Below are 115,343 nucleotides of genomic sequence, written 5' to 3' on the forward strand. Positions count from 1 at the left end.
AAAAGGCAGCTATCGCAGCAGCTCTTGCTCGGGCCAAAGCCAAGAAGGCCGCGCAAGCTGCGGATGAAAACGTCGCCGAGCCTGAGGCTATGGCTAACGAGGCCGAGCCGCTCAGTGAACCCGCACCGGCAGCTGCAGAAGTCGACCCCAAGAAAGCAGCCATTGCCGCCGCCATTGCACGCGCCAAGGCCAAGAAGGCAGCGCAAGCTGCGGATGAAAACGTCGCCGAGCCTGAGGCTATCGCTAGCGAGGCCGAGCCGGTAAGCGAACCCGCACCGGCACCTGCCGAGGTCGACCCCAAGAAAGCAGCCATTGCCGCCGCCATCGCCCGTGCCAAGGCCAAGAAGGCCGCGCAAGCTGCGGATGAAGACGTCGCCAAACCCGAGGCTATGGCTAACGAGGCCCAGCCGCTCAGCGAACCCGCACCGGCGACTGCCGAGGTTGACCCCAAGAAAGCAGCCATTGCTGCTGCCATCGCACGGGCCAAAGCCAAGAAGGCAGCGCAAGCTTCGGATGAAAACGTCGCCGAGCCTGAGGCTATGGCTACCGATGCCCAGCAGGCCAGTGAACCCGCACCGGCGACTGCCGAGGTTGACCCCAAGAAAGCAGCCATTGCCGCCGCCATCGCACGCGCCAAAGCAAAAAAAGCAGCGCAAGCGGCGGATGAAAAGGTCGCCGAGCCTGAGGCTACGGCTAGCGAGGCCCAGCCGGTAAGCGAACCCGCACCGGCGACTGCCGAGGTCGACCCCAAGAAAGCAGCCATTGCCGCCGCCATCGCCCGTGCCAAGGCCAAGAAGCTGGCAGCAGAGGCTGCCGCACAAGGCCTGACCACCCAAGCACAGTCACCTTCTCCATCGCCAGACAAGAGCCACTGATCCATGTTCAATATCGCGAGTGCGCCGTTTGCCCATAACCGCAAACAGACCCAAACCCTGATGTTGCTGGTGATCCTGGCTTGCCTGCCCGGCCTGCTGGCCCAGACCTGGTTCTTTGGCTGGGGTTCCTTCATCCAGATCCTGCTGGCGCTGGTGACGGCGCTGGGGGCCGAGGCGCTGGTGCTTCGCTTGCGCCGCCGCCCCATCAAGCCCGCCCTGATGGATGGCAGTGCCGCCCTGACCGCCGTGCTGATTGGCATCTCTTTGCCCCCCCTGCTGCCCTGGTGGATGCTGGTACTGGGTACCGCCTTTGCCATCATCATCGCCAAGCACCTTTATGGCGGCCTGGGCCAGAACCTGTTCAACCCGGCCATGGTGGCTTATGTGTTGCTGTTGGTCTCCTTCCCCGTGCAAATGACCAGCTGGTTGCCGCCAGACACCATTCGCGCCTATGACATCGGCTTTGGCGATGCCGCGTCCGTCATCTTTACCGGCTTCAGCCTGGATGGCTACAGCATGGCGCAGCTCAAGCAGGGAGTGGATGGCCTCACCATGGCTACGCCACTCGATACCCTGAAGACAGGGCTGAATCAGGGGCTCACCACGGGTGAAGTGATGAGCCACGCCATATTCGAGGGCTGGGGCGGCATCGGCTGGAGCTGGGTCAACCTGGGTTACCTGCTGGGCGGCCTGTTCCTGCTGCAGCAAAGAGTGATCAACTGGCGTATTCCGGGTGCCATCCTGGGTTCCTTGTTGCTGGCCGCAACCCTGGGTTATCTGATGACGCCGGATGCCACCGCCACCCCCATGTTCCATCTGTTCAGCGGTGCCACCATGCTGGGGGCCTTCTTCATCGCTACCGATCCGGTCAGTGCCAGCACCACGCCCCGTGGCCGGCTGGTATATGGCGTACTGATCGGCGTGCTGGTCTACCTTATCCGTCGCTTTGGCGGTTACCCTGATGCCTTCGCCTTCGCCGTGCTGCTGGCCAACTTGTGTGTTCCGCTGATCGACAGCCTGACTCGCCCTAAGGTCTATGGAGCACGTCGCAAATGATCCCGGCGCAAACCTCACTCTCAGGAAGTATCCAATGTTAAAGAGCATGCGCAAAAACGGCGTCACGCTAGCCCTGTTTGCCCTGGCCTGCACCGCCGTTGTGGTGCTGACCAACGAGCTGACCCGCGACAGGATCGCCCATCAGCAGCAGCTGGAAAAGCTGCGCACCCTCTCCGCCCTGTTGCCAGAGGGAAGCTATGACAACGACCTGGTGGCCAGTTGCAAGCTGGTACAGAGCAAAACCTATCTGGGCAGCGATCAGGCCATGCCGCTCTACACTGCAACCCTGAAAGGCGAGACCACGGGTTATGCGCTGGAAACCGTGGCACCCGACGGCTACAGTGGGGCCATTCGCCTCATCGTCGGTACCGATGCCAAGGGCAGCGTCAGTGCTGTGCGGGTGCTGGCCCACAACGAGACGCCGGGCCTGGGTGACAAGATAGAGCTGAAGAAATCGAGCTGGATAGAAAGTTTTGTCGGCAAGTTCCTCAGCCGCGACAACGAGGCAAGCTGGGCGGTGAAAAAAGATGGCGGCGAATTCGATGCTTTCACCGGCGCCACCATCACCCCCCGCGCCGTGGTCAAAGCAGTGAAAAACCTGCTGCTGCTGGAGCAAACGCACCCTGAATTGCTGCGTGATGCCCCTCCGTGCGACCCCACGCCATAAGCCTGGGCCCACACATATGAAACAGACTGATGTGCTATGCATATCCATGTGCCATCTCAGCCGGAGCCGATAAATGGAACACTCTCATACACTGGATGACCAGACCCCGATCAGTGAGGGCAAGGGCCGTCGTGAAGAGCTCAAGGAGCTGATACTGCAAGGGCTGTGGAAGAACAACCCTTCCCTGGTGCAGGTGCTGGGGCTCTGCCCTACCCTGGCAGTTTCCTCCACCTTTACCAATGCGCTCGGACTGGGATTGGCCACCATGGCGGTGCTGGTGAGCTCCAACCTTGCCATCTCCCTGGTGCGCAACCTGGTGCCCAAGGACATTCGCATTCCCATCTACGTGATGATCATCGCCGCCCTGGTCACCAGCGTGCAGCTGCTGATGAATGCCTATACCTATGGCCTCTATCAGGCGCTCGGTATCTTCATCGCCCTGATTGTCACCAACTGCGTCATCATAGGCCGGGCCGAAGCCTATGCCTCCAAGAATCCCCCCCTGTTGGCGGCACTGGACGGTTTCATGATGGGACTGGGCTTTACCTTGGTGCTGCTGGTGCTGGGTGGCCTGCGGGAGATCATCGGCATGGGGACCTTGTTTGACGGCGCCGAATTGCTGCTGGGTGACTGGGCCAAGTCCTTGCGCATCGAGCTGTTTCATGCCGATGCCAGCCTGCTGCTGGCGATCCTGCCGCCGGGGGGCTTTATCGGGCTAGGCCTGATGATCGCCGGCAAGAATGCCATCAATGACTGGCGTGATCGCAAGCAAGCCGCCCCCCTTGCCGATAGCAATGTGTCTGTGGCGGGTGTGCGTGCCACCCAGCTCTGATCTGAGACGTGAGAAACCATGAACAACCAGAAACGCAGACAGATCCTGGAGCGACTGCGGGACAACAATCCCCATCCCACCACAGAGCTCAAATTCACCTCGCCCTTCGAGCTCTTGATTGCCGTGTTGCTGTCAGCCCAGGCCACCGACGTAAGCGTCAACAAGGCCACCGACAAGCTCTATCCGGTGGCCAATACCCCGGCCGCCATGCTGGCGCTCGGGGTGGATGGGCTGAAACAGTACATCAAGACCATAGGCCTGTTTAACACCAAGGCCGAAAACGTCATCAAGACGTGCGCCATCTTGCTGGAACGCCATGGCGGCGAGGTGCCGGAGAACCGCGAGGCGCTGGAAGCACTGCCCGGTGTGGGTCGCAAGACCGCCAACGTGGTGCTCAATACCGCCTTTGGCTGGCCCACCATCGCCGTCGATACCCACATCTTTCGGGTGTCCAACCGGACCGGCTTCGCGGTGGGCAAAAACGTTGATCAGGTGGAAGAGAAACTGCTGAAAGTGGTGCCTGCCGAGTTCAAGCTGGATGTGCACCACTGGTTGATCCTGCACGGCCGTTACACCTGTCTGGCTCGCAAACCGCGCTGCGGCTCCTGTATCATCGAAGACTTGTGTGAATACAAAGAAAAAGTCTATCCACAGGAATAAGGCAGCATGCAGGCTGTACGCTATAGCCCGCAAACTTCTGCTGCGATTCCTGTATCATCCAAGACTTGTGTGAGTACAAAAATCTACCCGGAGAACTGAGCAATGAGAATTCTGCATACCATGCTGCGTGTTGGCGATCTGCAACGCTCCATCGACTTCTACACCCGAGTGCTGGGTATGAAACTCTTGCGCAAGAGCGAAAACAGCGAATACAAGTACACCCTGGCCTTCGTTGGCTACGGTGACGAAAAAGACGAAGCCGTCATCGAGCTCACCTACAACTGGGGTGTCAGCGAGTACGAACTGGGCTCGGCCTACGGCCACATTGCGCTTGAAGCGGACGACATCTATGCCACCTGCGATGCCCTGCGTGCCGCCGGTGCCAAGATCACCCGCGAGCCAGGTCCAGTGAAGGGCGGTACCACTGTCATCGCCTTCGTGGAAGATCCAGACGGTTACAAGATTGAACTTATCGCCAAGAAAGATGCCGGCAGCGGCCTGGGTGACAGTTTCTGAGGCAATGCCTCAGGCAACGCCCAATAAAAAAGAGCGCTGCGGCGCTCTTTTTTCATGTCAGTGTGCAGGTTATCAGATGGTGCCATTGCGGCCCATATTGATCACCACCCGCCGGTTCTTGGCGCGACCATCCTCGGTTTCGTTGGAGGTGGCATGGCGCTTCTCGCCGTGCCCTTCCACCGAGATCTTGCCCGGATCGATCCCCAGATCCACAAACACCTTCTTGATGGCATCGGCCCGCTTCTCGGAGAGTTTCTGGTTAGGCCAACGGCCGCCATAACTGTCGCTGTAGGCGTTGATCACCACCACATCTATGCTCTTGTCGACCTTCACATACTCGCCGATCATCGCCAGTCGCCGCCGGGAGGCCAGTGACAGCTGATCGCTGTTCTTGTCATAGGAGAGCACGCTGAAGGCGATGTCATTGAAGCTATAGGGCAACAATCCACTCAGGCAATCCACAAAGGCCTGGTACTTGACCCGAAAGTTGACAGATGAGAGGGAGACCCGCACCGGCCGGTTCTGACGGTACCAGTCACGATACTGGAAGGTTGGCATGCGGCCACCCTCCAGCTCATCGAGCATGGTCCAGGCAGTCTGTCCCTCCACCAGGCCATCAAACTGCTGGTAAAAGCGCAACTGGCTCACTTCCCGCCCGGCAACACCGGGACGCCAGAGTGGCGGCATGATCCCCAGACTGACCGTCTGGGTCTGGGCTTGCTGTCGCAGCCCCTTGAGTTCGAAATCCAGATTGATCTTGCGACCGGCACGGCTGACGAAAGCGCCCGTCCCCCAGTTGGGAATAGGGTGTTCTAGGCGGCACTCCACTTGCGTATCCGAGGTCAAACGCCAGACGGATTGATCCAGGCCGGCACCAAACTCGGTAACCCCCGCCTGTAATTGCATACTCACTGATATGCTGACCAATCCGACTATCCAAGCGTTCAAGTGCCTGCCCTCCACACGATCTCACGTTAGGTATCGGCAGGGGCAGGGCAAGCTTTAGGGCAAAGCACTCAGTGGGGGGCAGGACGATCCATCAGCTTGAAGCTGGCAATGCGACCCGCCAGCTCGCGAGCCAGCAGATCCAGCTCGGCGCTGTTTTGCTGCAAGGTTTCAGAGTGCAGGCGATGAGCTTCGTACACCTCGCGTATGGTCATCACATTGTGCTGGATATCGTCAGTGACGTAGCGCTGCTCCTCCGTCGCGGTGGCCACCTGGGCAGTCATGTCACTCACCTTGCGCACCTCGCTCACTATGTCGCTCAGCTCGCTCCCCGCCCGCTTGGCTTCGGTCACGCTCAAGCCCGCCTGTTCAGTGCCCAGATGCATGGCCGTGACCGCCTGATCCGCGCCCTGGCGCAATCGGGACAACATCCGCTCTATGTCCTCTGCCGCCTGCTGGGTGCGAGAGGCCAGTGCCCTCACCTCTTCCGCCACCACGGCAAAACCACGACCAGATTCACCGGCCCGGGCCGCCTCTATGGCTGCATTGAGGGCAAGCAGGTTGGTGCGATCCGAGATCTGCTTGATGAGATTTAGCGCCTCACCGACCGACTCTGTATCCTGATACAGGCTATCCACCAGTTGCTGGGTGTTGGCCAGAGTGCCCGCCACCAGCTGGATGGCGTCTATGGTCTGATCGACCTCCTTGTCGCCCTGACGGGCACGTCCGATAGCCTGCTGGGTCGCCAGCGACGTCTGGGTTGCATTGCGCGCAATCTCGGCCACCGTCGAAGCCATCTCGGTAGCTGCCGTCGCCACCAGGTCCACCTGACCGAAACCTTTGACGACGCCAGCATTCACCTCGGCGATCACGTCTGCCGAGGTGGCTGCGCTGCGGGCCAGCACCTCGCAGGAGCGACGTACCGCCAGCAACAGCCCCTCAAGGTGCGCGAGGAAATGGTTCAGATCCTGCGCCAGGGCGCCCAGTTCGTCACCGGACCGCCAGTTGACCCGCACCGTCAGATCATTCTCCTGTACCAGCCGTTTGAAGGTCTGGTGCAACGCCATAAAACCCAGGTGCAGATCTCGCACCACCCGCCAGCAGACGAAGGTGGTCAACGCAACGCACAACAGCACGCCGAGCGCCGCCCACCAGAAGTCGCTGGCACTCTTTGCTCGCATCTGCTCGACCCGCTCGAACAACTGCTGATAAAGGCGATCTTCACTCTCCTTGAGCAGACCTATCTTGTCGGTACTCAAGGCAAACCAGGCTTCGGCATCGACCCCGAAGCCGCCTGTGGTGGCTTTGTCCAAGGCCAGTTGCTCCATTGCGGCGACCTTGGCTACCACGGGAGAGGTCAGGCTGTCGGCCAGCAGTTGACGTTGTGACGGGCTCGCCACCGCCTGGAAACGCTCGAGATAGGTATTCTGGGCCGCCAGCAGGGAGATGAATTGCTGCAACAACGCGGGGGTAAAGTGGTCACGGCCGAACACATTGCTCAGGGTTGCCCGCTCCAGCCCCATTCGTTCCTTGCTCTGCAAGAAGGCGGCGTAGGCATTGGTCTGCAGCGCTATGGTGGCATCCTGACTGTTGAGGCTGACCTGGTCCACCACGGCCAGCAGCTGGCTGATAAGACGGCTGTAAAAGCCAACCTGCTCGGCCACTTCGACCCCCAGCGCGCCGACCCGCTCACGCATGGCGGTGAGCCCGGTCAGCGCCTGTTGTACCTCTCCCAACGCCAGCAAGGCGGGATCCTCGTGAAAACGGACCAGCAGGGTATCGACCAGCTTGCGCTGGGCAGGCAGGGCGTCGCGAAACTTGTTGCCACCAGAGCCCAGGAAACCTGCCGACATGCCGCGCTCCTTTTGCAGCTCGTGGGCCAGTTGCGCCGCCTCCCGCACGACATAGAGTGCCGCTTGTGCCTGGCTCATCTCCTGTTCGACCTGATAACGCTCATACACGTATCGGCCAGAAAAAAACAGCAAGGCCAGCAGTGGCAGGCAGACCACCAGCAACATCTTGTGTGCCAATCCCAGCTTGTTCATCCCCTCTCCCCATTCCATTGTTGAAGTGGTCAATTATAAGCACGAGTGCCGAGAATAGAATCAGACGTCCGTCTCATGGCTGCTGATGAGGGACAAAGGCTGGCTTTTTTGCCATAATGCCGCCTCATTTCACGCCGACCGAGATACCATGACCGACGCTGTACACACTCTCAAGGGCCGTTTTCGTGGCTTTTACCCCGTCGTCATCGATGTTGAAACCGCCGGGTTCAATGCCAGAACAGACGCCTTGCTGGAGATAGCCGCCTATACCCTCAAGATGGATGAGGATGGCTGGCTCGCTCCCGATCAGGTCTTTCATTTTCACGTCGAGCCGTTCGAAGGCGCCAACCTGGAAAAGGCGGCGCTGGAGTTCACCGGCATAGACCCCTTCAATCCGCTGCGCGGCGCCGTCAGCGAGAAAGAGGCGCTGACCGAAATTTTCAAGGGCATTCGCAAAGGGATGAAAGAGAGCGACTGCAACCGCGCCATCATAGTGGCCCACAACGCCACCTTCGATCATGGCTTTGTCATGGCTGCTGCCGAGCGGGCCGGCCTCAAGCGCAATCCGTTCCATCCGTTTGCCACCTTCGATACTGCCGCACTCTCCGGTTTGGCCCTGGGTCAGACAGTGCTGGCCAAGGCGTGCCAAAGCGCTCGCATCCCGTTTGACAATAAAGAGGCGCACTCGGCCCTCTATGACACAGAACGCACCACTGAGCTGTTCTGTCATATTGTCAACCGCTGGAAGAGCCTGGGTGGCTGGCCACCGGCCCACCCGGATGATGCCCCCGTCGATGACGCGAACGAAAAAGCGGGATAAGCAACGAGCAAGAAGGCTGCCATGGCAGCCTTCTTCTATTGGGATACGGCATCAAAGTGGTTTGACCAGAATGGCAGGCAGACCCGGACAGCACAGTTTTCAACCGCTCTGCCCCCCTCGCCCACCCCAACCCTTCAGGGAGGCGTCTCACAGGCCATTTGCCTGATTTTTTACTCGACATTTGTCGTGATTTTCGCAAACTAACTGCCTTTCAAAAGACAGACAACCAATAACCATTAAAAGGAAGTCACATGAACCCTGTTGTTGTCGCGGTCTCGCTGATGCTGGTGCTCAGCCTGCTGCGGATCAATGTGGTGGTCTCGCTCTCCATCAGCGCCATCGTAGGTGGCCTGCTGGGTGGTCTATCCCTGGCCGACACCCTCAGCACCTTCAGTGGTGGCCTGGGCGGTGGCGCAGAGATCGCTCTCTCCTATGCCATGCTGGGGGCCTTTGCGGTCGCCATCTCCCGCTCCGGGATCACCGACCTGCTGGCCCGCAAGGTGATCAACCAGCTGGGGCAAGATGCCAGCAGCTCTCGCATCCTCTGGGTCAAGACACTGCTGCTCGGCGCCGTCCTTTGCGTATCCGTCGCCTCCCAGAACCTGATCCCGGTCCACATCGCCTTTATTCCCATCCTGATCCCGCCGCTGCTGCACGTCATGGCCAAGATGAATATCGACCGCCGTCAGGTGGCCTGCGTCATCACCTTCGGCCTGACCGCGACCTATATGCTGCTGCCGGTGGGCTTTGGTGGCATCTTCCTCAACAACATACTGGCCAAGAACCTGATCGACAACGGGGTACCGGTCGAGCTTGGCCAGCTGCCGATGGCCATGGCAATCCCTGTGCTGGGGATGTTCGTTGGCCTGCTGATCGCCGTGTTCATCACCTACCGCAAACCGCGCCAGTATGACATGGACAAGATCCTGGCCGCCGAGCCCGAATCCGTCGAACTCAATCTCAACCACATCTGGGTTGCCCTGCTGGCCATCGCCGTCGCCCTCGGGCTGCAGCTGATGACCAACAGCATAGTGCTGGGAGCATTGGCGGGCTTTGTCATCTTCACCTGTGGCGGTGTCATCAAGTTTCGCGAGAGCCAGGACGCCTTCACCCAGGGCGTGCGCATGATGTCCCTCATCGGCTTCATCATGATCTCAGCCGCTGGCTTCGCCGCCGTGATGAAGGCGACCCACGGGGTGGAGAGCCTGGTGCAATCCGTCTCTGCGGTGATCGGGGATCAAAAAGGCCTCGCCGCCTTCCTGATGCTGCTGGTTGGTCTCTTGATCACCATGGGGATTGGCTCCTCCTTCTCCACTGTGCCCATCATAGCCACCATCTATGTGCCGCTCTGTATCCACCTCGGCTTCTCCCCCATGGCGACCATAGCCCTGGTTGGCGCCGCCGGTGCGCTGGGGGATGCAGGTTCACCCGCCTCGGATTCGACCCTGGGCCCCACGTCGGGTCTCAATGCCGATGGTCAGCACGACCATATCTGGGACAGCGTGGTGCCCACTTTTATTCACTACAATATCCCGCTCATCCTCTTTGGCTGGGTGGCGGCCATGGTGCTCTAGCGCTCGGACAAGCAGCAGACACGCAAAAGGCGACCTCGGGGTCGCCTTTTCATTGGATGCAAACCTTGGCCTATACCATCAGCCGACAGAGTGGCTCTCCCCCTTGGTGACCAGGCCATACCCCAAAGCCAGCAACGCCAATACCAGACCCAGGCTGCCGACCCCAATCCAGCCACTCATCTGCCAGGCCAGCATGGCACCACTGGAGCCCAGGGTTCCCCCCAGAAACATACCCACCATGAAGAGGGTGTTGATCCGGCCTCTTGCCTCTGCTTTCAAGCCATAGATCCGTTGCTGATGGGCAATCAGGGCACTTTGTACTCCCAGATCCAACAAGATGACCCCCACGGCCAGCCCGAACAAGGAGAGCCATGCCTCAAACAGGCACCAGGCCAGCACCACCAGCAGCGCACCAGCAAGTGCTACCGACCTGGAGCCAAGCGTGTCAGCCATTCGTCCCGCCAGGGGCGCCGCCAGCACGCCCACTATGCCGATCACCCCGAACAAGCCGGCAGCTTCCGCACCGAGGTGGTACTCGGAATGGGCGAGATAAAAAGCCAGCACTGTCCAGAAAGCGCTGAACGAGGCGAACAGCAGAGCCTGGGCCAGGGTTGCCCGGCGCAAAGCAGGCTCTTCTCGCCACAACACCAGTAGAGAACGCAGCAAGCTGGCATAGCTCATGGTGGAACGGGGCAGATGCAGCGGTATCATACGTGCCATCAGCACGGCCCCCAGCAAGGCCAGCGGCACACCGAGCCAGAACATGACTCGCCAGCTGGCATAGGCGGTGATGAAGCCCGCCAGGGTACGGCTGAGCAGGATCCCGCTCAGCAAACCGCTCATTATGCTACCGACGACGGCTCCCCGTCTGGCGGGATCGGCCAGGGTCGCCGCAACCGGTACTATCTGCTGGGCCGCGGTTGCACCGATACCCAACACAATGGAAGCCAGCATCAATGCTGCCGCTCCCGTCGCCATTGCCGCCATTGCGCAAGCCGCTGCAATTAGCACGAACTGCGCCACAATCAACCAGCGACGCTCCAGCACATCCCCCAATGGCACCAAAAACAACAAGCCGGCGGCATAGCCCAGTTGAGTCAGCATGGCAATCATGGCAACCGCTGGCTGGCCGGGGAAATCCCGCGCCATCACCTCCAGCATGGGCTGGTTGTAATAAATGTTGGCGACCGCCAAACCACAGGACATCGCCATGGCGAATACCAGTGATGAATTGATCCCAGCGCTCGGCAGGACCGCCGGGCGGCTTGATACCGATAAAGTCATGACACCATCCTCATACATGATTGAAATCCTGTGATGAACACAGGGTAACGAAGATGAGGAAGACTCAGTAGACAAGCGGCGGCAATAACACTTATTCCGCCGGGGAATGGATCAAGGATGGGTTGATGGCATCTGCAATACGGGGAGTGCTGTCACGAACGCCAAAAACACTTGAGACTTGGCGCTGATCTGCCGCCCCGAGGGAAACAGAGCCCACAGATCAAGCCGGGGAAGCTGCCAGTCAGCAAGAATTGCCATGACTTCGCCACTGGCAAGCTCGGGGGCAAACATCCACTCGGAGGTAATGCCCAGTCCCACTCCCGCCAGCACGGCGGCTCGCATCCCTTCGGCGGCGGAGACAGTCAGCCGCCCCTGCACTGTCAATGTGACCTGATTTTCACCCTGTATAAAGTGCCACTGTTGCCCCATACCGGGCTTGGGGCTGTAGACCACCAGCGGACATCCTTGCAACTCGCCGGGGGATGAGGGCGTACCATGGGTTGCAAACCAGGCCGGCGCCCCCACCACTCTCATGGCGCAGTGCCCGAGCTTGCGGGCAACCACACCAGAATCGACCTGCTCACCGAGACGCAAAGCCACATCGATGCCTGCGGCGATCAAGTCGACATTGCTGTCATCCAACAGTACGTCTATCTCCAGATTGGGGTGGGCAGCCAGCAGTTCATGAAGGTGGGGAATGATATGCAGACGGGCAAAGGTGACAGGGGCGCTTACCCGCAGGCGGCCGCTCAAGCTGCTGCGGCACTGCGCAACAGTAGCATCGGCCTCTCTGATATCGTCGAGGATCTGCCTCGCTCGCAGATAATACGCCTCACCTGCCTCTGTTGGCGTCAGGCCGCGGGTCGAACGCAGCAATAGACGACTGCCAAGCTGTGCTTCAAGCTGGGCAATCAGCTTGGATATCGCTGGCTGACCCAGCTTGAGCCGACGTGCCACCGCAGAGAAAGAACCGGTTTCCACCGCCAGCACAAACGCTTCCATTGCCCCGAGCCTGTCCATTATCCCCTCCCCCTTCTTTAATACCATCATGCGGCTTCATGCAGGCCACCGCTAACGTCACCCCAAAATGCGCTCTTTAAACGCCTGTCATGCCCATGGGTCAGCTATCGCTGATCTCTGGATAAATGCAGCCGGAACCAAGACAGGTCTACAGTAGCGCAACCTCATGTACAAAAACAAAAAAGGCCGCTCGATGAGCGGCCTTTTTATCAATGCAATCAGGACTTAGCTGTCGCGGCGCTTGTTGCCACCGAACTTGCGATCCTTGTTGAAGCCACCTTCACGGCGCTCCCCGCTCTTGTTGAACGGACGGTCACCGCTGGGGCGGCGATCCTTGTTGAAAGGACGATCGCTGCGGGGCGGACGGGGGGCGGTATTGCTGCCAGCCGGCACCTCTGTGTAGCGGGTGATCATCAGCGGACGCTGGCAAACACGGGCTTTCTTGATCACTTCCAGCACATCGGCGGTCATGCCCTTGGGCAGGTCGACGGTGGAGAAGTCATCAGCGATATCGATGTTGCCGATGAAACGGCTCTCGATGTTCGCTTCGTTGGCGATAGCGCCCACGATCTGGCCCGGCTTGACACCGTGATGGGCACCCACGTCTACGCGGTAGCGCTCCATCTCGACATCCGGGTTGTCTTTCAACGGACGCGGCTCGAGGGACGGCATGCGACGGGCAGGACGATCACCACGGTCAGCAAAATCACTGCCACCGTCACGGCGTTCGAAATCACGACCACCACGATCATTGCTGCTGAACTGCGGCTCAGGGATGGAGTCATCCAGCAGCAGCGGTTGATCACCCTGCACCAGCTTGGCCAGGGCGGCAGCCAATTCCAGCGGATCGGCAGAATCTTCTTCGATCAGCTCGTTCACCAGGTTCAGGTAGAGCTCAAGCTCTTCGCCCATCATGGTTTCCCGGATGCGCTCTTTGAACTTGGTCATACGGTGCTGGTTGATGTCCTCGGTGCTCGGCATCTTCATCGGCTCGATGGCCTGACGAGTGGCGTGCTCGATGGCGCGCAGCATACGACGCTCGCGGGGAGCAACAAACAGGATGGCTTCACCCTTGCGACCAGCACGACCGGTACGGCCGATACGGTGAACGTAGGATTCGGTATCGTAAGGAATGTCGTAGTTCACCACGTGGGTGATACGCTCGACGTCCAGACCACGGGCGACAACGTCGGTGGCGATCAGGATGTCCAGCTGGCCTTGACGCAGCTTGTCAACGGTACGCTCACGCAGCTTCTGCGGGATGTCACCGTGCAGCGCTTCACAAGCATGGCCACGAGCGGCCAGTTTGCCAGCCAGCTCTTCGGCAGCATTCTTGGTACGCACGAAGACCAGTACGGCTTCGTACGGCTCGACTTCCAGCAGACGGGTCATGGCGTCCAGCTTGTGCAGACCGGTTACCTGCCAGTAGCGCTGACGGATGGTCGGTGCAGTGGAGGTCTTGGAGACGATCTTGATCTCTTTGGGCTGCTTCAGGTGCTTCTGGGCAACACGGCGGATCTGGTCCGGCATGGTGGCAGAGAAGAGAGCAACCTGACGGGTGCTCGGGCACTGTTCCATGATCCAGTCCACGTCATCGATGAAGCCCATGCGCAGCATTTCATCAGCTTCGTCCAGCACCAGAGCTTTCAGACCGGAAAGATCCAGGTTCTTGCGACGGATCAGGTCCATCACACGGCCAGGAGTACCCACGACAACCTGGGCACCGCGACGCAGGGCGCGGGTCTGGGTTTCGTAAGAGGAGCCACCGTAGATGGGCAGGACGTGGAAGTCAGGCATGTGCTTGGCGTAACGTTGGCACGCCTCGGCAACTTGCAGGGCCAGTTCACGGGTCGGAGCCAGCACCAAAACCTGGGTGTTGCGGTTACCAGCTTCCAGACGAGACAACAGAGGCAAGGCAAAAGCAGCGGTCTTCCCTGTACCGGTTTGCGCCTGCCCCAGCAGATCGTGTCCCGCCATGAGGTGGGGAATTGCTGCGGCCTGGATCGGTGACGGGCGCTCATAGCCCACGTCTTGCAGCGCTTTCAATACAGGCGCGGCCAGTCCAAGCTCACTAAAAAGGGGCAGTTGTTCGGTATCAGACATAGATTCTTCCAGATTAAGGCAGGCGGCTAAGCACCGCGGAATAGCAAAAAGGCGGCGATTATAGCGCCACTTTGTTCTGCTGTCTTGAAAAATGTGATAAGCCTCTCAAGACGTTGGCAATTATAGAGGGATCTCGCGACTATGGCTTGCTTATTTTGCACTACTGGTGCGTTATTGCTGGTCACTCCCCGCTGGAGTCCTTGTCCCGCTTGTGTTTGAGCACCGCCATGGTCAACCGACTGGTGCACAATAAACGCCCACGTTCATCCCGAATTTCAATCTGCCACACCTGGGTCGTTGCCCCCAGATGCAGGGGCGAGCAACGCCCTGTGACCACCCCTTCCCGCTTGGCGCGCAAATGGTTGGCGTTCACCTCCAGCCCCACACAGTAGCTGTCCGGCCCGACCGCCATATTGGCAGCCAGCGACCCGAGTGTCTCCGCCAGCACCACTGAGGCGCCGCCGTGCAACATGCCTAGGGGCTGATGGGTTCTGTGGTCCACCGGCATGGTGGCTTCGAGCCAGTCGGGGCCAACATCCGTGTAGATGATATCGAGGTGGGCCATCAGGGTGTTGCGCGACGAGGCATTGAGCCCTTCCAGACTCATGGGCTTGCGCCAGATGGGGGCAGTATCGTGACTCATGGGGGTGATGACTCCTCTAATGTGAGAAACAGGTTGAAACAATCGGCAGGAAGCAAAACTGGGGCCCGGCAGCACAGCGGCAAGGCCCCATGGAAATAATCGCATTACCAGGGATAGGTGACGCCAGGCCACTCACTCCAGGGCGTATCACGCCCGGGCAGGCGCGGCGCAGACCAGCGCCATGCCTTGCCAAGCCAGGCGCGCAGCTCGGTTTCCAGCTCGGCATCGGTCAGCGGCGCGTCGGCCACCTTCCAGAAGAAGAGCTCCACTTCCACCTCCGGCAATACCGAGGGGTAGAGATAGACGCCTCCCCAGAACTGTAACTCCCGATCCGGGCTCCACAGGCCATAGGCAAAGGAGCGCTTAGCCAGAAACTCGGCCTGCTGCCACTCCAGATCCCCCTCATGCTGGCTCAGGCTGAATTGGTCAGAGGGCCAGACATCCTGGGGGCGAAACAGTTGATGAAGCTGCTCCCGTTCACGCTGCATGGCCACAAACTCCACCACGGCCTGGGCCGGGGTGGCTGGCAACAGCAGGAAGTGCGGGTGCCGGTAGGCTTGCGGCACCCGAAACCGCTTGGGAAAGGTCAGCATCAGAGCAGTTCCAGCAACGCCTGCAGCGGATGCTTGAGTTTCTCCCCCTCCATCCGCTTGACCTGACTGCGACACGAGTAACCGGTAGCCAGACAGCGATCTTTGGGTAACCTCGACAGGGGCTCTGCCCAGCTGAGACCATAAATCCCCTTGGAATTCTCCACCTGTTTTGCATCGTGGCCATAGGTACCGGCCATGCCGCAGCAGCCCACAGAGACAGGCTGCAGACGAGCACCGAAGCGGCTGAACAGGGTCCCCCAGTCACCGTGAGTCGAGGGCTTGGCCGTCTTCTCGGTGCAGTGGGCAAACAAATACCAGGGCTCAGCCTCTCCTTTTTCATCGACATCCGCGGTGGGCTTGGCAAGGGGCAGGGTGTCGGCCGGAAGAGAAAGCAGCCACTCCTGAGGCAACAACACCTGAAAATCGCCACGGGCCGCGCCGAGGGCCTTGGCATATTCGTCGCGATAGCAGAGCACCAGGGAAGGGTCCACTCCCACCATAGGAATACCCAGCGCCGCTATCTTGTTGAGGAACTGGGCGCTGTTGGCTGCAGTGCGGGCGAAGGCGCGCAGGAAGCCCTTCACGTGCTGGGGCTTGCCGTTGGGCTTGAATGGCAGCAGATAGGGTTGCAGCCCAAGCTTGCTGGCGAGCTTCACCAGATCGCGTACCACGGGGGCGTCGTAATAACTGGTGAACGGATCCTGCACGATCAGCACCACTCTGGCACGCTGCTCGGCATTCATGGCCTCAAGGCCCGGCAGGTCGAAATAGCGCGCCTTGTTGTCGTGCAGGGATTCGGCCAGGGTCGGTACCGAGAGCAAGGGCACATCCACCATGCCGATGCTCTTCTCGGTCGCCTTCTGGGCCCACTCTTTTTCCAGGAAAAAGTTGACCAGTTTCGGCGCCTTGGCCAGCAGCGGCGCATAGCTCTCCACTGTGCCAACGAAGTAATCCTTGGGGCCCCGCAGATAACGGCTATGGTAGAGCTGCATGAAACGGGCACGGAAGGTGGGCACATCCACCTTGATGGGGCACTGGCTGGTACAGGCTTTACACGCCAGACACCCCTCCATCGCCTCCATCACCTCGTGGGAGAAGTCATACTGGCCACGGGCGCGGGCCAGGGTGTTGCGAAACTTGTCGACGATCGCCTTGAAGCGCAGGCCACCCGATTGCAGCGCCACTTCTTCGGCCAGGGGATCGAAGCCCTGCTCCGCCAACTGGCGCAACCATTCGCGCATCAAGCCGGCACGCCCCTTGGGAGAGTGACGTCTGTCTTTGCTGATCTTGACCGAAGGACACATGGGGGAGTCGGTCTCGAAGGTGAAACAGAGGCCATTGCCGTTGCAATCCATGGCGCGGGTATAGCTTTCCCGCACGGCGATGGGGATCTGGCGGTCGAACTTGCCGCGCTTGGGCCCGTCTACCGACACAAGCGAAGCTCCACTGCCATAAGGCATGCAGATCTTGCCCGGATTGATGCGGTTGTCGGGGTCAAAGGCGCCTTTGACCCGCTGCAACTCCTCCCACAACTCGCCGAAGAAGGCGGGGCTGTATTCGGAGCGAAAACCCTTGCCGTGCTCCCCCCACATCAAGCCGCCATATTTGGCGGTGAGCGCCACCACCTGATCCGAGATGCGGCGCAGCAGCACCTCCTGCTCGGGGTCGCACAAGTCCAGCGCGGGACGCACGTGCAATACCCCCGCATCGACGTGGCCGAACATGCCGTAGTCGAGGCCGTGGCCGTCCAGCAGGGCACGAAACTCCATGATGAAATCGGCGAGCGACTCAGGGGGAACGGCCGTGTCTTCGGTGAAGGCCACCGGTTTTTTACGCCCCTCGGCGTTGCCAAGCAGCCCCACCGACTTCTTGCGCATGGCGTAGATGGTCTCGATGCTCGGCAGGTGACTGCACACCTGATAGCCGATGACACCCGCCTCCCCTTGCGCCAGCAGCCCATCGATGCGCCGGCACAATTCAGCCACTTTGGCCTGATGCTCTTGTTCGTCGGTGTCGGCAAACTCGACGATATTGAGCCCTTGCAGATCCTTGCCGGGCACGTCCTCAATGAACGCCTTGACCGAATGCCAGATGATGTCGGCCCGGGCCAGTCCCAGCACGCGGGAATCCACCGTCTCCACCGACAGGGCCTGCGCCTGCACCATAAAAGGGGCATTGCGCAGGGCCGAGGGGAAGCTGTCGTACTTGACGTTGACCAGGGTCCGGTAACGCGGGATCGGTGTGATATTGAGCCTGGCTTCGGTGATGAACCCCAGGGAGCCTTCCGAGCCGCACAGTACCCGGCTCACATCCAGGGTGTCGGTGTCGGGGGCATAGAGGTGCTTGAGATCGTAACCGGTCAGAAAACGGTTGAGCTTGGGGAAAGTGGCTTCGATGTCGGCGCGGCGCTCGCGGCCGATGCGATACAGGGTGCGGTAGATCTCCCCTTCCCGACTCTCGAGGGCCAGCTTGTCTTCAAGACGGGAGCCATTGACCGGCTCTGTGACCATGATGTCACCGTTTTCCAGCACGGCTTTCAAGCCCAGCACGTGATCCGAGGTTTTACCGTAGACGAGCGACCCCTGCCCGGAGGCATCGGTATTGACCATGCCGCCCAGAGTGGCGCGATTGGAAGTGGAGAGATCCGGCGAGAAGAAATAACCATGGGGTTTCAAGTAGGCGTTGAGCTGATCCTTGACCACCCCGGCCTGAGCGCGCACCCAGCCCTCCTCCAGATTAATTTCCATGACCTGGTTCATATGGCGGGAGAGATCGACGATAATGCCGCCGCCCAGGGATTGGCCATTGGTGCCGGTACCGCCGCCGCGAGGGAAGAAATTCAAGGCTGCGTACTCGGGCCCCCGTGCCAACTTGAGCATCACTGCAATGTCATCCGCACTGCGCGGATAGAGCACCGCCTGAGGTACGACCTGATAGACGCTGTTATCCGTCGCCATCGCCAACCGGCTTGCATAAGACTTTTCGATATCACCACGAAATGCTGATCGCGCCAGCAACTCAAGAAACTGCAGGGTTGTAGGTGACAAACTGTCCTGGTAATCGAGTCTCGGGATCATGAATCCTTGTTCCCATCCTTTGCTTGATGCCGGTACTCCGGCGACAAAGACTGCCCTGGCTGCCTCTTTGCGGGTATCAGGGCCAGTCTGCTCACATGTGAGCGGGCAGTATATCAGCTAGAAAACCGCTTGCGCTTGGCAATATTCACCATTTGAAAGGAGGATTGTTATGGCTCACCACAGCCATGTTATCAGTACGTTTATTACCACAGAGAAACAGGCCTTGACCCTGTCACTGTTCGGCAGTATCGCCTTTGCCATCTTCGGGATTGGCTATGGTCTGCTGGTTGGCTCCCACGCCATCATGCTCGATGGCATCTTCAGCCTGTTCAGCATGGGCATGACAGGCCTTGGTCTGGTCACCGCCTATCTGGTTACCCGCCCATCAGATGACCGCTTTCAGTATGGCTACGCTCACTTCGAGCCCATTGCCAACGTCATCAACGGGATCATCATTTTACTGCTCTGTCTCGGTGCCCTCTACAGCGGCATCACGTCACTGCTGGCCGGTGGTCGCGAGATAGATCTCGGTCATGCCCTCATCTGCGCCGCCATCTCCACCTTCTTGTGTGCACTTATCTATGTTGTCGAGGCGCGAATGGCCAAGCGGTTCAACTCGGAGCTGGTGCGCGTCGATTCCGAAGAGTGGCTGGTCGACACCATTTTAAGCGCCACCCTGCTGGTGGGCTTTCTGGTCGCCATGGGCCTCGATGCCATGGGCCATGGTCAATACAACCGCTACATAGACCCCATGCTGGTCTCTCTGCTGGCCCTGTGCGCCACCCTCATTCCCATCAAGGTGCTGAGCCGCAATCTGCGAGAAGTGTTGAAGATTGCCCCCAAGGGCGATGTGTCCCAGCGGGTTGCCAGCGAGATTGAAGCCCTGCGCCAGCGCCATGGCATCGAGTGCTACAGCCATCTGGCCAAGAGCGGTCGTCGCTTCGATCTGGAGTTGAACATACTGGTGGCACCGGGGCAGGAGTGGCCTGTCGAGCGCCAGGATGCCCTGCGCCAGGAGCTCTGGTCACGCCTCGGCGATACCCTGGGGGATGCCTGGCTCTCGGTCTGCTTCACCCGCGAAAAACGCTGGTTGTAACGATCCACAGGGGGAGTGCAGCCAGGCGGCCTCCCCTGCGTCATCACATCTTCATCGCCCTGCTCTTGCCAAAGCGCCGATTCTCGCTATCATCAGGGCTCATTTTTAACCCGAGGTTTTATTGCCCATCATGGACAACCCCCGAAGTTACCTTTCGTTTCTTCCTGTCAAACTCTGTCTTTACCTGCTTCATCAGCGCCTCTGAATAACGCCATTGCCTTGCACTGCCGCGGTCACTGTTGCCGTGACTGATACCCGCTCTGTCTGTATTTATTGAGGTCATTACATGGAATTGCTGCTGGATCCCCACATCTGGGTTGGTCTGTTTACCCTGATCATTCTGGAAATCGTGCTCGGGATAGACAACCTGGTCTTCATCGCCATCCTGGTGAAAAAACTGCCCCCCGCCCAGCGGGATCGTGCCCGTATCATAGGCCTGTCACTGGCGCTGCTGATGCGCCTGGGCCTGCTCAGCGTGATGTCATGGTTGGTCACCTTGACCACCCCCATCCTTCACCTCGGTGATTTTGCCTTCTCCGGTCGGGATCTCATCCTGATGGGCGGCGGCCTGTTCCTGCTGTTCAAGGCCACCACCGAGCTCCATGAGCGGCTGGAAGCCAAACAGCCAGAAGATGGCCCGGTCGGCGTCTATGCCAGCTTTGGCGTGGTGATCACCCAGATCCTGGTGCTGGATGCCATCTTCTCGCTGGACTCCATCATCACGGCAGTGGGCATGGTGGAACATCTCTGGGTCATGATGGCGGCCGTCACCATCGCCATGGCGGTGATGGTGCTCGCATCAAAGCCGCTGACCCGCTTCGTCAACGCCCACCCCACAGTGGTGGTGCTCTGCCTGAGCTTCCTGCTGATGATAGGCTTCAGCCTGGTGGCGGAAGGGTTCGGTTTCCATATTCCCAAGGGCTACCTCTACGCGGCCATCGGTTTCTCCGTGCTTATCGAGTTCTTCAACCAGTTGTCCCAGCGCAGCGCAGAGCGTCATGAGGCCAAGTTGCCCCTGCGCGAGCGCACCACGGCCGCCATCTTCAAACTGATGGGCAGCAAGGCGTATCAGGACAGGCCGGATGATGACCTGGATGCACCGACACCTCAGCCGCTGAGCTTCGGGGAGGAGGAGCGCTACATGGTGACCGGGGTACTGTCCCTTGCCGATCGATCCATCCGCACCATCATGACCCCTCGCTCCGACATGGCCTGGATCGACGTCAATGACTCGGTCGAAGAGATCCGTGCCGTGTTGCAACGGGAACCCCACAGCCTGTTCCCGGTTTGTGACGGCGATCTGGACGAAGTCATAGGTGTGCTCAAGGCGCGGGATCTGCTGTTTGCCCTCAACGAGGGGCAGTCCCTGACCGAGCTGGCCAAACAAAATGACCCCATTATCGTGCCCCAGACCATCAACGTGATCCGCTTGCTGGCAGAGCTGCGCAAGGCCAAAGGCAGCCTCATTCTGGTCGCCGACGAGTTTGGCGTCATCCAGGGTCTGGTGACCACCCACGATCTGCTGGAAGCCATCGTCGGCGAGCTGCCTGATGAAGACGAAACCCCGGACATGGTGCGTGATGGCGAGAGCTGGCTCATCAATGGCAGTACCAACATCCACCATGTGGAGCAGGTGCTGGAATACGAGGGGCTGGTGAGTGACAGCGATGAATACGTGACGCTCGCGGGCATGCTGCTCTCCCACTTCGGCACACTGCCGACTCCGGGCCAGCAGCTGCAATTGCAGCAGTTGCATTTCGAGGTGATCGAAGTCAGCGAGCGTCGCATCGAACGGGTGCGCGTCACACCGTTGAACCCCTGATCACACGACCGCTCGACCAACCAAAAAAGAGAGCCAATCGGCCCTTTTTTTTATGGCTATTTGCCGCTTGACGCTTGATTGCTGCATCAAGTGCAATTCTTTTCTGCAATTACCCCTCTTTTTCACAAATAAAAGCAGGACTAGAGTGACCTCAATCCCACCATGAGGAACACAAAATGAGCCACGACAACCTGTTCTGCCCGCTGCGTCTGGGCCAGTTGCACCTTAACAACCGCATCGTCATGCCCCCCATGACACGCTCCCGTGCCAGTCAACCCGGTGACGTGGCCAACGCCATCATGGCCACTTATTACGCCCAGCGCGCCGAGGCCGGCCTCATCATCAGCGAAGGCACCCAGATAGACCCGCTGGGCAAGGGCTACGCCTGGACCCCCGGGATCCACAGCGCCGAGCAGGTAGCGGGCTGGAAGGGAGTGACCGATGCTGTCCATGCCAAGGGGGGCACCATCTTTGCCCAGCTCTGGCACGTGGGGCGCATCACGCATACTGACAATATCGGCGGGGCCCAGCCCATCTCTTCGTCTGCCATCAGAGCAGAAGGGGTGCGGGTATTTGTCGATAACGGCAGCGATGCTCCCGGTTTTGTCGAGACCACAACCCCGCGCGCCATGACCCAGAGCGACATAGATGCGGTAGTGGGCCAGTTCCGCCAGGCGGCTCGCAATGCCCTGAACGCCGGCTTTGACGGCATAGAGCTGCACGCTGCCAACGGTTACCTCATCAACCAGTTCCTCGACTCCGAGTCCAATACCCGCACCGACAACTACGGTGGCTCACTGGAAAATCGCCTGCGTTTCCTCAAAGAGGTGACACAAGCGGTCAGTGCCGAAATCGGGGCGGACAGGGTCGGAGTGCGCCTTGCGCCGCTCACCACCCTCAACGGCACCGTTGATGCCAACCCGCAAGAGACCTATCTGGCCGCCGCTCGCTTGCTGGGTGAACTGGACGTCACCTATCTGCATATCGCCGAAGCGGACTGGGACGATGCGCCCCTGATGGCGGAAAACTTCAAGCAGGGGTTGCGAGATGCCTTCCCCAACACCCTCATCTATGCAGGCAAGTATGACGGTGAGCGAGCGCGTGCCGCCCTCAAGGCGGGCTGGGCCGACATGATTGGCTTTGGTCGTCCCTTCGTGGCCAACCCGGATCTGCCGAACCGGTTGCGCCACGGTTACCCCCTCGCCCCCCACGATCCGGCGACCCTGTTTGGCGGCGGTGAGAAGGGACTGACCGACTACCCGACCTATCAGGCGCTAGCCGAGACGCAGTCAGCCTGAGACGGGCAAGCCGCCCACCTCGGTCACAAAGCCGCACAGTAAAACGCGCCCGCTATTGATGCGGGCGCGTTTTTTGGGGTGTGGAGTCAGCGAGCCAGAGGTCAGTAGAGAGCAACACCGTAACAGGCGGCGTAGCTCCTTATTTCCCGGGTCAGCCGCGCCTTGTCCGCCAGGCTGAGCCAGCTCGCCTCGACGGCATTGAGCGACAAGCGGCAAAGCTGGTTCATGCTGGCGCCAAGATCATGGGCCAGGGCGTGGAAGTTGGCTGCCATGTAGCCGCCAAAATAGGCGGGATCGTCGGAGTTGATGGTGACGCACAGCCCCTGCTCCAGCAGGGTCAGCACATTGTGATGGGCCATTCGCTCAAACACTCTGAGACGGGTATTGGAAAGGGGGCAGACGGTGAGCGGCAACCGGGTATCGGCCAGATAACGCAGTAGGTCGGGATCATCGACGCAGCGCACCCCGTGATCGATGCGGCGTACCTGCAGCTCATGGATGGCCTGCCAGATATACTCGGCCGGCCCTTCTTCGCCTGCGTGGGCCACCACAGGCAGCCCCAGCTCGCGACAACGGGCAAAGACCCGGGCAAACTTGGCGGGGGGATTGCCCTTCTCTCCCGAATCGAGACCAATGCCGTGAATGCGGGCGAGAAAAGGCATGGCGTCATCCAGGATGGCGAACGCTGCCTCTTCACTCAGATGACGCAGAAAACTCATGATAAGCCGCCAGCTGATGCCCAGCTCCCGCTCCCCCGCCTGCAGCGCCCGTTCTATGCCCCCCAGCACGGTGGCAAAGGGGATGCCTCGGGCGGTGTGGGTTTGCGGATCGAAGAAGATCTCCACATGCACCACCTTGTCGGCGGCGCAGCGCTTGAGATAGGCCCAGGTGAGATCGAAAAAATCCTGTTCTGTGATGAGTACGCTGGCGCCAAGGTAGTAGAGATCAAGGAAGGATTGCAGACAGTCAAAGTCATAGGCGGCGCGCACGCTCCCCACGTCGGACCAGGGCAGCGCCACCCCGTTGCGGGCGGCCAGCATAAACATCAGCTCCGGCTCGAGTGACCCCTCTATATGCAGGTGCAACTCCAGCTTGGGCAAACCGGCAATAAAGTTATCCATGATGACGGCTCCATCAGCACACAGACAGCGAGACCTGCCACTTGCAGAGCGGATCCCTTCCCTCTCCCTTTTCATTGTGTACCTATCTCGCCTGGTAGGGGGAGACTTGTCATCAAACCGACTTATAATGGCGTCACAAAAACAACATAACTGATTGAAGATATTAAGAGTTGGCGTCCGCCCCGCGTTCACTCTTGTGCCCTATACAAAGGAGTTCCCATGAAAAAAAGCGTCATCTGTGACATCGACGGCGTCATTCTGCACAACAACGATCTCATCCCCGGTGCCGACCGCTTCGTTCATCGCCTGCTGGAACAGGACACCAAGCTCTTGTTCCTCACCAACTACCCGGCCCAGACCCAGAAAGATCTGCAAAACCGCTTCCGCTCCGCCGGGATCGAAGTGCCGGAGGAGTGCTTCTACACCTCCGCCATGGGTACAGCCGATTTTCTCAAACGCCAGGATGGCAAGAAGGCCTATGTGATTGGTGAGGGGGCCCTGACCCACGAGCTCTACAAGGCCGGTTTCACCATCACCGACATAGACCCCGACTTCGTGGTCGTGGGCGAGACCCGCAACTACAACTGGACCATGATGCAGCTGGGGGCCAAGTTTGTGGATCAGGGGGCCCGCTTCATCGCCACCAATCCGGATACCCATGGCCCCATGATGCATCCGGCCTGCGGCGCCCTCTGCGCCCCCATAGAGCGGATGACGGGCAAGAAGCCGTTTTATGTGGGCAAGCCGAGCGCCTGGATCATTCGCGCGGCATTGAACCGGATGGAGGCCCATTCCGACGACACCATCATCATCGGCGACAACCTGCGCACCGATATTCTGGCGGGCTTCCAGGCCGGTCTTGAAACCGTGCTGGTGCTGTCAGGGGTGAGCAAGGTCGCGGATATCGATCGCATGCCGTTTCGCCCGAACCACATCTTCGACTCAGTCGTGGATATCGATATCGTCTGATGTGATCACAGGAGTCATCCATGGAACCGCTCTTCATTGCCGTCGCCTTCGCCTGCGGCATGCTGGTCAACCTGGTGGGGCTGCCTCCCCTGATCGGTTTTCTCGCCGCCGGTTTTGTGCTTAATGCCCTCGGCTATCAAAGCTCCGAAGTGCTGACGACGGTGGCCGAGCTGGGGGTGACCCTGATGCTGTTCACCATAGGCCTCAAGCTCAACATCAAGACCTTGCTGCGCCGGGACGTATGGGGCACCGCCACCGTCCATATCCTGCTCTCCAGCGGCCTGTTCTGGGTGATCCTGCTCGTCTGCAAGGGGCTCGGCATGACCTTGATGCTGGATCTGGAGTGGCCCCACGCCATCATGCTCGGGTTTGCCCTCTCTTTTTCCAGTACCGTTTTTGCGGTCAAGGTGCTGGAGGATCGCAGCGACATGAATGCCCTCTATGCCAAGCTGGCCATCGGGGTGCTGATCATGCAGGACATCTTTGCTGTGGGCTTTCTGACCGCCTCCACCGGCAAATTGCCCAGCATCTGGGCGATCTGGATACTGGCGCTGCCCTTCCTGCGCCCCCTGCTGTTCAAGCTGCTGGAGCGGGCCGGTCACGGTGAATTGCAGATGCTGATGGGGATCACCCTGGCCCTGGTGCTGGGGGCCGCCGCCTTTGAGGCTGTCGGCTTGAAGCCGGACTTGGGGGCCCTGGTGATCGGCATGTTGCTGGCTTCCCACCCGGCGGCGGCGGGGATGGCAAAATCCCTGTTCAGCCTCAAGGATCTGTTCCTCATCTGCTTTTTCCTCTCCATCGGCCTCAACGGCATGCCGACCCAGGAAACCATGTGGATGGCACTGGTGCTGATGCTGGCACTGCCGCTCAAAAGCGCCCTCTACTATCTGGTCTACAGCGGTGCCCGGCTGCGGGTGCGAACCGCGTTGCTCTCGACGCTGGCTCTCACCAACTACTCGGAGTTCGGCCTGATTGTGGCCGCCATTGCCGCCAAGGCGGGCTGGCTCTCCCACGAATGGCTGGTCGCCCTCTCGCTGGCGCTGGCGGGCAGCTTCATGCTGTCGGCCCCGCTCAATAGCTACAGCGAGTGGATCTATCAGCATATAGGCCCCTGGTTGCGCCGCCTGCAATCGGACACCCTGCACCTGGATGACAGGCCCATCGAACTGGGGGATGCAGAGGTGATCATCCTCGGCATGGGGCGCATCGGACAGGGCGCCTATCATGAGCTGGAGCGCAAATATGGCAACGTCATACTGGGGGTCGAGAACAACGGGGACAAGGCCCCCCTGCTGCGCGAACAGGGAATGAACGTGCTGGAAGGGGATGCCACCGATACCGACTTCTGGGACAAGGTGATCCTCTCCCATCAGGTTCAGCTGGTGATCCTCGCCATGCCCCATCACTCGGGCAACCTCTACGCCATCGACAAGCTGCGCAGCCACGGTTTTCACGGCAAGATAGCGGCCATAGTCCGCTTTGAGGATGATATCGCCTCCCTGCGTGAACAGGGCGTCGATGCAGTGTTCAACGTCTACGACGAGGCAGGCAGCGGCTTCGCTCGCCACGTCATCAGGGAGTTGCAGCCACTCGGCACCGAGGCCCCCCTTGTCAAGGAGTGGCCACCTCGTTTAACTTAACGTCAACATTGTTAAACAAACTAAACGAGTGCGGGGCCAGGAAGGCCCCGCACTCTCAATCTCTCACTCACCATTGGCAAGGATGCACCATGAAAACCCTCAACGACTGGATTTTGCTCGACCGCCACGAGGCGGCCCCTACCCCGCTGATGCCCGCCCCCGAGCGAATTAAAGCGGGCAACCCGGCGCAAACGGTGTGGAACCACTACTCCGACCCCAGCCAGCAGTTTCACGTGGGCTTCTGGGCCTGCGAGCCGGGGCGCTGGGCCATCCACTACACGGAGCACGAATATTGCCAGCTTCTGGAAGGGGATGTGGTGATCCACGACAGCCTGGGGGGTCAACTTGCCCTCAAACCGGGGGATCAGTTCGTTATTCCGGCGGGCTTTGTCGGGGAGTGGGAGACACTCACTCCCTGTCGCAAGGTCTATGTGATCTTCGAGCCCGCCACCGCTTAACGTTGGCGTCAACTCGCCCTGTTTTTCCACTCATCCCATCTGCCCGTCTGCTTGACGTTTACGGCATGATTTTCTGCGGTTTTCCCGCTTGCAAAAGGTTTTTGCGCTAGGCATTGTGATTGACGAGGAATGTAAATGGAATTTCGAGCCCGTATGTGGGGGGCTCCTATAAAAATCAAGAGGATTACCGCCAATGTGTTCTATTTTCGGCATTCTGGACATCAAATCCGATGCAGCAGCCTTGCGCAAATCGGCGCTGGAGATGTCCAAGCGATTGCGTCACCGCGGTCCTGACTGGTCCGGCATCTACAGCTCAGACAAAGCCATACTGGTGCACGAGCGCCTGGCCATCGTCGATCCGGGCAATGGCGCCCAGCCGCTCTACAACCCGGAGCGCACTCACGTATTGGCCGTCAACGGCGAGATCTACAACCACAAGGAACTCGAGAAGAACCTCAAGGTCGACTTCCAGTTCCAGACCCACTCCGACTGCGAGGTGCTGCTGGCACTCTACAAGGAGAAGGGCCCCGCCTTTTTGGACAATCTCAACGGCATCTTCGCCTTCATCCTCTATGACGCCGAGCAGGATGCCTACCTGATTGGTCGTGACCATATGGGGATCATCCCCCTCTATACCGGTCGCGACGAGCACGGCAACTTCTATGTCGCCTCCGAGATGAAAGCCCTGGTGCCGGTTTGCAAGAGCGTCGAAACCTTCCCGCCCGGACATTACCTCTGGAGCAAGGATGGTGAACTCAAGCAGTGGTACAAGCGCGACTGGATGGAATACGGCGCTGTCGAGCACAAGGTCAGCGACAGAGCGGAACTGAAAGCTGCGCTGGAAGCGGCCGTCAAGCGTCAGCTGATGTGCGACGTGCCCTATGGTGTGCTGCTCTCCGGCGGACTGGATTCGTCCGTCATCTCCGCCATTGCCAAGATCTACGCCGCCCGCCGGGTGGAGGACGATGGCAACAGTGCTGCCTGGTGGCCGCAGCTGCACTCCTTTGCCGTGGGGCTGGAAGGCTCGCCGGATCTCGCCGCCGCCCGCAAGGTGGCCGACCATCTGGGCACGGTTCACCATCAGATCCACTTCTCGGTACAAGAGGGGTTGGATGCCCTGCGGGACGTCATCTATCACCTCGAGACCTATGACGTCACCACCATCCGCGCTTCTACCCCCATGTACCTGATGGCCCGTTATATCAAGGCGATGGGCATCAAGATGGTGCTCTCCGGTGAAGGTTCCGACGAGCTGTTCGGTGGCTACCTCTACTTCCACAAGGCGCCCAACGCCAAAGAGTTCCACGAAGAGAACGTGCGCAAGCTCGCCTCCCTGCATCTCTATGACTGCCTGCGGGCCAACAAGTCCATGGCCGCCTGGGGTGTGGAAGGCCGCGTGCCCTTCCTCGACAAGGAGTTCATGGACGTGGCGATGCGCCTCAACCCTGCCGACAAGATGTGTGGCAACGGCAAGATCGAGAAGCACATACTGCGGGAAGCGTTCGAGGAGCTGTTGCCCCACGAAGTGGCCTGGCGCCAGAAGGAGCAGTTCTCCGACGGCGTGGGTTACTCCTGGATTGACAGCCTCAAAGCCATGGTCGAGGTCGAAGTGACGGATCAGATGTTCGAGGCGGCGGCATTCCGCTTCCCCGTCAACACCCCGCTCACCAAGGAGGCCTATTTTTATCGCGCCATCTTCGACGAGCACTTCCCGCTGGAGTCCGCCGCCCGTACCGTGCCCTACGGAAAGTCGGTCGCCTGCTCCACCCCGACCGCCTTGGAGTGGGATGCCAAGTTCAAAGAGATGGCCGACCCGTCCGGTCGCGCCGTGATGGACGTCCACCAGCAGAGTTACTGACAGGCTGACGGGTATACGCAGATAAGCAAATACCCACGACCAAGCCAGTCCATCACTACCAAGCCCCTCACTCAGCTGAGGGGCTTTTGTTTTTCCGCGTCTATCCATTTCCATTTTTCGCATATTCCCTGCCACGCTTGCCACTTGGCGAAGGGGCTCGCTCGTGTCACATTGTTCCGGCTTGGAAGCAACGAATAACAACACAAGGAGAAAAAGATGAACCGACTGCTATTGCCGCTGGTGCTTGGCACGGCCCTGTTCCATGGCGAGGCGTACAGCGCCGGCCATCTCTGGGCCAAGGAGCTGCCCGATTACAGTCAGGGATATGACGAGCAGCGGGATCCGGCGCAGGATCTGGCCTCCGCCACCGCCAAGGCACAGAGGGAGGGCAAGAAGGTGTTGCTGCTGGTGGGCGGAGAATGGTGCAGCTGGTGCCAGGAGATGAACCACTTTCTGGACCGGGAGCCAACCCTTGCCAGTCAGTTCAACCAGACCTTCGTGGTGGTCAAAGTGAACGTCAGCAAGGCGAACAAGAACGAGCCCTTCCTGAAACGCTACCCCGAGTATATTGGGGTGCCCCACTTCTACGTGCTGGATGCCAAGGGCAAGCTGCTGGAATCGGTCAATACCGGGATGCTGGAAAAGGGAAAGAGCTACGACGAGGCGAAATTCGACAAGTTTATCGCCTTCTTCCAGCCACTATCTGAACGCAGCTGAGTTGCCTCGACTCATCCCATAACGCCATCGCCCCGCACTGTTGGAGACAAGGGGGCGGGGCGACGGGTTTCAAAAAACGCTTTCGAGTCAGTCAAATATCAAGGCTGCGCATCCGGCTGATTGGCGGGTGCGGCCTTGATAAAGGCCTGCAGCTGCTCGCAGTTGGCGACGATACGCGCGATGGTGGGGTACTCATCCAGCGTCATGTCGTAGCGGCGGGCGTTGTAGACCTGAGGCACCAGCATGCAATCGGCCAGGGTCACCTCGTTGCCGACGCAATAGACGCCGGCCGTGGTCATCAGCAAGGGTTCGAGTACCCTGAAGGTCTCGTCAATCCAGTGGCGATACCAGGCATCACGCTGCGCCTTGCCCAGCCCCAGCTCCTGATCCAGATAGGTGAGTACCCGCAGGTTGTCGAGCGGGTGCGTGTCGCAGGCGATCATGTTGACTATCTGGCGCACCCTGGCCCGCGCCTGGGCGGCCGAGGGCATCAGCGGATAGGCAGGATAGGTTTCGTCAAGGTATTCCATGATGGCAACCGACTGACCGAACTGCACATCCCCGTCGATAAGAAAGGGCACCAGCCCCTGGGGATTGACACGATGATAGGCCTTCTCGCGCTGCTCGCCCTGCCTCAAGTTGACCGGGTGATACTCATAATCGAGCCCCTTGAGCTGCATGACTATCCGTACCCGATAACTTGCCGATGAACGCCAATATCCAAACAACTGCAACATAATCTGTCCCTGTGTTGGCAGGTGCACGGGCACCTGCCGTTCACCAGTCGGCCCTGTGTCCGCGCTGGCTTATTCACTTCGTCTGGCTGGCATCCTGTTGCGTGACTTTTTGCAAAATGGTGCCGAACAGACTCATCCCGTTGCGATCCTGCATCGCGATGGACACTGTATCACCAAAGCACAGAAAGGGTGTAGTGGCTTGACCTGACTCGATAATTTCCAACATCCGCCGCTCGGCGAGGCAGGAGGAACCGGCGCTGCGGTCATAGTTGGAGACAGTACCCGAGCCGATAATGCAGCCCGCCCCGAGCGGCCGGGTTTTGGCGGCATGGGCGACCAGCTCGAAGAAGTTGAAGGTCATGTCCACCCCGGCGTTGGGCGCCCCGAAAATCGCGCCGTTGAGGTGCGTTTCCAGCGGCAGATGCACCTTGCCATCCTGCCAGTCACTGCCCAACTCGTCCGGCGTGATGGCCACCGGCGAGAAGGCGCTCGACGGTTTGGACTGGAAGAAGCCAAAGCCCTTGGCAAGCTCGCCCGGAATAAGGTTGCGCAGGCTCACGTCGTTCACCAGCATCAACAGTTTGACGTGGGCGGCCGCCGCCTGCGGGCTGGTTCCCATGGGCACGTCGTCGGTAATGATGGCCACTTCCGACTCAAAATCGATACCCCAGGCCTCCGAGCCCATGACGATGGGACCACGGGGGGCTAGGAAGCAGTCCGAGCCGCCCTGATAGATCAGGGGATCGTGCCAGAAGCTTTCCGGCATCTCGGCGCCGCGGGCCTTGCGCACCAGCTCCACATGGTTGACGTAGGCGCTGCCATCCGCCCACTGGTAGGCTCGGGGCAAGGGCGAGAGACACTCACTCTCATCAAATGGGAAGGCATCGGCACAGGTGCCATCGTTGAGGGTCTGATAGACGGCGGCAAGGCGCGGGGCCGTTTGTGCCCACTCATCCAGCGCCGACTGCAGGGTGAGGGCGATGGATGGCACCCGCACCGCGCGGCTCAAGTCACGGCTGACCACCACCAGAGCGCCATCGCGCTTGCCATTGTTCAAGGTTGCAAGTTTCATAAAAATCCTTATTTGCCAGTGGCAGTCGAAAGTTCGGGACGCTGCCAGCTGCTGACGTAGCGCGGGTTTTCTATCCCCTCGCACAGGCTGCCGACGTTCAGCGCATCGCGGGTATCCAGCATCACGGCCACCTCGTCGGTGAACTTCTTGGCATAGGCCTGCCCCGCCGCAAACGCCTTGGGATGGGGGCCGTGGGTAAAGCCGGCAGGGTGGAAGGTAACCATGCCCCGCTCGATATTGTCCCGACTGAAGAAGTCCCCTGCGTGATAGAAGAGCACCTCGTCGTAGTCGTCGTTGCTGTGATAGAAGGGCACCTTGAGGGCGCCGGGGTCACTCTCTATGGGGCGCGGCACGAAGGTACAGATGACGAACCGGCTCGCCACGAAGGTGGAATGGGCCGAGGGCGGCAAGTGGTAGCGGTGGCTCATCAGCGGGCGAATGTCGCGCCAGTTGAGGCGTACCACGCACAAGTCCCCGTGCCAGCCCTGGGCATCCAGCGGATTGAAGGGCCAGGTGATGACCGACACTTGGTTGTGGCGCTTGACCTGCAGCGACCAGGGATTTTCATCCTGCTGGGCCAGAAAGCGTTCATTGATGGCGGGCACATCCAGCGCCGCCGGGTCAAAGATGGCGTGATTGCCCACCAGTCCCTTGTCCGGCAGCTGATAGCTGTCATTAGTCGCCTCTATCATCAGGATGAACATGGGCGCCGTGGGCTCGATGCGCCACATGGTGCCACGGGGGATCACCACATAGTCGCCGTCCCGCAAGGTCAGGTGGCCGTAGTCGCAGTAGAAATCGCCACTGCCCTCATGGATAAACAGCAGCTCGTCACCGTCGGCGTTGCGCACCAGAAACGGCATAGGCTCGTGCAAACGCCACATCCGGTAGCGGCAGTGAGCATTGTGCAGAATATCCGGCATCACCCAGGGGGAGAGGGAACTCACCTCCTCCTGCAAGCCGTTCAAGTCAAACGCCCTCGGCCGCAGCGGCCCCTCCCAGTTGGTCCAGTCGGTAGGGGCATGCTTGTGGTGCATGTGGGTGGCGGGGCCGAAGAAACCGGCCCGCCCCAGTTCGCGCTCGTAGATGGCCTGCTCTGGCAGGTCGGCATGCGCCTGACGGGAGTGAGTTCCCTCCCGATGGGGAAAGCTTATCCAGTTACGCATCGCTGGGTTCTCCATGCAGTACACCACGGCGGATCTGGTCCAGTTCAATGGATTCGAACAGTGCCTGGAAATTGCCCTCGCCAAACCCTTCATTGCCCTTGCGCTGAATGATCTCGAAGAACACAGGGCCTATGACGGTGTCGGTGAAGATCTGCAGCAGAATGCCGTCCTTGGTGGGAGAACCATCGATGAGGATCTGCAGATCCTTGAGGGAGGCCAGATCTTCCTGATGGCCCTCGACCCGGCTGTTGACCTTCTCGTAGTAGGTGTCCGGGGTCGGCATAAAACCGGTGCCACGGCCACGCAGGGTGCGTATGGTCTGGTAGATGTCGCTGGAGGCCAAGGCTATGTGCTGGATCCCCTCCCCCTTGTACTGACGCAGGTACTCCTCGATCTGGGACTTGTCATCGGAGGATTCGTTGATGGGGATGCGGATTTTGCCGCAGGGGGCCGTCATGGCACGGGAATGCAGGCCGGTGAGCTTGCCTTCGATGTCGAAGTAGCGAATCTCCCGGAAGTTGCCGATCCGCTCATAGAAGTTCGACCAGACATCCATGTTGCCACGCTGGACGTTGTGGGTCAGGTGATCGATCTCGTAGAGCCCCGCATCCACCTCGGCCATGCGCGCCTGCCAGTCAGGGTACAACACAAAATCCACATCATAGATGGAGCCCCTGTCGCCGTAGCGGTCAACAAACGACAGTGTGCTCTCGCCTATGCCATAGATGGCGGGAATGTTGAGCTCCATGGGCCCTATCTTGCCGACGAAGGGCTTGGCCCCCTTGGTGATGGCATATTGCTGGGCCTTGCCCGCATCCGCCACCCGAAATGCCATGCCGCACACACTGGGCCCGTGCAGGCTGGCGAACTGCTCCGCCTGGGAGTGTGGCTCGGCGTTGACCACGAAGTTGATGTCACCCTGACGATAGAGCCAGCACTGCTTGTGCTTGTGCTTTGCCACTTCGGCAAAACCCAGTGAAACGAATAACGCCTTGAGGGCGGCAATGCCCTTGGCATCCGGCGCCGTGTACTCGACGAATTCGAAGCCATCCGAGCCGAGGGGATTGATGGTGTGGGAACGGGAAGAGGAGGAAGTGGTCGTCATGATGCGCTCCTTGCAATGTGCTGATGACAAAAAGTGGTTAAAGCGGTTTGACTTGGGGCGACGGCCTGACCGTCGATCCCGTCAAACAGGCCTTGTTAACAACTTGTTTCATTAGATGCAGGTGCGCGGCAGAAGAGAAGAGGCGGGTTTCAGATAGTTTCTCGGGGTTCTCCACCAAAAGATGTAAATAGATTGTGACATTCAAGCCGCAGCCTTGCGGATCGCCCCATGGCGACCCGCAGGGCTGTCAGCTTTGCCTTACAGTCGCCAGCATTTGGTCATGATGTGGGGCAAACAGGCCTGCGCCTTTTGCAGACGAAGGGGGGTGGGATTGATGAGCCAGGCCTCTGCACCCTGCGCCAGCAGCGGCAGATCGTGCAGGCTGTCACTCAGGGCCAGCGTCACAGTGAGGGCGCGGATCTCGGGCAGTATCTTGTGCTGGCCGTGGCAGTAAAAGCGCGGCATCAAGCCGCCCAAGCGGTAGTGCATCCGCGAGCCCAGGGTGCGATGGGGCAGCTTGCCAGGCAACTGTTGATAGAGCTGCCCGCGCACCAGGGCGCGAGGGCTGGCGGAGATCACCCAGCAGCGATCACCGTCTTTCATCAGCAAGGCGCGCGCCTCGCGAAACAGCCCAGGCCGGGTGCGGCAATAGGCCCGCACCAGTTTGCGCCAGCCCAGTGGCGAAAGCCCCAGTGTGATGGCCCACCAGATCAGCGAAATCCCCTGCCTGCGCCGGCTTGGCACTAGGTAAACCAAGCCACCCAGTGCGATCACCGGCAGCAGCAACAGCGGCCAGAGCCGGCGACGCAATATGTAACGCAGCAAGCCGGCGTGGCTGTCGCCCGGGGCCAGGGTGTCGTCAAAGTCAGCCAGGATCCAGTCTGTACGCATAGTGTCTTGTCCTCCCCTCACTCGCTCAATCCGGCGATGGCGACATGGAGCTCGGGGGCGAGAAACATGGCCCCCTCATCGGGAGGGCAGATAAAATCGAATGCTTCGTCTGCCAGGGTGAAACTCAGGCGCCAGGCATGCAGGTAGCCGCGGTCGGCCGCCGTGCCGCCGTAACGCTCATCCCCCAGAATGGGTGCCCCTATGCTTTTCAAGGCAACCCGGATCTGGTGGGTCTTGCCGGTCTGGGGCTTGATGCGATAGAGCCGCAGACCCTCGCGCACCGGCACAGAGTCAAACCAGCTGATGGCGGGGTTGTCCAGGCTGCGCGCCAGCATCCAGCTGCCACCCCGCCCTTTTTGCATGTCTCCTTTTACCCAGCCCTGCTTCTTTTTGGGCTTGCGATCGGAGAGGGCCAGATACTGCTTGCTCACCTGTCGATCCGCAAATGCCATGCTGAGTGCCCTGTTCGCCGCCGTGGTACGCGCCAGCAACACCAAACCTGAGGTCATTTTGTCGAGCCGATGAACGGGATAAAGCACCTGCCCTGTGTCGGCCTTGACGCGACTGACCAGTCCCGGATTGACCAGACCCGACTGACCGGCTTCGTCATGCATGCCAAGGCCCGGCCCTTTGTTGATCAACATAAAATCTTTGTGCTGCGCTAGTATCCGGTACATCTATAACCTTTTAGAATGTGTTTCATTACAAGAATATGACTCCATCAAGGGGTCGCCCCCCCATGAATACTCAGAACAAGAATCGCACGGATGAAGAGATACTTGCTTTGGTTGCTGCTGATTGGCGCCAGTTATATCGGGCCCCTCCTGGCCAATGAATCCTCCCTTGAAGCCCCGGAGCGGGTGGTGCTCCAGTTGCGCTGGCTGCACCAGCCCCAGTTTGTGGGCTATCACATGGCCAAGGCCAAGGGCTTCTATGCCAAAGCCGGACTGGACGTGGAGATAAGGCCCGGTGGCAAGGGAATAAGCCCGGTGGACGAGGTGCAAAGCGGTCGTGCCGACTTTGGCGTCGGCAACACAGAGGTGCTGACCGCCTATGCCAATGGCAAGCCACTGCTGGCACTCGCCTGCGTCTTTCAGCACTCGCCGTCCATCTTCCTGGCCCGTCGTGACAGCGGCATTCTCACTGTTGATGGCATGCGTGGCAAACGGATCATGATGTTTTCCGCCCATCAGGATGCCGAGTTGCTGGCGACACTTTTCTATCAAGGTCTCAATGAAAGCCAACTTACCCCGATCCAGACCTCGGTCAATATCGATGATCTCATCGAGGGCAAGGTCGATATCTTCAACGCCTATCTCAGCAACGAGCCTTTCTATCTGGAAGAGCGCGGCATTCCCGTCTCCGTCATCAACCCGCGCAATTACGGCATCGACTTTTACAGCGACATACTCTTCACCACTCAGGCGCAGGAGCAGGCCCATCCGGGCAGGGTAGAGCGGTTTCGGACCGCCAGCCTTGAAGGGTGGCGCTATGCCCTCGCCCATCCCCAGGAGGCCATCGCCCTGCTGCGCAGTGAATACGGCGTCAACCGCAGTCAGGCCCACATGGAGTACGAGCTGCAGGTCAGCAAGGAAATGATACAACCGCTCTATGTGGAGATCGGGTATATGAACCCGGATCGCGTCACCCACATCATGGAGCAGCTGGCCGAAATCGGGCTCATCAAGCGACCCGTGCCGCTGACTGACTTTCTCTATCAGGCCCCCTCCGAGCAGTGGGTATTCTGGCGTCCCTGGTTTTTGCTGAGTCTGGCCGCCTGCGTGCTCATATTGCTGCTGGCGGTCTACCTGCTGGTGTGCAACAAACGACTCAATCGCGAGATTGCCCTGCGCCAGCAGCGGGAAGAGGAGATATTGCAGCTGGCACGAAGAGATCCCCTCACCGGCCTGCCCAACCGCCTGAGCCTGATGGAACGGCTGGAGGCACAGATAAGCAGCCCCAACCCAGGCTGCCTGCTATTTTGCGATCTCAACAACTTCAAACAGGTCAACGACGGCTTTGGCCACAGCCATGGCGATGCCATCCTCTGCCAGCTGGCGGAGCGGATCACCCGCAGCCTCAACCACCAGCGCTTCTTCGCCAGACTGGCCGGTGACGAGTTCGTGCTGCTGCTCCCCGATCACGACCAGCTCGATGCCGAGGCCATTGCCGAGGTGATCAGAATGGCCATGGCCCAGCCTTTTCAGGTCAACGATCATCTGCTGGCGGTCGGCATCAGCGTCGGGGTCAGCCAATACCAGCCGGGCTGGCGTGCCGAGCAGTGGCTTATCCACGCCGATCGCGCCATGTACAACGACAAGGGGATCGAGCTGGCGGTGGCGCCCCCCTAAGCCCTTCATCCTGACCCGGTCAGCCTGGCTGCACCTCACAACATCACGCTGGCAGCACCAAGGCGCAGGGCAGTACAAGGCAACAAGGCCACCGCTATGGGTGGCCTTGTTGCTTTTGGTGAGCGCGCGGGAGCATCAGCCGAAGGTCTGCCCCAAGGATTTGAGCTGTCTGGCCTTGGTCAGCAGTATCTCGCTCGACTCATCCACATCCTGCATCTTGTTGCTGTTGGCGTGGGAGTGCTGGGAGATGAGGTTGACGTTCTGGCTGATGTTTTCGACTACCGCCTGTTGCTGCTCCGCCGCCGCCGAGATCTGGGCAGAGAAATCCATCACCAGTTCAATTTCGGCCAGTACCTGATGCAGGCTGCCGGAACCTTGCCGGGTCATCTCCACGCAGGACTGCGTCTGTTGCAGGTTGTTTTGCATCATCCCCTTCCAGCCGTTCAGGGTACGCTGGATCTGACCTATGCTGCTCTGGATCTGCTCGGTCGCCTTGTGGGTCCGGGTCGACAGGGTACGTACCTCGTCCGCCACCACCGCAAAACCCCGCCCCTGCTCTCCCGCTCTGGCCGCTTCGATGGCGGCGTTGAGCGCCAGCAGGTTGGTTTGATCGGCGATGCCCTGAATTTCTCCCATCAAGACCCCGATACGATCCGATTCACTGGCAAGCGCTACCGCGGAAGCAAACGCATGCTCCGCCTCCGTCGCAAGCTCGGTTATCTTGCGCTCCGTGTCGAGCAACTGCTTGTCCGTGTGCTGGCAGTGAGCCTTGGCCTGAGCAACCTGGCTGTTTGTGTCCTGAATGTTGCGGGCTATCTCCTGCGCCGTGCTCGCCATCTCGGTAATGGCCGCCGCCATCTGCTGGGTCTGGGCATCCTGCTCGGCGATGTCCGAGCTGACCTCACTGGAGGCACTCTTCAGGTGTACGGCCAGATCCTGCAGAGCGTGGGTGGCATCGTCCACCCGCCCCAGCACGGTCCGGATGCGGGCCTGCAGCAACTTGATGTGAAAATCGGCGATGGCGCTGGGCTCCTGACCCGAGTAGATAAGCCGGGTCAGACTGTCATATTCATCGGCCAGCTGCCGCAAATAGCGCGGAGTCGTGATGAGCTCGTGGCGGTAGAGACTTCCCAGCAGCAGGAGTGGCAAAGCCATATAGAGCGGAGCCCAGGATCCCAGCTGCACGGCACCCAACCAGGCCAGCGCCAGCAATCCTGAACCGGCAACCAGATGGCGCAGCCGTGACAGGGAAATACGGGGCTTGCGCCCTCCCTGCTCGGCGGCGCGCAGGCGGGCATAAGTCTTGGCGGCAATCTCCTTCATCTGCGGATCGGCACGGCAACGCACCGACTGATAGCCACTTATCTTGCCCTGCTCGAAGATGGGAGTGACATAGGCATCGACCCAGTAGTAGCGACCATCCTGGCAACGGTTCTTCACCATGCCGCGCCATGGCTGCCCCTGCTTAAGCTTGCCCCACAGATCGGCAAAGGCGGCCTTGGGCATGTCGGGATGGCGCACCATGTTGTGGTGCTGGCCTATCAGTTCGGCACGGCTGTAACCGGCAACCCGGCAGAAATGATCGTTGGCATAAGTGATGACGCCACGCAGATCCGTGGTGGATACCAGCTGTTCATCGGCAGGGAAATCAACTTCCTGATCAAAGAGTTGAACCATTTTCTCACGTTGTTCACGCATGTCTCGCTCCATTCTGAGCCATTACTCAACAGAGTGTTGGTAAGCGGCCGGAGCCTGTAAAGGAGGACATGGAGAGAATGTCAAAAATGATAGCTGAACACGGTTTTGCGATCGGTGGGTGTGACGCAAGCCAGCCGCAGCAGCCTGGATCCGGATATGAGCTCGTATCGCAAATAGCAAAAAGCCCAGACAACAAGGTTGTCTGGGCTTTTCTGAAAATGGCGGAGGAGGTGCCCGCCGCAATAAAGTCTAACTAATACCAAGCCAGTTCAGTAAGTCACTTTATATCAGCACCTTACTTAATCACTCTGTCCAATCCATCCCAATCACATGTTACCACCGCGCATGCTTGGTGGCATACTGCGTGGCATATTCAATTTTCAAGGAGGTTACCTGATGGCGCTCCTCACCGATACCAAAGCTCGTAGCATCAAGCCGGAAGATAAACCCCTTGCCCACGGTGGCGTTACAGGCTTGACGCTTCACCCTTCTACCGCCAAGGGCAGAGGCAAGTGGGTATTCCGCTATGTCAGCCCACTGACAAAGAAACGGCGGAATGCTGGCCTCGGGACTTACCCCGAGATCTCCATCGCTGATGCAGCGCGAGACGCACAGGTAATGCGGGAACAGTTGGCGAATAATCTGGATCCGCTAGAGATCCGGCTGCAGGAGCAGAACAAGCCAAAGACCCCGACGTTGGAAGCATCCGCCAGACTTGTCTACGAAAGCTTGTTACCAGGCTGGAAGAACCCAAAACACGGCAAGCAATGGATCACCACATTGGAGCAATATGCCTTCCCTACCATTGGCGCTATCTCCATTGATGCGATTACCCCCGCTCATATCGCTTCAGTTTTACAGCCGATCTGGTTGTCGATCCCGGAAACGGCAAGCCGTGTTAAGCAGCGGCTACACGCAGTCATGGCCTGGGCATGGGCTCATGGCTATACCTCTGCAAACCCGGTGGATGTAGTTAGTCACTTACTACCGGCCCAACCCAGCAAGTCAGTGCGAGTAGAGCACCAGCCAGCGATGCCTTGGCGTGATATCCCGGTATTTGTGCAAAAACACCTGAGAACAGCGCAACAGTACGATGTAACCCGCTCTATGCTGGAGTTCTTGATCCTGACGGCATGCCGCTCAGGTGAAGTTCGAGCAATGAGATGGTCTGAGGTAGATCTAGAGGCAAGAGTCTGGACCTTGCCTGCCGAGCGTATGAAGGCCAAGCAACAACATCGAGTTCCGTTATCTCTTCGCGCCGCCGAAATCCTGATGTGGTTAAGGGGATTGCATGACGAGTTGGTATTCCCATCTCCCAGGGACCAGGTTCCGCTCTCGGACACTGTACTGACTATGTTTCTGAGAAGAGCCAAAGCTGCGAGCTGTACTCCTAGCCGAATGGCAACGGCTCATGGCTTTCGTTCCAGTTTTCGGGACTGGTGCAGCGAGCAAGGCTATGCGCGGGATCTCGCTGAACGAGCGTTAGCTCACACAGTTCAAAACAAGGTAGAAGCTGCATACCACCGCACCGATCTGCTGGATCAACGTCGACCCATGATGGATGCTTGGGCTGAGTTCGTGGCTGGAGATCTACCGACCGAATAAGAAGGAAGCGGCCCTGATGGGCCGCTTCCTTCTATGTTCTTTTTTTAGCTTTTCCTGATGGTTAATGACATCTTGCCAAACCAGTTTCCCGACAGCCTTATTCTGAACCCACTTGGCTTCCGCCTTGTCCATATAAGCTCATCTCGGGCTTGTACAGCCTCTTGTATCCCCTCGGAGCTCACTAGGTGACATACTAACCAATCTTCATGAAAGCATGTCAATTGGTCCCCCTGTTATTACACCTAGGTTTTTACATCTGGGACTATGCTATTAATAGAACGAATAGCAATATATAACTGATGGTTAACCTCCCATTCAGGTTGACTGCAGAGAATGCATCGCTCATTGCACTGCGGTCATACATGCATTTGGGATGTTGTTCATCTTCTGGCGTGTTTGTTGTAGCCCATTCCTGACCAGGATGGATATAAAACTAGAAAGGTAGAAGGAAAACTTGATGGGTATTCAGACGCTCGCAGGCATGTCAGCTCTATTGTTGACACTGCCACTCCCACTTTTTGCCAATGATATCTATGTAGGCGCCAAGGCTGGCTGGGTACATGGTCACAACGCCTGCGAAAGCCAACGCATATCTTGCGATAACGATGCGCTGGGCGCTGGTGTATTTGCTGGGTATGAGCTCAATGACTGGCTGGCACTGGAAGCTGGCTACAACTATTTTGGCAACATGAAAGCTGATTACCCGGCCTTAGGTAACAGTGATGTCACTGCTCCCTATACCGGCAAGGTGCAAGGTATTGAACTCAGTGCAAAACCCTATTGGGCTTTGAATGAAAGCACTTCGCTGTTCGCCAAAGCCGGTACGCTGGCTTGGTGGACAGATGTCACAGGTGAGGAAGTCGGTTACCAACACTCCTCCAGTGACAACGGTTGGTCCCCCATGCTGGGTACAGGGCTGGAAATAGCCATGACTGATAATCTCTCCGCACGCTTGGAATACCAGTGGTTCCATAATGTGGGCGGCAGTGGTACCGGCGGGAGCAGTATCAACATGCTCAGCGCTGGCGTGGCTTATCGCTTTGGCCCCAAATCTGCCGCGACAGTTGTAGCTGTAGCCCCTTCGGTGCAATCTGAACAGATTGACGCCATGACACTGCGGCTGAATGAAGTCACTGGTAACGTATTGTTTGCATACAACTCAGCCACATTGACACCCGCCATAGTTGAAGCATTACAACCCGCAGTTGAACGACTGCAAGCGTATCCCCAGACCCGGCTGGTTATCCAAGCACATACCGATAACCGTGGCTCACAAGCCTATAACCAGGTCTTATCTGAGCGCAGAGCCGCATCCGTGGGCCACTATTTTGTCAACAAGGGGATTGCGGCATCACGACTAACCCTGGATGCCAAGGGTGAAACACAGCCCATCGCAGACAATCACACTGATGCTGGCCGGGCGCAGAACCGTCGAGTGACTCTGACGTCACCTCCATTCAGCGTTGATAAGACTACGAGTGCCGCTGAGGATACCAACAAATGAATCTGATTAAGCTTTTCTTACTCTCGCTGTTCGCCATGGTGTTAACAGCTTGCGGTGGTGAGGGAGGTGGCTTGCCATCTCAGGGGGGAGGTGAAACCGTTCCAGCCATTGTCTCACTACAAGTAACCCCGACAACTAGCACCGTTCCTGTGGGCTTTGCGCAGCAATATCTTGCGCTGGCTACTCTAGCTGATGGCTCTATCATGGATGTCACAAAAGATCCGGCGGTACGCTGGAGTACCAGCAATCCCACTGTTGCCACGATTGACAGCTCGGGTCTGGCAACAGGGTTGATACCAGGTGAAGTGACCATTACAGCCTCCGGCACTGCTCATAATGTACCGTTTGAGCGCACAGTACTGCTAACCGTCACCAATGCTGTCGTTACCACTTTGCAGGTAACCCCCTCAACAGCGACAGTCCCCGTCGGCCTGCAACAGGTCTTTACCGCTACCGCAATACTATCTGATGGATCGACACTGGATGTAACCCGCCAAGCTGCACTGACCTGGAGCAGTGATAGTATAGCAACCGCAACCATTGAGAATGTCAAAGCCAAGAAAGGGCGCGCTACCGGGATCACCCCTGGTACTGCCACCATCACAGCTTCAGGTAATGCCAATGGCATATCGTTCAGTGCCTCCGCTCAGCTTGACGTGACCAATGCGGCTGTGACGGCCCTCTATGTCACCCCAGCTAATGCCTCTGTACCGATCGGGTTAGAGCAACCGTTTACTGCCACCGTACTCCTGTCCGATGGCAGTAGATTGGACGTAACCAACGATACAGCCTTAAGCTGGACCAGCAGTAATGCAGGCATTGCTACCATCATCAGCAATCAAGCTGAATCCAATGGCATCGCAACCGGCATGGCTACCGGCTCCGTTATCATCACTGCTTCAGGTTCTGCCAACGGCACACCGTTTAGCGCTACGGCTCAGCTTGATGTGACGAATGCAGTTATCACCGCTTTGCAAGTTACCCCTGCCACAGCTTCCGTTCCTGTTGGCATAGAACAACCGTTTACAGCCATTGCTATCTTGTCTGATGGCTCTACGCGGGATGTGACCAATGATACAGCCTTGAGTTGGGCTAGCAGTGACGCAGGCATTGCTACCATCATCAGCAATCAAGCTGGGGCCAATGGAATTGCGACGGGTATCACCCCTGGCACAGTCACTATTACCGCAGCAGGCATCGCCAGTGGCGCACCATTTAGCGCCTCAGCCCAACTTGACGTGACGAATGCAGTTGTGACTACCCTGCAAGTCACCCCAGCAAATGCCTCCGTACCGGTCGGATTGGAGCGACAGTTTACTGCCACAGCGACCCTGTCTGATGGCCGTGCAATAGATGTGACCAACGATACAGCTTTGAACTGGACCAGCAGTAACACAGGGATTGCCTCCATCATCAGCAATCAGGCTGGAACCAAGGGGCTCGCCTCGGGCGTTACCTCAGGTACTGCCACCATAACTGCCGCAGGTACTGCCAATGGCATATCGTTTAGTGCCTCCGCTCAACTTGACGTGACCAATGCGATTGTGACAGCACTGCAAGTCACCCCTGCTACAGCGTCTGTCCCAGCAGGATTGACACAACAGTTTTCCGCCATCGCCACCCTGTCTGACGGCCGTACATTAGATGTCACTCGCCAAACAACAGTGACTTGGAGCAGTGATAATTCAGCGATTGCTACTGTTGGAAATATCAAACCGAGAAAAGGGCTCGCCACCGGTGTGACTTCTGGTACCGTCACTATTACCGCAGCTGGCACAGCCAATGGCACACCGTTTAGCGATGCAGCCCTGTTTGATGTGACAAATGCCATCGTAACCGACCTGGAGGTCACTCCAGACAGGGCCTCTGTCCCCGTCGGTCTTACACAACAGTTTACAGCTACTGCGACGCTATCCGATGGTTCTACATTGGATGTGACCAATGACCCAGCCCTGAGTTGGACCAGTGCAAGTACAACATATGTGACCATCAGCAGCAACCAGCCGAGTGGTAATGGTCTAGCAACAGGTATTACTGTCGGCAGCGGTGCCTCAATTAGAGCGTTTGGCAAGGCCAATGGCACGTCGTTTTCTGACTCTTCATTACTCTCGGTTTCTCACATTTATCTACTCTTGACCTCAGTAAAAGATGGCGCAATTGCAGATGGGATAGAAAAGAATGAAGTTGAGGCCACAGTGACAACTGACAATGGAGTCCCTGTCTCTGGGGTAGATGTTCATTTCACAAGCAATACTCAGTTAGCCTTGGATGTCACGATACCAACGGACAACAATGGTAAAGCACTAGCCAGTTTCTCATCCAACGGCATTCCCGGCACATTTGACATAAACACCACGCTTTCCAATGGAAAAAATGCAACCACGACATCCACATTCCAATCTATGACATTGGTATCCGCTATATTGAAAAATAATGCGCTGGCTGATGGTGTTGATACTAATATCTTTGAAATAACCCTGACCCTCCCTGGAGGGGAACCTGCTATAGGGAAAGTTGTTAACTTCTCAAGTAGCGCAACCGAGGTGGTGTTATCTACCACCAGTACAACAACGGATGTCAATGGCAAGGCAACTGTATCTCTGACAAGCACAATGACGTCGGCTGCTGCTGGCTATCCGAATGGGTACCCAATAAAGGGAGAGGCTACTGCTGGAGGAAGTGCGAGTTATCTCGGCGGCATTTATTTTAATTAACATCTCTGTTGTCTGTAACTGATATTTATTATCTCTGCCAAAATAAGTAGGGTTCGCAAGAACCCTTTTTTGATCCAGTTCACACTGAGCGCTACTATTACCCTGAATCGCAGCTTGAAACAACTCTGCGTCGATGAGTAACTTAGTAGTTAGCCCCCAACTCCAGCCATATAACATGGCATATCATGGGGAAAATCTACGCAAAGAAAGTTACGGATCGGTCAATGCCATCTTACAAGCAGCTCCGTTATACTATCTCGCTGCTGGGCGTTGTTAATGGGATGGTCGCCCCAGTGACGGCGTTGTAATACAGGAGCCCTGTTTTATGGCTCTGTTGCCAGAATCATCGGCTTTGAAAGAGCCTTGCTTGACAACCCGCTGCGTCGTGTAGGGACACGCTATGAGATGTATTTGCACCATCTCGAGCAGCTTCATCCGAGAGCAGCTGGTCGTTATGACCCTTTGTAGCCCGCACAATCCAACCGGTAGAGCCTAGGAGCAAGCAGAACTTCATGCCCTTGAGTCGCCACACCATGGAACCGCACCACCCACTCTTTCAACCGACGGTGTTAGCAGCCGTTTACAAGTTGAATGTGGTCGTGCTGATGCCATGCTCGCGGCAGAGCTCCGGGACGGGTGAGCCTGCCTCGGCTTATTTGAGGATGGCGATGATTTGGGTATCGCTAAAGCGTGATGTTTTCATGTAGAACCTCCTGCGTTCAAGGTACGGGAAAATTCTACTTATGAGCACCCCAGATTTTCTGGGGGGATTACCCTATAAGCATAGTTACAATGACTTTTTCCTAACGTATAAAAAATTACATAGCAACAAGGTGGGTGGTGCCCCCCCCCCCTCCTCTCTTAATTATTGGCATTTAAAATGCCACTCTAAATGCTATGTCGTTAGGTTAATATACTTTAATGTATTTTTATTTTTCCAATAGCAGTGTCGGATAGTTAAGATTTAACTCATCAATTATAAATTTCTCTTTGATGTTGTACTTGGTCACTAATGTATGCCCGGTGTACATAAAGTGCACACCTTTGTTACCAGCTATATTAGTTACAGCTGCAGTTACTCCCTCATACCCTATTCTATATGGACTCTGTACTACTAAAGCAGTGAATCTGTTTTTATGTAACCCATCTAACAATCGCTGGCTAATATCAAAGCCTATATTTATCATACTCTTACTTGGGTTTAGTTTCTCCAAGACCAATAAAAGACTTGACGATGTAGTCTCATTAGGCGTGAATATGCCATCTATTTCATTTTCATATTTAGATAAAATACTTTTAGTTATCGCCCTACCTTCTGCAACATTATCTCCGATGTAGGGAGATTCTATTACTGAAAGACCTAATGCCGTTGCAGCATCAATAAAACCTTGTTCTCTCAAATCTGTTGAGGAAACACCTTTTCTTAATCTTAGAACCACAACCCGACCACTCCAGCCAAGTCTCTTCGCCATATAAAATCCAGCTTCATAACCAGCATTGTAATTATTGGTGGCAACTAATGTTGCAAGTTTAGATCCCCCATAAGCCCTGTCAATGAATATAACCGGAACACCCATTTCATGAAAGCGTAAAATATCTTTATCATAATTAGCACTTGGCGCTAAGACTAGCGCCTTACAACCAACTTCTTCTGTTATATTAACTATCCTCTGTTGCTCCTCTCCATTACTTGAAGTTTTTGCACCGCGAAAGTAAATTGAATAACCATAATCACGACCTGCATCTTCCGCACCTCGTTTAACTTGAATCCAAAACAATTCGACAGCGCCACCAGGCACAACTTGGATACATGGCATCCCCATCGCCGGGCTCAATGCATGTGATAACCCGAGGAACATGTAAAGAACAATTTTAATTCTATTCGCCATAGAAGTTAGGTGCTAACACCATATATATTTACTCCACTATCCACCAAAATCATGAAACAAACCTCAAGAGAGTCATATGAGAAATTTCAACTCAGTGTAGCAGTAGTTTACTAAACGACAAGTCTGGAGTTACCCCTTTCAGACCCGAGGATAGAAGATCCGATCCATCGGGCGATATGGCACCAATTGAGGCTCAAGCGGACCGTTTTTATGCTGCTATCCCAGTGTTTTACGAAGATAAAGCTGGCTGGCGCCCCCATACTGAAAACCAAAGAGTGTTCTACCTCACGAACTCATCCTTCGGTTATTGCCATGCAGGGGAAGTTACGCGTTCTGCTGGCGAGCCAAACCATCACGCTGATCCTCGATAATTACAGGAGCAAGCAGACTGTAGAGTGTCGGCACCACAAGAATCGCATCATTCGATAGTTTTCCCTGAATCCATAGTTGTACTGAGCTCTCAAAATCTTTTAGAGTGATTATGAGAGATAGTTTCCTCCTAGTACGGAGTACTACAGTACATGCAAGACACTATCAAGCAAGCACAGTTAGTTCTGCAAGAACAAAGTGAGCGCCTGAGAAGCATCATTGATGGCACTAACATCGGTACTTGGGAGTGGAACGTACAAACCGGCGCAACCGTATTCAACGAGCGTTGGGCAGAGATCATTGGCTATAGTCTGGATGAACTTGCACCTGTAGACATCAATATCTGGCTAAAGTTCGCGCATCCTGATGACATCGCAGAGTCTAATGTCCGACTCAACCGCCATTTTAATGGGGAATCCCCCTATTATGACTTCCAATGTCGAATGCGCCATAGGTCTGGACACTGGGTTTGGGTCCATGATCGCGGTCGCGTGGTCAGTTGGACAGATGATGGCAAACCTTTAATGATGTATGGCACTCATGCTGACATTACAGAGATGCGTGAGCAACAAGAAGCAGTGCATCATGCCAGAGCTCATTTGCAAGCTATTTTAGATTCGGCAACCGGTGTGAGCGTAATTGCTACAGATACATCTGGGCTAATAACACTCTTCAATAGTGGTGCAGAGCGCTTACTTGGTTACTGTGCAGACGAGATGGTCGGGCTCCAAACTCCTGCTCTTATCCACTTGGCACGTGAAGTTGAGCAGCGTAGTCAACTGCTTACCCAACAGACGGGGCGAGAAGTAAGTGGGTTTGAAGCTTTTGTACATTTAGCCCGATCAGGGGAACCTGACACGGGCCAGTGGACCTATGTCCGCAAGGATGGAAATCACCGGAGAGTTAACCTTACGATCAGCGCTATGTTAGACATACACGGCAAGATCTCGGGTTTTCTGGGCATTGCCAGCGACATCTCTGAGCTGCAAAATACCACTAAGGCCCTACAGGAAAGTGAGAGTCGTTTTCGCGGTTTGGTGGCCAATTTACCTGGGGTAGTTTATCGCTGTGAGAACGATGCTAACTTTACGATGCGTTATATGAATGACGAAATAACTTGTCTTACCGGTTATCCATCGAGCGACTTCATTGACAATCGCGTCAGAAGCTTCTCCAGCATCGTGCATCCTGATGACCTGCATATTACTTATCAGTCAACAACTGCAATCGAGAGACAGGAAACCTTTGAGCTTACCTATCGCCTATGTCATGCGGATGGCCATAGTGTTTGGGTTAGAGAGAAAGGGCGAGGTGAATACGATGCCAATGGCGGGCTACTCTGGGTATCCGGATTTATATGGGATATAAGTGATCGAAAAGCTGCTGAGGATGCTCTCAGTGTCAGTGAGCAGCGGTTCAGTGGTGCTTTCAATACAGCGCCTCAAGGCATGGCTATTGTTGACCTTATGGGACGTTGGCTGGAGGTGAATGACACCCTCTGTCGCATGCTGGGCTATAACCGTGATGAACTACTACTACTCGACTTTCAACATATCACCCACCCCGATGACCTTGAGAAAGACCTAAAATTATTACATCAGCTTTTGAAAGGAGTGATTACAGATTACCAACTTGAGAAGCGTTATATAAATAAACAGGGACATGTCCTGTGGATATTGCTAAGCGTTTCATTAGTGCGAGATGCGCAAGGGCAGCCTCTGCATTTCGTCTCACAAATGCAGAATTTTAGCGCCCGCATCAAAGCCGAAAGACTACTTCGCGAACGTGAGGAGTATCTCAGTACTTTATTGGATAACGTTATCGATGCAATCATCACTGTTGATGAGCATGGGTTGATAGAGACATTTAATCCTGCCGCAGAGCATATATTCGGTTACGAGCAGGCGGAAGTGATAGGCTATAATGTGAAGTTACTGATGCCTGAAAGCTCTTCCAGCCAGCATGATAACTACTTAGCTGCTTATTTGGAAAACAGTGTATCTCGCCTCGCCGGTAAAGACCTCGAACTACCCGCTCGACGCCGTAATGGAGAACGGTTCATCATGGAGTTGGCGGTATCACATATTATCCTACAAGGGCAAAAACGTTTCATTGCGGTGATACGCGATATCAGTGAGCGAAAACGTATTGAAAAAATGAAGAATGAGTTTGTATCGACGGTCAGCCATGAGTTACGGACACCTCTGACTTCAATCGCAGGCGCTTTGGGTCTTATTAACGGAGGTGCGCTTGGTGAGGTACCTAAGCAAATGGGTGATATGCTCCGGATTGCGCAGAGTAATAGCCAACGCCTGGCCGACTTGATCAACGACCTGCTGAATATGGATAAGCTTGTTTCTGGCAAGATGACCTTCGATATGCACTCTCAACCATTGTGGCCACTATTAGAGGCCGCGATTGCTCATAATCAACCCTATGCTACGCAGCACACTGTTTGTCTGCAGTTGGAGGAACCAAAAGTTGACGTTCAGGTGTGTGTAGATACACAACGTTTCGGCCAAGTCTTGTCAAATCTACTCTCAAATGCAGCCAAATTTTCTTCGCAGCAAAGCTGTGTCACTGTCTATGTTACAACACTAGAAAGCCAAGTCCGTATCCATGTTCGCGATCGCGGTATCGGGATATCAGAAGCTTTCCGTTCGCGCATTTTCAATAAATTCTCGCAAGCTGATGCCACGGACACTCGCCAAAAAGGGGGAACAGGCCTTGGCTTAGCAATTAGTAAGGAGCTGATCGAGCGAATGGCAGGGCAGATAGGCTTTGAATCCGTAGAAGGTCAAGGGACTATTTTTTGGATCAATCTTCCGGTGGACCATAGCGATTAAGAAACACTTTCTTACACTATCAAACAGCGATTTGCTTGCTCGCGAGCTAATTATTAAACGAGCATGCTTCAAGCCTTTCATCAACATGCTAAGGAGTGCTGGAGAATGAAAGAGTATCAAGGGAAACCAATGGTTCCTCCCAATGAGACGAGTCGCTTAGCTGCATTACTCTCATTTGAGCTTCTCGACACTCCCGCTGAGGCGATGTTCGACAACCTCACAATCCTAGCTGCCCAGATCTGTGATACTCCAATTGCGCTAATTTCGCTGGTCGACTCTGAGCGTCAATGGTTCAAAAGTCGATATGGACTAGAGGCAAGTGAGACGCCACGAGAGTTCGCCTTCTGCGCCCATGCGATTAATGGTGATACTATTTTCGAGGTGGAGAACGCCACGCTAGATCCACGCTTTAGCGATAATCCGTTGGTAACTGGTAATCCAAACATCCGCTTCTATGCAGGCATCCCTTTAGGCGATGGAAAAGGACACAACCTCGGAACGTTATGCGTCATTGACCGTCAACCGCGACAGTTAAATGCTCAGCAGCGCGATGCTCTACGCCTGTTAGCCGAACAAGTGAGATGCTTATTTGAGTTGCGTCTTCAGACTCGTCATCAATATGAGCTTGCGGCTGTTTATAAGGCGATATTAAGCAGCGTTGGTACAGCTGTACTGATCACTGATATGGCGGGACTTATTCAGCAAGCAAGTCCAGGAGTATTACCCCTATTAGGCTATGAGTCAGCGGCGCTGATTGGGCAGCCGCTTAATTTGGTAATTCCCGATGATGATTGGAAATTGCTTCTACCAAATGCGATTAAAAATGGAGTATTAGGGAACCTTGTGGAACTCCGCATTAGGCACTTTAAAGGTCATCTTATACCCGCGTTATTTAACCTTGTTCCTATCTCGCTAGATGGTAGCCCCCCGCAGGGCTATCTGTGCATTGTTCATGACCTGAGCTATCGAGAGGAAGCACTCCAGCGCCTGCAACATATCTCCGAGCAGCTTCCCGGTGTTGTTTATCAGTTTCAATTGTTTAGTGATGGACATAGTTGTTTTCCATATGCCAGTGATGGTTTGGAAGATGTCTTTGGCTTTGTACCCGAGGATGTCAGAGAGGATGCAAGTATCGTCTTTACGCGAATTCATCCAGATGATATTGGTGTTGTAAATGAAAGCATTAATGAATCAGCCAGAAACCTATGTGTGTGGCACCATGAGTACCGTGTTATCCACCCTATCAAAGGGCTGATATGGCTGGAGGGCCGAGCAGCTCCTCAGCGCCGTATGGACGGTAGCACCCTCTGGCACGGCTTTATTACTGATATCAGTCAGCGTAAGCAGCTGGAGCAAATGAAGAACGAGTTCGTCTCGACAGTTAGCCACGAGTTGCGTACCCCTTTGACCTCCATCGCAGGTTCACTTGGCTTGATAAATGGCGGGGCTCTTGGCCCGATACCTCTGACCATGAAGGAAATGCTCTCTATAGCTGAGAGCAACTCCCAGCGTTTGCGTAAACTGATCGATGACCTGTTGGACATGGATAAATTGTTAGCGGGAAAGATGCCCTTTGATACTCAGTTGCTGGAAGTTGATACTTTCCTGAGTGAGTGTGTAGCCAGTCATCAAGGTTTTGCGCAACAGCACAACGTGCACTTGATGTATTCAGCGCGCCCTGTGGGCTACTACGTTATAGCTGACCCTTTACGCCTTCAACAGGTACTCAGTAATCTGCTATCCAATGCATTAAAGTTTTCTACCTCTGGAGGACAAGTATGTCTATTCAGCGAGCTATGTGGAACGAGACTTAGGATTTCTGTTAGTGATCAAGGGCCGGGCATACCTGCAGAGTTCGTAGGTCGCCTTTTTGAGAAGTTCTCCCAAGCTGATGCAAGTGATCGTCGACAAAAAGGTGGAACAGGTCTGGGACTCGCGATCAGCAAAGAGTTGATTGAGCGCATGGGGGGCACTATCAGCTTTGATACTGGACACGATCTAGGCAGTACTTTTTGGATAGAGCTGCCTGTGCAAAACCGGGATGACGTCATATGAAAATGATTGAAAATGTACTCTTCAAACGACCCAGACTAATGTCGTTTGTGGTGCTGATCTGTGGATTTCTGGCAACATTGGGGGCTTGGTATGGCTTGTATCAAAGCCAACAGAGAGCCGCTGAACAGTACTTCCAAGTACTGGGAGATGAGGTGCTGGAAGCCATCGAAAAGAGGATGAACAATCATCGTCAAATTCTTCTGAGTGGTGCAGGCTTCTTCGAGGCTAGTAACACTGTCACTCGGGAAGACTGGCGGCGTTACATTCATCGCCAAGAGCTGGAGGCTAACTATCCGGGTATCCAAGGTGTGGGTTTTAGTCAAGTTATTCATCCTAATCAGTTGCAGGCGTTCGAAGCTGGCGTCCGCCAGGAAGGTTTTGCTGACTTTGCGGTTAAACCCTCAGGCAAACGTGAGTTGTATACTTCCATTCTTTATTTAGAGCCATTTTCTGGCCGCAACTTGGCTGCATTTGGCTTCGATATGTATTCAGAGCCTATGCGCAGAGCTGCAATGCACAAAGCAGCCGAATCCGGCAACGCCCAGCTCAGCGGCAAGGTTACCCTGCTCCAGGAAAATAAGTTGTCGTCACAGGCAGGATTGCTGATGTACGTACCGGTTTACCACACTGATAAAAAATTGAATACCGCCCAGCAGCGGCTGGAGGCGTTAAGAGGTTTTGTATATAGCCCATATCGGGTTGACGATTTGATGAATGCAATTTTGGATGGGCGGAACTTACAAATTGACTTTGTTATCTATTCGGGTGTGAAAAGTACTCCTGAGCAGCGGCTTTATATCAGCAACCCACGCCTCGAATCAGCCTCAAGCCCTTTACGAGATGTGCAGTTAGATCTTTTCGGTCAGACATGGAGCGTAGCATTTTACCCTCAGCCAGGTTACTTCAAAAGCTTCCAGCAAGGACAGAATATGCTACTAGTACTTGGCTGCATGATTAGTCTGCTGCTGTTTTTTCTGACGCGGGCATTGGCACTAGGACAACAACAAGCTCTTGCTTTGGCTGGTGACATGACACGCCAGCTTCATCATAGCGAACAACGGTTACAGCGTGTTCTACAGGGCGGTCACGATGGCTGGTGGGATTTGGATCTAGATAAGAATGCATTTTTTGCTTCACCGCGGACATGGCAGATGATCGGGTATTCAGACGGGGGACCACAACCGCCTTTCAATAATTGGACTCAGATTATTCACCCGGAGGATTTGCCGGGATTGCTTGGGCTGCTTCAGGCTCCTGAAGACGAGACAGACCAATATCTCAATTACGAATGTCGGCTTATGCGACATAACGGACAAACATTGCCCGTGCTTTTGAGAGCGCTGGTGCAATATACTCCTGATGGGGACATGCTGCGCGCTAGCGGCACAGCAATGGATCTAACAGAGCAGAAGCGTATTGAACAGCTCAAGAATGACTTCGTTTCGACGGTAAGCCATGAGTTACGAACACCGCTAACTTCGATTTCAGGGTCATTGGGTCTCGTCAACGGCGGAGCTTTGGGTAATGTCCCAGAAAGTATGCGACCGATGCTTGAAATTGCTCAACAGAATAGTCAACGACTGTGTCACCTCATCAATGACCTGCTGGATATGGACAAGTTGAGTGCAGGTAAACTCAGCTTTGAGCTAGTGACCCTTGACCTTGGTGAGCAACTCGTTGAGGGGATAAGCAGTAATCAGGCTTATGCAAATCAACATCAGGTGTTAATCCAACTCGATAGTACGCCCACAGTAAAAGTGCGAGCAGATTCGCTAAGATTCCAGCAGATTTTGGCCAATTATTTATCGAATGCCATCAAGTTCTCACCACCAGGCGAAACTGTCCGAGTGCACAGTACCCTTCGAGGTAGCCGTGTTCGCATCAGTGTCACAGATAGTGGGCGAGGCATACCCGAGCACTTTCGTAACCATATCTTCCAGAAGTTCTCACAAGCAGACAGTAGCGATCAACGACAAAAAGGTGGCACGGGGTTGGGCTTGGCAATTACGAAAGAGCTTGTTGAGCGAATGGGCGGGGTGGTCGGTTTTGATTCCCAAGAGGGGCATGGGAGTACCTTTTGGTTCGAGCTACCAGCTCTATTTGAGTCAAACCTTAATCTACCGACTCAGTGTCCCACTATCTTGGTAGTTGAAGATGAGGTCGATATCGCCCATCTTCTTCAACTACTGCTTGAAGGGGCTGGTTATCGGGTATTACTGGCTCAAAACTTAACGGAAGCGCGGCACATTTTGAAAACCGAGCTCATTGCTGCTATGACGTTGGATCTGAGGCTGCCGGATGGAAATGGCATGCAGTTTATTCAAGAATTACACCTCGAGTATCCATCCAAAGATCTCCCTATATTGGTCATCTCTGCCTCTGCTGAGCACGGAAAGCTAAGCCTTCAAGGTGGATTGCAGATTGTCGATTGGCTGGAAAAGCCTATTGATCCCCACCGTATGCTCGGTGGCTTACGACGCGCGCTCAGCGGCCTACATGAAAAGCCTAGTATTCTGCATATCGAGGATGATGATGATTTACGAAAAGTTATAGCAGAACAGGGGCGAAACTTAGCGGAATTCGTCGGTGCAGCAACCTTAGCTGAAGCGCGTCACCGATTGACGACTGGTAACTGGGATCTGGTGCTGCTCGATTTGAGCTTACCCGATGGTAATGGATTGGAATTGATAGAGGAGATTCATTATATCTGTCCTGGACTGCCGATAGTGGTTCTGTCCTCTACTGAGTTATCGACAGAGCAGCTTAGTCGTGTGGAGGCCGCATTGGCAAAATCACGAACCAAGCCACAGGATTTCCTCGACGTTCTTGCTCGACTGCTACCCATCAAGGAGAACATTAATGCTTAAACTCGAACGCATATTACACGTTGAAGATGATCCTTCTATCCGAGCAGTAGCCAAGGTTGCTCTGGAGGCTGTGGGTGGTTTTGAGGTTTTGAGCTGTAGTAGTGGCCAAGAAGCACTTGATAATGTACTGAACTTTGCACCTGATTTTATTTTATTGGATGTGATGATGCCCGGAATGGATGGTCCTCAGACCTTGGCAAGACTTGTCGAAGTAGTAAATATCAATAGTGTTCCGGTGGTATTCATGACTGCGAAGGTACAACCTCCCGAGGTTGAGTACTATTTGAGCCTAGGGGCCCGTGATGTGATCATCAAGCCATTTGATCCGATGCAACTGGCCAATCAAGTTAGAACCATTTGGAGTCTTTCTAATGAGTAAACAGCAGAAGCAGTTGGCAGACCTGCAGGCGCAGTTACTGATGTTAGGTGAGTCTTTTTCTCAGAGGCTGAAAGATGAGCTGCCACAATTAGCTGATAAAGCTGAGCTACTACAGAAGTCTTCCTACTCGACAGAACAGCAACAGCATTTACAGGCGCTGCGTGACCAATTGCATAAGCTTGCGGGTAGTGCTGGCACCTTCAGCTTTACAGATTTGGGTGAGCAAGCTCGCATATTGGAGTTGCAGTCTCAGCAGTTGCTCAACAGCCTAGAACTCCAACAGGATGGTATTGATACATTTATCTCTGATATTCACCTGCTGGCCAATGCTAGGCCGCTCGCTGCCTCATCCGTCCAAATGATATCCCGTCCGGTAAATATACCTAGCAAAGTGCGTCATAAGGAGGGTGCTTACTGCATCTACATCCTTGAAGATGAAGGTAGCGTCGGGGAGACTATAAGGTTGACCCTCAACACATTCGGTTACCAAGCACGTCATTTCTCAAACATTACTGATCTTGATACGACTTTAGCTGAGCAGCTACCCGATGCATTGATTGTTGATGTAAATCTGGGAAATGTAAACAAAAGTGGACTTGACTATGCTGCATCACTACAAAAGCGTTTGGAAAACCCTATACCGGTTCTCGTACTGACCTCACAGAGTGATTTTCACACGCAACTCCAAGCTGCACGTATAGGGGCAGTGGGATTTTTTAGTAAGCCGGTAGATGTGGCCAAGCTTGAAAATCGCCTCGAACGTTGTTTTTCTCAGCACAATGGTACACCTTATCGAGTCTTGATCGTCGATGATGACAGTGAACTTGCCGACCGTTACCGTTTGGTATTATGTGCGGCGAACATGCTTGTCGAAGTAGTTAATGACCCGAAGAAACTGTTTGAGGCTATGGAAACGTTCGCTCCTGAGGTATTGCTGCTAGACGTAAATATGCCTGATTGCTCAGGGCCTGAACTGGCGCAGATGATTAGATTTAACGATGACTGGATCCGAGTGCCAATTATATATTTATCAGCCGAGACTGATATCGGTCAGCAAATGAGCGCGCTCCTTAAAGCAGGTGACGATTTCGTTACCAAACCGATATCGGATAACAGTCTTATTGCAACGGTTTTCGCTCGAGCGCAGAGGGCACGCCTGCTGAGTAATGCTCTCTCTCGGGACAGTCTTACAGGATTGCTTAAACATGGTGATATCAAGGAGCAGGTAGCGATTGAACAAGAACGTTCCCTGCGTACTGGCAAATCAATGACTGTGGTTATGCTGGATATTGACCACTTCAAAAAGGTCAACGACACATACGGCCACTCAGTCGGTGACAATGTCATTAGAGCGCTTGCCAATCTGCTACGTCAAAGACTGCGTCGAGTCGACAGCATAGGGCGCTATGGTGGTGAGGAGTTTATGGCCGTGCTTCCAGAATGCACTGGTGAGCAAGCAGTTCAAGTAGTCGATGAGATCCGCCATCAATTCTCAAAGATCAACTTTGCTGACAAGCAGAGTGAGTTTTACGTCAGCCTGAGTGCAGGTGTTGCTTCATGCCTAACACTGGCTCCTGATGAACTTATAGAGTCCGCAGATAGAGCACTCTACTCCGCAAAGACAGCTGGTAGAAATCGGGTATGCTTGGCCATGTAAGAATCATTCATCCTTAAATTTGTAATGGTCAACTAAGGGCTGTCATCCTAAGGTCGCAGCCCACAAGTATGTGCAGCGGATCTGCCCTGCTGCTACGAACGAGATCGTGTTTTATGCGCATCTTGTCGCAATTTCCCCCCATTGTTTCAGATGAAGGAAGGCGTTTTCGATCAGGTGCCTTGCCTTGTAAAGTTCTCTGTCAAATGACTGGCGCTATCTCCCTGGCTCTGGCTAACGCGATCAACGCATTGGTATGGGTATCCCCTATCTGCCATACTTGCATACAATCCGCTGTAGTTCCCGATGTGATGATTGCATTTATTGGCATCCTGTGTCCGTCAACTGCCAAATGGATCTTGCTGTTTAGCCCCCCCTTGGTTGTAGTAATCCACCAGATAGTAACTCATAACCTGCTTCGCTTCCCGCTGGTTCATATCGATTCAACACTGCGTCCCCTATAGCCCAAAGTCATCTGACCACTCATCTGACCACTCATATTGGGGCTTGCGTGGCCGATATAGTCAGTGTGTGCCGGCTGTAGTGCCGATCCGGATCGTCAATAAGGTAGGAATCTCATGTTCAATCACAAACTCAAAGCGCAGTTACAGGCCTGTCAGGCCATGCTCGATGAGGAGCAAGGCTTCGTCGAGGTGCTCAGGGACAGCGCAGCGACCATCATCTTCAGTCCGGACGGGGAGATCCTGAAGGTCAGCGAGCCCTTCCTGAGCTTGGTGGGGTATGGCGCAAGCGAACTGCTTGGGCGCCACCACAGCCTGCTCTGCCTGAAGACGTGGGTACAGTCCAGCGACTATCAGCAGTTTTGGAACCGTCTCAGGCAGGGGCTGCCCCAGTCTGGCACCTTCGAGCGCGTCAATAAGCGGGGGGAAACGTGCTGGCTTGAGGCGAGCTATTTCCCTATAAAGTATCAGGGCAGGGTGACCCGGGTGGTGAAGATAGCAAGCGATGTGACGGCCCAACATCAGCGGCTTCAACGCTTGGAAGCACTGTCTCAGGCGCTGGACCGCTCTAGGGCGATAATAGAATTCACCCCGAATGGGGAAATAATAAGCGCCAACGCCAACTTCCTCGACGTCATGGGTTATGGCCTGAATGAGCTGGTGGGCAAGCATCACAGAATGTTCTGCGATGATACCTTCTTGCGCGAACAGCCCCGTTTCTGGGAGGAACTGGCCCGTGGCCAGTTCAAGTCTGGTCTCTTCATGCGATACAACAGCCGGGGGGAATCAGTCTGGCTGGAAGCCACCTACAACCCAATCAGGGATGAAAGCGGTAAGGTGGTCAGGGTCGTTAAGTTTGCCAGCAACATCACTGCCCGCATCGAGCAGAACCATGCCACCCGGGAAGCGGTCCAGCTGGCCCACAAAACGGCGCAGGAGACCTTGAGCAGCGCTGAAGAGGGAGCCGAACTGCTGCGCGTCGTAGTCAATACCTCTTCCCTCATTGCAGCCCAGGTGGATGAGGCCATCCTCCTCATCGGTCAGCTCAACGAGCAGTCTAGGAGCATAGAGGCCATCGTATCGACCATCAGTGCCATCGCTGATCAGACCAACTTGCTGGCCCTCAACGCGGCCATCGAAGCGGCTCGTGCAGGGGAGCAGGGACGGGGCTTTGCAGTGGTTGCCGACGAGGTGCGCCAACTGGCGGCCCGCACCTCCCTCTCCACCGGCGAGATCGCCAAAGTGGTGCAGAAGAATCGCGAGCTGACCGCCAGGGTGACCGACGACATGGCCGGGGTAGCTGGCAGCGCCGAACTCGGCAAGCAACAGATAGCTAGCGTTGATCGGCTGATGACCGAGATCCACAACGAGGCAAGCCGGGTCTCGGAGACGGTCTCCGCACTCTCCATCTGAGCAGTCGCCCCTGGCGAGACTGTCTGGCGAAATCGCTAAAAGAATGAGCTGGTCAACCAGCATCTGGCCCTCTCTATTAACAAGGTACCGCTGGCAATGCTGTCGCAAGGGGCGCACAAGGTGCAGGTTAGCTATCTGGACGACAAGCAGGTCTAGAACTGACCCGTCAGAGGTGGGCAACTTCGTCACCGAGCATCAACTGTTCCGCGCCACCTGTACCCACTGCATCAACACGGCAGAGGCAACTCTGCCTGATACGGTCAGTGATACCCCGATGTGCTCGAACCTGCTCAGTTACATCGTCCTGCAAAGCGGGCAGTTTCATCAGAGCATCAGACAGCAACAGCAACAGCAACAGCAACAGCACTTTGCTCTAGGCTTCAGTCGCGGTGCAATCAAAGAGGCACAAGGACGGGTCAGCGCCATGCTGACGCCCACTCATCAAGACATCAAGCAGCAGGTGCAATCGCCTCGCTTATCCATGCCGACGAGACCCGTCATAAACGCGGTGGCGAGCGGTGTTGGATGTGGATGGCACTGAGCAAGATTGCGGTCTGTTTTATGACAGCCTACGGGCGTGGTATTGATGCCACCATCGCACAGAGTGGTGAGCATGTTAATCAGCCGCTTGGTGCCAGACTGGTGCTGCTGGCCATGCGTAAGGAAGGACTAGCGTACTGGAAGCGGGTCTGGGGCTATCATCGCCGCTCATTGGTAGAGACGGCGATGTATCGGTTCAAGCAGTTGATGACGGGAAAGCTGAGTTTGCGCAAATACAATGGTAAAGTGGGTGAAGTGATGGCCTATGTGCATGCGGTGAATAAACTGAACACCCTGGGCCTGCCGTTTAGAAAGCGCCGAGTGTAACTATCACCAGGGTCTGGGGAAGTTGCTGCCTGATGGCTGATTTAGGAAACAGCGCCCTTAAAAGAAATAAAATAGTCCTCACATTATCAACAACTTGTCGGATAGCAAAATCACTCAACAACAGATTAAGAAAAAGGCCACATCAATATTCGATGTAGCCCGTACTTTTAGATGAGGAAGTCATCCAGCTGACGGCCTTGCTCGAGCTGCTCAGCCAGGAATTTAGGCATACGGCCTTGACCGGTCCAGGTGCGCTCTTGCCCATTCTCAACATAACGGTATTTAGGGGGACGAGGAGCACGTTTAACTTTGCTCGCCGTAGTTGTAACAGGTGTGCCGCCTACCAACTCAGTCGGGTCGATACCCGCTTGAGCCAACATCGCTTTGAACTCAGCCAGCTTTTGCTGGTGCTCAGCTTGGGCGGCTTGTTCTTTCTCAGCCAGCTCCAAACGTTCCAGATAAATCAGCTCGATTTTCTCGTGGGCTTCTTGGAGTTGTTCCAGAGACAACTCGCGCAGTGCTGCTCGCAGGCTGCGGATGTTCAACAGCACTTTCAGAAACTCACTCATAGATATCCTTTAATTAAATACGCAGAGATTGTTCTATAGCATACTAATGAGCACTGATGCGCTCAAGCATCTTATCGTAATTGACTACAACCAAAGTTACGTTGCCCGTCCATAACCTTAGTTTCCTTTTTACTTAGATATGCCATACGAAATAGAAATGCGCTGAAATTGTCATCTAAGTTTCGCGCTGAGTTACGGTCAAACCTGTATTGTGGATTTACAGGGAAGTTAACCAGCGTTGCATTATCAGGGTATGGGAGGCTCAACGCGCTGCACCACGCCTTCTGGATCCTAGTCCCCATGTTGTTGGCATCATAATCCTGGTAATCCCCAAGGAAGGCATACACGTCTTTGTTAAACAACAGCATCAGGTGGTAATGGGGTGATGCCGATGACTCCTGCTCCCGACACCAGATAACGGTTGGTAATGACGGAGAACCACGCCGTTTCTGACGATAATGGTCTGCACGTAATTGGCTTTTCAGTGACTCCATAAAGCGAGTGATCACTGATGAATCTGAACGCTGTAAACAAGTCAGCGTATCAGTATCATCTTCAGGCGACTCACTAGCAAAGCGCAGATCCACACGCAGAGCATAAACACGAGGATACCTAGCTAGGGTACCAGAAACAACATCCAGGCTACGCCTCAAATAAACACAATTCATAGGGCCATAACTGTATGCGTATAAACGAGTAAGCGCTTTCATCTTCAATACTGAATTTTTTAAGTGATTCAACATAGGAGTCCCTACCTTGGTTAATAGACACAGGGGTATAGTTCTATTGAATTAAATAAATAGATATTAAGCAAATACACCATGCTCTGGATGCTATCCATAGTGGTACATGCTTAGAGGCATGTAGTCTTCACGTTACCCTCATCGTTAGATTGCATAGCATATATGCTGTATTGTTAGTAGTGTGCATGGCTATGGATGTATATAAGAGAGTATGTATTGCTATATGTATTGCTATATATAATACATATACCACATCATGGCTTATCTAAATAAGCCCATACACTACTCAATCAAATTGACATATACACTAAAATATAAACATAGGGTTCCTAATTAAGATGCAGTTATAATACCGCCCTATATAACAACACTCTTAAGTTACTTAAGCGGAGTACTGCAATAAGTTAATACTGAACCTTAATGTATGGGTATGGTGCAACCATTAGTGTCGTAGCTTATTTCTCATGTCCATCAACGGTCTCTCAAAGAGTTCAACTGATGGTATCCCTGAATGGCGTCTTCCACGATACTCTACAAGTTCGTTAACATAAATCCTATCGTGGGTGCGTACTGAAGAGCGCCTAACAAGCCTAGGGTATTTCTTCCAAGATAAAGAAATATAGATTGACTGTTTCTTTTTAAAGCAAATGATATCTCCTCGAGCAATAAGAACTTCTATTGCATCTTCTAGCTTATCTAAATTACGAACACAATGTGGGCCACTTCGTCTAATGTCACCTTTTAAAAGCAACTCATTATTCCAATTATGAATAATCCACTCTAGCAATTTATTCACATGTGTTTCGTCTACGAACTCCCTAGCCTCGGGCGATCTAAATATTATCAATGCTTGATGCAAGTATATTTCAGTCAGTTCAATAGCAATCTGCATAGTTTCATGATCCACAAGCGAGCTTCTGTAGTTTCTATTTTTAAATACATGAAGTGCCGCCGCAATTCTTGAAGCCTGCTCCATAAACTTTGAACCAAAATCTTTATAGTGTTCCAAATATTCACCACCCCTCATCGCGTATTCAATGTCATTAAACTTGTCATTCCAAATTTTCTTAGCACTTTCTGTTAAATTCAGGCAATGACGCTCCTTGTCTTGTGCTCTCATCTCGAGCCCTTCTTTCAGTAAAGAATCAATCCTGGAGTTAAATTTACCTAATTTAATTCTATCCTCTAGTGATGCGCTCTCATCTCTATCTTCTTGACGATAGCCAATCTCTGACTCAGGCTCACAAAGTAGAATTCGAGCGTCTAATCCAGAGCTCCTCATTGCATCACCATTACTATCTCTGAATTTTCTGTATATATCAGGCTGAATTTGCATATTTAAGGTCAAACGTGCACCTTCAATATGAACTTCAGGGGCGTTGGCTCTGTCTACCCGTATAATTTGACCTGACCACAATGAGTTGAACAATGCATTATCCTTCATCAAGTCACTAGACAGCAGTGTCCCTGCTTCGTCTGACACTAGGGCTAATGACGTATTATGTCCTGCTAACATTGATTTCAGCTTTGCGACGGTTACGTCTTCAGCTAGAATTCTACTGGCTATTGGTGACGTTGGCTTATTCATATTGTGAGTATGCAATGAATCTATCAGAATAGCCTGTTCCTCACCTTTTTTATACATATCATCTAACTCCTTGCTTAACACTTTCTTCTTCATATTCCACAACTCCAGTTCAGTCTGATATTTTTGCTGTGTACTTTCTGCTTGCTCAGCCAACCATTTTTCAAATTCACGAACTGGTTTCATCAGTAGCTTATCGACCGTGCTTTTTCTCTCGCCAGAAGCAGCTAGAATTAGAGTGTAAAGTGATGCCGGTATTTTCATCTCACTTTTGGGGCTAATATCTACCAACTGCTGCGATGCGATAGCTATAACAGACAACATTTGAGTCAAGATCATAAATCTCGGGGCCTTTGTTCTATAGGCGACGACATCCAGTGGATCCCAAAGGGACTGATCTAACCGCTCAATGGCAGCTTCAATGGCTCTGTGTTGATTCATTATTGACCTCCATTGCTTGACTACTTTGCGACCTGGTTGCTATCCATTGATTGACCTCGCTCTGACGCCAGCCGATCGCTGACTTGCCAAGCTTTATCGCCTTGGGAAAGCTAGGATCATGCCGGGCAGACCTGGCGTTCAACTTGTCATAAATTGTTGATCTAGCTAGGCTAATCATCTTTGTAAGCTCAGGCATCCTAATGATGCGGTCTATTGCTTCTTGCATTATGTGATGTCCTTCTAACGTCTGATTGGATGAGCTCGCATTATGGTATACCTGGGGGTAACGTGTCAGGGGGACAAATTACGGACCCAATCTTGGGTAAACACACGAACATTTATTGAGCGAAAGCCATATTTTGTGAGCATAAATTGAGCAACCAACACTTACCAACATCAACTCAATCGTGTATATCCAACGATGCTTTCATCGAAACAGATCTTGGGTGTTCACAAACCGCACATACGCTCGACCACCCTGCAACGAACCCAACAGGTAAATCATGAAGACACATCCCTTTGCTGAATTTATCTACTCTGTAGAAGACACCCTTGGTCTTTGGCATAAGGCTCGGAAAACAGAGCAAACAAGTAAACGCCCTTTCGATGCGCACCGTGAACACTTTCAAAGTGTTGATCCAGCAAAATCTGATAGAGATGAATACCGACCAAGGCTAGAAAAAATATGTAGACGGCTACATGTCGGCAGTCATTTGTCACCTGACATTCTTTCCAATCATGTTGACATATTGGAGAGTGTGTACATTGGTCTGGCTCGGCAAACCAATGTTGTTGAAGCATTCGCAGATGATATCAACCAGTTTTATATTGCTACCATATTAATCCCTCTAATATGTGCAGACATATTGATTTTCAAAGAGAAGGCTGATGAAAACTCCATCTACTATCATCTTAACCGGATCCTAGCAATAGAAGGACTGGTAACACACGATGGCGAGCAGGATAAACTCAGAAAAAGAACAGCACGAAAATATATGATTGACTATATAGATCACCATTTCACTGCAAATCGTGAGGTGCTTAAAGTCGATTATGAAAAACCTGCTTCGTTAATATTGGAACTACTAGAATACTTAGATGAACTACCTAAGAAAGGCAATCAAACATGTGTGACATTAAATCAAAAAATTGATGTGTGTAACAAGTTGATTTTCAATAAAAACATTGAAAACTTTAGCATTCAACCAATTGCCGCAGCTTACACAGCGATTATCATCCTTCAAGATATCGATACCAAAACAAATATGTTTGGGTATTTCTGTCAAATTTACAATGCAATGTCCATACAGGGTGATGAAGATGCTTTAAAATCAAGCCTGCACGCAGCTCTTAATGAGAATTACAATGACATTGATATAAATGAGTTTTTGGCATGTAAATATCTCAGCTATGAGCCCAAAAGACTCTTAAGCATCAAGAAGAAAAACAACTTAGACAAAATTATTTATCACGCCCTTGAATTGTGTGAAACACGGTTACCATCTAATTATTTGGATATGCTAGCTCCATTCCCAACACAGGAATTATATTTGTCAAAGATGGTGTCTCTTCCACCTCAATTCGATATACCTATGGTAATCAGTGAAGATGCCATTTATTCAAAATATAAAACCGCCGCTATTGATATGAACGTTATAGTGTTTGATAAAAAATCCATATTCGCTATTGCAGAACTAAAGCATAAAACTAAAAATCGAGTTGAAATGCATTATGCTCAATACACGCCATTAATCGATGCTCTGAACTGTATTAAACTAAATAATCCAGATGCGGCTTTAAAGATAGTTGAGAATGCAGTGAAGAAAAGTTACCCACTGTTTGGCTTCATTAAGTATTCACTCGCAGTGCTTTACGTTGGACTCATGTATAAGCTAGAGAGAAGAAAAATAAAACATCAATCGTTAATGCAACAAGTAAATGACATTATAAATCACCAAGGGATTGTTTTCATCCCTGTAATTAGACCGTCTCATGTAACTACATCCTCCAATACTTCTTGGCTTTCCGAAGATGATTATATCAAACATTCTATAATCACCGGAGATAATACTTATAACGCAATCATATTGCAGGCCATATACAGTTATAACTTCACTGTTGCACGCCACACCTCTACGGACAATCATCTAATTGATGCAAACGACTCCAAAATTTTGAGAGTAAACCTTCTTGATATAAATTACGCCTCCTCGATGATCTGTCACGATTTACTAGAACGGTTTAATACGATATCAGGAAAAATACTCGCTGGGTTAGATAAAGTGAACACGGAGTCAACACCTGAATTATTTGTAAGTGACCTAATAAGTGCACACGTTATCTTACCTGAGGATTTAACTGACAACCTGATCCACTGTATAGGTGGTTCTTCACTCGGTGTCTGTCTCCTAGACCATTTATCGATTATATCGTTTTTATCTGTTCCTGGGGATGATGTTGAGAACATTATAGCATTGGGTAAAAATACTAAAGTTGTAGAATTATTGTTCAGGTATCAGCATTCTTTAACTAACTGAGGTTCATGTACAGGAGTCAGGGTAAAGGTCGAGGTGTTCTTGGTTCATACCGGAATTATACGGATAACAACTGGGTACGTAACTTCAGTTAACTAAGAGCAAGAACACCTTTTGATGTATGTCACTGCCAAACACATCTATGAATAATGATTTGAACATGTGTTTATTATTAGGTATATTTTCACTAGGCGAGGATGTTACAAACCATGGATTTATGCTCTGGTGACATGACAGCGACACAATCCGGCAGCATCTACTCTGGTGTATGGTTATACTTCCTTCCCTTATCCGCGAGATGCCAGCAATCTGAAAAAAAAAGAGATCTCCGGATACTCTTTGATACAAATATCTAAAATGTCAAATATATCTCACACAAACGAGTCTCATAGATGCTAGTGGCTGCCGCCACAAAACCTCATATAAGGTTGTTTGGACTTTAATCTCTATGCATGGTGCATTGCGGTTATCGGACATTCTCATTACGACATTTAAAATAAACCATCTAATATCTGCCTCTCTATACTCCTATCTGTAGGAATAATTTGTTAAATTCATTTCCATCGGATGTTTTTATATGTTTCACCTTATTAAAATCATGATCTGCACTGGCAAGCCCACCCTGGTAAGGATTTGACAATCCATTACCAAAAAAATATTTTAAGATTTCACTGAATAATGTAAAAACGACCTTGATTAACAAGCGGACTGAATTAATGTCTAATGTTTTTCAGAGCATCTATATACTCACACCTATAGTGTTCGCAAGGGTTATGATATCACGTCCCCCTCGCACGAGTATCTCAGCGTCATAATGCGGTGTAGCCCCATAAAGCTCCAGTAGAAGCAAAAGGTTTTGAGCTGGGAACAGATGTGTCCTCAAAGGTGGTCGTAATATTTGAGATCATGATCGTATCACTCATGATATGAAAACTAGGGTGAGAGTGTTAATCTTATATGCCTCTTGCCACCAGCTGCAATGTAAGTTTCTTGATGACTACAGTATCAACCTAGAATTGGATAAGCGACGCCTTGATGTGTTAACGCCGATATAATAACACCCCTCAATCACCGAGCGAGCCTCAAGGAAATGCGAATAACGAGCGATAAGCGACTGGATGCCATGCTTTATTTTAGGCACAGATATACACTCACCAGTGACAGCCGAGGGAAGGATGTCATACAACTGAAAAAAGCCAGACAACGGTCTCTACCTCTCCACTCTCGGGCCTAAATAAAATACTGGACAGGTATTTGCCCATCCAAATAGGTAAGTGGATGATGTTCCCGAACTTCGTCTTGGTAGATCACGATTATCGCTCTGCCGGTCCGATTGAAAAGGAAATCAGATAGATATTATCAAGGGAGAGTAAACACATGTCGCTGTGAAGCTGCTTGGGAGCGCCATTGCGGCCTCCCAAGTCATTGACTCTGGCATCGGGTGTCAGTCAGTCACAGATGTGCACAGCGAGCCATTAAGGGGCCAGTCGCGCCACCAGCTTATCAACCACCTCCAGCACCAGTTCTCTGTCAGCTGTCTCGAGTTTGGCCAACTGCTGGCTCAGTACAATGCCTTGTTCGGTGGGGCGGTTGCTGGTCTCACGCAGGAAGTCTGCAAGCTCACAGCCAAACAGCTGAGCCAACTGTGCTAGCCGCACGACTGTCGGCACCACGAGACCTCGCTCCATCCGGGAGACGGCTTCCATACCTATCTTTAAGTGCTCTGCCACTTGCTCCTGAGTCAGCCCCGCCTGCTGGCGTTGGCGTCCAATTGCTTTGCCCACGCTCTTGACCAGCTCTTCAGAGCTGATGCTTGTCATTCACTGAAATAGTCACCACAACATCGAAAGGAGTTCGACACGACCTAACCTCAACCCATCCCCTTGGTGGCATTTGGCTATCAGCCTGCACCACCATTAACCCATTACGTTTACACCCATTAGCCTGACAGGCTCGCCTCGTCGGTCAGGCATCCTTTTGCCATTTTTATTCAGGAGAGATCATGAATCGCACACTGCTTTATCCCTTACTGTTGGCCTGTGGCCTATCACTGAGTGCCTGCAATGCCGAGTCTGCCGATGGCCCAGAATTCAGTCTGGAAGTGGAATACACCGCTATCGGGCGACCTCAGATAGTCGTCACCTCGCTCAACGATCAAGTCACCATTCAAAAAGTGCTGATTAATGGCGGCAAGAGTAAATGCCGCGTGATGCTGCGCAGTGACTTGATGGGTTCGGTGGGAGGAACCTATTTCCCACTCAAGCTCAATTACACCGAAAGCTGGCGGCTGGTCATGACCGAGCCGTGCCGATTGAGGGAGGTCACCCTCTTCACCAATCTGGGCAATGCCTCTTACACCATTGAATAACTCGTTTGGAGAGTGACATGACAGAAAAAATCAAACTGGCACTGTGGTGCACATGGTTATCGCTGTTTGCATTACCGATCTGGGCAGCGCCTCAATTCACTGTACCGACCGTCACCACGCGGGTACCAGCCAATGTCGAAGGGACCCTCAATTTCGCCAGCATGCAGTTTTGGATAGCGACCTCGAAAGGGGATCGCATCATGCTGATGCCGCTGGAAGAAGACGAACCACAGCTCATTCCCAGCATTACTCAGCAAGTTTCACTGAACGGTTTTATGCTGACCTATTCAGATGGCAGCCGTTACTTCGAACCCTCCTTTGCACCCGCGTCCACCGCGTCATTTACCATCGTGAAAAATGATGATGACAGCATCGAGATCTGGAATGGGAATGAGGTGCTGCTGCGCACCGATAAATATGATGTCATCAAGCTCACGCACCGATTGCCGCTCGCTAACGGGCAGGCGGTTTTGTTTGAGCTGCACAGTGGCGGTGTGGCATGCCCGGTGCTCTATCAGTTGGCTATTGCCCATACTGGTTTGCTGACCATGCTCTCACAACCCTTTGGTACCTGTAGCGACGAAGGCAAGCTGAATCCCGAACCCAACGGCTTCACCCTCGACCTGCCCGGCAATCCCCGTCAGCGCTGGGTATGGGATGCCAGCAGCTTGACGCTGCGCAAGCAGTCCTGACCACCAGCAACCACACACTTACCACCATCAGGGCACCTTCGGGTGCCCTCTGTTTTATGCCGCATTTTATTTAAGGAACAGCCCATGCCATTACCGCAACTAGGGGACCACCTCGTCTCCCCCCGCACCGGCTACCAGCACCACGGCCTCTACCTAGGAGGCCATCAGGTCATCCACTACCAGGGGGTCAGTGCCGGAACACATTCTGGTCAGATAGCTATCGCCACGCTTGCTGAGTTTAGCCAAGGGCGGGGCTATCGCATCCAGCACCATAGCGCACGAGCTTTCAACCGGGAGGAGAGTATCGACCGTGCTTACTCCCGCCTTGGAGAGGCGCACTACAGCACGCTCTTTAACAACTGCGAGCACTTTGTGCTCTGGTGCATCGAGGGCTTTCACTACAGCAAGCAGATTAACCAGCTCATTGCAACGGGGTGTATCGCACATCAGGCACTTCGCACGGTGGCCCATCAGCCCACCCAGGCGGCCCTGCCAGACATGGCCACCAGCACGGTACTGAACCCATCAGCAACTACCGCTGTGACCGCCGCAGTCGGTGCGCTGCTTGGGAGCTCGGCCACCTCGCTGGCGGCCCCCTTGGCAGCCACCTACGGCCTCTACCGCGCTTGGCGCTGGTTCAGAGATTAACGGTTCTCACATTCGATACGAAAGGACACACCATGATGACCATGCCATTTCACTTGGCAGGGATGGCCCTGCCGATTTCGCCCGAGCTGCCTGACTTACTGCGCAGCGTCGTGCGGGAACAACGACTCGACCTCACCGACCTCTCGACCCTGACTTTTAACTTTCGCAGCCCCGGCTACAGTGCCGAAAAGGCTGGTGTCCATCCGGTAGAGCTGCGGCTTATTCGGGGATTACACGGCTGGGTCTTCGATTACATCACCGACTTCAGTTATCAGGGGCTGGGCCAAGATGCCGAGCTCTGCAAGGAGCTCGACTTCAACCTCTCCTGCGACGAACACTATCTGCAGGGTTGGGGACCACTGCCCAGCGTGGAAGCACGCGAACTGTTCGCCCTGTGGCAGAGCAATTTCATTAGCTACGCCCAGTTGGGGTATTTCACCTTCACAGTAAGTGGGGATTAGGAGGTGTGTGATGACTAACGAACTGCCGCTCTCCCACTACTCACGCCAGTGGCTGGGACTGGTCGCGGCCAAGGCCAAACTACAGCCGATTCGCCAGGGCGAGCGCTGGTTGCTGCACCTCACTCCTGGTAGCCCACATGCCCGCACCGTCACGCTGCATCTGCGCTGGTCTGGCGTGCAGTGGCAACTGCTCTCCCTCACCAATGCCGAGGACTGGCGCACCATGAGCCAGCCCGTGGATGAAATCTTAGTGGACCCCAAGCGTCGCTGTTTCTGGCGCCGTCAGGCTGGCCCCGTCCCGCTCTCTGAGCTGCCCCGCGTGCTGGGAAGCTTTCTGAGCGACCTGCAGCGCACCTGCATCCATCACGGCTATCACGTGGAGAGTGACCCCTTACCCCAAGAGGAGGCACCAGATGCCCAAACAACCGATAGCCGTTGAGCTTGAAGCGATTAATCGAGATGGCGAGACGCAGGTAGTGCGTGACTGTAGCCTACCCGTGCACGGCTACAGCGTTTATCTGCGAGCGGTAGAGGCCAGCGGGCTGGCACTGGCCACTTGGGTAGCTGACTACGACACCATAGGACCGGCCTACCAACTAGCCGAGCGCCTGAGCGTTGCACTCGCTATCCCTCTCACCGTGCTGGTCCCCGGACCACTGATACCGGTACAGAGTGGCCCCGCAGCCACGGGCAACTGAACTACCCTCAAAGTGAACCAACAACATCTCTACCTTTGACCCCGACATGCTTCATGCGTGCCGGGGTTTTGTTTATTTGGAGAACCCCACATGCGTTACCACAAACTCAAAGCTGGGGAATGTCCCGGCACTTATGTCGTCACCGAACCGGTGACCGAGCAAGACCTGCTGCGCATCGCCAATCAGATTGCCCGCAAACGCCTGGCTAAAGGCACCGCTATAACCAGCACCACGGAGGCCGCCGAGCGACTACAAACCCTGCTGCAGGACCGGGAGCACGAAGTGTTTGGTGCACTGTTCCTCGACTCCCAACATCGTGTACTGGCCTTTGAGGAGCTGTTTCGCGGCACCTTGGACAGCGCCAGCATCTACCCACGGGAAGTGGTCAAGCGGGCCATACTACTCAACAGTGGGGCCATCATCGCGGTGCACAATCACCCCAGCGGTGACCCTGAACCCAGTCAATCTGACCGGGTCTTCACCCAAGCCCTCAAAGAGGCCTTGGCGCTGGTCGATGTCCGGCTACTCGACCATCTGGTGGTCGGTGCTGAGGGCGTGGTATCCCTGGCCGAAAGAGGTCAGCTATGAACCTTATCCCAAATAAAGCACACCTCACCGCCCTCGATATCCTCCTCGAGCTGCGCGACTGGCTGGCAGATAACGTCCAGATGCAGGCAGAGCCCGCCATCGTGGCTCACCTGCCGAGCGGCTACCAACTCACCCAGAGCGATTGTGTCGAAGCCATCGATGCGCTGCTGCATCAGCTGCGCCATTAGCCAACCCAAGAAGGGACACGCACCATGCGATTACCCAATCCCTATACCCTTGAGGAAACGCTCGGGAAGCTACGCCATCGTCTGGCTACCGCCTGCAACGAGGAGGCGCTGGCATTGCTGGTAAAAGCCGTCACCAAGGCTCGTGATAACCGACGTTATGCCAAGCAGTTTGAAGAGGCTTTGCTGCGGGGATCCACCATCGAGATCCGCGAGTGCCTCAGTTGCTTTGGCGACTACTTCGAATGCTCCAGAGACACACCGCCCTATTTCCCGCACCACGACGCCGTCAACGGCATTGATTGTGCGCTCTACGCCATCCTGTTCGATGCTGCTCACCCAGATGCAGATCTGGCGCTCGAATAACGCCAGCATTCCCAAACCCGGATCATCAGCGCCAACACCATGATCCGGATATCCCGAGATCACCCAGCAAGGCCACCTCACTACAGGTGGCCTTTTGCATTTCAAGGAACCATCCCCATGTCTGCCTTCATGATCGACCGCAAGGACTACCTTGCCTTTGCCGTGCAGTTACACCGATTTTGCAATGCCCCGATGCCACCGCACTACACCCTTGAGTTGCTGCGCTCCCTCTGGTGGCTGCCGCCTGCAGACACGACCAGTACCTGGACGTGGCGAGTTGATCGGTTGGTACGGTTGATGATGCTCGCCAACCGCCGTGCAGTCTGGCATCGCTATCAGCTGGGGCGTCAGCAGGACCACAAGGAACCACGCCAGCACCGATCTACCAAGCAGAGTCCGCTTAAACCTGTCCACCGTTACCATCAGGCACCACTCACCGATGCCGAGCTGGTGGCGCTGTACAAATTCACCTGCTGCGCCCTGTACCAGTCGAGCGAATGGACCGGGAGCCCTGAACAGGCCCCACGGCTAGTGAAGGTGATACAGCCGTTTCAGCAAGCGCTGGCGCAAGACGTTCTGACCCGGTTGTCACTGTGGGAGCAAGCACCTTGGGGAGAGATGTGATGGCTCTCTCCATCACCCTGACCATGACGAGTTCACCACCGGACGGTACAGCCCAGATAGCCCAACGCATTGCCGATGACATGGCACACCTGCATCACCGTCTGGGGGATGGGGTCAGTGATGAACTGGGCATAAGTATCAGCTATCTGGTCGAACAATTTGCGCTGTTGGCAGCAGCCTACCGCTCACCAGCTGAAAGGGAGAAACACCAATGATTGAGTTCAAGGACAGTTTTAGCCAGGCCGCCGTAGCGGAGGCCATGTGTGCCCATTCAGGGCTTGCCAAGCTCATCAGTCAGCAGCTGATGCTGCCGGGCTTTGCCTATGCCCACGATGTGGAGGGGCGACGTATTGGCGGGCCATTGGTGGTGCCCAACCCGGTGCTACACAAGACCACGTTGTTTGTCAGTCCACGAGATATGCGTGAGCACCTGCCACTAGAGATTAACTTCGCCCGCTTTCGCTGCACCTGTAATGCAGCAGGCCAACCGGTCGGCGAGTGGCAACGGGTGATTGTCGGGGCCTACGTCAACCACGGTAGTAATGACGAGCCGGATTGGAGTAGTCACACCTGAGCCACGGCAACCAGCACACACAAGACCTCTAACAGCCCCTCACGCCGAGGGGCCGTTTGCATTTGAAGGAAGCCCAACCATGCATGACTTGCGTGATTACAAGACCCTAACCGCTCGGCAGATAACCGCGGCCATCAGCCAGCTCAACCACAACACCGCGCCAAAGATAATGACCCACCTTGCATTACGGGCCAGACAGCCCCATCCGTTCGGTAATGGCCGTAGTAGAGCCAAGGCGCTCAAGCTGCTGCGTCGGGTCAAGAAGGCTCACAAGGCGGGGCGTATCCCGCTAGAGCTCACCGTGACCGGTTGCCGCATCGACCGGGGCAACCATCAGGCTGACCGTTACTACTATGACCGAACGCTGCTGGCCCAGGGCTGGCAGCAGTACGACACCGAGGAAGACGCGTGGTATTTCGGTATCTGGATTAACACACAGACGCTCGAGACCTTTACCTATCTTGAGGGAGATACCTGCCATGTGATTGCGCCAAACGTCGAGGCGTTTCGTGCCGAACTGGCGCGGCTTTATCAGTACCACCCGCAAGCCCCAGCATTTATCAACATCGACCCGGAAGCAGGCGTTGTGACCCGCCATTTTGAAGCCAAGCCGGAGGTGTGAAATGGCGAAAAACATCACCATCAAGGTGCCAGGCAAACATCCGCAAACCGGTGAACTCACCACCTTTGAGCAGAAGGGCCAGCGCATCGATATCAACATCGGCGGCCAAGCTGTGCCCTTCCTCATTCACGGGAGGGGGATAGGAACGTCGCTCACCCACATCCCCAGTGGCTACCGCATCGCGTTGCTCGGTGGCTGGCTCACCGCTCGTTACGCAATACCTGAAAATAAGCCCAGTAGAAAGGCCTGCGCCCAGATGGTCATAGACCGATTGGTAGCCCAGTACGGCTCGCTGCATCTGCTGGACCGTCTCAATTGCAAGCCGGTTATCAATCAGATGTAACGCACAGCCCAGACAACAAGGAACGATGCAATGACCAACCCCCTCCCTGCAACACCTGACCCACTGGCTGGCCATTCGGTAATGCAGATGCTGGATGTCGCCATGAGTTCCATCATCGGCGATTACGATGACGCAGACCTGGTACCAGAATGGCAATGGGTCAAGCGTATGGCCTCCCATGAACATGTCGGCGTGAAGGATGACTCCGCCTACGAGTACACCCTGAACCTGGCCATGGAGTTCGATGCCATCCCGCCAGCGCTGCAGCCCTTACTCACTGCCTCCCAGCAGGCTGGCGTGAACTACATCCTGTTTTACAACGGCTAGCCACCGCGACCTGGTAGCGGTCAACCGCCACAACCACCCAGCCCTGCTCATCCACAAACAGCATAAAGGGCCAGCCCTCACAGGCTGGCCCTTTGCATCATTGGAGTCACCGAACATGACCCATCTCATCACCGGACTCGAGGTGCATCGCTATGCCCCCGAGCTCAACAAGCTACACCTGCGCAACCGCCAGACGTTACCAGCCCCCGGCATCGCCACCATCAAAGAGGCCAAAGCCCGCCTGTTTAGCCGCTGGCAGCCAGGGCATCAGGTGACTATCACCGTGAGCCATCCCGACTACATCAATCTCTCCCGGCTCTACCGGGGGCGACTGGCCAGCCTGAGCGAACTCCCAGAGCATCTGACCAGAATACGCCAGCGCCACAATGTGCCTGGCACCCGCATCCACACTCACCTGAGGTATCGCTAATCATGACCACGACAACTACCAACACCAGTGACCAACAACCCGCAGTACCAGACCAACCCACCCGGATCTTTGCGCAGTGGGGCTTACCCCATACCGCCACACCACGCTTTGGCGCTCGTCTTATCCAGGAGCATCATCGCCTGCACTTTCTGTCAGATCGGGCCTCACTGGTAGGCAAGTGGGAAGAGGAGGCAATAGACCAGCTGGAAGCCGCCTTCCCAACCATCATTGAGGAATTAGAAAGAAAGCTCTTGAGAGGGGAATTGGATCCCCGCCGCCAGCAGTGCATCACCGTCCAACACGGCGGTTTCACCTGCCAAGCCGATACCCTTGGCAGCCACGGTTATGTCTACGTAGCGATTTACGCCACAAGGAGCGAGGAACGATGACTACGTCCACCAACGATTCATATCAGCAGCCAGGGTGATATATTGAGCAGTGCCAATAGAGGCTAGACAGGAGGTACGAGTGGATAACGCGGAGATGTTGTTAAATGGGCAGTGGATTGACGTCCTTCTGGACGAGTTTAGCCATCTCATCAAAGGGCATGAGCTGAATACAACAACAAGCCCTCGCTTGCGTTGTGTACACTGCCATGGAGAAGCCTCGATCTCAGGGCTTGCTAGTCCAACACCTCGCTTTCGCCATAATGCCTTGCCGGTAGGTGAAGATTGCCCCCCTTGGTTCAAACAATCAGCGATTTAATGCGCTTGCAGGCAATGCGTACAACGTCGGCACCACCTTGGCAACACAAAGACGGACTGAGCTTATTCAATTCCCCCAGTTACGGCAGGCTTATCTGGTCTGCCGAGAACTAATGGGTGGAAATGGAAAGCTCTCACAGCCCGACTTTTTAAGACTGATCAAGGTTGCAGATAGTATCGGGATCTGGCGTTACCGCTATCTACCCTCGTGGGGGGATCTCGCTACTTTTGATGCTCATGGACAATCATCCAACTCCGAATGGCAATGCTGAGTTCTTCTATACCCTCAAGAAAGAGCGGGCTCGCCCTGGAGAAGCTTGGGAAAGGCAGAATATCTGGTTAGCTGCACATTGGGTCAGCAATGGAAAACAGATAGAGCTGAAAGAGGGAAAACAGCCCGCTTTTCAATTGACCATCCCCTTTACGTAAGAAGCCATGGCGCCCCTGTTGGCGAAGGTGAGCAAGATGGACTTTTTTACAGAGGAGAAGCTGGCCACGCTGAGCTCGTATAGCAGAGCAGAAGCTGCAAAACACAGAGGAAACTAAGCTGCGAGTTGTCCAAAGAAGTGCTATCGAGGAGAAGGACAGCCAACACTTAATGGCATACTCACTGGCATACCAAAAATCAAATAAATAAAAAAGCCCAACCGAATCAATCAGTTGGGCTATATAGATGGCGGAGGAGGTGGGATTTGAACCCACGGATGGTCGCCCATCGCCGGTTTTCAAGACCGGTGCATTCAGCCGCTCTGCCACCCCTCCGAACGGCGTGCATACTACGTCAAGCCCATGTTCATATGCAATACATATTTGCTCTGGGATAGTAGGGTTCAACAGGCTGGGGTGGCGCTTGAAATCAGCGCTCGTCATCCCAACATTGAGTGCATACAATGCGATAACGAAGCGGAATGTACCGCCTCAACCCGGAAATCAAGAGGACACCCAAGATGGATACCCGTTCTATCTATACCGGCACCCAGAGTGCCGCGCGTGATACCAACAAGGTGCTGCGCAACACCTATATGCTGCTCTCCCTCACTCTTGGCTTCTCTGCCGTTGTGGCCGGGATCGCCACTGTGATGAACATGCCGCCCCTGCACTGGGCCGTGTTCCTCATCGGTGTGTATGGCCTGATGTTCCTGACCCAGAAGAACCAGGACAATGGCATGGGCCTGGTGTTCACCTTCGCCCTGACCGGCCTGCTCGGCTACAGCCTGGGCCCCATCATCAACATGTACATGAACAATGGTGGTGGCGAGATAGTGATGACGGCGCTCGGCGGCACAGCGTTGACCTTCTTCGGTCTGTCCGCTTATGCCCTGACCACCAAGCGTGACCTTTCCTTTATCGGTGGCATGCTGTTCGTCGGTTTCTGGGTGCTGCTGGTGGCCATGGTCGCCAACATCTTCCTGCAGATGAGCGCCCTGAGCCTGGCCCTGTCCGCCATGTTCATGCTGTTCTCCTCCGGCGCCATATTGCTGACCACCCAGCAGATCATCCGTGGCGGCGAGACCAACTACATCTCCGCCACCGTGACCCTGTATGTCTCCATCTACAACATCTTCCTGAGCCTGCTGAGCCTGCTCGGCGGCAACCGCAACTAATGAAAGACCCCGCTTCGGCGGGGTTTTTATTGGTGCCTGTTTCTGTCAGGATAAGTTGTAAATCAAGGATATGAAGCTAAGCGGCCCTGATCCAAATCAGGGCCGCTTAGCGCTTGGCGGGTTAGTATCCCGTTCTCGTTTCATTCAAGGGTTGCTCTTGTCTCATGCCGATGGATTTCTCTGGCCTGCTGCGCCGACTGCTGACTGACAGTCACATCTACTTCGCCCTCAAGGTCTTGCTGGCCATGGTGGGGCTGCTCGCCTTTACCCTGGCGACCGGTGATATCCAGCTCACAGTGCTGCTCTCCCTCGGGGTGGTGGCCGGTGCCATCGCCGAAACCGACGACAGCCTGTGGGGCCGGGTCAAGAACCTCGCCATGACGCTGCTCTGCTTCCTGTTTGCCTCCCTGTGTGTGCAGTACCTCTTCCCGACGCCCTGGCTGTTTGCCATCGGGCTGGCGGGGTCGACCTTCCTCTTCGTGATGGTGGGGGCACTCGGTCAGCGCTACGCCACCATCAGCTTCGGCTCCCTGCTCATCGCCATCTACACCATGTTGGGGGCTGCCAAGGCGCCGGATCTCTTCTACCAGCCGCTCGCATTGTGCGCCGGTGCACTCTGGTACGGCCTGGTCTCCCTCATTTGGCTCTGGCTGCTGCCCTACAAGACACTGCACGAGCAACTTGCCCAGAGTTACTTTGCCCTCGGCCGCTATCTGCTGGAGAAATCTCGCTTTTTTCCAGCGGACGAACACGGCGCCCAGGCTATTCGCCACAATCTGGCCCAGCTCAACATCAATCTGGTCAATGCGCTGACCCTGACCAAATCGGCGCTCAACGCCCGCCTCAGCACCCGCCATCAGGCGGCGCCCGAGCTTGCCAGCCTGCTGCGCCTCTACCTGCTGGCGCTGGAAATCCAGGAACGTGCCACCTCCAGCCACTATCCCTACAGCAGGCTGGAGGCCGAGCTCAAGCAGGGTATCGTCCTTGACGGGTTTCAGGAGGTGTTCCTGCAGCTCTCCGAGACCTGCCAGCGGCTCGGTTACGCCATCCTGGTGCACAAGCCCTACGCCCACAACAAGCGCATCCACTGGACCCTGGAGGCTCTCGGCGATCAGCTAGAGTTCACTCACCTCAAGCAGCACTACCCCAAGACATTGCTGACGCCGATGAAGTTCCTGCGCCGCAATCTGGCCAGCATCAACCAGTTGCTGGGCAGTGCCGAGGAGCTGCAAAATCCGACGCAGGCCCCACAGAGCTTGCCCCCCCTGGCACGCCCTGTCCGCCTGCCATTGCTGGCTCAGCTCAAGCAGCACCTCAGCCCGGACTCCATGGTGTTTCGCCATGCCCTGCGCCTGTCGCTTGGGTTGGTGGTAGGTTACGGCATCTTGCAGACCTTCAGCCTTGATAAGGGTTACTGGATCCTGCTGACGGTGCTGTTTGTCTGCCAACCCAGCTACAGCGCCACCCGCCGCCGGCTGGTACAGCGGATGCTCGGTACCTTCGCCGGCCTGCTGGTGGGCGTCCCCGTGCTCTGGCTGTTCCCCGAATTGCATGTTCAACTGGTGGTAATGGGGCTCGCCGCCTTCCTGTTCTTCACCCAGGTACGCAGCAACTACAGTGCCGCCGTCTGCTTCATCACCCTCTATGTACTGATGGCCTTCAACCTGCTGGACGGCATCGGCTTTGCCATTCTGGGGCCGCGCCTGCTCGACACCTTCCTCGGCTGCCTGCTCTCCTACGCCCTGGTGGCCTGGCTCTGGCCGGACTGGCAGTACAAACGGCTGCCGACGCTTATCGCCAACTCCCTGTCAGCCAACGCCCGCTACTTGGCGGCCGTGCTCGCCAGCCTGCAACAGCAAAGGGATGAATCCATCGACTACCGGGTGGCCCGCAAGAGCGCCCATCTGGCCGACAGCGAGCTGGCCATGGCCTGGCAGAGCATGCTGGTGGAGCCGCAAAAGCGCCGCCGCTTCCTCGATCTCTGCTTCACCCTCACCTGGCGCAACCACGCACTGCTCTCCTACATCTCGGCGCTGGGCGCCCATCGCGACAAGCTGGAGGCCATCGGCGAACTCGACGAGATCAGCCGCCACCTGAGCCACACCCTGGAGCGGGCCGCAGGCCATCTGGCGGGCGAGATACCGGCACAGATCGAAGGGCAATGCCCCGTCATCACGCCGGACAGCAGCGAGGAGCAGCTGATGCTGACCCAGCAGCTCACCCTGATCAGCCAGCTGGCGGACGAGTTGCTCACCCTGGCCAACGAGAGCCGGTTGCTCACCGGGGGCCAAGGCGCTACCATGCCCGCCCAATCCTGATAGCCCTATTTGCGAGGAGCCCTCTTATGGCTGAGCATCAGCTGGAATTCAACGGCCAAACCATCGAAACCGATGCCAAGGGCTATCTGCTGAACAGCAGTGACTGGAGCGAGGAGCTGGCACAGGTGCTGGCCGAGCAGGAAGGCATAGTGATGGAAGAGCCTCACTGGGAGGTGGTGCGTTTCGTGCGAGCTTTCTATCTGGAGTTCAACACCTCTCCTGCCATCCGTGCTCTGGTCAAGGCGATGGAAAAACAGTACGGCCCGGAAAAAGGCAACAGCCGCTACCTCTACAAGCTGTTTCCTGAGGGGCCAGCCAAACAGGCTACCAAGATAGGCGGCCTGCCAAAACCGGTGAAATGCATCTAAAAAAATACCGCGCCCATCTGTGAAATGAAGCGCGGTATTTTTTATCTCGTTGAACTATCAGGGTTTATAGGCAACAACGGATCCACTGAGTCCTGTCATCTGACCAATCCGGCCCTGCATGCCCTGCAGCTTGGCCTTGGAAACATCCGGCCCGATGAAGACCCGGTTGAGCTGGCCCTGCACCGGTGTACGCGGCGAAGTCTGGGCCGAATAGCCCGCCGCCCGCAACTTGCTCACCAGCGCATTGACGCTGTCCACGTTCTTGAAGGCGCCAAGCTGCAAGATCCAACTGCCCTGCGACGAGGCGGCAGGCGCCTGTGACTGCGGCGCCATCTTGCTCGCGATGAGGTCATCCATCGACTTGATCTGGCCTACCTGTGGCTTGGTTTCCACCGGCTTTTTCACTTCCACCGGTTTGGGTGGTACCGGCTTGGGCTTGGGTGGCTCCACCGGCTTCTTGGCGATTACCTCAGGCTTGGGCTTGACCACTGGCTGAGCAACGGGCTTGGTAGCTGGCTGCTGTGCCTGCGCCGCCGATGGGTTCTTGCTGGTGGCGAGCGTCACGGGATCCGAGACCTCTTCGACCTGCCACTGCTCGGCGGCAGAGGCCTGCTGCTGGCTGGCCAGGTGTTCCGCCGGCAAGGTACTGGCGGCCGAGACCTGCAATGCCGGTTTGGCGGGTTCAAGCTCGGGGCGCAGCGGGATCTTGGCAAACGCCTCGTCCTTTTGCTCCAGCTTGTTGCCATCCATCAGATCCGGCAGAAAAATGACAACCAGGGCCACCAGGATGACGGTGCCTACCAATCTGTTTTGAAACTTCGAAGCCAAGTTAATCCCCACCCATGTTACTTAGAATTAATTGCAATTTTGCGGACATCAATGATGGACGGTCCCTTCAAGCCACTCTGTGTTGAGACTTCGAAGCCAAGTCAACGCCTACCCATGTTGCTTGGCCGATGGCGCGCAGAAGCAGGTTTGACCTGGCAAAAGCAGCCCTAAGTCGTGCCATTCAACCGGCCCTGTGCCGATCAGGACGCAGTGCCCGCCAGAATATCGGCGACAGTGTAAAACGAACCAAACACAATGACCATATCATCAGGACTCGATGCGGCCAACGCAGCCTGATAGGCGGCGCTGACATCATCAAAGCGCAGAGCCTGTCCCTTGCCCTCTCCCAGGGCAGCGGCGAGCTGCTCGGCGGTAGCGGCGCGCGGACCGGTGAGACTGGCCAGGAACCATGCGTCGATCAGACCATCAAGCTCGGCGAGCGAACCCGCCATGTCCTTGTCTTTGAGCATACCGACCACGGCGCAGCGCTTGCCCTTGCCGGGAATTTGGCGCAGCTGGCTGGCAAGGTAGGCCGCCGAATGGGGATTGTGGGCCACATCGACGATGACCAGGGGCTCGCTTTGCAGCCGCTGCATCCGTCCCGCCAGCCGGGCATTGGCCAGCCCGTCACGGATTGCAGACTCAGGTAGCGGCAAGCCCAGCGACTCCAGCGCCGCCAGCACTGTCACGGCGTTCATCAGCGGCAGTGCTGGTTTGGGCAGATCCCGCCACTGGTGCAGGCCCTGGTAATCCCAGCTGGTCTCATGCTCTTTGCCAGAGAAATCGACACCGACCTGACGCAAGCAGGCACCTATGCGCTTCGCCTCGCTGGCGATGGTGGCAGGAGGCTTGGGTTCACCGCTGATGGCGGGTTTGCCGGCGCGGTAGACACCCGCCTTCTCCACTGCCACCGCTTCGCGGGTATCCCCCAGCCAGTCGCAGTGATCAAGCGCAATGGAGGTGATCATGGCCACATCGGACTCCACCACATTGGTGGCGTCGAGCCGACCACCCAGCCCCACTTCCAGCAGCAGCACATCCGGTGCGGCGCGGCGAAAGAGCCAGAGGCCCGCCAGGGTAGCGAACTCGAAGAAGGTGAGCGCTATCTCGCCCCGGGCCGTTTCCACCTCGGCAAAGGCAGCGCGATGATCATCGTCGGCCAGCTCTTGTCCATTGATGCGTACCCGTTCGGTAAAGCGCAGCAGATGGGGAGAGGAGTAGACACCGACCTTGTAGCCCGCCGCCATCAGAATGCTGGCCGCCATGGCGCAGCTGGAACCCTTGCCGTTGGTACCAGCGACCGTGATCACCTTGAACGGCAACTGGGTTAGGCCCATGCGACGGGCAACGGCACCGACCCGATCCAGCCCCATGTCAATGTTGACGGGGTGGATCTGCTCCAAATAAGAAAGCCAGTCGACCAGCGACCGGCTTTGGGATTGTTGCATGTTTGAACTCATCTTCACTCTTCGATGACGTGAGTATTCAGCATTTTGGCGAGCAGGCTGGCCAAACGGTTACGCATCTCGCGGCGGTCTATGATGAGATCGATGGCGCCCTTCTCCAGCAGAAACTCGGAGCGCTGGAAGCCTTCCGGCAGCTTCTCGCGCACTGTCTGCTCGATAACGCGCGGGCCGGCAAAGCCGATCAGTGCCTTGGGCTCGCCCACATTGATATCACCCAGCATGGCCAGACTGGCAGAAACACCACCCATGGTGGGGTCGGTCAGCACAGAGATATAGGGCAGGCCCGCCTTGGTAAGCCTGTCCAGCGCAGCACTGGTCTTGGCCATCTGCATCAGGGAGAAGAGCGCTTCCTGCATGCGAGCACCGCCTGACGCGGAGAAGCAGACCAGACCGCGACCTTCCTTGATGCACTCCTCGACGGCGCGTACGAAACGGGCACCGACCACGGAGGACATGGAGCCACCGATGAAGGAGAACTCGAATGAACAGGCGACGACCGGTACCCCCTTGAGGGTCCCCTTCATCACCACCAGCGCATCTTTCTCTCCCGTCGCTTTCTGAGCGGCGGACAAACGATCCTTGTAGCGCTTGGAATCCTTGAATTTCAAGATATCCTGCGGCTCCAGCTCAGCACCGACTTCGGTACGGCCCTGCTCATCGAGAAAACTCTCGAGACGAGCACGGGCGCTGATGCGCATATGATGATCACACTTGGGGCACACTTCGAGGTTGCGCTCCAACTCTGCCCGGTAGAGCACCTGTTCACAAGCACTGCACTTGGTCCACACCCCTTCCGGAATGTTGTGACGACGAGGTGTAGTTATCTTGCTCTTGGGAAGGATCTTCTCAAGCCAGCTCATGGAATTCCTTAATGCTTTTGTGCCTGACAAAACGCATCGAGCCTAGATTGTTCAATGACTTAATAGCTCGATGGCAATAAATGACGGATCATTAAACCACAAATTTTCGGGGCCAGTTACTAAAAACTGGTCGTACCCGGTGCCGAGTCCGGCAGCCAGAGCGGGCCGAGCGGCAGCTGTGGCAACGCCAGTTCTACCGGGTAATCCACATCGACCAGATAGAGTCCACCGGCCTTGGCGGTCGGCCCGGCCTGGTTGCGATCCTTGGCGGCCAGCAGCTCGGCAATCCACTCCACCGGCTTTAACCCCTGCCCCACCAGCAACAGGGAACCTGTGATGTTGCGCACCATATGGTGCAAGAAGGCGTTGGCACGGATATCCAGCACTATATAAGGCCCCTGACGGCTGACGCACAGGTGCGTCACATTGCGCCACGGTGTCTTGGACTGACACCCTATGGCCCGAAACGAGGTGAAGTCCTGCTCCCCCAGCAGGCATTGACCCGCCAAGTGCATCAGCGCTGCATCTATGGTCTCGTGGTAGTGACTGACACCGCTGCCGAGAATCGCAGGGCGGTAGTTGTGGTTGTAGATGACATAACGGTAGCGACGGGCGGTGGCGCTGAAACGGGCGTGGAACGTCTCGTCCACCTCCTTGACCCAACGCACGGCGATATCCGGCGGCAGGTTGGAGTTGAGCCCCAGGGTCCAGGCCGATTCGCTGCGGATGGCGTGGGTATCGAAATGGATCACCTGACCGGTAGCATGCACACCGGCATCGGTGCGACCTGCGCACTGAATGGAAACCGGGTGGTTGGCGATCCGGCTGAGGGTTTTCTCCAGCTCAGCCTGCACGCTGATCACTTCTCGCTGACGCTGCCAGCCGAAATACCGGCTGCCGTCATATTCAATACCTAGGGCGATTCGCATGGGTAACACTTGTCTTATGGTGAAAAGAGGCGATGAAAGAAACGGGGCGGATTATACGCGCTCGGGGTGAAAAGTCCCAAAAACCGCAAGCCCGCGCGCGCAGTCCCCAATAGAGAAGGGCAGCCTGCAGGCTGCCCTTCTCAAGGTCCTAACACCAGAGAGGCGGTTATCCCAGGCGCTTGAGCAACTTCTCCGCCTCGGCACGCTGGTGATCACTTCCCTGCTCTGCCGCCTCTTGCAGCAGTTCGCGAGCACTGTCTTTGTCGTCGATCTCGAGGTAGGCCCGGGCCAGATCCAGCTTGGCACCCACACCGCCGTCGTCGGCATCCACGTCAAAGCCGGTGGACTCCGGCAGCACCTCGGGGAAGCCGTCCAGTCCCACATCCAGCGAGAAGCCCTGATAGGGTTCCTGCTCCGTGGTGGTGGCATCGGCTTCGGCCAGCAGCTTGTCGATCTCGACATAACCACTCTCGTTGGCCTGTTCACGGGGCTTAACATCGCCCTCATGGGATTCCACCTCGGCGAAAGCATCCTCAAAATCGGAGAGTGCCAGCTCGTTGGGATCCCACTCAGGATCCGGCTCCACCGCCTTGGTCGGCGCCAGTCCCAGCTCCGCCAGCATCTCGTCGGCGCTGGTGTCGGCAACGCTCTGTTTCGCACTTTCCTGGCCAGCTTCAGCCTCGGCAAAGGCGCTCTCAAAGTCGCTCAAATCAAAGGCGGCAAGTTCTTCGTCGCTGATGGGAGCTTCAACATCCGGCTGGCCATCATCGTCGGCATCCAGATCCAGATCGGCGGTCAGGTCGGCATCCAGCTCGGCAAACAGCGCGGCCTGCAGCTCCTCTTCACTCATGATCTCATGACCGCCTTTGGGCGGGTTGAACTCACTGGCGAGATCAAGGTCCGGCTCAACATCGAGCGCAATGGCTTTATCGTCGGCCAGATCCAGGTCTGGCACCAGATCCGGATCACGACCGGCTGCTTTGGGCGCAGGTTCCGCCTCAAAACCGGCCAGCTCCATCTCGCCGTCATCGCTGAACACTATGTCAGCAGGGGCCGCCGGCTCTTCCATCGCCATGTAACCATCCGGGGTGTTGAGATCCGGCATGGGGCGAACCGGCTCATCACTGGTGATATCGGCGCTGAACAGGTCATCAAACTCGCTGTGCTCTTGATCCATCACCATGGAGGTAGACTCAGAGAGGCTCTTCTCCTGCTCTTCCAGCTCGCGGCGAGCACGGGCACGCAACCAGAGCGTGACCAGTGCCAGCACCAGCAAGACAGGCAGCAGTATGATCATGGCGAGGTTGAGCGGTGAGGAGAGCAGCTCCATCAACCAGTGCTGCTTGGACTCGGGCGCCACAGCAACCGGCGGAACCGGATTGGCCTTGAGCTCCGCAATCTCTTTTTGCAGCGCTGTCTGCTCCAGCAACTGGGCCTTGAGGGTTTCCACCTCTTCGGTCAGGGATTGCAGTCGCAGCTTGAGCCTGTGGTTCATCTCAGTGACCTGACCGAGCTGGGCATTGGCGTCTTCCAGCGCCAGTGCCATTTCGGTAGAGGGCTGGCCGACCGGCTTGCCAAGATCGGCAGGCAGCGGTGCAGGGGCGCTGGTAGCGGGTGCCTGGCTTGGTACCGGCTCGGCAGCTTTGGCAACCTCTTTCACTTCGGTTGCGGGTTGAGGCGCAGCCACCTTGGGTGCCGGCGCAGGGATGGGCGCCGCTTTGGGTACGGGTGCCTTGGTGGATGCGGCAGCAACCTTGGGCGCGGCCGGTTTGGCTGGCTGAGTTTGCTTGCTGGCCAGATATTTCGGGCTCAGCCCTTTCCAGCTGGCATTGTCGCTATTGAAACGCTGGCGGGCCTGGGTATCGGTGATGACACTCGCTTCCGCGGCGGTAGGCAGCAGAATGCGGGATCCCACCAATATGTGGTTGATGTTGCCATCGGCGAAGCTGCGGGGGTTTTTCTCGTAAATCGCTACCATGGTCTGGTAGACACTGACGCGATTGGAGGGGCGATGTTTGCTCGCCAGACTCCAGAGGGTATCAGTAGGACGGACAGGGCCATAACTGCCGGCATTGCTCGCGACCTGCCGCACAATCGGCTGGGCAGTGGGACGGCTGGGCTGGGACGTGGCGCGGGGAGCGGCGACAGGTTGTGCCAGCGGCTGGGAATTGACGGCAGGAGGAGCCGGTTCATCCGGGCCTTTGAGCTCAACAAAAAAAGGCTCCCGCGCCGGGTCTTCAGCCTGAGCGGTGCCCAGCAGACCCAATGCGAGTAGCATTGCCAATGTTATGCGGGAATGTCCCATATTCGTTCCTTCGTATGACGGCCCTATCACATTGAAAAATCTGGATAGTTACCCCAAAACAGTCGGTTCAATATAAATCAGGCTCAGGTTGCAAGCCAGCAGTCCGACACATTTAGCACCCAACTTGTTCCTGAGTGTAGGAAAAAACTTAATCAGTTGATATCACGAAAAATTCTCGGGGCCATAGAGTGCGGCCCCGGTCACATCCACACCGCACGCGGGTGGCAAGGGACAGGCCCGATGGAGCATGTCCCCCACCGGGCCGGCAGATCCGCAGATCAGAGGTAATCGCGCACCAGCAGTTCGGCAATCTGCACACTGTTGGTCGCGGCGCCCTTACGAACGTTATCGGCCACGATCCACATATTGATACCGCTGGGGTGAGAAATATCCTGACGGACACGGCCAACCAGCACCTCATCCTTGCCGGTGGCGTCACGCACCGGGGTCGGATAGTCCGTTTCGTCATCAAACAGGGTAACGCCCGGGGCGTTGCGCAGCAGCTCCTTGACCTGATCCGCATCGAGCGGTTGATGCAGCTCGACGTGCACCGCTTCGGCATGGCCATAGAAGACGGGCACCCGCACGCAGGTGGGGTTCACGGCTATGCTGGCATCCCCCAGGATCTTCTGGGTTTCCCACACCATCTTCATCTCTTCACGGGTGTAGCCGTTGTCGGTGAAGCTGTCGATCTGCGGAATGAGATTGAAGGCGATCTGGTGCGGATAGATGGTCGGCTCCACTGGACGACCGTTGAGCAGTTGCGCGGTCTGGCCGGCCAGCTCGCTTACCCCCTCCTTGCCAGAGCCGGAGACGGACTGGTAGGTCGCCACGTTGATGCGGGCGATCCCGACCTCGTCGTGCAAGGGCTTGAGCGCAACCAGCATCTGGATGGTGGAGCAGTTCGGGTTGGCGATGATGTTGCGATTGCGAAAATCCGCCAACGCGCCCGGATTGACTTCCGGGATCACCAAGGGAATATCTTCGTCGTAACGGAAGCAGGAGGTGTTGTCGATGACGATGCAGCCGTGCTCGGCGGCGATCGGCGCCCATTTGGCAGAAACCTCGGCACCGGCGGAGAAGAGCGCAATCTGCACCTGACTCCAGTCAAACTCTTCCACATCCTTGATTTCGAGATTCTTGCCACAAAAGCGCACCGTATCACCGGCACTGCGGCTGGATGCCAGCGGATAGAGGGTACCGACCGGGAAGGCGCGCTCCTCCAGAATTTCAATCATGGCCTGACCCACGGCGCCGCTGGCGCCCAATACCGCTACGTTGAATTGCTGACTCACTGATGTTCTCTCCTGTGGTATTGCAAATAGTGCCGGCAACGCACGCTGGCATCACCGTTGGCAGGCGAACCTGCCTGATAGAGGGCTCGGCATGACACCAAGCCAGAGACGGGCGGGGCCGGCATCGAAGCCGCTTACCCCAGCCGTTTGGATCTGTTGAATCTGGTTTAGCCGGGTTGGACGGTGAAACCGAGCCGGGCCAGGGTATCGCTGGCGAAGGGGCCGCTGACGTGCAAAGAGGATAGCTCGCGCCGCTCCGGATAGTGCTTGCGCTGTTCATCGAAACTACCGGGCAGCTCAATCCGGTTGCGAAAACGGGCATCGTCGCGGCGCACATCATAAATAAGGTGCACCAGCTGTTTGATAAGCGCCTGATCCGCTGGTTGACCCGGAGTCAGTGCGCGCACCTCGGGGGCTGGCAGCAAGGATTGCAGATCCTGGCGCGCCGCGCGGCGCAACTGCTGACAAAGCGCCTGATAGAGCATCCAGGTGCCGCGCGCCTTGCCCTCCAGGCTGTAGCCTGCGATGTGAGGGGTCGCTATCTCGGTATGGGGCACCAGGGCACGCAGGGGCTCTGGCTCCCCTTCCCACACATCCATCACCAGCCGCAGGGGCTCAAGCCCTTGCTGGCGAGCGAGCAACGCCTGGTTGTCCCACACCTCGCCACGGGAGGCGTTGACGAGGATCTGCCCGGCAGGGCGCGCGGCGATCACCTGCTCATCCAGCAGGTGGAAAGTAGCATCCGGCCCCTCGCGGGTGATGGGCACGTGGAAGCTGACGATGTCGGCACCGAGTGCCGTCTGGTAGTCGACGAATGCGTCTGTCTCGCCTGCCTGCCCGGCGACTCGAGCCCGCGGCGGATCGCAGCGCAGCACCCGCATGCCGAGGGCCTCGGCCTTGAGCGCCACGCATTCACCGGTATTGCCCGCCCCTATGACGGCGAGGCTCATCTCGCTCAAGTTGAGCTCATGACGCTCGGCCAGCACCAGCAGGGCAGAGAGCACATAATCGCCGACCGAATACTTGTTGCAGCCGGGCGCGCTGAAGAAGGGGATGTTGCGCGCCGCCAGCAGCGCCTTGTCGACGTGATCGGTACCTATGGTGGCGGTGCCGACGAACCTGAGCCGCGGGCTGGTGGCGAGGAGCTCGGCATCGACCCGGGTCACGGAGCGCACCAGCAGCACGTCGGCATCTTGCAGATCCGCCGCCTGCATCTGCCGTCCTGGCAAGGGGATCACCTCGCCAAATTCGGCAAACAGCTCAAGGGCGTGGGGCATATTTTCATCAACGACGATCTTCATCGGGCTCTCTCACTTCGCAACCGGCCACAGGCGCGCCATTCTAGCCCAAACCAGCAGAACTTTCAGATGCTTATTCGCCCCTGACTTTTCACCACAATCACACCGCCCGCCCTGCCCAAACCGGCCAGATGTTCAGATGCCTGTTCGCCGATCCCCTTTCACCACCATCGCACCACAGTGCCTGGGCAAACCGCCAAGATGCGCAGATGATGATGACCCCACGCCCGTATTGCCATGTCGGCCCGGGTGACTCTCATTTGTAAGCCTATGTTACAGCCAGGCCAGCACGACTTGACCGACCCGCCGAGGCTGGCACAATGACGCCTCTTTTTTCCTGCCCGTTTAACGCGCACCTGTTACGAGCCTTGTTATGCCGACTCATGCCTCTTCGCTACCGCGCCGTCAGGTGCTTGGTTTCAGCGCTGCCCTGATCCTGCCGCTGCTGTTGCTGGCCTGCCTGCCCTGGCAACCCTTTATGAGCCAGGCCCTGCAATCGGGCTGGTTGTGGTGGCCCTACGCCCTCACCCGCATGGTGGATGTGCCCGGCATTGCCATCAGCATTGCCGCCCTCTTGCTGCTGACCCGACACAAGCTGACGCTGAGCCTGCCCGCCATGCTGGCACTGGTCTGCGCCCTGTTTGCCATGCTCGCTGGCGACTGGGCCATCAAAAGCATCATCAAGCACCTGACCCAGGAGCCGCGCCCTTATTTGCTCTGGCTGGAGGGCCAGAGTCTGATCCCCGCCATCCAGCAGTTCTACTCAGGCAGTGTCGAGGTACGCAGCGAACAGGTGCATGCGGCGAGCCTCTTGCTGGCCCTGCCCGAATGGCTCACGGACCACTGGCAGGCAGAAGTAAACTACGCCTTTCCCTCCGGCCACAGTATCGCCGCCATGAGTCTTGCCCAGTTCTTCGGCCTGATCTGGCTGGCCCGCGCCCCTTCAGGGGTCTGGCTGCTGCCACTGTGGGCACTGGGCATAGGCCTGTCGCGCATGCTGATCGGCATGCACTGGCCGTTGGACGTGCTGGCGAGCGCCCTGCTCGGCAGCCTGACCGCCCTGTTTGCCGCCCGCTGGTGGCTGCGCCGCTACTGACGTCTGTGACCATGCCAACAAAAACGGGCACCTTCTGGTGCCCGTTTTTGTTGGTGCGATAACGTCACATACCGATAGCCATGCTCAGTTGCTGGCACTCTGCCCCTGCCAGCCCTCGGGATACTTGTAACCCACGAAGCGCTTGGCGGCATAGGCCTTGAACTCGGGGGAGTTGTAAGCAGCCGCCACATCCTTGGCGAATGGCTGATCGGCATCGGCGCTTTTCACCACCACCCAGTTGATGAAGTTGTAGCTGCGCTCGAGGAACAGACCCTCGCTGAACGCAATGCCGCTGGAGGCAGCGAAGTTGCCGTTGATGACGGAGAAGTCCACGTCCTCCCGCGAACGCGGCAGTTGCGCAGCTTCCAGCTGGATCAGCTTGATATTGTGCGGATTTTTCGCCACATCAAACTCGCTGGCTTTGAGCGGGTTGATCCCCTCCTTGAGGGTGAGCCAGCCCAGATCCTGCAGCATCAGCAGAGCACGCGCCTGATTGGTCGGGTCGTTGGGGATGGCGACCGTGCTCCCCTCTTTCAACGCCTTCAGCTCGCCCAGCTTGCCAGCGTAGAGACCCATGGGGCCGGTCGGCACCTGGGTGATGGGAGCCAGTGACAGGCCCCTGTCTTTTGAAAAACTCTCCAGATAGGGTTTGTGCTGGAAGCAGTTCACATCGAGCGATCCATCGGCCAGCGCGATATTGGGGGTCACGTAATCGGTGAACTCCACCAGTTTGACCTTGTAGCCCTTGGCCTCCAGCTGCGGCTTGATGGAGTCGGTCACCATGTCGGCAAAATCCCCCACAGTCGTGCCAATCACTATCTCGTTTTTGACCGGATCGGCGGCAAAAACGGAAAACGGCAGGCTGCTGGCCAGCAGTGCCAGTGCTGAGAGGGTAAAAAAGGAACGACGCTGCATAAGGGACTCCCTGTCAAAATAATCATCAAAAGGTGGCAGGATGACGGCGACGACCACAATGGGCTTCTCGCCACAACCATCTAGCCATCCAAACGGCTAATACATACAACCATAACAGAGCGTCTTCCCGTCGCCAAGCAACAAAACAGGACAAGCTTAACCGAGCGGCAGCTAAGCCCGGCTTTCAACCCGGTTGGGCTATCGTGCAGAAAATATTTGATAAACCACACAGTTATTGCTTTTGCCCCCTCCCCGAACCGACCGCAACTGGCTTATTGTGGCCAATTGTCACCACCTCGTTGCAGGCCCTGATTACTGGCGGGCTAGCGCCTTGGCGGATAATCTCTCTTTTGGCAAGACGGGTACGTCGCCACGCCTTTAAAATTAGTATCTACATTCAGAGAACCGGTGTAGCAGGTGACGTTAAATGACAGGAGGTCATTTGAAGGACAAAGAAAAAATTGCTGTATTTATCGATGCAGACAATGCACCTGCCAGCAAGATTGACAGGGTATTGTCCGAGCTGGCTCGCTATGGCGTAGTCAATATCCGCAAAGCTTATGGTAACTGGAAGAATCCGACCCTCAAATCATGGGAGGAAGTATTGCATGAATTTGCCATCCAACCGGTGCAGCAATTTGACTTGGCCAAAGGAAAAAATGCGACCGACATGGCGTTGGTGATTGATGTGATGGATGTGCTCTATACCAAGGATGTAGACGTCATCTGTCTCGTCTCTTCAGACTGTGACTTTACTCCTCTCGTTACTCGCTGCCTCGCAGACGGTAAATTTGTGATCGGATTTGGTGAACGTAAGGCCTCAATGCCATTCGTCAATAGCTGCTCTCGCTTTCTTTATCTTGATACTGAACCTAATGATATAAAAGAAGAACTTCCGATAGCAAAGCAGATCAAGAATATTAAAAGTGATACTCGCCTCATTAATTTGCTACGTCAAGCCATCGATGCGGTTGAGGAGGGAGGTGGTTGGGCAATGCTGGGAGCAATAGGAAATCATATATCAAACCATGCTTCTTTTGATCAACGGAACTACGGCTTTCAAAAGCTCAGTGATCTATTCATGGCAATCGACCTGTTCGAGATGAAGAAGACTGACAACTCAGTCTTATGGGTTAGAGATAAGAAACGGGCATCCCAGCTGAACAAACAGAAATGAAATATAAAATCAGCCCCATAAACAAGAGAAACCGTCAACATAGTACATACGCATATCATAAATATATTGTTGCTCGGTCTGGTCAACAGGAAAGCGCCGACAAAATTACCTATCCAGACTACTCATGTATTTTCCATAATGACATTTCCATCACTACATTTACAATTTGAATTACTTTATTTTTGACTGATGCTGGCATTGCCGGTAGTTTTATAAGCCTCATCGACAGGGTGCCGTGCCTCATATTTTATACGCCACCATGTCAGTAGCGAACAACATGGAAGGCGCGCTAAATCACGAGCAGGGAGCAAGACCACACCCTATTCAAGGAGTATTCATGAGCCCCAAACAACAGCTGATCGCCAAAGGTATCTTTATCGCTTCGACACTTTTTTCTTTGGCCATGGTAGCGTTTGTTGCATGGTCGGTCGTCACGGTCAGCCCGCTGCACCCGGCCGGATCAGCCCCGTCACAGGGGGTCAGCATCGGCCTCGCACTGGCCATTGGGCTGTTTGTCATGGCATTCAACTATGTAGCTTATCGCGGGCTCACAGAACCGGTGAAGGGTTTCAAGGTTGTCTTCTGGTGCTTTATTGCGCTGCATCTGTTCGCCTTGCCGATCGGTACCGCCATCGCGTTGACCCTCATCTATTTGTGGAACCAGTCCCGTTCAACAGTTATCCGTCCACTGGGCGCCACACACTAATCTGACCCAAGGAGCCATCATGCTGACCGCCTCTACCACAGGCCTACTGGTCGTCGATATTCAGGGCAAGCTGGCACGGCTCGTCGAGGAGAGCTCTGCCCTTATTGCCAATAGCGCACGGCTGGTACAAGGGGCCCAGGCGCTGGGCTTGCCGGTTGTCTGGCTGGAACAGGATCCGGACAAGCTGGGGCCAACGGTGCCCGAGTTGCAGCCGCTGCAGAGCTGTGCCCCCGTGCTGACCAAATTCAGCTTCGGCGCGCTGGGGGAGCCGACAGTGTCAGCCGCCCTCGCCCAGACCGGCAGATGCCACTGGCTGGTGTGCGGCATAGAGGCCCATATCTGCGTCTACCAGACTGTGCTGGGACTGCTCGACAGCGGCACCGATGTCTCCCTGGTGGTGGATGCGGTGTCCTCCCGCAGCGCCGCCAACCGCGACTTGGCCATCGCTCAGCTGGCCACTCGTGGAGCGCGGCTCACCTCGGTGGAAATGTGCCTCTATGAGCTGCTGGGGGATTGCCGCCATCCGGCGTTTCGCCCGATCCTGGCCTTGATCAAATAACGGCTGACCACTCTCGGTCAGCACCTCACAAAAACGCGGCGCCACTGGCGCCGTTTTCATTGCCGCCTGGGTGCAAAACCTGCCTCCCGGCATGGCAGGCTTGCCGGCCACACAACGCCAGCTTGGGTATGTGTCATATCTGATCAGGGCCAACTCAACGCGACAGCCTCGACACAGCCGCAACCAGGGTGAACGATAAGTTAATAACACATTGATCTATAAAGACAAGCATCAACAGCCAGCAACTGAGAAAAGTTCTCAATACAGCACATAAAGGGATTCGCAGGAACCCCCATATGGTTTGAAACAGATTTGTAATGGGATTTTTTTGAGCCTTATCCCAGAACTGAAATGAGCGCTTTTTGGCTCTGTTTTTCCCGTGTATAGATGCCAGTCGCACCCAGGACGGTGCGATATAAGATGGAGTTTATAAATGAGAAAAACATCGTTGGCGTTGGCAATCTCGGCCCTGCTCTCGGCCCTGCCTATCGCTTCAGTTCAGGCTAATGAGAGTTGCACCCCACTCACCGGCAAAGAGGCCGGACTCGATACCGGCCGCAGCAGCGCAGCGCGCTGTCTGCCCGGCATCAATCCCCTGCAGGACCAGCAGTGGCACCTGCTCAACAGCGGCCAGAATGCCTTCAGCCCCCGCGGCGGCGTGGCGGGCAATGACCTCAACCTCTGGTGGGCACACCGCACCGAAGTATTGGGTCAGGGCATCAATGTGGCCGTGGTGGACGATGGCATGGCCATAGCGCACCCGGATCTGGCCGACAATGTGCGCCCCGGCTCCAAAAACGTGGTGACCGGTGGCAGCGATCCTACCCCGACCGATCCGGACAGTGCCCACGGCACTTCGGTATCCGGCATCATAGCCGCGGTGGACAACAGCATAGGCACCCTGGGGGTAGCTCCCCGCGCCCAGTTGCAGGGCTTCAACCTGCTCGATGACAACAGCCAGCAGTTGCAAAAAGATTGGCTCTACGCCCTTGGCGGCAACGCCGTCACCGCAGACAACCGGGTCTTCAACCAGAGTTACGGCATGAGCCTGGTCGATCCTGAAGGGGCCAACGGGCTGGATCAGGTACAGCTCGATCGCCTGTTCGAACAGCGGACCCAGCAGGCGCAGGGGGCGGCCTATATCAAGGCGGCGGGCAACGGCTTCAACCGGATTGCCTCCGGCAACTATGTGCTCAACCGCACCGGCAACCTGCCCAAGCTGCCGTTCGAGAACAGCAATATAGATCCCTCCAACAGCAACTTCTGGAACCTGGTGGTGAGCGCCATCAACGCGGACGGGGTACGTTCTTCCTACTCCAGTGTCGGCAGCAACGTCTTCCTGAGCGCCCCCGGCGGGGAATACGGCACGGATGCGCCCGCCATGGTGACCACGGATCTGCCCGGCTGCGACATGGGTTACAACCGGGTGGACGATCCCAGCACCAACCGGCTGCACAACAACCCGCAACTGGATGCCAGCTGCGACTACAACGGCGTGATGAACGGCACCTCCTCGGCCACCCCGAACACCACAGGCGCCATGGCGCTGCTGATGTCCGCCTATCCGGACTTGTCGGTGCGGGATCTGCGCGACCTGCTGGCCCGCAACGCCACCCGGCTCGACGCCAATCAGAGGCCCGTGCAGATAAACTACACGGCCGCCAACGGCCAGCGCCGCCAGGTGACGGGTCTGGAGGGATGGGAGCGCAACGCGGCCGGCCTCTGGTACAGCCCGACCTATGGTTTCGGCCTGGTGGATGTGAACAAGACCCTGGCCCACGCCGCCAGCCATGATCCGCTGCCGCCACTGGTGCAGCTGCCCTGGCAGAAGGTGACGATCCGGGATCGCGTCGTCGGCGCCATCCCGGATGTGGGCAGCAGCCCGACCCGCTCCAGCACGCAGGTCGATCAGCCATTGACGGTCGAGGCCGTGCAGGTGATGGTGAGCCTGGATCACCAACGGCTGCCCGACCTGCTGATCGAACTGGTCTCACCATCCGGCACCCGCAGCGTACTGCTCAACCCCAACAACAGCCTGGTGGGACAATCCCTCGACCGGCAGCAGCTGGGCTATGTGCGCACCAAGGGGCTGCGTGACATGCGCATGCTCTCCCACAAGTTCTACGGCGAACCGGCTCAGGGCGAGTGGCGCCTGGAGGTAACTGACGTGGCCAATGGCAGCCGCCAGGTCTCGCTGCTCGATCGCAGAACCAACACCCGCAGTACCCTGACCGAGCGCAACAACAGCCAGCCGGGTCAACTGCTCGACTGGTCCCTGCGGGTACTCGGTCACGACGCAGCCCGTTCCTGATCACAGAGGAGTCATAACATGAAACACAGCTTACTCAGCCTTGCCCTGGCAAGCCTGCTGGCCTCGGTCTGCGTGCACGCAACGGCCGACGAATCGGTGGTGATCGATGGCAAGCAGTACAACACCATAGAGGTGAATGGCAAAACCTACCTGACGCCGGATAACGGCAGCAAGAAACGGGTCGCCCGCAGTCTGGATGGCAAGGTGCCACAACAGACCCTGCGCAGCGGCGACGTCCTGCTGCAAGGGGTCGCCAGCCCTGAGCTGACCGTCAGCGGCACCCTGCTGGTAGAGGCCGATGACAATCAGGCCAAGACGCTGGCGGATCGCCACGGCCTGCAGTTCAAGCAGAGCAGCGGCGGCATCGCCCTGCTGGAGGCCAAGCCAGGCACGGATCTGAATGCCATCGCCACCCAGCTCAAGCAACAAGGAGTCAGGGTGCAGATCGAACTGGCCGGTGCACTGAAACAGCCAAAGTGAGCGAGCCCTTGCGCTAACATGCGCGAGGTATCTTGCACACGCCGAGGGGGCCGCTGGCCCCCTCTCTTCTGCCCGAGCGCCTGCGCCCCGCACCTCACAGCAAATCGCAACCCAAGCCGGACCGCCCTGTTGCCGCCATCCTCAATGGTGGGCCATCCAGCCTCCCCTTTCCCCTCCCTGCCGCGCAGCCTGTGATGCGACTCCTGTCACAACTTGGCACCCTTGCTCCCAACTGCACATTTCTCGCTCCGCCAAGGCAAGGCGCAGCCAGCCCGACTTGCTAACCTGCCTACGGCTCCGGCCATGGTTGCCCCCTTGCACATGCACCCTGGCCCACCCTGAGCCGTCATCGATATCCATGGGAACCCGCCATCAGAGCGGCCGCCCGGCCCGATCACTTGCCGGTGTCGATATCGCACTTGCCTTTTTATTCAGACAGTTACGAGGAAGTCTTCATGCCTATCACGACAAAAATGAAAGCGGTTTCACTCTGTGTCAGCCTGGCCCTCGCCGGGCTGCTGGTTGGCTGCAACCAGAACGACTCGGATCCCCTGGTAAAAGACGATGCCTACTACCGCGGTCAGGCCGAAGCCATGGTGGCCAAGCTCACCCTGGACGAGAAGCTGAGCCTGCTCTCCGGCCCAGGTTATGGCAGCGCCAACGGCGCCATCAACGTCAAGCAGGATGTCGCCGGGGTAGCGGGCTACATCAACGGGGTAACGCGCAGTGCCGACGGTATCGACATTCCGGCTCTGAAACTGGCCGATGGCCCGGCGGGCCTGCGGATCAGCGCCAATCGCGACGGCGACAGCGCCACCTATTACGCCACCGCCTGGCCCATCGGCTCCCTGCTCGCCTCCAGCTGGGACGTCAACCTGGTCAAATCCGTCGGGGAAGCCATGGGGGATGAGGTGCGCCAGTACGGGGTCGACATCCTGCTGGCACCCGGCATGAACATCCAGCGCAACCCGCTCAATGGCCGCAACTTCGAGTACTACTCGGAAGACCCGCTGCTGACCGGCAAGATAGGCGCCGCCATGGTCAACGGGGTGGAAAGCAACGGAGTCGGCACCACCATCAAGCACTACTTTGGCAACAACTCGGAGACCAACCGCAACCAGATCAACGACATCGGCGAGCCGAGAACCTTCCGTGAAATTTACCTGCGCGGCTTCCAGATCGCGGTGGAGGAAGCCCAGCCCTGGGCCGTGATGACCTCCTACAACAAGTTCAACGGCACTTATGTCAACGAGCGCAAGGATGCCGTGACCGATGTGCTGCGCGGTGAGTGGCAATTCGACGGCCTGGTGATGTCAGACTGGTTCGCAGGCGACGTAGCCAACAACGCCTACAAGCAGGTGCGGGCAGGGCAGGATTTGATTGAACCTGGCAACGTCAAGGAGCAGTTGCAGCAATCCATCGAGCAGGGCGATCTCAACGAGGCCAAGGTGACCGAGGCCGCCATCCATATCCTGACCCAGGTGATGAAGAGTCCCTCCTACAATCAGCTGGCCGTCAGCAACAGCCCGGATCTGGTCGCCCATGCCAAACTGGCCCGCCAGGCCGGAGCCGAAAGCATGGTGCTGCTGCGCAACGAAGCCGCCGCCCTGCCCATCGCGGCGACCAGCAAGGTGGCCAGCTTTGGCATCAACCAGATCAACACCTACAAGGGTGGCACCGGCAGCGGGGATGTGAACGCAGCCAGCACCACCACCATAGCCCGGGGGCTGGCCAGCCGTTTCCCGGTCAACGACACGCTGCAAACTTACTACGGCGATTTTTATGAGGCCAACAAGGTCTATCACGAGGGGCAATTCGGCGCCAAGGGCTACTACACCTGTGATGAGGCCGCCGTCAGCCCCGAACTCGCCGCTTTGATCACCACGGCTGCCGGTGAGCAGGATGTGGCGGTCATCAGCCTGGGTCGTCAGGCCGGTGAAGGGGCGGATCGCACCGACAGCAAGGGCGACTACCTGCTCGGCGATGACGAGACCGCCCTTATCGATGCGGTGAGCAGCGCCTTCCACGCCCAGGGCAAGAAGGTGGTGGTAGTGCTCAACGTCAACGGCGTCATCGACACAGCCCAGTGGGGCCACAAGGTGGACGCCATACTGCTGGCCTACATGGCGGGTCAGGAAACCGGCCATGCGGTGGCGGACGTGCTGTCGGGGGCGGTCAACCCCAGTGGCAAGCTGGCCCAGAGCTTCCCGTTAAGCTACGCCAGCGTGCCCTCCGCCGGCACCTTCCCGGGTGAAGATACCGACGGTGACGGCGAGCCGGACGATCTCTATTACAACGAGGGGATCTATGTGGGCTATCGCTACTACAGCACCTTCGACAAGGCGGTTTCCTACCCGTTCGGCTTTGGCCTCTCCTACACCAGCTTCGGCTACACCAGCCCCGCGATCGCCAGCAATACCCTGGCCGAGGGCGCGGCCGGCAGCCTGGTGCTAACGGCGACCATCACCAACACGGGCGCCGTGGCAGGCAAGGAGGCGGCCCAGGTCTATGTCACCGCCCCCGAGGTCAAACTGCAAAAACCGACCATAGAGCTCAAGGCCTTTGCCAAGACCAAGCAGCTGGCACCGGGTGCCGCCGAGCAGCTGAGCTTCACCATCCCGGCCAGCATACTCGCCAGCTTTGATGAGGCCAGCAACCAGTGGATAGTGGAACCGGGCAGCTACAGCGCCTACATCAGCCCCTCCTCGGATGTCTCCGCCACCACGCCGGTCACCTTCACGGTGAGCAAGGAGATAGTGGTGAGCAGCACGACCCCGGGCACCCTGGCCCTCCCGGAAGGTGTGGACCCTGCCACAGTGACCACTGTCACCAAATAAGCCGGTGACAGTGACAGCATAAAATGATGGGAGCGGCGTGTTAGCGTGCGCTCCCATTTTCTGTACCGGGAACGCTTGACGAGACCAGCGCCGTTATTATTGGCGAGTATTTCGGTAAGCCAACGGCGTCATATTGGTATTGGCCTTGAAGAAACGATTGAAGGCACTCTGGGAGGAAAAACCCATCAGGTCGCTGATATTTTGCAGTGGCTGGTCCCCATCCCCCAATAAACGGCACGCCTCCATCATCTTGACCTGTTTCAAAATAGCCGAGAAGCTGCTGCCCTCCCCCTGCAATTTCCGGTTCAGGGTCCAGCGGCTGATATTCATGGCCGAACAGACATCCTTGAGTAAATTGTCATCGCACTCCATGACACCGCTGCGAATGTTATGGCGGATCATGTCAGCCACCAGATTGGCAAAGGGCACCCGCTCATCAATATCGAGGCAGATATGCTCAAGCTGGCTTGTCTGCAAACGGCAGAGGGGTCCGTTATAACCATCGGCTCGGCTCTCCAGCAGAGCATTGCTTATGGTCAGGGTGTTGCCAGGCTGATCCCAGCGACAGTGGGTTCCAAAGAAGTGATCCAGCTGGCGGTGAGAGCCCAGCGACTTGCCAATGAGCTCCACCGACACCGTCAGGTTTGGCACATAGACCAGCAGGATCCGGTAGAGGATGACAAAATTGGGGATGGCCTGGCTGGCGCCCAGGGCGGCAGGCCCTTGATTGATATATTCATATTGGGTGTGAGACGCCCCCTCCCTCACCTGAAAATCGTCGCAGTTGCCGATGACGGTGCGATAGGCCAGCAGGGCTTTGATGGCGGCGCGAGGGGACGGCTGGTTCAGGCATAGACTGATGAGTGCCGGGTAGTGCTGGTAGAGCTCGGCGATATCGTAAGACAGTATGCCCTCGTGAAAGCCATTCAGATGCGGCTGCATCAGGCTCAGCATGCGGTAATGGCTGTGGGCCTGGATCCGGCCATGCTCACGGTGGATATCGAATGGCGTCAGACCGGCAGCCATCAGGATGGCATCCGTATCTCCCCCTTGCTGCTGACAGGCTGCCAGCATTCTTCTGATCACTTGATTTGATACGCTCTGTGACATTTGCCTGCCCTGGCCACATTAATAACAAGAAACATATTTATTGATGAATCGAGTACAAGTGGAACCTATATTTTCAACCTGACCCGACATGAGGTGAATATGGTGATCCGCCAGTCTGTCCATGACATGGCAGGGTTATTATGGCGTGGTGAGGCAGTGAACCTATGTAACGGAGTGTAAGATCAGGATCTGGCACGCTTATTTTGGCAGAGAAGTAAAAATATGGCGTAAAAATAACACCGAGCAGTTATTAAAAGATAAAAACGGCGCCCTGTCAGGGCGCCGTTTTTATTATCACAGTTGTTAATCAACACAGACTCAGCAAGCCTTGTGTTGCTCCGCCAGATAGAGCCAGGTATCGACCACTGTATCCGGGTTGAGAGACACGGAGTCTATGCCCTGCTCTACCAGCCAGGCGGCAAAGTCAGGATGATCCGAGGGGCCCTGACCGCAGATGCCGACATACTTGCCCGCCTTGCGCGCAGCCTGGATGGCCATCGACAACAACGCCTTGACCGCCTCGTTGCGTTCGTCGAACAGGTGGGCGATGAGGCCCGAATCCCTGTCCAGTCCGAGCGTAAGCTGGGTCATGTCGTTGGAGCCGATGGAGAAGCCATCCACGTGCTGCAGGAACTGATCCGCCAGCAGGGCGTTGGAGGGGATCTCGCACATCATGATTACCTTGAGCCCCCGCTCGCCACGGCGCAGCCCGTTCTCGGCCAGAATGTCGATCACCTGGGCGGCCTCACCCACTGTGCGCACGAAGGGGATCATCACCTCGACGTTGGTCAGCCCCATGACGTCGCGCACCCGCTTGATGGCTTCACACTCCAGCGCAAAGCAGGGACGGAAACTGTCGGCGATGTAACGTGCCGCGCCACGGAACCCTATCATGGGGTTCTCTTCGTGGGGCTCATAGTCACGCCCGCCCACCAGGTTGGCGTACTCGTTGGACTTGAAGTCCGACATCCGCACTATGACCCGCTCCGGCCAGAACGCGGCACCCAGAGTGGCGATCCCCTCGGTCAGCTTGGCGACATAGTATTCCCGCGGGTTGTCGTAGCCTGCGATCATCTTGCGGATGGTGGCCTGAAGCTCCAGGCTCTGCTGGTCGAATTCCAGCAAGGCCTTGGGATGCACACCAATCATGCGATTGATGATGAACTCGAGCCGCGCCAGACCCACACCGGCATTGGGCAATTGGGCGAAATCAAACGCCCGGTCCGGATTGCCGACGTTCATCATGATCTTGATGGGCAAGGGTGGCATGTTGCCCACTTCGGTCACAGCCACATCGAAATCGAGCTCGCCGTCATAGATGAAGCCGGTATCCCCTTCCGCGCAGGAGACTGTGATGAGCTGACCCGGAGCAATATGATCGGTGGCGTTGCCGCAACCCACCACGGCCGGAATACCCAGCTCCCGGGCTATGATGGCGGCGTGACAGGTGCGCCCGCCACGGTTGGTGACGATGGCGGAGGCCCGCTTCATGATGGGCTCCCAGTCCGGATCCGTCATGTCGGTGACCAGCACATCGCCGGGCTGCACCTCGTCCATCTGGCTGATGGAGGAGATGACCCGCACCGGGCCCGCACCAATCTTGTGGCCGATGGCACGCCCTTCGATCAGCACCTTGCCCGCCTGTTTAAGGGCGAAGCGTTCGAGGGTGTTGGCCTCCTGGCGGCTGCGTACCGTCTCGGGACGTGCCTGCACTATGTAGAGCTGGCCATCCTGTCCATCCTTGGCCCACTCGATATCCATGGGGCGACCATAGTGCTGCTCTATAATGAGGGCCTGCTTGGCCAGCTCCATCACCTCGGCATCCGTGATACAGAAGCGGTTGCGTTCGGTCTCGGTCGTGTCGACGATCTTCACCTGACGGCCATGACCGGCATCGTCCGAGTAGGTCATCTTGATAAGTTTGGAGCCGAGGGTCTTGCGCACCACGGCAGGGCGCCCGCCCCTGAGGGTTGGCTTGTGCACATAAAACTCATCCGGGTTGACTGCGCCCTGCACCACCATCTCGCCCAGGCCCTGAGCGCCTGTAATAAAGACCACGTCATTGAAACCGGATTCGGTATCCAGGGTGAACATGACGCCGGAGGCGGCGAGATCCGAACGCACCATGCGCTGCACCCCGGCCGAAAGCGCCACGCCCTTGTGGTCATAACCCTGGTGCACCCGATAGGAGATGGCGCGGTCGTTGAACAGTGAAGCAAACACATGCTTGACGGCAATCATGACGGCATCGATGCCGCGTACGTTGAGGAAGGTCTCCTGCTGACCGGCAAAGGAAGCGTCCGGCATATCCTCGGCGGTGGCGGAAGAGCGCACCGCGAAAGAGGCATCCAGACCCGCACTCAGCTTGTCGTAAGCGGCGCAGATCGCCTGCTCCAGTGCTGGCTGGAACGGGGCTTCGATCACCCAGTCGCGGATCTGCTGACCCGCCCGGTTGAGGGCACCTATGTCGTCCACATCCAGGTTATCGAGCAGATCATGGATCTTGCCGTTGAGGCCGCTTGACTCCAGAAACTCGTTAAACGCAAAGGCCGTGGTCGCAAAGCCACCCGGCACGGATACACCGGCACCAGAGAGGTTGCTGATCATCTCGCCAAGGGATGCGTTCTTGCCGCCAACTCGTTCTACATCTTGCATTCCGAGTTGTTCGTACCAGAGTACGTACTGTTGCACTTGCATGTCTCCAGGTTGGTGGGCTCGGGTGCCATGGCACCTTCTGCGCCAAATTAGGTGCGTGAGTTATATGCGTTATTGTCCGTTTCTACTGTTGCCAACGACCATGAAAACGTTTTCCACTTATTGTCAAAAAAATCCCCGAGCAAGATTTGGGGATGGTCGAATGACACAGACATTCTACAATGCCAACACAAAAAGGTAACGACTCAGGTTTGCAAGCCACTTCACAACTTGGGCACAGCAGATCAGTTGACAAAATAGATATGGTTTCGAGAGATACTGACTGCTCGCAACCTCGCCAGCCCGCATCACAGGAGCGCATCGTGCACACCGTATTCTATGTTTCCGACGGCACAGCCATCACGGCCGAAGTATTCGGTCACGCCGTGTTGAGCCAGTTTCCACTGGTGTTCGAACAAGTCACCATCCCCTTCGTAGAGACCCTGGAGAAAGCCAGGCAGGTGCGGGCGCGTATCGACGAGCAGTTCCGCCAGACCGGGCTGCGGCCCATACTGTTTCACACCATAGTCGACCCCCTGGTACGGGAAGAGGTGCTCAAGGCCCAGGCGAGCGGCCACGACTTTCTCAACACCTTCGTCAGCCCGCTGGAGCAGGAGCTGGGGGTCAAGGCCGAGCCGAGACTGCATCGCACCCACGGCATGGAGAACCGCAAGCTCTATGACGATCGCATCGAGGCGGTCAACTTCGCACTGGCCAACGACGACGGCATCACCACCAAGGAGTATGAGGAGGCGGACATCATCCTCATCGGGGTCTCCCGCTGCGGCAAGACGCCAACCAGCCTCTATCTGGCGCTGCAATTTGGCATTCGTGCCGCCAACTATCCCTTTATCGAACAGGACATGGGCGCCCTGGTGCTGCCCACCGCCCTCAAGGCCAATCGCCACAAGCTGTTCGGCCTCACCATAACGCCCCAGCGGCTGCACGAGATCCGCAATCAGCGCCGCGCCAACAGCCGCTACTCTTCGCTGGAACAGTGCGAGCAGGAGCTGGCAAGCGTGGAGCGGCTGTTTCGCCAGGAGGCGATCCGCTTCCTCGACACCAGCTCTCACTCGGTGGAGGAGATAAGCGCGAAAATTCTGGAGGCTACCGGCATGCGCCGTCAGCTCTATTGAAAGGGGAAAATATCCTGGAGATCAACGCACTGCCGACTTCCTCCCGGGTGGCAAGTTGACGGGATAGATAAGCAGAAATGAAAACGGAGCCCAATGCTGTAGCATATGGCTCCGTTTTTTGGCTAGCGGGGACAGGAACCAGTGCTGTTCAACTCCTTGTTGTTCATCAGCATGGCGTAAAAGTTGAGCACGCCATAGCGCCTGCGTACCCGTTCAGTCAACCAGAGCGCCGGCAGTAAACCAACAGCGCCAGCTGTCAGCAGCACGGTTCGAAAGTGCATCACCAGATAGTCGTCACCCTGCACTGCCCAAACCAGCATGCATCCCGCCGCCATGGCAAGCAACAGGGGCGAGAGCCAGACCGTCAACCAGAGCGCGACGGCCAACAGGCTGCCAATAATACGTTGCATGAAGCCTGTCCTTTTCACGGAGGAGGCTTTATAAAACAGGAATCACTGAAAGAGTCAACTGAACAGCATTCGATTGTTCACAATGCAGCCAACCACTCCTCTTTTTGTATTTGGAGTCCTGAAAAACCTGCTTGATGCCGAAAAAACCAACGAATGATAAGGAAAACAGGTGCGTTGACGGCTGATTATCACTATTCTGCTTCCGTTGGTAGCCGCTACAAAAAACAACAAGCGACCTGCCGTAACGAAATAAATACGGATTTCGTCACGTTTCAAGCACGCTTTGCCGTGCAAGGTCACATGGAGTGACTCGACGGGCGAGATGACAGACGAGTGACATCAGAGACGTAAGGAAGGAAGAATGGATCTTCAACAAGACGGCGAGGAGCTGAAGCGCGGCCTGAAAAACCGCCATATCCAGCTCATCGCATTGGGCGGTGCCATAGGTACCGGCCTGTTTCTCGGGATTGCCCAGACCATCAAGATGGCGGGCCCCTCAGTGCTGCTCGGCTATGCCATCGGCGGCTTTATCGCCTTTCTTATCATGCGCCAGCTGGGCGAGATGGTGGTGGAAGAGCCGGTAGCGGGCTCCTTCAGCCACTTTGCCTACAAATACTGGGGTGACTTCGCCGGTTTCGCCTCCGGCTGGAACTACTGGGTACTCTACGTGCTGGTGAGCATGGCCGAGCTGACGGCGGTCGGCATCTATGTCCAGTACTGGTGGCCCGAGATCCCGACCTGGATGTCGGCTGCCGTCTTCTTCGTGCTGATCAACGCCATCAACCTCTCCAACGTCAAGGCGTTCGGCGAGATGGAGTTCTGGTTTGCCATCATCAAGGTAGTCGCCATCGTCGGCATGATTGGCTTTGGCGGCTACCTGCTCGCCAGCGGCAACGGCGGACCGGATGCCAGCATCACCAATCTGTGGGACCAGGGCGGTTTCTTCCCCAACGGCATCAGCGGTCTGGTGATGGCGATGGCGGTGATCATGTTCTCGTTCGGTGGCCTTGAGCTGGTAGGGATCACGGCCGCAGAGGCGGATGACCCCGAGAAGAGCATTCCCAAGGCCACCAATCAGGTGATCTACCGCATCCTGATTTTCTACATTGGCGCCCTGGCCGTGCTGATGTCCCTCTATCCCTGGGGCAAGGTCGTGGAAGGCGGCAGTCCCTTCGTGATGATCTTCCACGCGCTGGATAGCAACCTGGTGGCAACCGTGCTCAACATGGTGGTGCTGACCGCTGCGCTGTCGGTCTACAACAGCTGTGTCTACTGCAACAGTCGCATGCTGTTCGGTCTGGCCAAGCAGGGCAACGGCCCGCGCAGCCTGCTCAAAACCAGCAAAAGCGGTGTGCCCGTAGTGGCCATCTCCGTCTCCGCAGCAGCAACCCTCTTGTGCGTGCTGATCAACTACCTGATGCCGGGCAAGGCGTTCGAGCTGCTGATGGCACTGGTGGTCTCGGCACTGGTCATCAACTGGGCCATGATAAGCCTTGCGCACCTGAAGTTTCGCAAGAGCAAGCAGGCCGAAGGGGTTGAGCCCAAGTTCAAGGCGTTCTGGTATCCGCTGGGTAACTATCTCTGCCTCGCCTTCATGGCCGGTATTCTGGTCATCATGTACCTGACCCCGGGCATCCAGATCTCGGTGCTGCTCATCCCGGTCTGGATCGTCGTGCTGGCCATCGGTTATCAACTCAAGCTGAAACGTCAGGGACGTCTTGCCGCCGACCTTGGCTGATTTTTCCGACGCTCGTTATCCAAATGCCGGTCACTGACCGGCATATTTGATGTCTACACCATTCCACCAAAATCCATGAAAAAGTTGACATATCAACTTAGTTAGCCTGATCTTTGTCCAGTGTTGTCCACTCACAATGATCGTCTTCCGGCGGAATAGTGGGGGGATGAATGGGGGGATATGATTTCCCCCATCCCACTGCAGGAGCAAAGCAATGGGAAAACTCGACCCCAAGAAAGTGGAGAATTTGGTCGTCGCCAACACCTATGAGGATGGTGATGGCTTGCGGTTGGTGGTCAAATCCAAAAACATTAAGTCTTGGATATTTCGCTATCAGTTGGCAGGTCGGCGTCGCGAGATGGGATTGGGTAAATACCCGACAGTTTCCTTGAAACTGGCCCGTCAGCTTGCTGCCGACGCGCGAAAATTATTGAGCTTGAAGATCGACCCCTTAGCGGCCCGTGACGCTGAGCGCGCAGCACAGCTCGAGGTGGAACGCCAAGCCGCCGCAAGACGGGTGAGTTTCCAACAATTGGCCATAGATTATCACTCTGCCCATAGTGCTTCCTGGTCTGAAAAATGGCGTAAAGGTTGGCTGCGCAAGCTGGAGCTGCATGCATTTCCCCTCATTGGCCACCTTTCGGCGGATGCCATCCAGACCGAGCATATCCTGGAGGTTCTGCGTCCGATCTGGGCAAGCAAAAACCGCACCGCTGACGAGCTCCGCGGGCAGATTGAGCAGATCCTGGATGCAGTAGCGGCCCGTCTGTTGATCCTGACCGATGCCCGCGCCAAGATGATCCGCTTCGCCCAGTGGTCGGAATTTAACTTGGAGACTGGGGTGTGGACCCTGCCCGCCAGCCTTATGAAGATGCGTGAGGGGTTTGATATTCCCCTGGCGAGAGAAGTGATTCTCTTGCTGCAGGATATGGAACGAATGGAAGGAAGTCCCTATCTGTTTCCCGGCCAGGGCAAGAGTGGCGTGATGCATGACAACGCCATCCGGACCTTATTGCACCGGTTAGGTTACTGCGATATTACCCGGCATGGCTTTCGCTCCTCCTTCCGGGACTGGGCCAGCGACCTCACCAAATACCCGCGCGACATTTGCGAGTTAGCACTGGCCCACGATGAGCGTGACGAAACAGAATCGGCCTATTCCCGTTCAGCCCTTCTGGAAAGGCGTCGCCCGTTGATGGCGGACTGGGCACGCTATGCCACAACCGCTCCGACCGATAACATCCGACAGGAGGTATTCGAGTGAGTAGGATTGGACGTGGCAAAGAACAAGCATTGCATGCATATCAGGGTGGGGAGTGGCTCACCCTCAACGAGGCCGCTACCCTACTGGCGCAACGTGACCAGCGGTCAGGTGAAGAACTGCGTCAGGGGAAAGACCGCTGGCGCAAACGAATCGAATATGCGGTGAACGCTAAAAAACTGATGAAGGTGGAGAAACTGTTCAAGCTAGATGATTTGGCCGCTTGGGCACGGACGCTGAAAGTCAGTAGGGACTGGTTAACCAAGCTCGCCGAGCTGCCTCGTCCCACTCTGCGTGACAGTGTAGAGGAAATTGCCTCGGCCAACGATGAAGAACAAGGCATTCGCCTTCCCGGCAGTCTTGAGGAGTGTCACGAAGAGCTCCGAAGACTCCGTAGTGAGAATAGAGTCCTGAAGCAAGAGAACGAACAATTGCGCGAACCGGCCGCAAAGTATGTGGCACTGTGTATCAACCATCAAGAGGCCGCACGCAAGCGTCAGCGTCAGAATTAGTTACTGCTGCCGACTCAGGCAATACCGCTTCCCAAGCTTTCTCTCCTTCCCTGCCTCAGAACATCAATCCCCATAGCCAGGGCGCTTTACGCACGACTGGCAGACCAACGCTATCCATTCAGCGGCTGGACAGTAGTCCTTCGGTGTTGTCGGAGTTAGCCCTTGCCTAATGACAAGCCAGGTGAACGCCACTGCTCATGAGCTCCTGCTCTCCTACCAACTGAGCACCCTCAATCGGGTTGGTCTGGGAGGGTTGTTACCCGTTGGCATTAGAGAAATGTGAGGCGCTTGTGCACGATGCGCTACCACACGTTCAGCGTGGATTATGTCGGTAGAGAGATAAAATGTGTAGAGAAAAAAACTTAACTTTGTGAGAATTTTTTCTCTACATATAGTGAAAAAGCTAAGTCCACTCAGCCCTATCGGGCACCAAGGAGATTTAGCAATGTCTACTCATGCCTCCACCCCCCAGCGCCGCATCATGCGGCTTCCGCAGGTCAAGACCGCCACTGGTTTCGGTCGCGCCTGGATTTACGAACTGATGAAGCGTGGCGAGTTCCCTCAAGCTCGCAAGATAGGCATCCGTGCCATTGGCTGGGATTCTGAAGAGATCCACCAGTGGGTATCCCAGCGGTTGGATGGCGGGGCCAACTAGTATGCCTCCCTTCCAATACATGCAGCAGTGCAGCGTGGCTAATGACAGCCAGCGCTGCCTGTGCCCACCGCCCCACACCTGCTCTCTGGACCACTGGCAAGCCCAGCGCAAGGCAACCGAAGACCAACACGGCTTGATGTGTCACGCCTTGCAGCAGCGTACCCGGCTGGGCAAGGAGACCACTGAACACCACTACATCAACAAGTCGAACATGATTAACTGCTTGATGTTGGGGATGGAGAGCAAGCAAAGGCTTGCTGAGAAGGGGCTGGAGGGGGAGTTGTGCTGCCATCTGACGGCGTATCAGTTGGAGCAAATCGCTTTTCTGGAGCGCAGCAATGTCATCCTCTTGGATGCTGATATGTCCTTCACTGAGCGCAAGGAACAGCTGACCAGGTTGTTAGTGCCCTGTACTGAGTTGGCACGTAATGTGCGTTGGGGCTAGCCCGATGCGGAGGCGAAATTCTGTCACCATGGTGGAGTCAGTCAATCATGGCCTAGTCCCATCCTACTTGCACAACTGTTCCACATTGCCCCCGTCCGACGTTGGCCAACTCACTATGGCGAACAACCACAAAATGGCTTCCAAAGAATCCATCTCAACGATTGGCGCCATTTGTGCTAATCCCGCCATGGTAATCCCGCCACAAAGCAGGACAGGCTTCCAGCAATGGGGCGGGTTGGCGGGGGGTGTTAATCATAAAAAAATAGCGGTTTTTTATAATATCTATGAGGGGGTTAATAGAGTTTATGTCCCTGAAGAAGCCGTAGTACACGAAAGGCATCTTTCTTGGGGGGCGACACATGTCTGATGGCGATGTACTGCCGTCTGCAGTAGTCGCCAGGGTGACCGGCAGCCCCAAGCGCAAACAAGGCGAGCGCTATGACCACGTGACGTACCAGGACAAATACGATTGCGCAGGCACGAGCTACCCGATCAACTCGGCTAAGCCGGGCTGCTATACCCTGATCCTGCGGCGAGCCATCGAGCAACTCACCACCATGGTCAGCATCTACCGGCGGGTGCTGTTTATCCGGATTGATCTTCACCATCCCCAGCCAGCACCAACCAGCGAGCATGTCAGTGCGTTCATTGAGGCCGCACGCAAGCATGTCCTGCGCCGCTACCAAACGGAGCATATGGGGTTCCTGTGGGTGAGGGAGCAAGAGCAGGTCCCGCGCCAGCATTACCACCTGGTCTTGATGCTGGACGGCAACAAGATAAGGCACCCTGGCAAGTTGCTTGAGGCGCTTGATGAGATCTGGGTACGCAAGGGGGGAACCACCTCAATACCCACGAAGCCATACCTCCTCATTAATCAACCTGAGTTGTTGGCTGAGTCTGTCTACCGCACAAGTTACCTCGCCAAGGCAAGGGGCAAGGGATTCCGGCCGAACGGTACTCGTGATTTTGGCTGCTCGCGTATCAAGTCAAGGACTCCTTAGAGGTTCTTAAGGAACGTTACCCCTGTAGGTGCTGCGACGGAAAACATCTCTTGCGATGATGAGTGCGCCGGGATCAATACAATGTGATACGAGGCGCTGAAGAACGCTGACCCAACCGTGTCCAACCCATTTTCTATCCAGAGAAAGTTGGAAGTGGTCATCGGTACCGGGCAAGACAGCAGAGATAGTGGAGCCGTGAAGTTTGGGAGGATACCCAATGAATGTGTTGATGAAAATGGGCGCAAGTCCGCTGATGAACAGTGTGGAAATTGCGGAGCTGACGGGTAAGCGGCATGACCATGTGCTGGTCGATATCCGTAAAATGCTGGCTGAAATACAATCTCCCGAAAAGTCGGGAGATTATAAAGACAAGATGGGGCGTATTCAGCCATGTCTGATGTTGGATAAAGAGGAGTCCCTTTGCCTGGTAGCAGGCTACAACGCTGACCTGCGGATGCGGATCATTCGCTGCTGGCAGCAGTTGGAGCAGTGGAGCCCCAAGGTCCCGCAGAGCCTGCCCGATGCGTTGCGGTTAGCAGCTGAGCTGGCCGAGCAGAATATGGTACTTGAGCAGAAGTTGGCGAAGGATGCCCCCAAGGTGGAGTTCGCCGATCTGGTCGCCGGGGCAGACAAGGGAATTCATTTAGGCAACTTTGCAAAGACGGTAGGCATCGGACCGAAGCAGATCTTCTCTCTGCTGCATGAGCTGAGGATCCTGATGAAGGGCGGCAACCGGCATAACTTGCCCTATCAGGAGTATCTGGAACGAGGCTATTTCACTGTGGTGGAGAAGCCTTATATGGTTTATGGGGAGATGCGATTAGGGTTTTCGCCCCTGCTCACCGGCACAGGGCAGCAGTGGCTGGTCAAGAAATTGTTGGATAGCGGCTATCTGAAGGGGGTGGCAGCTTAACGCACAATTACACCCTGCATGCGGCGATTCGTGGCTGGGTTGCAGCGCAGAAGATGCTCTTCTTGCAATGCCACCGATTGTGTTCCACTACAGCACTATAGCGACAGCACACAAACTCAAGGGGTGGAAAAGCGCGAGAAGCTGTCTGGGGGAAGATGGATTGATTGCCGCACATCTGTGCAACTATTATCGTCCTCCCCCCTGTAGGGCTGGAACCAGTCTCCCCTCCTCGTAAATACTGGTCACCTATGACCAATTCCCCTATGCCTACAACAGATTCCCCCGACTGGCACAGCATCGAAATTGCTTACTGTGCTGGCCGTCAGAGTGTGCGCCAAATAGCGATAGAGTACGGTGTTTCACATACCGCCATTAACAAGCGGGCCAAGACGCACGAATGGCCAAGAGTCACAACACCAGGTAACGCGACCTCATCTTCAGGTATACCTACGGCCCCTATAAGTTGCGCTGGACATGTGAATGCCACAACACAGGTTATGATCCCAGTTTTCACTCCTCAGGTTTCCACTGTGGAAACGAATACGTCGAATACCAAATCGGTAACTAGAGGTCGTCGGAGTGCATACACGAACGAGTTGGGGGAGGCCATATGCAGCGCCATTGCTGATGGGATGAGTCTACGCGCAGTGCTTGCTCGTCCAGGTATGCCGTCCAAATCCATGGTGATGCGCTGGTTGGCTGATGAACGCTATATAGAATTTAGGGACCAGTACGCGTGTGCGCGCGAGGATATGGCCGACAAACTGGCCGACGAGATCCTCCAGATTGCCGATGACGGCAGCAATGACACCTTCCTCGACGCCAACGGCCACGTAAAAGTTAACCATGATGTGATTGCCCGTGCTCGCCTGCAGGTCGATGCTCGTAAATGGCTGGCCTCAAAGTTGGCTCCTAAGAAGTACGGCGATGGGGGGCAGCGAGAAAATTATGGCGTTAACCACGGGAGCATGCAGGTGAAATCGATAGTCACGTTTGTGAATCCACCCAACTGGGACGAAAATGGAGAGGTATCTAAAGATAACTGAATTTATAAAGTTCAAGAGCCAGCGCGGCAATCTCGTTCGGGACGAAGGGGTCGGAGGTTCGAATCCTCTCACACCGACCAAATTCAACAAGGGCTTAGCTTCGGCTAGGCCCTTGTGCTTTTCCGGTCCCCCAGTTCTGTGGGGCATTTGTGGGGCATTTTGATTTGCCTCCCTGCTTACCACATCTGTAATTGCCAGTTCTTGGCTCCTCTCATCAGCAGTTTCCCCTTTCAGGGAAACGTGCTAACTATTTCCTTTCATACAGATTACCCGACCTTGCTATGGGTCTCACATGGGGAATCTGTTTCAGTGTCTTTGATTATCAAGATTCGACGGCTGGAAAAGGATCACCAGATATGAATGGCCAGGCGCGGCAATGTCAGGATTTTTACCAGACTCTCTTTGCTGGATATGCTCAGCAGCTTGCCCCATTCGCCGCACTTGATGAGTGCCTTCACAACTTTCTGGATCAACGTCCAAGCGGCAAATACACAACTCGCAATCGTGCTGCCGGACTAGCTGCCGCATCCTTTTGGTGGGAGCCAGTCAATCTTGAAGGTGCTCAACTGGCAATCTTGGCACTGGGACGTATTTTGCATTTCGAGGATGCTATTAGCACTGCGCTGCTGGATCATCTGGCCGCTCGTCATCCAGATGTATTGCGTTGGGCGATTCGTTACTCGAAGCTGTTTACACGCAGCGATTCACCGCTCTGGCGGCATCTCCGAGACAATCTCGTCAGCAAGGATTGGTACGAATTTTTCGGCGTCTGTGATCGCTTACTTGAACAACTCGAACCATTCGACGAAGCAATTGCACTGGCAGAGTCCCACCTGAAGTCGCTTTCGCTACTAGAGCTGCTTTCCTATTTGAGCGTGACCGCTTATGGGCAACTTGGTGCCGCTAAGGGTAGAGACAGTACTGCGGAAGATTGGGATGTCTATGATCGGATTATCGCGCGCAAATTGTTGAATTGCTCTGAGCGTGATTTTCAACTGACAGAGGAAGCTCTCGGCCGCTCTCTCAAGCGTCATTTGTCGCCAATCCTTTTTCCACAGTCATGTGTGGGGCGAGAGAATGTTGCCAACCTCGAATCGGTCGCCTTGCTTATTGCCGCCATGCGCGAGCGAATCGACTACGAGAATTCCATCAATTGGTTCTGTTTTGACAGTGATTGCGGTTACCAGCTCAAACCGGGACAGCCAGTCATTTTCAACAAAACAGATACGGGCTCACAGCGCTGGCAGCGTACCGGGCGCAAAAGCAAGTTGCTTTGGCACTACTGGATGTACCGCGCGATTGACCAATTCGCAGCTTCGGATATGGCTGGCAAAATCATCGGGAGACCGGAAAACCACGAAGCGAATCAGCTTGCTTACATAAAAGCCATCCGCAGTCAGCTTTACCTGCAGACGATTTTCGGTCTGGGTGAGCGGGTCAGACTGAACGATGGAGCGGAGGTCGCCCTGCACCATGCGATATTAGCCAGTGAGCTGACGACAGTGTTTTTTGAGCAGGCGTTTCTTCAGCCTTTTCTTCGCTATATAGGCGACTCCGGTGTAGCAGCGAAAGCACTTGGTCAATTAGCTTTGGAAGGGCTTGTACAAGGCGAGAACCGCTTTCCCATCACTTGGTCGGAACCGAAAGATAAGATCCGTCGTATCTGTGGTTGGACCGTCAGTCCCGAACATCCCAAGGGCGACCCCGAGGCGGCCGAAGCCATCCTGAAGTTCTGGACCAGTGACCTGCAGGCACTGTCCGTGCAGATGAGGCAGACACCTAACATGCCATTTCCACGTATGTACGAGCGGCCATTCTACAAGATTGGCCGCTACAGCTTTCAGTTCCCCTGGGTTGCCGGTCAACAGAACAATCTGACCGCTGCGGTGAATAACCTGCGACGTGTTGAGCAACGCAGGCCTGCTTTGCGCAGCGAAACGGAACGTATTGAACATACCCTTGCCGAAGCACTAAGGCAGAGGGGGTTCCGCGTCGTCGTGGGCTACCAACCACCATTGAGTGATGAGCGCGATGCTGGTGAGATGGACCTGATCTGTCACTTGGATGGGGTAGTGTTGCTGCTGGAGGTCAAGTCGGGCTTCATCCGTTCAACTCGTCATGAAGTCTGGCTGCATCGAACCAATACCCTGCGCAAGGCGGCGAGGCAGTTAAAGCGCAAGCAACCGGTTGTGCTTCAAGCCCTGCAAAATGACCAAGGGTTGCGTTCAGATCTATTGCTGAGTGATTTCAATCCTCAGCCAGCTCTGCATGCTTGGGTTGTGGATACTTCGATTGAATTTGATGGTGAGGTCATCGATGGTTTTCACGTCGTCTCCCGCGAGATCATGGAGATCGCTTTGCGCGATGAACCGCATTATCTGCGCGCGTTTGAACAGATGGACGAGGCTGAGGTTGGGAATGAGGAAGAGACACTGTATGCCGACGGATTCAGTGCGCAAGCTCTTGTTAGGTTGATCGAGTCCGATGGGGTCTGGAGTGACTTGCTTTAGATATCAAGATCACTCAAATATGCTTGCCATTCATTGGCGGCGTCACCATATGTTGATCGGAACTAGTATGGGTTCCAGCGTTCATTCATAAAGCCGCCACCATGTTCGCGGCGATATTCTTCTCTGCGCTGCTCCTCTTCTGGGTCTGGGCGGTCGTACTCACTGTCGAGACTATCGTGGTTTTCCCAGTACTCCCGCTCTGCCTCTTCCTCAAGAGTTTCTTCTATCTCGTCCTCGTCGCCGAAATCGTCGATAAGGTCATCATTGTCATTGCCCATTGTGTTTTCTCCCAGTAGTACAATGCAGAGTGCATTCATAATGCTACAGCTAACATTGAACATTTTAGTGTGTTGAGGAGGCACGGGACTAAGACTAACTATCTTTATGGTGGTTCATAGTGTTTACCTTTTGAGCCATCGAATCAGCCCTTCAAAAATATAGCTCAAAGCTGTTGTTTTTATTTTGAGCCACACCTACATTTAGAACCATAGATAATGAGCCAAGCATGGGGCATATCGTGGCAGTCATCGGGTATCTCAGGGTTAGCAAGGGCGAGCAGAGTGTTGGTGCTCAACGGCACAGCATTGAACAGATGCACAATGTCGAAACCTGGTTTACTGACGAGGGCGTATCGGGAGGTGTGAAGGCACTTCAGCGCCCTGGCTTTGCCGAGTTGTTCAAGTTCATACGCAAGGGAGATACGCTGATCGTTCCAGCGGTAGACCGTCTTGGGCGCAATACCATCGATGTGTTAAATACGGTTGAGGCACTTCAAAGCAAGGGGGTTTCAATCATTAGCTTGCGGGAAGGGTTTGATCTGTCCACGCCGATTGGAAAAGCCATGCTGACTATGTTGGCCGCGGTTGCAGAATTGGAACGTTCAAACATCAAGCTCCGGCAGATGGCTGGGATTGCCAAGGCGAAGGCAGAGGGCAAGGCACTTGGGCGCGAAAAGACAATTGACGATGTCGCCGTTGCCAACTGGCGCAAAGAGAATTCAGCGAGTATCAAGCTGACGGCTGAACATTTCGGGATCTCGCCCGCTAGTGTGAAGCGCGCATGTCGGTCTGCGTAATTAGCTTGCTGGGCAGGTGTTCACCCGCCCCGCTTGGTGAAGCGCAGTCTTGGGCCACCCAATATTTCGAGCAATTCCGACCCAAATAGAATGTCGGCTGACGTTGTTGACGGCAGCTTTGATGCTCTTGAATGCCAGCCAGCAACCGCGAAGGTTGGCAATGAGCCCCAGCCCGAATACCCTGCCGTTCAAGCGTCATTCCCAGAATCTGCCGTTCGCGGAGTTTAGGTACCACCGATCCATCAGCCGTTTCAGGATAACCGGTGCCGGCATGACTTCAATAAGAAACGTACCATCGGGATGTCAGGCGCTTCAGTCTCCAGCACATAGTCCACATCGTCCTTGCACAATTGCAGGCGCCGCGTGGCAAGCGCCAGCAGGAATTCACTTGCAGCTCCGCCGCGAGGACTCTGGCTGGCGAGGATGACCCGCCTAAACAACCTGCCCAATTCACGACTCTCAGCGACCGTGTCAGCGAAATTCAGCTCGTAGGGATAAGCAGCGCGTAACAGTGAGGCCTGAATCACATCGTCGTTGAATCGGCCGAAGTTGCCGGGCGCAAGGAGCGTCTGCTGGAACCAGTTGCTGATAATCCGGCGCTCGCTGGGTACGAAAGCATTCGCACGGAGCCGCTGCAGCACCGAAGAGATC

The 115,343-nt window shown here is 55.8% G+C and carries 102 protein-coding genes, 1 tRNA gene and 4 pseudogenes (2 of these 107 running past the window's edge); 68 read left to right on the plus strand and 39 right to left on the minus strand.

Features of this window, described 5'->3' with window-relative positions:
- From rsxC to gloA, 6 genes are all read left to right on the plus strand, one after another.
- Positions 1-875 carry the 3' portion of an electron transport complex subunit RsxC gene (gene rsxC / locus AC1P02_RS18690; protein ID WP_485182861.1) on the plus strand. Its footprint begins 1,696 nt before the window's first position, so the window shows 875 of its 2,571 coding nt (coding positions 1,697-2,571); the start codon falls outside the window, past its left edge; its stop codon occupies positions 873-875.
- A gap of 3 nt (positions 876-878) precedes the next feature.
- Complete coding sequence (rsxD, locus tag AC1P02_RS18695) at positions 879-1,931, plus strand: electron transport complex subunit RsxD (protein ID WP_485182862.1); 1,053 nt, start codon at positions 879-881, stop codon at positions 1,929-1,931.
- Positions 1,932-1,965: 34 nt separating this feature from the next.
- Positions 1,966-2,598, plus strand: coding sequence for an electron transport complex subunit RsxG (gene rsxG / locus AC1P02_RS18700; RefSeq protein ID WP_125600482.1), 633 nt, complete (start codon positions 1,966-1,968; stop codon positions 2,596-2,598).
- A 73-nt stretch (positions 2,599-2,671) separates the two neighbouring features.
- A complete protein-coding gene (locus AC1P02_RS18705) occupies positions 2,672-3,430 on the plus strand; it encodes an electron transport complex subunit E (RefSeq protein WP_408135147.1) in 759 nt (252 codons plus the stop codon).
- An 18-nt stretch (positions 3,431-3,448) separates the two neighbouring features.
- Entirely contained in the window at positions 3,449-4,090 is a 642-nt protein-coding gene (gene nth, locus AC1P02_RS18710) for an endonuclease III (protein ID WP_131730893.1), read from the plus strand.
- 102 nt (positions 4,091-4,192) lie between these two features.
- The gene (gene gloA, locus AC1P02_RS18715) at positions 4,193-4,606 is read left to right on the plus strand and encodes a lactoylglutathione lyase (protein WP_005310643.1); all 414 of its coding nucleotides are present in this window, start codon (positions 4,193-4,195) and stop codon (positions 4,604-4,606) included.
- A 72-nt stretch (positions 4,607-4,678) separates the two neighbouring features.
- On the opposite strand, the gene AC1P02_RS18720 is transcribed toward gloA, so the two are convergent.
- Complete coding sequence (locus AC1P02_RS18720) at positions 4,679-5,554, minus strand: flagellar protein MotY (RefSeq protein ID WP_011898827.1); 876 nt, start codon at positions 5,552-5,554, stop codon at positions 4,679-4,681.
- Positions 5,555-5,622: 68 nt separating this feature from the next.
- Positions 5,623-7,596: a methyl-accepting chemotaxis protein gene (locus tag AC1P02_RS18725; RefSeq protein ID WP_346206013.1), complete on the minus strand. Its 1,974-nt coding sequence runs from the start codon at positions 7,594-7,596 to the stop codon at positions 5,623-5,625.
- A gap of 148 nt (positions 7,597-7,744) precedes the next feature.
- Between AC1P02_RS18725 and rnt the strand changes: the two genes are divergently transcribed.
- Together rnt and AC1P02_RS18735 are read left to right on the plus strand one after the other, a co-directional pair.
- Positions 7,745-8,416 (plus strand): ribonuclease T, encoded by a 672-nt coding sequence (rnt, locus tag AC1P02_RS18730; RefSeq protein WP_408135146.1) that lies wholly within the window; start codon positions 7,745-7,747, stop codon positions 8,414-8,416.
- A 251-nt stretch (positions 8,417-8,667) separates the two neighbouring features.
- On the plus strand, positions 8,668-9,990 hold the full coding sequence (locus AC1P02_RS18735) for a Na+/H+ antiporter family protein (RefSeq protein ID WP_087755481.1): 1,323 nt from the start codon (positions 8,668-8,670) through the stop codon (positions 9,988-9,990).
- 78 nt (positions 9,991-10,068) lie between these two features.
- Here AC1P02_RS18735 and AC1P02_RS18740 read toward each other — a convergent pair whose 3' ends face one another.
- The 6 genes from AC1P02_RS18740 to ydiJ all read right to left on the minus strand — a co-directional run bounded on the left by AC1P02_RS18740 (position 10,069) and on the right by ydiJ (position 18,710).
- Entirely contained in the window at positions 10,069-11,202 is a 1,134-nt protein-coding gene (locus tag AC1P02_RS18740; RefSeq protein ID WP_485182863.1) for an MFS transporter, read from the minus strand.
- A 183-nt stretch (positions 11,203-11,385) separates the two neighbouring features.
- The gene (locus AC1P02_RS18745) at positions 11,386-12,324 is read right to left on the minus strand and encodes a LysR family transcriptional regulator (RefSeq protein WP_408135144.1); all 939 of its coding nucleotides are present in this window, start codon (positions 12,322-12,324) and stop codon (positions 11,386-11,388) included.
- A 195-nt stretch (positions 12,325-12,519) separates the two neighbouring features.
- A complete protein-coding gene (locus tag AC1P02_RS18750) occupies positions 12,520-14,397 on the minus strand; it encodes a DEAD/DEAH box helicase (protein ID WP_017412353.1) in 1,878 nt (625 codons plus the stop codon).
- A gap of 181 nt (positions 14,398-14,578) precedes the next feature.
- A complete protein-coding gene (locus AC1P02_RS18755; protein WP_005310625.1) occupies positions 14,579-15,040 on the minus strand; it encodes a hotdog fold thioesterase in 462 nt (153 codons plus the stop codon).
- Between the two features lie 104 nt (positions 15,041-15,144).
- Positions 15,145-15,633 carry a hypothetical protein gene (locus AC1P02_RS18760; protein ID WP_408135143.1) on the minus strand — a complete coding sequence of 163 codons (489 nt, stop codon included), beginning with the start codon at positions 15,631-15,633 and terminating at the stop codon, positions 15,145-15,147.
- On the minus strand, positions 15,633-18,710 hold the full coding sequence (gene ydiJ, locus AC1P02_RS18765; RefSeq protein WP_485182864.1) for a D-2-hydroxyglutarate dehydrogenase YdiJ: 3,078 nt from the start codon (positions 18,708-18,710) through the stop codon (positions 15,633-15,635). The genes AC1P02_RS18760 and ydiJ overlap by 1 nt, the downstream gene beginning before the upstream one ends.
- A 169-nt stretch (positions 18,711-18,879) precedes the next feature.
- On the opposite strand from ydiJ, the gene AC1P02_RS18770 reads away from it, so the two are divergent.
- The 3 genes from AC1P02_RS18770 (at position 18,880) to AC1P02_RS18780 (ending at position 22,926) form a co-directional block, all read left to right on the plus strand.
- Positions 18,880-19,806: a cation diffusion facilitator family transporter gene (locus AC1P02_RS18770; protein WP_059169658.1), complete on the plus strand. Its 927-nt coding sequence runs from the start codon at positions 18,880-18,882 to the stop codon at positions 19,804-19,806.
- Between the two features lie 286 nt (positions 19,807-20,092).
- Positions 20,093-21,628 (plus strand): TerC family protein, encoded by a 1,536-nt coding sequence (locus tag AC1P02_RS18775; RefSeq protein ID WP_058395455.1) that lies wholly within the window; start codon positions 20,093-20,095, stop codon positions 21,626-21,628.
- A 176-nt stretch (positions 21,629-21,804) separates the two neighbouring features.
- Positions 21,805-22,926, plus strand: a complete 1,122-nt coding sequence (locus AC1P02_RS18780) for an alkene reductase (RefSeq protein WP_429173902.1) — start codon at positions 21,805-21,807, stop codon at positions 22,924-22,926.
- Positions 22,927-23,027: 101 nt separating this feature from the next.
- Here the strand turns inward: AC1P02_RS18780 and AC1P02_RS18785 are convergent, their stop codons facing one another.
- Complete coding sequence (locus AC1P02_RS18785; RefSeq protein WP_429234386.1) at positions 23,028-24,047, minus strand: adenosine deaminase; 1,020 nt, start codon at positions 24,045-24,047, stop codon at positions 23,028-23,030.
- A 219-nt stretch (positions 24,048-24,266) separates the two neighbouring features.
- Here AC1P02_RS18785 and AC1P02_RS18790 point away from each other — a divergent pair, with 219 nt between their 5' ends.
- The 5 genes from AC1P02_RS18790 to AC1P02_RS18810 all read left to right on the plus strand — a co-directional run bounded on the left by AC1P02_RS18790 (position 24,267) and on the right by AC1P02_RS18810 (position 29,689).
- Complete coding sequence (locus AC1P02_RS18790; protein WP_485182865.1) at positions 24,267-25,016, plus strand: HAD-IIA family hydrolase; 750 nt, start codon at positions 24,267-24,269, stop codon at positions 25,014-25,016.
- A 20-nt stretch (positions 25,017-25,036) separates the two neighbouring features.
- The gene (locus tag AC1P02_RS18795) at positions 25,037-26,656 is read left to right on the plus strand and encodes a cation:proton antiporter family protein (RefSeq protein ID WP_058395459.1); all 1,620 of its coding nucleotides are present in this window, start codon (positions 25,037-25,039) and stop codon (positions 26,654-26,656) included.
- Positions 26,657-26,745: 89 nt separating this feature from the next.
- Entirely contained in the window at positions 26,746-27,114 is a 369-nt protein-coding gene (locus tag AC1P02_RS18800; protein WP_404296744.1) for a cupin domain-containing protein, read from the plus strand.
- Positions 27,115-27,307: 193 nt separating this feature from the next.
- Positions 27,308-28,972 carry an asparagine synthase B gene (gene asnB / locus AC1P02_RS18805; protein ID WP_485182866.1) on the plus strand — a complete coding sequence of 555 codons (1,665 nt, stop codon included), beginning with the start codon at positions 27,308-27,310 and terminating at the stop codon, positions 28,970-28,972.
- Positions 28,973-29,188: 216 nt separating this feature from the next.
- Positions 29,189-29,689 (plus strand): thioredoxin family protein, encoded by a 501-nt coding sequence (locus tag AC1P02_RS18810; protein WP_485182867.1) that lies wholly within the window; start codon positions 29,189-29,191, stop codon positions 29,687-29,689.
- A gap of 98 nt (positions 29,690-29,787) precedes the next feature.
- Here AC1P02_RS18810 and maiA read toward each other — a convergent pair whose 3' ends face one another.
- From maiA to AC1P02_RS18840, 6 genes are all read right to left on the minus strand, one after another.
- Positions 29,788-30,426, minus strand: a complete 639-nt coding sequence (maiA, locus tag AC1P02_RS18815; RefSeq protein WP_485182868.1) for a maleylacetoacetate isomerase — start codon at positions 30,424-30,426, stop codon at positions 29,788-29,790.
- Positions 30,427-30,499: 73 nt separating this feature from the next.
- Positions 30,500-31,498: a fumarylacetoacetate hydrolase family protein gene (locus AC1P02_RS18820; RefSeq protein ID WP_485182869.1), complete on the minus strand. Its 999-nt coding sequence runs from the start codon at positions 31,496-31,498 to the stop codon at positions 30,500-30,502.
- Positions 31,499-31,506: 8 nt separating this feature from the next.
- On the minus strand, positions 31,507-32,664 hold the full coding sequence (locus AC1P02_RS18825; protein WP_169045896.1) for a homogentisate 1,2-dioxygenase: 1,158 nt from the start codon (positions 32,662-32,664) through the stop codon (positions 31,507-31,509).
- Positions 32,657-33,769 (minus strand): 4-hydroxyphenylpyruvate dioxygenase, encoded by a 1,113-nt coding sequence (gene hppD, locus AC1P02_RS18830; protein WP_447824827.1) that lies wholly within the window; start codon positions 33,767-33,769, stop codon positions 32,657-32,659. Before hppD ends, AC1P02_RS18825 begins: the two co-directional genes overlap by 8 nt.
- Positions 33,770-34,027: 258 nt before the next feature.
- Positions 34,028-34,660: an HAD family hydrolase gene (locus AC1P02_RS18835; protein ID WP_306638459.1), complete on the minus strand. Its 633-nt coding sequence runs from the start codon at positions 34,658-34,660 to the stop codon at positions 34,028-34,030.
- A gap of 17 nt (positions 34,661-34,677) precedes the next feature.
- Positions 34,678-35,337 (minus strand): TIGR01621 family pseudouridine synthase, encoded by a 660-nt coding sequence (locus AC1P02_RS18840; RefSeq protein WP_485182870.1) that lies wholly within the window; start codon positions 35,335-35,337, stop codon positions 34,678-34,680.
- Positions 35,338-35,427: 90 nt separating this feature from the next.
- On the opposite strand from AC1P02_RS18840, the gene AC1P02_RS18845 reads away from it, so the two are divergent.
- On the plus strand, positions 35,428-37,011 hold the full coding sequence (locus tag AC1P02_RS18845; RefSeq protein ID WP_485182871.1) for an ABC transporter substrate-binding protein: 1,584 nt from the start codon (positions 35,428-35,430) through the stop codon (positions 37,009-37,011).
- A gap of 135 nt (positions 37,012-37,146) precedes the next feature.
- Here the strand turns inward: AC1P02_RS18845 and AC1P02_RS18850 are convergent, their stop codons facing one another.
- Positions 37,147-38,709, minus strand: coding sequence for a methyl-accepting chemotaxis protein (locus AC1P02_RS18850; RefSeq protein ID WP_485182872.1), 1,563 nt, complete (start codon positions 38,707-38,709; stop codon positions 37,147-37,149).
- A gap of 396 nt (positions 38,710-39,105) precedes the next feature.
- Here AC1P02_RS18850 and AC1P02_RS18855 point away from each other — a divergent pair, with 396 nt between their 5' ends.
- The 3 genes from AC1P02_RS18855 to AC1P02_RS18865 all read left to right on the plus strand — a co-directional run bounded on the left by AC1P02_RS18855 (position 39,106) and on the right by AC1P02_RS18865 (position 44,532).
- Positions 39,106-40,314, plus strand: a complete 1,209-nt coding sequence (locus tag AC1P02_RS18855) for a tyrosine-type recombinase/integrase (RefSeq protein WP_485182873.1) — start codon at positions 39,106-39,108, stop codon at positions 40,312-40,314.
- A 457-nt stretch (positions 40,315-40,771) separates the two neighbouring features.
- The gene (locus AC1P02_RS18860; protein ID WP_485182874.1) at positions 40,772-41,818 is read left to right on the plus strand and encodes an OmpA family protein; all 1,047 of its coding nucleotides are present in this window, start codon (positions 40,772-40,774) and stop codon (positions 41,816-41,818) included.
- Positions 41,815-44,532: an Ig-like domain-containing protein gene (locus tag AC1P02_RS18865; protein ID WP_485182875.1), complete on the plus strand. Its 2,718-nt coding sequence runs from the start codon at positions 41,815-41,817 to the stop codon at positions 44,530-44,532. The genes AC1P02_RS18860 and AC1P02_RS18865 overlap by 4 nt, the downstream gene beginning before the upstream one ends.
- 589 nt (positions 44,533-45,121) lie before the next feature.
- On the opposite strand, the pseudogene AC1P02_RS18870 reads toward AC1P02_RS18865, so the two are convergent.
- Together AC1P02_RS18870 and AC1P02_RS18875 are read right to left on the minus strand one after the other, a co-directional pair.
- Positions 45,122-45,235 (minus strand): annotated as a pseudogene (locus tag AC1P02_RS18870) (transposase); the annotation flags it as partial.
- A gap of 226 nt (positions 45,236-45,461) precedes the next feature.
- Complete coding sequence (locus AC1P02_RS18875; RefSeq protein ID WP_485182876.1) at positions 45,462-46,355, minus strand: substrate-binding domain-containing protein; 894 nt, start codon at positions 46,353-46,355, stop codon at positions 45,462-45,464.
- 587 nt (positions 46,356-46,942) lie between these two features.
- On the opposite strand from AC1P02_RS18875, the gene AC1P02_RS18880 reads away from it, so the two are divergent.
- The 5 genes from AC1P02_RS18880 (at position 46,943) to AC1P02_RS18900 (ending at position 56,594) form a co-directional block, all read left to right on the plus strand.
- Entirely contained in the window at positions 46,943-49,636 is a 2,694-nt protein-coding gene (locus AC1P02_RS18880; RefSeq protein ID WP_485182877.1) for a PAS domain-containing sensor histidine kinase, read from the plus strand.
- Positions 49,637-49,741: 105 nt separating this feature from the next.
- Complete coding sequence (locus AC1P02_RS18885; protein ID WP_485182878.1) at positions 49,742-51,691, plus strand: ATP-binding protein; 1,950 nt, start codon at positions 49,742-49,744, stop codon at positions 51,689-51,691.
- A complete protein-coding gene (locus AC1P02_RS18890) occupies positions 51,688-54,558 on the plus strand; it encodes a hybrid sensor histidine kinase/response regulator (protein ID WP_485182879.1) in 2,871 nt (956 codons plus the stop codon). The genes AC1P02_RS18885 and AC1P02_RS18890 overlap by 4 nt, the downstream gene beginning before the upstream one ends.
- Positions 54,551-54,937 carry a response regulator gene (locus AC1P02_RS18895; RefSeq protein WP_485182880.1) on the plus strand — a complete coding sequence of 129 codons (387 nt, stop codon included), beginning with the start codon at positions 54,551-54,553 and terminating at the stop codon, positions 54,935-54,937. Before AC1P02_RS18890 ends, AC1P02_RS18895 begins: the two co-directional genes overlap by 8 nt.
- Positions 54,930-56,594 (plus strand): diguanylate cyclase, encoded by a 1,665-nt coding sequence (locus AC1P02_RS18900; protein ID WP_485182881.1) that lies wholly within the window; start codon positions 54,930-54,932, stop codon positions 56,592-56,594. Before AC1P02_RS18895 ends, AC1P02_RS18900 begins: the two co-directional genes overlap by 8 nt.
- 42 nt (positions 56,595-56,636) lie before the next feature.
- Here the strand turns inward: AC1P02_RS18900 and AC1P02_RS18905 are convergent.
- Both AC1P02_RS18905 and AC1P02_RS18910 read right to left on the minus strand, forming a co-directional pair.
- Positions 56,637-56,795: pseudogene (locus AC1P02_RS18905) on the minus strand (IS5/IS1182 family transposase); the annotation flags it as partial.
- A gap of 81 nt (positions 56,796-56,876) precedes the next feature.
- Positions 56,877-56,982 (minus strand): annotated as a pseudogene (locus AC1P02_RS18910) (IS5/IS1182 family transposase); the annotation flags it as partial.
- 187 nt (positions 56,983-57,169) lie between these two features.
- On the opposite strand from AC1P02_RS18910, the gene AC1P02_RS18915 reads away from it, so the two are divergent.
- From AC1P02_RS18915 to AC1P02_RS18925, 3 genes and pseudogenes are all read left to right on the plus strand, one after another.
- A complete protein-coding gene (locus AC1P02_RS18915; protein ID WP_485182882.1) occupies positions 57,170-58,465 on the plus strand; it encodes a methyl-accepting chemotaxis protein in 1,296 nt (431 codons plus the stop codon).
- A 172-nt stretch (positions 58,466-58,637) separates the two neighbouring features.
- A complete protein-coding gene (locus tag AC1P02_RS18920) occupies positions 58,638-59,006 on the plus strand; it encodes a hypothetical protein (RefSeq protein WP_485182883.1) in 369 nt (122 codons plus the stop codon).
- Positions 59,007-59,110: 104 nt separating this feature from the next.
- A pseudogene (locus AC1P02_RS18925) lies at positions 59,111-59,332 on the plus strand (IS5/IS1182 family transposase); the annotation flags it as partial.
- 167 nt (positions 59,333-59,499) lie between these two features.
- Here AC1P02_RS18925 and AC1P02_RS18930 read toward each other — a convergent pair.
- The 4 genes from AC1P02_RS18930 to AC1P02_RS18945 form a co-directional block, all read right to left on the minus strand.
- Positions 59,500-59,901 carry an H-NS family histone-like protein gene (locus AC1P02_RS18930; RefSeq protein WP_485182884.1) on the minus strand — a complete coding sequence of 134 codons (402 nt, stop codon included), beginning with the start codon at positions 59,899-59,901 and terminating at the stop codon, positions 59,500-59,502.
- 71 nt (positions 59,902-59,972) lie between these two features.
- A complete protein-coding gene (locus AC1P02_RS18935) occupies positions 59,973-60,644 on the minus strand; it encodes an inovirus Gp2 family protein (RefSeq protein ID WP_485182885.1) in 672 nt (223 codons plus the stop codon).
- A 442-nt stretch (positions 60,645-61,086) separates the two neighbouring features.
- The gene (locus AC1P02_RS18940) at positions 61,087-62,670 is read right to left on the minus strand and encodes a YfjI family protein (protein ID WP_485182886.1); all 1,584 of its coding nucleotides are present in this window, start codon (positions 62,668-62,670) and stop codon (positions 61,087-61,089) included.
- Positions 62,648-62,896 (minus strand): helix-turn-helix transcriptional regulator, encoded by a 249-nt coding sequence (locus tag AC1P02_RS18945; RefSeq protein ID WP_485182887.1) that lies wholly within the window; start codon positions 62,894-62,896, stop codon positions 62,648-62,650. The genes AC1P02_RS18940 and AC1P02_RS18945 overlap by 23 nt, the downstream gene beginning before the upstream one ends.
- Positions 62,897-63,173: 277 nt before the next feature.
- On the opposite strand from AC1P02_RS18945, the gene AC1P02_RS18950 reads away from it, so the two are divergent.
- Positions 63,174-65,207 carry a hypothetical protein gene (locus tag AC1P02_RS18950; protein WP_485182888.1) on the plus strand — a complete coding sequence of 678 codons (2,034 nt, stop codon included), beginning with the start codon at positions 63,174-63,176 and terminating at the stop codon, positions 65,205-65,207.
- Positions 65,208-66,679: 1,472 nt separating this feature from the next.
- Here the strand turns inward: AC1P02_RS18950 and AC1P02_RS18955 are convergent.
- A complete protein-coding gene (locus AC1P02_RS18955) occupies positions 66,680-67,024 on the minus strand; it encodes a helix-turn-helix domain-containing protein (RefSeq protein WP_485182889.1) in 345 nt (114 codons plus the stop codon).
- Positions 67,025-67,206: 182 nt separating this feature from the next.
- Here AC1P02_RS18955 and AC1P02_RS18960 point away from each other — a divergent pair, with 182 nt between their 5' ends.
- The 18 genes from AC1P02_RS18960 to AC1P02_RS19045 all read left to right on the plus strand — a co-directional run bounded on the left by AC1P02_RS18960 (position 67,207) and on the right by AC1P02_RS19045 (position 75,263).
- Positions 67,207-67,572: a hypothetical protein gene (locus tag AC1P02_RS18960; protein ID WP_485182890.1), complete on the plus strand. Its 366-nt coding sequence runs from the start codon at positions 67,207-67,209 to the stop codon at positions 67,570-67,572.
- 17 nt (positions 67,573-67,589) lie between these two features.
- Complete coding sequence (locus AC1P02_RS18965) at positions 67,590-68,264, plus strand: hypothetical protein (protein ID WP_485182891.1); 675 nt, start codon at positions 67,590-67,592, stop codon at positions 68,262-68,264.
- 84 nt (positions 68,265-68,348) lie between these two features.
- Positions 68,349-68,912 (plus strand): lecithin retinol acyltransferase family protein, encoded by a 564-nt coding sequence (locus AC1P02_RS18970; protein ID WP_485182892.1) that lies wholly within the window; start codon positions 68,349-68,351, stop codon positions 68,910-68,912.
- Positions 68,913-68,947: 35 nt separating this feature from the next.
- Positions 68,948-69,373: a DUF2787 family protein gene (locus AC1P02_RS18975; RefSeq protein WP_485185490.1), complete on the plus strand. Its 426-nt coding sequence runs from the start codon at positions 68,948-68,950 to the stop codon at positions 69,371-69,373.
- A 10-nt stretch (positions 69,374-69,383) separates the two neighbouring features.
- Entirely contained in the window at positions 69,384-69,812 is a 429-nt protein-coding gene (locus AC1P02_RS18980; RefSeq protein ID WP_485182893.1) for a hypothetical protein, read from the plus strand.
- Positions 69,787-70,071, plus strand: coding sequence for a hypothetical protein (locus AC1P02_RS18985; RefSeq protein WP_485182894.1), 285 nt, complete (start codon positions 69,787-69,789; stop codon positions 70,069-70,071). The genes AC1P02_RS18980 and AC1P02_RS18985 overlap by 26 nt, the downstream gene beginning before the upstream one ends.
- Before the next feature lie 90 nt (positions 70,072-70,161).
- Positions 70,162-70,659 (plus strand): RadC family protein, encoded by a 498-nt coding sequence (radC, locus tag AC1P02_RS18990; protein WP_201972961.1) that lies wholly within the window; start codon positions 70,162-70,164, stop codon positions 70,657-70,659.
- The gene (locus AC1P02_RS18995) at positions 70,656-70,847 is read left to right on the plus strand and encodes a hypothetical protein (protein ID WP_485182895.1); all 192 of its coding nucleotides are present in this window, start codon (positions 70,656-70,658) and stop codon (positions 70,845-70,847) included. Before radC ends, AC1P02_RS18995 begins: the two co-directional genes overlap by 4 nt.
- Positions 70,848-70,871: 24 nt before the next feature.
- Entirely contained in the window at positions 70,872-71,210 is a 339-nt protein-coding gene (locus tag AC1P02_RS19000; RefSeq protein ID WP_485182896.1) for a hypothetical protein, read from the plus strand.
- A gap of 117 nt (positions 71,211-71,327) precedes the next feature.
- The gene (locus tag AC1P02_RS19005) at positions 71,328-71,834 is read left to right on the plus strand and encodes a hypothetical protein (RefSeq protein WP_485182897.1); all 507 of its coding nucleotides are present in this window, start codon (positions 71,328-71,330) and stop codon (positions 71,832-71,834) included.
- The gene (locus tag AC1P02_RS19010; RefSeq protein ID WP_485182898.1) at positions 71,834-72,049 is read left to right on the plus strand and encodes a hypothetical protein; all 216 of its coding nucleotides are present in this window, start codon (positions 71,834-71,836) and stop codon (positions 72,047-72,049) included. Before AC1P02_RS19005 ends, AC1P02_RS19010 begins: the two co-directional genes overlap by 1 nt.
- Positions 72,046-72,408 (plus strand): hypothetical protein, encoded by a 363-nt coding sequence (locus tag AC1P02_RS19015; RefSeq protein WP_485182899.1) that lies wholly within the window; start codon positions 72,046-72,048, stop codon positions 72,406-72,408. The genes AC1P02_RS19010 and AC1P02_RS19015 overlap by 4 nt, the downstream gene beginning before the upstream one ends.
- A gap of 79 nt (positions 72,409-72,487) precedes the next feature.
- The gene (locus AC1P02_RS19020) at positions 72,488-73,030 is read left to right on the plus strand and encodes a hypothetical protein (RefSeq protein WP_485182900.1); all 543 of its coding nucleotides are present in this window, start codon (positions 72,488-72,490) and stop codon (positions 73,028-73,030) included.
- Between the two features lies 1 nt (position 73,031).
- Positions 73,032-73,373 (plus strand): hypothetical protein, encoded by a 342-nt coding sequence (locus AC1P02_RS19025; protein WP_485182901.1) that lies wholly within the window; start codon positions 73,032-73,034, stop codon positions 73,371-73,373.
- Positions 73,374-73,403: 30 nt separating this feature from the next.
- A complete protein-coding gene (locus AC1P02_RS19030; protein WP_485182902.1) occupies positions 73,404-73,700 on the plus strand; it encodes a hypothetical protein in 297 nt (98 codons plus the stop codon).
- Positions 73,701-73,815: 115 nt separating this feature from the next.
- A complete protein-coding gene (locus AC1P02_RS19035; RefSeq protein ID WP_485182903.1) occupies positions 73,816-74,130 on the plus strand; it encodes a hypothetical protein in 315 nt (104 codons plus the stop codon).
- Between the two features lie 2 nt (positions 74,131-74,132).
- Positions 74,133-74,519 carry a type IV toxin-antitoxin system YeeU family antitoxin gene (locus AC1P02_RS19040; RefSeq protein WP_485182904.1) on the plus strand — a complete coding sequence of 129 codons (387 nt, stop codon included), beginning with the start codon at positions 74,133-74,135 and terminating at the stop codon, positions 74,517-74,519.
- A gap of 552 nt (positions 74,520-75,071) precedes the next feature.
- Positions 75,072-75,263: a hypothetical protein gene (locus AC1P02_RS19045; protein ID WP_485182905.1), complete on the plus strand. Its 192-nt coding sequence runs from the start codon at positions 75,072-75,074 to the stop codon at positions 75,261-75,263.
- Between the two features lie 245 nt (positions 75,264-75,508).
- Here AC1P02_RS19045 and AC1P02_RS19050 read toward each other — a convergent pair.
- Positions 75,509-75,596 (minus strand) — tRNA-Ser (locus AC1P02_RS19050).
- A gap of 185 nt (positions 75,597-75,781) precedes the next feature.
- On the opposite strand from AC1P02_RS19050, the gene AC1P02_RS19055 reads away from it, so the two are divergent.
- From AC1P02_RS19055 to AC1P02_RS19065, 3 genes are all read left to right on the plus strand, one after another.
- On the plus strand, positions 75,782-76,438 hold the full coding sequence (locus AC1P02_RS19055; protein WP_011898838.1) for a Bax inhibitor-1/YccA family protein: 657 nt from the start codon (positions 75,782-75,784) through the stop codon (positions 76,436-76,438).
- Positions 76,439-76,602: 164 nt separating this feature from the next.
- The gene (yccS, locus tag AC1P02_RS19060) at positions 76,603-78,756 is read left to right on the plus strand and encodes a YccS family putative transporter (RefSeq protein ID WP_485182906.1); all 2,154 of its coding nucleotides are present in this window, start codon (positions 76,603-76,605) and stop codon (positions 78,754-78,756) included.
- Between the two features lie 26 nt (positions 78,757-78,782).
- Positions 78,783-79,124, plus strand: coding sequence for a TusE/DsrC/DsvC family sulfur relay protein (locus tag AC1P02_RS19065; RefSeq protein WP_005310577.1), 342 nt, complete (start codon positions 78,783-78,785; stop codon positions 79,122-79,124).
- Between the two features lie 57 nt (positions 79,125-79,181).
- Here AC1P02_RS19065 and dedD read toward each other — a convergent pair whose 3' ends face one another.
- From dedD to AC1P02_RS19100, 7 genes are all read right to left on the minus strand, one after another.
- Positions 79,182-79,952: a cell division protein DedD gene (dedD, locus tag AC1P02_RS19070; RefSeq protein ID WP_485182907.1), complete on the minus strand. Its 771-nt coding sequence runs from the start codon at positions 79,950-79,952 to the stop codon at positions 79,182-79,184.
- 200 nt (positions 79,953-80,152) lie between these two features.
- Entirely contained in the window at positions 80,153-81,412 is a 1,260-nt protein-coding gene (folC, locus tag AC1P02_RS19075) for a bifunctional tetrahydrofolate synthase/dihydrofolate synthase (protein ID WP_485182908.1), read from the minus strand.
- A gap of 2 nt (positions 81,413-81,414) precedes the next feature.
- Positions 81,415-82,278: an acetyl-CoA carboxylase, carboxyltransferase subunit beta gene (accD, locus tag AC1P02_RS19080; RefSeq protein WP_005310570.1), complete on the minus strand. Its 864-nt coding sequence runs from the start codon at positions 82,276-82,278 to the stop codon at positions 81,415-81,417.
- A gap of 119 nt (positions 82,279-82,397) precedes the next feature.
- The gene (truA, locus tag AC1P02_RS19085; protein ID WP_485182909.1) at positions 82,398-83,207 is read right to left on the minus strand and encodes a tRNA pseudouridine(38-40) synthase TruA; all 810 of its coding nucleotides are present in this window, start codon (positions 83,205-83,207) and stop codon (positions 82,398-82,400) included.
- Positions 83,208-83,373: 166 nt separating this feature from the next.
- The gene (locus AC1P02_RS19090; protein WP_485182910.1) at positions 83,374-85,512 is read right to left on the minus strand and encodes a FimV/HubP family polar landmark protein; all 2,139 of its coding nucleotides are present in this window, start codon (positions 85,510-85,512) and stop codon (positions 83,374-83,376) included.
- 278 nt (positions 85,513-85,790) lie between these two features.
- Positions 85,791-86,807, minus strand: coding sequence for an aspartate-semialdehyde dehydrogenase (locus AC1P02_RS19095; RefSeq protein ID WP_005310564.1), 1,017 nt, complete (start codon positions 86,805-86,807; stop codon positions 85,791-85,793).
- A gap of 167 nt (positions 86,808-86,974) precedes the next feature.
- The gene (locus tag AC1P02_RS19100) at positions 86,975-88,108 is read right to left on the minus strand and encodes a 4-phosphoerythronate dehydrogenase (RefSeq protein ID WP_485182911.1); all 1,134 of its coding nucleotides are present in this window, start codon (positions 88,106-88,108) and stop codon (positions 86,975-86,977) included.
- 370 nt (positions 88,109-88,478) lie between these two features.
- On the opposite strand from AC1P02_RS19100, the gene AC1P02_RS19105 reads away from it, so the two are divergent.
- Entirely contained in the window at positions 88,479-89,201 is a 723-nt protein-coding gene (locus tag AC1P02_RS19105; protein ID WP_256684234.1) for a phosphatase PAP2 family protein, read from the plus strand.
- Between the two features lie 84 nt (positions 89,202-89,285).
- On the opposite strand, the gene AC1P02_RS19110 is transcribed toward AC1P02_RS19105, so the two are convergent.
- Positions 89,286-90,116 (minus strand): MetQ/NlpA family ABC transporter substrate-binding protein, encoded by an 831-nt coding sequence (locus AC1P02_RS19110; protein WP_099992717.1) that lies wholly within the window; start codon positions 90,114-90,116, stop codon positions 89,286-89,288.
- Positions 90,117-90,558: 442 nt separating this feature from the next.
- Between AC1P02_RS19110 and AC1P02_RS19115 the strand changes: the two genes are divergently transcribed.
- The 6 genes from AC1P02_RS19115 (at position 90,559) to AC1P02_RS19140 (ending at position 98,186) form a co-directional block, all read left to right on the plus strand.
- Positions 90,559-91,293, plus strand: a complete 735-nt coding sequence (locus AC1P02_RS19115) for an NYN domain-containing protein (protein ID WP_059169615.1) — start codon at positions 90,559-90,561, stop codon at positions 91,291-91,293.
- Between the two features lie 337 nt (positions 91,294-91,630).
- Positions 91,631-91,999 carry a hypothetical protein gene (locus AC1P02_RS19120; protein WP_408861071.1) on the plus strand — a complete coding sequence of 123 codons (369 nt, stop codon included), beginning with the start codon at positions 91,631-91,633 and terminating at the stop codon, positions 91,997-91,999.
- Between the two features lie 19 nt (positions 92,000-92,018).
- Positions 92,019-92,558, plus strand: a complete 540-nt coding sequence (locus AC1P02_RS19125) for an isochorismatase family protein (RefSeq protein WP_408861070.1) — start codon at positions 92,019-92,021, stop codon at positions 92,556-92,558.
- 433 nt (positions 92,559-92,991) lie between these two features.
- Positions 92,992-94,869 carry a serine protease Asp gene (gene asp, locus AC1P02_RS19130; protein ID WP_485182912.1) on the plus strand — a complete coding sequence of 626 codons (1,878 nt, stop codon included), beginning with the start codon at positions 92,992-92,994 and terminating at the stop codon, positions 94,867-94,869.
- An 18-nt stretch (positions 94,870-94,887) separates the two neighbouring features.
- Positions 94,888-95,349, plus strand: coding sequence for a serine protease chaperone (locus AC1P02_RS19135; RefSeq protein WP_219592178.1), 462 nt, complete (start codon positions 94,888-94,890; stop codon positions 95,347-95,349).
- A gap of 455 nt (positions 95,350-95,804) precedes the next feature.
- On the plus strand, positions 95,805-98,186 hold the full coding sequence (locus AC1P02_RS19140) for a beta-glucosidase (protein ID WP_485182913.1): 2,382 nt from the start codon (positions 95,805-95,807) through the stop codon (positions 98,184-98,186).
- 96 nt (positions 98,187-98,282) lie between these two features.
- Here AC1P02_RS19140 and AC1P02_RS19145 read toward each other — a convergent pair whose 3' ends face one another.
- On the minus strand, positions 98,283-99,260 hold the full coding sequence (locus AC1P02_RS19145) for an AraC family transcriptional regulator (RefSeq protein WP_485182914.1): 978 nt from the start codon (positions 99,258-99,260) through the stop codon (positions 98,283-98,285).
- 354 nt (positions 99,261-99,614) lie between these two features.
- A complete protein-coding gene (ppsA, locus tag AC1P02_RS19150) occupies positions 99,615-101,993 on the minus strand; it encodes a phosphoenolpyruvate synthase (protein WP_485182915.1) in 2,379 nt (792 codons plus the stop codon).
- Between the two features lie 320 nt (positions 101,994-102,313).
- On the opposite strand from ppsA, the gene ppsR reads away from it, so the two are divergent.
- The gene (gene ppsR / locus AC1P02_RS19155; protein ID WP_005310537.1) at positions 102,314-103,126 is read left to right on the plus strand and encodes a posphoenolpyruvate synthetase regulatory kinase/phosphorylase PpsR; all 813 of its coding nucleotides are present in this window, start codon (positions 102,314-102,316) and stop codon (positions 103,124-103,126) included.
- Positions 103,127-103,248: 122 nt separating this feature from the next.
- Here the strand turns inward: ppsR and AC1P02_RS19160 are convergent, their stop codons facing one another.
- Positions 103,249-103,536, minus strand: a complete 288-nt coding sequence (locus AC1P02_RS19160; protein ID WP_485182916.1) for a hypothetical protein — start codon at positions 103,534-103,536, stop codon at positions 103,249-103,251.
- Between the two features lie 361 nt (positions 103,537-103,897).
- Here AC1P02_RS19160 and AC1P02_RS19165 point away from each other — a divergent pair, with 361 nt between their 5' ends.
- From AC1P02_RS19165 to AC1P02_RS19205, 9 genes are all read left to right on the plus strand, one after another.
- Complete coding sequence (locus AC1P02_RS19165) at positions 103,898-105,274, plus strand: amino acid permease (protein ID WP_058395488.1); 1,377 nt, start codon at positions 103,898-103,900, stop codon at positions 105,272-105,274.
- Positions 105,275-105,488: 214 nt separating this feature from the next.
- Positions 105,489-106,538: a tyrosine-type recombinase/integrase gene (locus tag AC1P02_RS19170; RefSeq protein WP_485182917.1), complete on the plus strand. Its 1,050-nt coding sequence runs from the start codon at positions 105,489-105,491 to the stop codon at positions 106,536-106,538.
- On the plus strand, positions 106,535-107,047 hold the full coding sequence (locus AC1P02_RS19175; protein WP_485182918.1) for a hypothetical protein: 513 nt from the start codon (positions 106,535-106,537) through the stop codon (positions 107,045-107,047). The genes AC1P02_RS19170 and AC1P02_RS19175 overlap by 4 nt, the downstream gene beginning before the upstream one ends.
- Positions 107,048-107,492: 445 nt before the next feature.
- Positions 107,493-107,702, plus strand: a complete 210-nt coding sequence (locus AC1P02_RS19180) for a helix-turn-helix transcriptional regulator (protein WP_485182919.1) — start codon at positions 107,493-107,495, stop codon at positions 107,700-107,702.
- Between the two features lie 34 nt (positions 107,703-107,736).
- Complete coding sequence (locus tag AC1P02_RS19185) at positions 107,737-108,147, plus strand: hypothetical protein (protein ID WP_485182920.1); 411 nt, start codon at positions 107,737-107,739, stop codon at positions 108,145-108,147.
- A 359-nt stretch (positions 108,148-108,506) separates the two neighbouring features.
- Positions 108,507-109,148 (plus strand): YagK/YfjJ domain-containing protein, encoded by a 642-nt coding sequence (locus tag AC1P02_RS19190; protein WP_485182921.1) that lies wholly within the window; start codon positions 108,507-108,509, stop codon positions 109,146-109,148.
- Positions 109,149-109,365: 217 nt separating this feature from the next.
- On the plus strand, positions 109,366-110,061 hold the full coding sequence (locus AC1P02_RS19195) for a phage antirepressor KilAC domain-containing protein (protein ID WP_485182922.1): 696 nt from the start codon (positions 109,366-109,368) through the stop codon (positions 110,059-110,061).
- A gap of 632 nt (positions 110,062-110,693) precedes the next feature.
- Positions 110,694-111,107, plus strand: a complete 414-nt coding sequence (locus AC1P02_RS19200; protein ID WP_485182923.1) for a terminase small subunit-like protein — start codon at positions 110,694-110,696, stop codon at positions 111,105-111,107.
- Between the two features lie 356 nt (positions 111,108-111,463).
- The gene (locus AC1P02_RS19205; protein WP_485182924.1) at positions 111,464-113,617 is read left to right on the plus strand and encodes a nuclease-related domain-containing protein; all 2,154 of its coding nucleotides are present in this window, start codon (positions 111,464-111,466) and stop codon (positions 113,615-113,617) included.
- Between the two features lie 62 nt (positions 113,618-113,679).
- Here AC1P02_RS19205 and AC1P02_RS19210 read toward each other — a convergent pair whose 3' ends face one another.
- Positions 113,680-113,895 carry a hypothetical protein gene (locus AC1P02_RS19210; protein WP_130632757.1) on the minus strand — a complete coding sequence of 72 codons (216 nt, stop codon included), beginning with the start codon at positions 113,893-113,895 and terminating at the stop codon, positions 113,680-113,682.
- 227 nt (positions 113,896-114,122) lie between these two features.
- Here AC1P02_RS19210 and AC1P02_RS19215 point away from each other — a divergent pair, with 227 nt between their 5' ends.
- The gene (locus AC1P02_RS19215; protein WP_485182925.1) at positions 114,123-114,692 is read left to right on the plus strand and encodes a recombinase family protein; all 570 of its coding nucleotides are present in this window, start codon (positions 114,123-114,125) and stop codon (positions 114,690-114,692) included.
- A 251-nt stretch (positions 114,693-114,943) separates the two neighbouring features.
- Here AC1P02_RS19215 and AC1P02_RS19220 read toward each other — a convergent pair whose 3' ends face one another.
- Positions 114,944-115,343: the 3' end of a hypothetical protein gene (locus AC1P02_RS19220; RefSeq protein ID WP_485182926.1), read on the minus strand. The gene runs 1,805 nt beyond the window's last position; the window shows 400 of its 2,205 coding nt (coding positions 1,806-2,205); its start codon lies beyond the right edge, outside the window; the stop codon is at positions 114,944-114,946.

It is taken from the genome of Aeromonas sp. TS_SC_11 (assembly GCF_057318915.1).

Excerpts from the sequence above, each read along its gene's own strand:
- rsxD (WP_485182862.1), top strand. The coding sequence starts at position 879 with ATGTTCAATATCGCGAGTGCGCCGTTTGCCCATAACCGCAAACAGACC.
- rsxG (WP_125600482.1), top strand. The coding sequence starts at position 1,966 with ATGTTAAAGAGCATGCGCAAAAACGGCGTCACGCTAGCCCTGTTTGCC.
- AC1P02_RS18705 (WP_408135147.1), top strand. The coding sequence starts at position 2,672 with ATGGAACACTCTCATACACTGGATGACCAGACCCCGATCAGTGAGGGC.
- nth (WP_131730893.1), top strand. The coding sequence starts at position 3,449 with ATGAACAACCAGAAACGCAGACAGATCCTGGAGCGACTGCGGGACAAC.
- gloA (WP_005310643.1), top strand. The coding sequence starts at position 4,193 with ATGAGAATTCTGCATACCATGCTGCGTGTTGGCGATCTGCAACGCTCC.
- AC1P02_RS18725 (WP_346206013.1), bottom strand. The coding sequence starts at position 7,596 with ATGAACAAGCTGGGATTGGCACACAAGATGTTGCTGGTGGTCTGCCTG.
- rnt (WP_408135146.1), top strand. The coding sequence starts at position 7,745 with ATGACCGACGCTGTACACACTCTCAAGGGCCGTTTTCGTGGCTTTTAC.
- AC1P02_RS18735 (WP_087755481.1), top strand. The coding sequence starts at position 8,668 with ATGAACCCTGTTGTTGTCGCGGTCTCGCTGATGCTGGTGCTCAGCCTG.
- AC1P02_RS18740 (WP_485182863.1), bottom strand. The coding sequence starts at position 11,202 with ATGGCGATGTCCTGTGGTTTGGCGGTCGCCAACATTTATTACAACCAG.
- AC1P02_RS18745 (WP_408135144.1), bottom strand. The coding sequence starts at position 12,324 with ATGATGGTATTAAAGAAGGGGGAGGGGATAATGGACAGGCTCGGGGCA.
- AC1P02_RS18750 (WP_017412353.1), bottom strand. The coding sequence starts at position 14,397 with ATGTCTGATACCGAACAACTGCCCCTTTTTAGTGAGCTTGGACTGGCC.
- AC1P02_RS18755 (WP_005310625.1), bottom strand. The coding sequence starts at position 15,040 with ATGAGTCACGATACTGCCCCCATCTGGCGCAAGCCCATGAGTCTGGAA.
- AC1P02_RS18760 (WP_408135143.1), bottom strand. The coding sequence starts at position 15,633 with ATGCTGACCTTTCCCAAGCGGTTTCGGGTGCCGCAAGCCTACCGGCAC.
- ydiJ (WP_485182864.1), bottom strand. The coding sequence starts at position 18,710 with ATGATCCCGAGACTCGATTACCAGGACAGTTTGTCACCTACAACCCTG.
- AC1P02_RS18770 (WP_059169658.1), top strand. The coding sequence starts at position 18,880 with ATGGCTCACCACAGCCATGTTATCAGTACGTTTATTACCACAGAGAAA.
- AC1P02_RS18775 (WP_058395455.1), top strand. The coding sequence starts at position 20,093 with ATGGAATTGCTGCTGGATCCCCACATCTGGGTTGGTCTGTTTACCCTG.
- AC1P02_RS18780 (WP_429173902.1), top strand. The coding sequence starts at position 21,805 with ATGAGCCACGACAACCTGTTCTGCCCGCTGCGTCTGGGCCAGTTGCAC.
- AC1P02_RS18785 (WP_429234386.1), bottom strand. The coding sequence starts at position 24,047 with ATGGATAACTTTATTGCCGGTTTGCCCAAGCTGGAGTTGCACCTGCAT.
- AC1P02_RS18790 (WP_485182865.1), top strand. The coding sequence starts at position 24,267 with ATGAAAAAAAGCGTCATCTGTGACATCGACGGCGTCATTCTGCACAAC.
- AC1P02_RS18795 (WP_058395459.1), top strand. The coding sequence starts at position 25,037 with ATGGAACCGCTCTTCATTGCCGTCGCCTTCGCCTGCGGCATGCTGGTC.
- AC1P02_RS18800 (WP_404296744.1), top strand. The coding sequence starts at position 26,746 with ATGAAAACCCTCAACGACTGGATTTTGCTCGACCGCCACGAGGCGGCC.
- asnB (WP_485182866.1), top strand. The coding sequence starts at position 27,308 with ATGTGTTCTATTTTCGGCATTCTGGACATCAAATCCGATGCAGCAGCC.
- AC1P02_RS18810 (WP_485182867.1), top strand. The coding sequence starts at position 29,189 with ATGAACCGACTGCTATTGCCGCTGGTGCTTGGCACGGCCCTGTTCCAT.
- maiA (WP_485182868.1), bottom strand. The coding sequence starts at position 30,426 with ATGTTGCAGTTGTTTGGATATTGGCGTTCATCGGCAAGTTATCGGGTA.
- AC1P02_RS18820 (WP_485182869.1), bottom strand. The coding sequence starts at position 31,498 with ATGAAACTTGCAACCTTGAACAATGGCAAGCGCGATGGCGCTCTGGTG.
- AC1P02_RS18825 (WP_169045896.1), bottom strand. The coding sequence starts at position 32,664 with ATGCGTAACTGGATAAGCTTTCCCCATCGGGAGGGAACTCACTCCCGT.
- hppD (WP_447824827.1), bottom strand. The coding sequence starts at position 33,769 with ATGACGACCACTTCCTCCTCTTCCCGTTCCCACACCATCAATCCCCTC.
- AC1P02_RS18835 (WP_306638459.1), bottom strand. The coding sequence starts at position 34,660 with ATGCGTACAGACTGGATCCTGGCTGACTTTGACGACACCCTGGCCCCG.
- AC1P02_RS18840 (WP_485182870.1), bottom strand. The coding sequence starts at position 35,337 with ATGTACCGGATACTAGCGCAGCACAAAGATTTTATGTTGATCAACAAA.
- AC1P02_RS18845 (WP_485182871.1), top strand. The coding sequence starts at position 35,428 with ATGAAGAGATACTTGCTTTGGTTGCTGCTGATTGGCGCCAGTTATATC.
- AC1P02_RS18850 (WP_485182872.1), bottom strand. The coding sequence starts at position 38,709 with ATGCGTGAACAACGTGAGAAAATGGTTCAACTCTTTGATCAGGAAGTT.
- AC1P02_RS18855 (WP_485182873.1), top strand. The coding sequence starts at position 39,106 with ATGGCGCTCCTCACCGATACCAAAGCTCGTAGCATCAAGCCGGAAGAT.
- AC1P02_RS18860 (WP_485182874.1), top strand. The coding sequence starts at position 40,772 with ATGGGTATTCAGACGCTCGCAGGCATGTCAGCTCTATTGTTGACACTG.
- AC1P02_RS18865 (WP_485182875.1), top strand. The coding sequence starts at position 41,815 with ATGAATCTGATTAAGCTTTTCTTACTCTCGCTGTTCGCCATGGTGTTA.
- AC1P02_RS18875 (WP_485182876.1), bottom strand. The coding sequence starts at position 46,355 with ATGGGGATGCCATGTATCCAAGTTGTGCCTGGTGGCGCTGTCGAATTG.
- AC1P02_RS18880 (WP_485182877.1), top strand. The coding sequence starts at position 46,943 with ATGCAAGACACTATCAAGCAAGCACAGTTAGTTCTGCAAGAACAAAGT.
- AC1P02_RS18885 (WP_485182878.1), top strand. The coding sequence starts at position 49,742 with ATGAAAGAGTATCAAGGGAAACCAATGGTTCCTCCCAATGAGACGAGT.
- AC1P02_RS18890 (WP_485182879.1), top strand. The coding sequence starts at position 51,688 with ATGAAAATGATTGAAAATGTACTCTTCAAACGACCCAGACTAATGTCG.
- AC1P02_RS18895 (WP_485182880.1), top strand. The coding sequence starts at position 54,551 with ATGCTTAAACTCGAACGCATATTACACGTTGAAGATGATCCTTCTATC.
- AC1P02_RS18900 (WP_485182881.1), top strand. The coding sequence starts at position 54,930 with ATGAGTAAACAGCAGAAGCAGTTGGCAGACCTGCAGGCGCAGTTACTG.
- AC1P02_RS18915 (WP_485182882.1), top strand. The coding sequence starts at position 57,170 with ATGTTCAATCACAAACTCAAAGCGCAGTTACAGGCCTGTCAGGCCATG.
- AC1P02_RS18930 (WP_485182884.1), bottom strand. The coding sequence starts at position 59,901 with ATGAGTGAGTTTCTGAAAGTGCTGTTGAACATCCGCAGCCTGCGAGCA.
- AC1P02_RS18935 (WP_485182885.1), bottom strand. The coding sequence starts at position 60,644 with ATGTTGAATCACTTAAAAAATTCAGTATTGAAGATGAAAGCGCTTACT.
- AC1P02_RS18940 (WP_485182886.1), bottom strand. The coding sequence starts at position 62,670 with ATGAATCAACACAGAGCCATTGAAGCTGCCATTGAGCGGTTAGATCAG.
- AC1P02_RS18945 (WP_485182887.1), bottom strand. The coding sequence starts at position 62,896 with ATGCAAGAAGCAATAGACCGCATCATTAGGATGCCTGAGCTTACAAAG.
- AC1P02_RS18950 (WP_485182888.1), top strand. The coding sequence starts at position 63,174 with ATGAAGACACATCCCTTTGCTGAATTTATCTACTCTGTAGAAGACACC.
- AC1P02_RS18955 (WP_485182889.1), bottom strand. The coding sequence starts at position 67,024 with ATGACAAGCATCAGCTCTGAAGAGCTGGTCAAGAGCGTGGGCAAAGCA.
- AC1P02_RS18960 (WP_485182890.1), top strand. The coding sequence starts at position 67,207 with ATGAATCGCACACTGCTTTATCCCTTACTGTTGGCCTGTGGCCTATCA.
- AC1P02_RS18965 (WP_485182891.1), top strand. The coding sequence starts at position 67,590 with ATGACAGAAAAAATCAAACTGGCACTGTGGTGCACATGGTTATCGCTG.
- AC1P02_RS18970 (WP_485182892.1), top strand. The coding sequence starts at position 68,349 with ATGCCATTACCGCAACTAGGGGACCACCTCGTCTCCCCCCGCACCGGC.
- AC1P02_RS18975 (WP_485185490.1), top strand. The coding sequence starts at position 68,948 with ATGACCATGCCATTTCACTTGGCAGGGATGGCCCTGCCGATTTCGCCC.
- AC1P02_RS18980 (WP_485182893.1), top strand. The coding sequence starts at position 69,384 with ATGACTAACGAACTGCCGCTCTCCCACTACTCACGCCAGTGGCTGGGA.
- AC1P02_RS18985 (WP_485182894.1), top strand. The coding sequence starts at position 69,787 with ATGCCCAAACAACCGATAGCCGTTGAGCTTGAAGCGATTAATCGAGAT.
- radC (WP_201972961.1), top strand. The coding sequence starts at position 70,162 with ATGCGTTACCACAAACTCAAAGCTGGGGAATGTCCCGGCACTTATGTC.
- AC1P02_RS18995 (WP_485182895.1), top strand. The coding sequence starts at position 70,656 with ATGAACCTTATCCCAAATAAAGCACACCTCACCGCCCTCGATATCCTC.
- AC1P02_RS19000 (WP_485182896.1), top strand. The coding sequence starts at position 70,872 with ATGCGATTACCCAATCCCTATACCCTTGAGGAAACGCTCGGGAAGCTA.
- AC1P02_RS19005 (WP_485182897.1), top strand. The coding sequence starts at position 71,328 with ATGTCTGCCTTCATGATCGACCGCAAGGACTACCTTGCCTTTGCCGTG.
- AC1P02_RS19010 (WP_485182898.1), top strand. The coding sequence starts at position 71,834 with ATGGCTCTCTCCATCACCCTGACCATGACGAGTTCACCACCGGACGGT.
- AC1P02_RS19015 (WP_485182899.1), top strand. The coding sequence starts at position 72,046 with ATGATTGAGTTCAAGGACAGTTTTAGCCAGGCCGCCGTAGCGGAGGCC.
- AC1P02_RS19020 (WP_485182900.1), top strand. The coding sequence starts at position 72,488 with ATGCATGACTTGCGTGATTACAAGACCCTAACCGCTCGGCAGATAACC.
- AC1P02_RS19025 (WP_485182901.1), top strand. The coding sequence starts at position 73,032 with ATGGCGAAAAACATCACCATCAAGGTGCCAGGCAAACATCCGCAAACC.
- AC1P02_RS19030 (WP_485182902.1), top strand. The coding sequence starts at position 73,404 with ATGACCAACCCCCTCCCTGCAACACCTGACCCACTGGCTGGCCATTCG.
- AC1P02_RS19035 (WP_485182903.1), top strand. The coding sequence starts at position 73,816 with ATGACCCATCTCATCACCGGACTCGAGGTGCATCGCTATGCCCCCGAG.
- AC1P02_RS19040 (WP_485182904.1), top strand. The coding sequence starts at position 74,133 with ATGACCACGACAACTACCAACACCAGTGACCAACAACCCGCAGTACCA.
- AC1P02_RS19045 (WP_485182905.1), top strand. The coding sequence starts at position 75,072 with ATGGACAATCATCCAACTCCGAATGGCAATGCTGAGTTCTTCTATACC.
- AC1P02_RS19055 (WP_011898838.1), top strand. The coding sequence starts at position 75,782 with ATGGATACCCGTTCTATCTATACCGGCACCCAGAGTGCCGCGCGTGAT.
- yccS (WP_485182906.1), top strand. The coding sequence starts at position 76,603 with ATGCCGATGGATTTCTCTGGCCTGCTGCGCCGACTGCTGACTGACAGT.
- AC1P02_RS19065 (WP_005310577.1), top strand. The coding sequence starts at position 78,783 with ATGGCTGAGCATCAGCTGGAATTCAACGGCCAAACCATCGAAACCGAT.
- folC (WP_485182908.1), bottom strand. The coding sequence starts at position 81,412 with ATGAGTTCAAACATGCAACAATCCCAAAGCCGGTCGCTGGTCGACTGG.
- accD (WP_005310570.1), bottom strand. The coding sequence starts at position 82,278 with ATGAGCTGGCTTGAGAAGATCCTTCCCAAGAGCAAGATAACTACACCT.
- truA (WP_485182909.1), bottom strand. The coding sequence starts at position 83,207 with ATGCGAATCGCCCTAGGTATTGAATATGACGGCAGCCGGTATTTCGGC.
- AC1P02_RS19090 (WP_485182910.1), bottom strand. The coding sequence starts at position 85,512 with ATGGGACATTCCCGCATAACATTGGCAATGCTACTCGCATTGGGTCTG.
- AC1P02_RS19100 (WP_485182911.1), bottom strand. The coding sequence starts at position 88,108 with ATGAAGATCGTCGTTGATGAAAATATGCCCCACGCCCTTGAGCTGTTT.
- AC1P02_RS19105 (WP_256684234.1), top strand. The coding sequence starts at position 88,479 with ATGCCGACTCATGCCTCTTCGCTACCGCGCCGTCAGGTGCTTGGTTTC.
- AC1P02_RS19110 (WP_099992717.1), bottom strand. The coding sequence starts at position 90,116 with ATGCAGCGTCGTTCCTTTTTTACCCTCTCAGCACTGGCACTGCTGGCC.
- AC1P02_RS19120 (WP_408861071.1), top strand. The coding sequence starts at position 91,631 with ATGAGCCCCAAACAACAGCTGATCGCCAAAGGTATCTTTATCGCTTCG.
- AC1P02_RS19125 (WP_408861070.1), top strand. The coding sequence starts at position 92,019 with ATGCTGACCGCCTCTACCACAGGCCTACTGGTCGTCGATATTCAGGGC.
- asp (WP_485182912.1), top strand. The coding sequence starts at position 92,992 with ATGAGAAAAACATCGTTGGCGTTGGCAATCTCGGCCCTGCTCTCGGCC.
- AC1P02_RS19135 (WP_219592178.1), top strand. The coding sequence starts at position 94,888 with ATGAAACACAGCTTACTCAGCCTTGCCCTGGCAAGCCTGCTGGCCTCG.
- AC1P02_RS19140 (WP_485182913.1), top strand. The coding sequence starts at position 95,805 with ATGCCTATCACGACAAAAATGAAAGCGGTTTCACTCTGTGTCAGCCTG.
- AC1P02_RS19145 (WP_485182914.1), bottom strand. The coding sequence starts at position 99,260 with ATGCTGGCAGCCTGTCAGCAGCAAGGGGGAGATACGGATGCCATCCTG.
- ppsA (WP_485182915.1), bottom strand. The coding sequence starts at position 101,993 with ATGCAAGTGCAACAGTACGTACTCTGGTACGAACAACTCGGAATGCAA.
- AC1P02_RS19160 (WP_485182916.1), bottom strand. The coding sequence starts at position 103,536 with ATGCAACGTATTATTGGCAGCCTGTTGGCCGTCGCGCTCTGGTTGACG.
- AC1P02_RS19165 (WP_058395488.1), top strand. The coding sequence starts at position 103,898 with ATGGATCTTCAACAAGACGGCGAGGAGCTGAAGCGCGGCCTGAAAAAC.
- AC1P02_RS19170 (WP_485182917.1), top strand. The coding sequence starts at position 105,489 with ATGGGAAAACTCGACCCCAAGAAAGTGGAGAATTTGGTCGTCGCCAAC.
- AC1P02_RS19180 (WP_485182919.1), top strand. The coding sequence starts at position 107,493 with ATGTCTACTCATGCCTCCACCCCCCAGCGCCGCATCATGCGGCTTCCG.
- AC1P02_RS19190 (WP_485182921.1), top strand. The coding sequence starts at position 108,507 with ATGTCTGATGGCGATGTACTGCCGTCTGCAGTAGTCGCCAGGGTGACC.
- AC1P02_RS19195 (WP_485182922.1), top strand. The coding sequence starts at position 109,366 with ATGAATGTGTTGATGAAAATGGGCGCAAGTCCGCTGATGAACAGTGTG.
- AC1P02_RS19200 (WP_485182923.1), top strand. The coding sequence starts at position 110,694 with ATGAGTCTACGCGCAGTGCTTGCTCGTCCAGGTATGCCGTCCAAATCC.
- AC1P02_RS19205 (WP_485182924.1), top strand. The coding sequence starts at position 111,464 with ATGAATGGCCAGGCGCGGCAATGTCAGGATTTTTACCAGACTCTCTTT.
- AC1P02_RS19210 (WP_130632757.1), bottom strand. The coding sequence starts at position 113,895 with ATGGGCAATGACAATGATGACCTTATCGACGATTTCGGCGACGAGGAC.
- AC1P02_RS19215 (WP_485182925.1), top strand. The coding sequence starts at position 114,123 with ATGGGGCATATCGTGGCAGTCATCGGGTATCTCAGGGTTAGCAAGGGC.